Raw genomic sequence first — 115,343 nt, 5'->3', positions numbered from 1 at the left:
CTGTGCATTCAGCAGCACATGTTCCGGTCTCGCTGCTTTCGGAATAGCAAGAATTCCATCGCGCTCCGCATGGCGCACCGTCCAGGCAAGCAGAATTTGAAGCATCGTTGCCGCGTGCGCTTCTGCAATTTGGTTCAGCGTACGGTTTTTCAAAAGTTTTGCTTTCAGTGAACCGGCTTCGGCGAGCGGGCAGTAGGCCATGATCGGGACCTGGTGCGCGCGCAGCCATGGCAGCAAATCGACTTCAATACCGCGGGAGCCGAGATGGTAGAGCACTTGGTTGACGGCGCAATTTTTTCCACCGGGTACCGACCACAGTTCTTGCATAGCTTTTGTGTCAAAATTGGAGACACCCCATCGTAAAATTTTGCCTGCTTTCTTCAATGCTTCCATGCCGCGCACCGTTTCCTCTAACGGTGTTCCGCCGCGCCAATGAAGCAAATAGAGATCCAGATGGTCGGTTTTAAGCCGTTTCAAGCTGTGATTGCAAGCTTCAGCAAGTTTTTCGCGCGTTGCATGACTTGGATAGGCTTTGCTGACGAGAAACAAAGCATCGCGTTGATCGGCCAATGCTTCGCCAATGAGGGATTCGGAGCGTCCTTCGCCATACATTTCTGCCGTATCGATCAGCGTCATTCCAAGCCGTACGCCAAGCCTAAGTGCCTCGATTTCCGTATCGCGTTTGCTCCAATCCTCGCCCATATGCCAAGTGCCTTGTCCGAGAATCGGTAGTTTCGTGCCGTCGGGAAGTGTCAGACGGCGTTTGCCGACTTCTTTTCTGATTGTATCAACGGTTTCGTTTTCCAATGATGCTCAGCCTCCTTGATCAATGGGACTTTCGGTTCAGCCATTTCAGACCTTCACGTTTGCTCAACGGCTTGAGCGGATGCTCATGAATAAAGCGGCCAACGGTATCGGGAGCGGTCTTTGCGTATTCACGTAATGCCCATCCGATCGCCTTTTTAATGAAAAATTGATCCGAATCTGCATTGAGTAAAATGTAGCGGAAGAGCAGTGCTTCATCAGTCTGCGCTTTGAATTTCAATTGGAAGAGCAGCGCGGCACGGCGCAGCCACAGATGATCGCTGATGATCCAGGGTTCGGCATAACGCTGGATGAGCTGCGGATCACGAGCAAACAGTGGACCGCAGCATTGCGGGGCGATGCAGTCGACCGTGTCCCACCAAGACTTGCTCGTGATCATCCATTCAAGGAGCGGTAAATGCTCGCGGTTGAGCTGTTTTTTAAGACGAACAAGCAGATCCAGTGCGGCATAGTGGCATTCACGATTTGGATGGCTCCAAAGTGTTTTGACAGCAATCTCAATTTGATTTGCTTCCGGTAGACCGTATTGCTTGATAAAGTCACGCACAGCGGCACGCCGTTCCGGAGTCTTAATGCCGAAAAAAGGGAATTGATCACGCATATAGCGGGCCATCGCCCGTGCATTTTCCTGATTTTGCTTTGCCGCGAAACTGCGGAGCAGCGGCTGAAGATCATAGCTCATGCCAATCGCCTTTCTACATTCCGGCGACGCTTGAAACGCATCGCTTTTCTTTCACTCTATCATCCCACAAATTCCATTACGTGACGAATGATATGATCAAAGCTGAGCTTCGAGTAGTCTTATTGTAAAATAGAAGGGTCCATTAAGTTTGCGAGAATGTCAGACAAGGAGCTCCTAAAATGTTTTCCACCTCTATGAAAAAAATGATTCATTCGGACTATACGAAAGTCTTTCTGCTTTGTCTCATCTCTTCAGGAATGATGTTCCTTCCTTCAATTATTGCAAGCAAAGGTTTATTCACGCTGGTTGGCGATTTCAATTATCAGCAGATTCCGTTTAATATGCTCAGTAACCGGGCGATTAAGAGCGGGGACTGGTTCTGGAACTGGTCCACGGACTTGGGCAGTAATTTTATTGCTTCGTACAGCTTCTATACGTTAGGCAGTCCGTTCTTTTGGCTGAGTCTGATTTTTCCGGCTTCCTTCTTCCCTTATGTGGTCGGACCGATGTTTCTGTTGAAATACTGCATCGCCGGAGTAACCGCGTACGGCTATATGCGCCGCTATGTTACCGACAGTCGTTACGCAATAATTGGTGCACTTTTGTATGCTTTTTCCGGCTTTTCCGCGGTGAACCTGATGTTCAATCATTTTCACGATGTTGTCGCGTTCTTTCCGCTGCTGCTTGCCGGTTTCGACCGGCTCGTATCGGATCGCAAAAAAGGTTGGTTTGCTGCAGCAGTGGCGTTGAATGCAACGCTGAATTTCTTCTTTTTCATCGGTGAAGTGGTTTTTTTAATCGTCTATTACTTGTTGCGCTATGTTTGTGAGGACTGGCGGCAATCACTGTGCCGGCTGCCGCGGATCATCTGGGAAGGGCTGCTTGGGATTGGTATGGCTTGTCTGCTGTTTCTCCCGGCCATTCTGTTTACGTTGCAGAATCCGCGCTTGGACGCGTTTCTTTACGGCCCCAATGCGCTTGTTTACAGCGGATCGCGCTATCTGGCACTGATCAAAGCATTTGTGATGCCAGCCGACCTGATGCCGCATCAATCCGCCATCTATCCATCGGACTTCTCATCAAGCAGCGCCTATCTGCCGCTGTTCGGTCCGGTTCTGGTGCTCGCACAAATGTTTGCCGGAAAGGGTTGGATGCGCCGCCTTATGATTGCCTGTCTCATTATGGCTGCCATACCGCTGTTAAACAGTTTGTTCTATGTACTGAATTCCTCGTATTACGCACGTTGGTTTTACATGCCGGTACTGATTATGGCGCTCATGTCGGCAGTTGCACTTGAGCGGCGTGCGGAGATTCCGCTCAAAAAAAGCTTGCTGATTTGTGCATCGATCCTTGCGGTGCTTGCGGCGTTTCTTCTGTTCTATCCGTGGAGTGAAAGTCAGCGCAGCGCGGTTTTTCATTACGATCAATTTCTATTTTACTTCGTGGCTGCAGCAGCAGGGCTTTTGGCGACCTATGCTCTTGTCGGACGCTTCCGTCATGCGAAACACGGGTATGCGCTCATGCTGACGGTATTGGTTATTTTTTGCGGCGGACTGGGTTTGTTTAATATTTTTGCAACGCACAGCATTTATGATTATCAAAAAGGTGAGGCAGCTTATAACATGGTGGTGAGGACCGGATCAGAGTTGAAGCAGCGCTTGCCCAAGGATGAAGACTACCGGATTCGGATCAGTGATGATGGATGGAATTTGGCGATGGTCGCTGGTCTGCCAACGGTTAATTCGTTCACGAGTATGGTGAACGGTTCAATTTTTGAATTCTACCAATCGATCGGTTCACCAAGAGGGGTGAAAACGATCATTCCTCAAGAAGCGTACGGTTTGAATCCGCTGCTTTCGGAACGCTTTTATGTCAGCACGACAAAGATTGACGGCGAGAAGCCTTTTACACAATTTTTTAATGGAACCGGCTGGATCTACGTCTATGAGAATAAGGATACGCTGCCGATTGGCTTTACGTACGATTACTATGTGACTGAGAGCCGTTTTCAACACATTCCAGATGATGACAAGCATCTTGTTTTACTGCGTGCTGTCGTGATCAGAGACCGTGACGTGTCAAAGGTGAAAAATTATTTAATTCCCTTACCGGACAGCCAGTTGTTTACGACCGGAAAGGGGGAGTACTCTGAAGATTTACAGGCACGAGCGAAGGAAGCGGCAACCACGTTCACACGCGATCGGCACGGGTTCACGGCGGATATTCATGCCAACGTCGACAAGTACGCCTTTTTCAGCGTACCGTATGATAGAGGCTGGTCGGCAACGGTAGATGGCGTTCCTGTACAGATCCTCGACGCCGATGGAATGATGATTGTTCCTGTTGGCGACGGCAATAACCATATTCGCTTTACGTACCGGACGCCGGGACTTGCTTCCGGTGCAGCGATCGCGACTGGCTCCTGGGTTGTTTTTGCGGTGTATGGGTATGCCGATCGCCTTTTCTTCCGCAGACGCACACAGACAACGCGTGAGCTGACCGAATGAGCATTGTCAGGGAATGCTCCCGTGCGAAAACGTGATCTTGCCCAGTTTTTCATTTGGCGGGTGGGTCACGTTTTTTTACAATTAAAGGGTAATAAAGGCTGTGATTTTTGGTCACGCAAAAGACAGCGCATCAAACGCGCAGATGCTCTGGAGCCGGCGGGACAGCGAGCAATCGGAGCGTAGACAAAAATCAACTTGGTTTCTCTTAATGACTTCTTCGCAACAAAGCGTTACTGCGTCAATGGGTTGTATCGACAAATCACTGAATTCTTGCTAGAATAACAAGCGCGTGTCTGTTTTTAGAAAAAGGGAATGATAAAAACAAAAGGAACGGATGAAGGATGGAGGTTTTGGAAGGTGACAACAAACGGGACTGGAGATGGGCTAACCGTGAGGCGTTTTATCAATAACGTACTCACAGGACTTGCGATTGGTATCGTTGCAGGGCTGGTTCCATCCGCCTTGCTGAGCGAAATTTGCAAGGCACTGGCGCCGCATGCACCGATTTTCGCAATCGTTCTGCAAATTGTAACAACCATTATGTTTACAGTGCCTTTACTGATCGGCACGGCCATTGCATTTAAATTCAATTTGAATCCGATACAAATGGTTTCGGTTGCCTCTGCGACCTATATCGGTTCCGGCGCGCTTGTGTTTTCCTCAACCGGCGTGCAGGTAAGCGGCATGGGCGATTTGATCAACACGATGCTGACGGCAAGTTTGGCGGTTGGGGTCATCCTGATCATCGGCGATCGGCTAAAAGCATTTGCACCGCTCGTTCTGCCGACGATTGTCTGCATCGTCTCGGGCGGGATTGGGCTTTGGATTCTGCCTTTTGTACGCAGCATCACAACGCTGGTCGGACATCTTGTTGACAGCTATTTTGCACTTGCCCCAGTGTTAATGGGAATTCTCGTTGCGGTCAGCTTTTCGATTATTATTCTTTCACCCATTTCAACGGTCGCGATTGCGACGGCGATCGGCATGAGCGGGATCGCATCCGGAGCCGGAAATCTTGGTGTTGTCGCTGCCGCGATCGGAATGTTCATCGGCAGCTTGCGGGTGAATCCAATTGGGCTTTCGCTTTCAGCATTGCTTGGGACACCGAAAATTATGATTGCTGCCGTCGTCCGCAAACCGGTGATCATGGTTCCGGTGCTTTTGAATGCGGCTGTACTGGGCATACTTGCTGTTGTCTTCCAAATTCAAGGAACGCCAATCAGTGCCGGTTTCGGCTTTTCCGGTCTTGTCGGACCGATCAACGCCGTGCGCTTTATGCCGGGCGGCGCAACCGGGGCAAATCTGTTGCTTCTGATTTTCATATTCTTGATTATTCCATTTGTTTGCGGTTGGTTCTTCGAATGGATCTGCCGTACGAAGCTGCATCTCTATTCAAAAGAGGACTATATCGAAAAACCATAAAGGAAAAAAGAAGGAGCACCGATATCTGCGGATGTCGGTGCTTTTCAGTAGGGGACACCGTTTTGCTCGATTATTCCAATAATTATGAACAAAATGTGAAAAAGATATTTTTTCTGAAAATAAAGGCGGTTAAATAATTGAAAGTTGTGCCAATATTTGTATAATAATAGGTATAAGAGCAGGGGCATTGATCCTCTGCTTTGAAAGTTCTTCTCTCCTTTAGAAACCGCTGAATGTTTTTCCCCGGGGGCGGTGGATTCCACTCAAATGCTGTTGTGTCTGTGTTTATGAATACGATCAGGAAAGAGGTTATTGAATGAAAACAGAAAAAAACTACATTATTCGTCCTGAGACCATGGCGCTGGTTCCTTGTGAATTATCGGATGGAGACCGAGGCACCCTTGTGATCGAAGAATCAGCACAACGCTACGTCAAGGCGCTTCCTAAAACGATTGTCGCACAGTCTTGCGGCTATTATGGCTCTACCTATAGTGGTAGAAAAAAAGTAGCTGTGGAAATGGGCTACAAAAGTATGCCCCCGATTTGTGTTTGCGGCGAACTCGGTATTGTGTTCCTGTCTTCGATGACGGAACGTTCGGACACCTGTGCTTGGCTGTCCTTCTCACATGTCCGACAATGGTCGGACAATGAACAAAAAGGGAGTGTGGCGGTCATGCTGTCGCGCGGAAAACACATTGAGCTGCCCATGCATGCGCGTCCGTTCGGAGGGCGAGTAATGCGCGCGATGCAATACGCGCATCAGCTTCGCGAGCGAATGACTGTCTATGATGATGCAGAATCCTCAAAAACGAATGATGAGCCGAAACGGTTTGGTTTTAAAGAAAATGGCACCTTTTATATTGTAGATTCTGTTCGCGAAGATGAATAAATGGGTAAACCATGACAAAAATCCTGGGATGGCGATACGCCGAGTCTCAGGATTTTTTGCGGATAAAGAGAGTATGTGATTTTTGGTCACGCAAAAGACTGTGCATCAAACGCGCAGATGCTCTGGCGCCTGCGGATCGCGCCTTGTTGATGCAAGCCAAGGAAGACCGCGCAGATTCCTGCCTGTTTGAGGAGGCTCGCGGTGCGCCCGCGGCAAGCGAGTAACCGAAGCGGCGAGATTCAGCACCGAAAAGACATGAGCCCATCACACATGATTTAAGATTAAGGTTTTTAATGCGGCGATGAAATGTGAGGCACAGGTAGAATGCCGCGCGAATTAAGATTCGCTATTTGCCGGGAGCGAAACGGTGTCGCTATTTGCGATCAGCTGTTACGTGCTTAAAGGCGCATTGAGTTCGCGCACGACGGTCGCAACAATGAATAACCGTAAAAAGGGTCATACTAGAAGTGTTCATGACTTCGTCATATTGGTTGCGCTTGCAGAAAATGGAATAAAAAAAATATCTGTTATACTGAAACTGTAATATAACAGATGAAAAAAAGGAGAATTATTGTATGACAAAGCGTTTCCTTTTCATTTCTGACTTTGATGGTACGTTATCCGATAAAGATTTTTTTCATGTACTCATTAACCGCCATTTTGCTGATCAAGCGGAGAAGCTATATGAAGACTGGGACCAGAAGGTTATGACCGATCTTGAGTATCTCAGCCGCTTATTCAGCCGCGCTGACCGTGACCAGCAGGAGCTTGATGAAGATATTGATGCCGTTCCTTTTGATCCGGATGCCAAAGCGGTGATTGAGCAGGTCAAGAAGCTTGGCGGTGATTTTGTTGTCATTAGTGCTGGTACAGATTATTACATTAAACGGATTTTTGAGAAACAGGGTATAACAGATGTACCGGTTTATTCGAATCCCGGTGTGTATGCAGATCGAGGCATTCAATTGCAGGTAGACCCTAACGGCCCGTATTTCTCAGAACTGTATGGAATCGATAAGCAGAAACTCGCCACGGACTTGATGAAAGATTATGAATTGGTTTTTTATGCAGGCGACAGCGGCCCCGACTTAAAGGCGGCGCTGTTGACGGATACAATTTTCGCCAAAGGCAAGTTGCAGCCGCTGCTCGATCAAGAACACAGAGACTATGTTGCGATCAATAATTTTAAGGATGTTGCAAATTATCTATCCACTCATGAGGAGGCAATCATCAATGGCGGTCGATAATCATCAGATTGTTGTTCCATCATTACTCGATGTGCGCAAGGGAAATTTAGCCAATCTCGGTCGTATGCTTGCGCGTCATCAATTCAGCAAGGTTGTTCTTTTTTTCGGGACGGGTTTAATTGAGATGCTTGGCGATAAAGTATTGGGGTCGATGAAACAAGCCGGAATTGAGGTGCTTGAGCAAAAGGAAGTCGGTGATATTGATATCGATCACGTCGTAGACGACGCTTTTCAGCTTCCGGCACAAACCGAAGCTGTGGTCGGCATCGGCGGAGGCAAGGCATTGGATGCCGCAAAATATACCGCATTGTTGCGCAAATGGCCGTTTATCAGTGTTCCTACATCGACGTCAAATGATGGTTTTTCCAGTTCCAATACGTCGCTGACGATTCATGGACGGCGCATTTCGGTACATGCGAAGATGCCCTACGGAATCGTGATTGATGTCGATGTCATCAGAAATGCTCCGGAATGCTTTATCTACTCCGGAGTTGGCGATCTTGTATCGAAAATTACCGCGGCTGAAGACTGGATCTTTGAGGAAAAGAACGGCGTGACGCGGGTTGATGACTGTGCCCTGATGCTTTCGAAAAAAGCGGTAAACAGCTTTGTTCGGACTGATTTTGGTACGATTCGTGACGACCTTTTCATTAAAGAATTGGTAGATTCGCTGACCATGGCCGGGATATCGATGGAGATTGCCGGCAGCAGTGCGCCGACCAGTGGCAGTGAGCATTTGATTTCGCATGCACTTGACACCTATGGCTCGAAACCACAGCTGCACGGCATTCAAGTTGGCGTGGCCAGCTATCTCATGAGCAAGGTGCAGGATCACCGTTATGAACGCATCACCAAGGTCCTTCAAGATACCGGGTTCTTTACGTTCGCCAAATCCGCCGGGATGACGGTTGCTGATTTTGATATGGCGATTGATCGTGCTCCGGAAATGAAACCGATGCGCTGCACGTATCTGCACCGGGCGGAATATCGTGACCGCGCGCACCACATTCTGCATGAGGATCCGATTTTGCAAGACATTTTGCTTTAAAGAACAACAGACCATTTTCCTCAAGAGGCAGGCTGCTGTCTCTTTTTTTTGTGGTCTAAAAGGGAGATTCGTTTAGGCGCAGTCTTGCCCCGTTTTTCTACTGATTTAGTATTGAGAACGCCTTGAATCTCAAGGTATAATGAATGAAAAGGTTTCAATGCTCGACACCAATGAACAACCATTATGTGGAGGCAAAGAAAGGGGCTTACGGCGATGAGTACGATATTATATAATGACCGTTTTATAGACCGCAGTCAGGGGAAAGTAGATATGGAGGATCGCGGCTATCAGTTTGGCGATGGGATCTATGAAGCGCTGCGCGTATATAATGGAAAAATGTTTCTGCTTGATCTGCATATGAAACGACTGGAACGGAGTGCGCGCGAACTGCGGCTTGCACTGCCTTACGCTACTGACCATTTGGCGGAAAATCTGGATAAGCTGATCAAGGAAAATGCCATGGACTACGGTTACGTTTACTTCCAGATCACGCGCGGGGCGATTGCACGCAAACACCGGTTCCCGGAGCAGCCGATCGATACCGTGCTGACCGCCAGTGTTGAGGCGACCGATAAGGATGAGGATCTGCACGCAGACGGGATCAAGGTCAGTTTGCTTGATGACATCCGCTGGCTGCGCTGTGATATCAAGACGTTGAACCTGCTCGGCAATGTGCTGGCAAATCAAGAAGCGTTTGAACGCGGTGCCGCTGACGCGATTCTTCACCGCGACGGTGTTGTTACCGAAGGCACAACCTGTAACGTATTCATGGTGAAAGACGGCGTTTTGATCACGCATCCTGCCGACCATTTTATTTTGAACGGCATTACCCGTATCTTTGTGCTCCAGCTTGCCGAGCGGCTGGGGATTCCGGTTGACGAACGCACGTATACAACGGCTGAACTTCTGGCTGCAGACGAAGTGTTTCTCACGAGTACCGGCGTACGCGTGACTCCGGTGCTGCAAATCGATGATCGACAGGTTGCAGGCGGAAAACCGGGACCGATCACCAACCGACTGCTCGAAGCGTTTAATCAGGATGTGGAACAATTTGTTACGGCCGTAAACGCGTAAAGCAAGGCGTTTTGAAAATCAAAGAAATCATGATCCACAAGTTAATGGAAATGAGGGTTGATTCATGGCTGCGTCGATTCGCGCATCACTTCGTTCGGTTAAGCAACAATTGAATGGAAAAACTTCTGATTTTCTTGGAAGAAGTGAGGATTGCGAAAAAGTGTCGCTGTGCTGCGTCTGAGACCCTTTTTGAGATGAAAAGAGTCTGTAACGGCATTGTGCCGGGTGCAGGCTCTTTTTGTTGTGCTCTTGAAGAAAGGCGGGATTTTGCTTGAAATGGCGCGATTGGGACATTAATTTAAAAGTACGATTGATTGGCGAAGGATTTTTTAATCTTCTCTTTTGGATGTTTTTTCCGTTTATGGCAATCTATTTTTCGGATCATTTTGGACAGGAGACAGCCGGATTGCTGCTGATTTTATCGCAGGTGATCGGTACGGCGATTGGCTTGCTTGGCGGCTATTGTGCCGATCATTTCGGTCGCAAACGAATGATGGTTTTTTCAGCGGTTGGCCAAGCGGTTTGCTTTGCACTCTTTGCGCTTGCCAACTCACCATGGCTGACGTCGCCTTGGGTAACCTTCATCAGCTTTTCACTGCTTGGTCTGTTCGGCCAATTGTATCAGCCGGCCAGCCACGCGATGATCGCCGATGTTGTCCCTGAGCATGATCGAGCCGGCATTTTTGCCGTTTTTTATACGTCGATCAATGTGATGGTTGTCATCGGTCCGTTACTCGGCGCGATCTTCTTTTTCGATTATCGCTTCGGCTTTCTTGTCGTTTGCACACTGGTCAGTGTTGTGCTCGTCGGGGTACTGCAACACTGGATCCATGAGACGGTACCAATGAAAAAAGCGGCGGAACACCTGAAAGAAAATAAAAAATGGCTGCATCATCTGAAGGATCAGCTTGGCGATTACAGAGTGATCTTCAATGATCGTATTTTTCTGCTCTATATCTTAGCCGGGGTTCTGGTTGCGCAAACCTTTTTGCAGCTGGATCTCTTGATTGCCGTATACACAACGGATCGGGTGCCGCTGCAGACGCTGTTCTCATTTCGCGGTTGGCAGCTGACTGTTGACGGAAAAAATCTGTTTAGTCTAATGGTCTCTATGAACGGGTTGTGTGTGGCTTTGCTGACGGTGAGCGTGACAAAATGGATGACCAAGTTCCGGGAGCGTAATGTGTTCATGGTCTCGGCTTTTTGCTATGGGGTGGCCATGATTCTTATGGGGGCAACGATCAATGCTTGGCTGCTTCTGGCAGCGATTGTTTTGTTCTCCTGGGCAGAGCTGATGACGGTTGGCGTGCAGGACAGTTTCATTGCCAAACTTGCGCCGGAACATTTGCGCGGGCAATACTTTGCTGCGGCCGGGCTGCGCTTTTCGCTTGGTCGGACGATTGCGCCGATAGCCATACCCATGACCATCTGGTTCGGCTATTCGTGGACCTTTTTCATTCTGGCGGGCATCGCCTATCTTGGAATGATGATCTATGGCCTCATGTTCTCGATGTTTTACCGCCAGAAAATGCCGGTTGCAGAAAAAAATATTTCATAAAATATTCACTGGATGCGTAGGGTTGAAAACGGTATCAGAGCCGGCATAACGACTTTTGATGCTGCTTTTTGCATGTAACTCGATTGTGACCCAAGTGTGAGCAACCGGAGTATACACAGACACCGTAACTGCAAAAGACTCGGACTGGTTTGGACGGTCTTTCGTAAGTGACTAAATCTGAGGTATCATTAATTCAGATGCAACAATCAAATTCAATTGATTGAACGCTGGCAAGGATCATAGAATGGGACAAAGGGTATCAGAATGCGTAAAAGGAGGCTTTGCACATGGGAGAACGTGATTGGTGGAAAGAAATCGCTGTTTACCAAGTTTATCCTAAGAGTTTCAAAGATGCGAATGATGATGGAAGTGGCGACCTTAAAGGGATCATTGAAAAACTGGATTATCTGCAAAATCTCGGTATTGAGGCAATCTGGATCAATCCGGTTTACCAATCGCCGATGGTGGATAACGGCTACGACATCATGGACTACAAAGCAATTCACCCACAGTTCGGAACGATGCAGGATATGGATCAGCTGATTAGTGAGGCGGGAAAGCGCGGGATGCGCATTGTCATGGACCTTGTCCTTAATCATACCTCAAACCAGCATCCTTGGTTCCTTGAATCAAAGCGCAGCCGTACGAATGCAAAAAAAGATTGGTATATTTGGCGGGACCCAAAGCCGGACGGCACCGCCCCGACCAACTGGCGCGCAGAGTTTGGCGGTTCCTCTTGGACGTTTGATGAGCAGCGAGGCCAGTATTACTTGCACTGCTTTGCAGCGGAGCAGCCGGATTTGAATTGGGCTAATCCGGATGTGCGGGCAGCAATCTATGAATTTATCACGTTCTGGCTAGAGAAAGGTGTCGGCGGATTTCGACTTGATGCCATTACTTACATCAAAAAGCCGGAACGATTTACAGATCTGCCGCCGAATGGAGAGGATGGATTGGCACCGGTCGGACGCGCCTCGCTGAATCAGCCTGGAATCTTGGACTACCTGCACGAAATGAAGGCGCGCACCTTTGACAACTATGACATTTTTACCGTCGCTGAAGCGCCCGGCGTTCCGGCAGAACAGATTCCGCAGTTCACCGGGGAAAACGGCGTGTTCTCAATGCTGATCGAGTTCGATCATATCAATATGGGGGTCGGATCGGAACAGAAATGGTACGAGCCGATGCCTTGGTCGCTTACCGATTTGAAACAGATTGTCTCGAAAAGTCAGCACTTTGTCAATAAAAGCGGCTGGTCCGCACTCTATCTGGAAAATCATGATTCGCCGCGCTCAATCAACAGCTACCTCGGTGATCAAGCCGTGAAGGCGGGGACAATTTCGGCGAAACTGCTGGCGACCTTTTACACGCTGCTGAAAGGGACACCGTATATTTATCAAGGCCAAGAGCTTGGCATGACAAATGTGCATTATCCATCCATTGATAAATACGACGACCTTTCGTCGCTTAATCAGTACCGTTCGGCGATCCGGGAAGGGTGCTCCGAGCAAGAAGCGCTCGAAGCCGTTTGGCACTTCAGCCGCGACAACAGCCGAACACCGATGCAGTGGAGTGACCAAGTATATGCCGGTTTTTCCACTCAGAAACCTTGGCTTGGCGTGCATCCGAACTTTGTACGCGTGAACGCACAAGCGGAGCTGCGCAATCCGGATTCGCTTTACTATTATTATCAAAAATTGATTCGACTTCGTAAAAGCAGCCGGGCATTGCGTTATGGCGACTACGCGCTTTTGAAACCAGATCACGAACACGTGTGGGCGTATACGCGCAGCTGCAGTCGCGAAAAAATGCTTGTCATTCTTAACTTCAGCGATACATTGGTGGACTTTCCTTCTTCGCAGGAATTGGTACAAGCGGCAACGAAACTGGTGCTTGGGAATGTTTCGCAGCGTTTACCGGATCACGAGAATAAGATGCAGTTGAAACCGTATGAAGCACGTGTTTATCTCGTGAAATAAACACAAAAAAATTGGATCAGCGTCGAGCTGATCCAATTTTTTGCTGAAGATCATCAATGTTTTCCGAGAAGGCTTCCGGATCGCCAGCGGTCGCGCCCTGTTGATGCGAGCAATCGGAGCGTACACAAAAATCAGAATGGTTTTAGGACTAAGGGCAGCTTGGTTTTTCTCATCAGCCTACCGTTTGTTACGGTAGAGGTACATCGTAACCGGCGCGAAAATCAGGATGAGTACAGCGGAGACGACGAGTACCCAGATGATCTGCATCCCATTGACCTGACCACCCATTAATTGGCGAAGCGACGTGGTCAGAATCGATACCGGGTTGATGTTGACGAAGGCACGTAGCCAGCCGGGCATAGTGGCCGGATCAACAAAAATGTTGCTGGCAAAGGTCACCGGGAACAGCAGCGTCATGCTAATGCCCATCACGGCCTTCGTTGTTTGCAAAATCAGGCCAAGCATCGTGAACACCCAGGAGAGACTGAACGAGAAAATCAGGACGAGCATGATGCCGGCAACAACGCCGAGCACGCTGCCTGCCGGACGGAACCCGAGAATAAGTCCTAGAATGATAACAATGATCGATGCAAGTGTATACCGTACCGTATCGGCAAGAAGTGCGCCGACCAGTGGAGACGGTCCCCAGATCGGCATTGAACGGAAGCGGTCAAAGGTTCCTTTTGAAATGTCTTCATTGAGTGAGACGCCTGTATAAACCGTGGTGAAAACAACCGTCTGTACCAGAATACCGGGAATTAAGAATTGCAGATAGTCGGTGGTTGAACCGGCAAGCGCGCCGCCAAACAAATATGTGAACATGAGCGTAAACATGACCGGGAAAAAGGTGACGTCAAGAAGCTGCTCGGGAACATATTTTATTTTCAGCAAGGCGCGCCAAGTAAAGGCAAGGGATGTTGCAAAACCGTTCGGATGCGGCGGTCGCTTGTGATCGACAAGTGCCGCGCGCATTTTGTTCATTTGTTGTTCGCTATTCATTTCGACGCACCTTCTTTTTGTGGGCTGTCTTCTGCAGGTTTGCCGGTAAGCGTTAAGAACACTTCGTCAAGGCTTGGCTGGCCGAGTGAGAATTCGCTGACCCTGATTTGATGGTCGCTCAGCATCGTCAGCGCTTTTGCCGCATTATCCGTATCCGAGAGCTGGGCGGAGAGTGCCAATGGGTCGGAGGACAGGTGCACCGATGTGCCTAGTGTCGTGCTGAGCAATTGCTGCGCCTCGGCACGTGCTGCAGCGTCGATTAAGCGGACGTGCAGGATGCCAGTTCCGACGGAGGCTTTTAATTCGCTGCTTGTCCCCTCAGCGATGATTTTTCCATGATCGATGACGGCGATCCGGTCGGCAAGTTGATCGGCTTCATCTAGATATTGCGTCGTCAAGAGGACAGTCGTTCCAGTGCTGACGAGCGCACGAACAATATCCCAAATTTGATTGCGGCTGCGCGGATCGAGTCCGGTTGTCGGCTCGTCTAGAAAGAGCAGCTTTGGACGCACGACCATACTGGCGGCGATGTCGAGACGGCGTCTCATACCGCCGGAATACTTTTTCACCTGACGTTTCGCGGCGTCCTGCAAATCAAAAGCGTCCAGCAGCTCTGCCGCACGTTCCTTCGAGTCCCTGCGTGTATAACCCATCAATCGAGCAATCAGCATTAGATTCTCTGTTCCTGAGAGGTCTTCATCAACGGAGGCGAATTGGCCGGTCAGACTGACGCACGCGCGCACGGCATCCTGCTCCTTAAATAAATCATGACCGAAGATTTTTGCCGTGCCTCCATCGGGCTTGAGTAAGGTCGCCAGCATTTTCATTGTGGTCGTTTTTCCGGCGCCGTTCGGACCGAGAAAACCGTAAACCGTTCCTTGAGGAATGGCCAGGTTGATCCCGTCAACCGCGCGATGCTTTCCAAAACGCTTAACAAGATCGGCCGCCTCAATGGCAAGTGACTGATCCTTTTGATTCATCACGTTTTTCATAGTTTCCTCCAAATCATCTGTTTGAGCTGTTCAATGAACGAATACCCTTTTTTAGGTGAATCTGTGTCAATTATATGAAACTTTGCAGATAAAGGCGAATCTGAAGGCGATTGAAAAAGTGCAAAGTGACTGATAAAACCTGTAAAGTGACTGATAAACGTTTCAAAGTGACCGATAAAATTTGCAAAGCGGCTGATAAAACCCCAAAAGTGACCGATAAAATTAAATCTTGAAACGGACCGATACTGATGGAGAAATCGAATGCCTAGTCACACTGACTAATTCAGACAGCTGCTTTTGGTTATGTTTACGCATGACAAAGCCGCTGTTTTTTATTATTCTGATCTTAATGAATTTTTTTCTGACGAGGTGAACGGTTGATGGATGGTCAAGACAGTTTGGGTGCGTTTGTAACCGATGGATTAAACCTTGCGCCGCTGGGAAACGGTGTACTGAACGGAACGGTTTTTGCTGCAAAAGATGTGTTTGCGGTTCAGGGACATGTAGCTTCCGCGGGACAGCCGCTTTGGGCGAGCACTCATCCTGCTGCCGAAGTACATGCGCCGGTCATCAAAAGCTTACTGGAAAGCGGCGCGCGCTTACGCGGAATGACGGTTACCGATGAGTTAATGTACAGCCTCAAAGGAGACAACATCCACTATCCGCCGACGATTAATCCACGTGTGCCCGATGCTTACTCCGGAGGCTCCTCAAGTGGATCGGCGGTGGCCACTGCTTCAGAAGCGGTTGACTTCGCCATCGGTACCGATACCGGCGGATCGGTGCGTATTCCCTCTTCCTATTGCGGGTTGTTCGGCATTCGCCCGTCGCACGGAGCGGTTTCTTTGGAAGGCGTCGTTCCGCTGGCGCCGAGTTTCGACACGGTCGGCTGGATGGCTCGAAGCGCTGAACTGCTTGAGCGTGTGGGTTCCTGTCTGTTGCCGGAAACCGTATCAGCATCCTTCCAGCACTTTTATCAATTAAACGAAGCATGGGCTCAGATTGATCATCCGTCGGTGCTTCAATTGCTTCGCACATTCATCAAAAAGCATCTTTCAGATCTGAAGATTGAGCCGACTCAGCTCCCGCTGGCTAAACCGGCGGAACTTGCGGAAACGTTTCGCGTCCTGCAAGGCTACGAAGCTTGGCAATCACATGGCCTGTGGATCAAGCAAAATCATCCCCACTTTGCCAGCGATGTCGGCGGCCGATTCGAAGCTGCATCGAAAATGAAAAAAAATAAAGCTTACCAGCAGGCGGCAGCGACGAAACAGCAATTCACCGAGAAAATACGTGCGTTCCTCGGCAGCGATGGACTGTTAATCGTCCCGACGACCTATGGACCGGCACCGAAACGAAGTGCCGAAGCTGAAGAAAGCGATAAAGTCCGCGCGCGCACGATGCGCTTGACCTGTATTGCCGGCGTATCCGGACTGCCACAAGTGACTGTACCTATTCTTGAGTCGGCTGCCCCGATCGGCTTATCCTTCATTTCCGGCTACGGCACCGATCGGCAGTTGCTTGCGTTTGTGAGAAACGTGTTTGGCTAACTTAAAAAGAAGGTATCTAAAAAAACGGTTGTCTCCGGTCAACAGACTTTTGAGACAACCGCTTAATTTTTTGTTCATCTAGCTCTTTTTTTCGACCGGTCATGCCTCTGTTTTCTTCGGCCATTTACCGAAAAATTCAGGCGTGTCATAGTTGAAATAATCTTCGAGATAAGCTTCGCGCGTGTCGGCGAACAGCTCATCGGCGACTGCTGCGGTGATGAGCGGGAGGCTGTATTTCATTCCGGATAGTGCGGAGGCAGACAAGCCGCAGCTGATCATACCGGAATAATTGAACGCGTAAAGCCCATGCAGCAGTGCTTCGCCCTTTGTATCCCGCCCCAAGTAAGCAAAGCCGGGGCTCAGATATGGATGGGCATCGAGCACGGGACTGGCGATTGCTTCCGGTGCTTTATAGCGGTCTCCCCAGCGGAGAATGTACGGTTCCAGCGTGCTTAGTTCGGGACGCAGTGCCGGATCGGTGCGTAATCCGGTACTGATAATTAAAAAGTCGAAAAGAAAACTGCCTTTTGCGGTTAAAACACGCACCCCCTCACCTAAGGGCTGAACGTCAAGCCATGGCGAACCAAGATGCAGCGTGAAGCCCGGCCGTGCGGCAGCACGGTTAAACGTGTCGTTGGTCGGCGGCTGATTCAGGTTGAAAAAATGGGCCATGACTGCATATTTCTCAGCATCCGGCAGCGTGTGATAGTGCTCAATCAATCCCGATGGTTCCATTTGCCGAATCGGATTGACGCGCGGGAGCTGTTTACGTCGAACGAAAACATGTGCTTCGGCCGCCCCTTCGGTCAATGCGTAATTCGCATTGTCAAAAGCCGAAGACCCGCCGCCAAGTATGGCGATCTTCTTTCCTTTTAGTGCATTGAAATCAATCGATTCCGAAGTATGCGCATAGAGATGCTTCGGCAGCTTATCGCGAATTATTGCCGGCACATACCATTGCCCGCCGCCTTGGATGCCGGTCGCTAGAATGACTTTGCGCGCGAGCAGTGTCGCCGATGGTGCACCGGCGCCTGTGAGATGCAGGCGATGAATGCCGGCTTTTGCCGGGTCAATTCGTGTTAGTTTGACCTGATTGATCACCGGAAGGTTCAGGATTTGCCGGTACCAGCACAGATAATCCATCCAGTCACGACGAGCGATTTTGTCCATCGCATTCCAGGAATCTTCACCGAATTGAGCCTCCCACCAAGAACGGAAGGTCAACGAGGGGATGCCGTAATCAATCGGGGTCAGCTGTTTCGGTGTTCTCAGCGTCATCATGCGTGCGTAGGTGATCCATGGCCCTTCGCAGCCTTGTGGATTTTCATCGATCACGAGAATGTTCGTCATGCGTTTACGAATCAAGCCAAAAGCGATCCCCAGCCCGCACTGCCCCGCGCCGACAATAACGGCATCGTAGACATGACCATCGGGGTGGAGCGTTTCATGGACCCAATTCGAACAACGGTCGAGTCCAAGATAGGAAAGATCCGTTTTCACGCGTTGGTTTAATGCGTGAAGGCTCATGTTCAACAGCACCTCTATTCGAAAAGTTTTGATTTATCTCATTATTCGATTTAATCCTAACGGATCCTGAGTAGCGTTTCAATCACGATGCATCTAAATTTTCTTGCAAAATTTAGATAACATAACTAGAACAGAAATGATCCTTGCGCTATAATACTTACATTATAAAAATATTTTAAAAATTTAATGATTTGTTTTTCAAGCTGATCCGATGGAAATTTTCCGACCATGATTCACGGCTGCTTTTCTAGAGCCGAAACTGATTCACAGAATAGGAGGTGCTGAATATGAGGGTCTCCGAACTTTTTCAGATACCGATATTCAGTGAATTCAAACTCATTGCCGGCGAAAAAGGTGTCGATCGTGAACTGCAGAATGTCAATATGATGGATGCGCCGGACATTATCGACTATTTAAAGCCGAACGATTGGCTGATCACCACAGGCTATCATTTGCGTAACAATCCCGACTTTTTTTACACACTTGTTGCGCAGATGGCGGAGCGAGGCTGTGCCGCGCTCGGGATCAAGACACGCCGTTTTATGAATGACATTCCGGAAGCGGTTGTTCAGCTAGCCAATGCGTGTTCGTTTCCGCTGATCGATTTGCCTAATAGTCTTTCACTGGTTGATATCGGCAATCAGACGTTGACGCAGATCCTGAATACGCGTACAAAGGAGCTTCAATTTGCGATTGATACGCACCAACAGTTTACCGAACACATTATGAGCGGTGAGAGCACGGATCGGCTGTTGAAACGCTTGTCCGATATGATCGGTTTTCCCACGATCCTGTTGGATTCCTATTTAAAAATTATCGCGGCGTCAAATCGGGCATTCGCTCATGGAACTTTTTCCGATCGACTGGCTGATTTTGAACAAACCCTTTTTCAGCAGAAAGCAAACTTTGCTTCATTTTCACAACTGGATACCCGCCAGACTTACTCCTTATTTGTGATTTATACCTATAAGAAAAAACGTTGTTTTCTGCTTGTCTGCGGTCATGTGCCGCTTTCCGACCGGTTGCTGACACTGACCGTGGAGCAGGCGATGAACGTGTTGGCATTCGAGCTGATGAAGGATGAAGCGCTAAAGCAGACCGAGCGCAAAGTGCGCGATGCTTTCTTCACCAACCTGATCCTAGGAGCGTTTTCGACAAGCGATGAATTGATCAGCCGGGCAACAGAATTCGGTCTGGCAGACCGTCAGCGCTCGGTTTGCGTGGTCGGCGAACTGGATGCCGATGCCGATCCGATTAGTTATACGCATTTCCAGATGGAAACCGACGAGGTCTATGCCTTCTTGGAAGGGGAGATCGCCGCATTGCCGTTTGCTGCGCATCTTTTTGTCCGCGATCATAGTTGTGCCGTCATTTTTGAAGTTGTGGCCTCCGGAGATAATGGTCTGCGTTTTTTGACGCCCTATCTGAAGAAAATTCAGGAGCGTGTCGTACGCTTTTTTTCACATACGCTGTCCTTTGGGCTTAGCCATCCGTTTAGCAGTCTGGAAGATTTGCCAAATGCATTTCACGAAGCGGCGGATGCCCTTCACGCCGGCGCGCAGATGGGCAAGCGCGCGTTTCTGCAAATCTATCAATCGCGCGGAATTCGCGATTTATTGCACCGGATACCAACTGAGGAATTGAGCGCACTCTACGAGCAGACGCTGCAAGCCCTTGCCCATCCGAAAAAGGAAGAGGAGCAGGTGCTGCTGCATACACTCTTTGTCTATCTCGAATCCAATTGTCAGATTTCAGAGACGGCAAAGAAGTTGTTTGTTCATCGAAATACGGTCATTTACCGGATCGACAAATGTGAAAATCTGCTTGGCGCTGATTTGAAGGATCCGGATACCATCTTTCAGATTCGTTTCGCTTTGCGGATGAAGCCGCTGATTGAACGTTCAAGCGCAACTGGACTGCGAAACCCTTTCAAAAATTAACAAAACGAAAAGGAGGCAGGTCGGTGAACCTAGATGAATTGAATGATGCTGCAGAAGCTGTGTTTGTGCATCAGCTGGGAGGTATTTTCGAACAGTCGCCGTGGATCGTGCGTGAAGCAGCGAAAAAACGGCCGTTTGCTTCTAGAGACGACTTGTTTCAGGCGATGGCGGCAATCGTTGCCTCAGCGGGTGCAGAGCGGCAAGAAGCCTTGATTCAGGCGCACCCGCGCCTCGGTACGGCAAAGCAAATGACCGAGCAATCCGGCGAGGAACAAAAGACCGCTGGTTTGCACGATCTTCCGAAGGGTGAAGCTGAGCAGCTGAAAACGTTGAATCAGCAGTATGAAGCACGCTTTGATATTCCCTTCATCATGGCGGTGCGCGGAAAATCAAAGCCAGCGATTGTTGCTGCATTAAAAGAACGATTGATGCATGCGCGTGCAGACGAGTTTAATCGGGCTTTAGCAGAAATTTTAAAAATTGCACGATTCCGTCTGGACGATGTCCTGGAAGTGACGAAGCAGTGAAGAAGGAATAAGGAGGGGCATAATGGGCGAATTGACCACACATATTCTTGATTTGACGCAGGGAAAGCCGGCGTCAAATGTTCAAATTGATCTCTATGAGGTCAACGGGGACGCGTTGACCTTCCTGAAAAGCACGGCGACCAATCACGACGGACGGCTCGATGCACCGCTGATTGACGCATCAGCGTTCGGCGCAGGTGTTTATGAGCTGCACGTACATATCGGCGCTTATTTTCGCAACGCGAAGCTAGCCGCAAGCGTGCCCGCGTTTCTCGACATCGTTACGGTTCGTTTCGGTGTGGATGATCCGGGACGAAACTATCATGTGCCGCTGCTCGTTTCGCCGTGGGGCTACCAAGTCTATCGCGGCAGTTGAACGGGAAATTCCTGCGCAAATCGAGCCCATAAAAACCCTCCGGCTGTAACCATGTCGGAGGGTTTTTGGTTTGATAAAGGTTGCCAGTGGAGAAAACTCAGTTCTTTAGTGATGAGATGAATCCTCACCTTGAGCAACTTGTTGATCGCAGGCCGAGGGGGGCCGCAGGGAATCGTATACTCGGAAGGCTCCGGAATCGCCCGCGGTTGTGCTCGGTTGATGCGAGCACCAAATGGCATGCCCGAAAAGTAAAAAGCGAAATGCCGAAGTTAAAGCGAAATCCTCAAAAGTAAAAGCGAAACGCTGCATGGAAGAGGAACTTTCGCTAGTTAAAAATGAACTTTCGCTAAGTACGCATACGTCCTGTATGCAACGCGAAAGTCATCACATCCTGTGAAAGTATGTCCTGCATGCAAGGCGAAAGCCACTACATCCTGCGGAAGTAAGAACTGAGTTTCGCCCGATTTTTCTGATCAGCGCAGCAGATAAGCGAGCCTATCAAACTTCTTTTGCTGCGCTTGTTTCGGCGATCATTTGCTTTGAAGCAGCGTCGATTGGCTCTGCAGAAGTACGACGTCCGGCATTTAAAATAAGATTGAGAATAAGAGCGGTAAGACTTCCTGCAACAATGCCATTATTTGTGAGAATCTGAATCAGACTTGGAAAATGAGCGAATAGTGCCGGCTGCACCGTAACCCCCATGCCAATGCCGACGGCACAAGCGACGATCAGCAAGTTTTCCTGACGTGAAAAATCAACTTTTCCGAGCATACGCACACCGCTAGCAATGACCATGCCGAACATGGCCAGCGTTGCACCGCCGATGACCGCGTTTGGAATGAGGACGGTAATCGCACCAATTTTCGGAATCAGGCCTAGGGCAACCAAAGCAACACCGCAGACCACGGTGACGCTGCGTGATTTCACCCGGGTCATCTGAACCAGACCAACGTTCTGTGAAAAAGTGGTATAAGGAAAAGCATTGAAAAAACCACCGAGCAGGATTGCCAGACCTTCAGCGCGATAGCCGTGCTGCATTGCTTTTTCATCTATTTTTTTCCCACAAATCTCACTTAAAGCCAGATAGACGCCGGTTGTTTCAATCATGCTGACAATCCCAACGATTGACATGGCGATAATCGCATCAAGATGAAAGGTCGGCGCACCGAAACTGAACGGAGCGATCAAACTGAACCAGCCGGATTGGCCGACCGATGAAAAATCAACTTTTCCCATAAATGCGGCAGCGATGGTACCGATAACAATACTGAGCAGGATCGAAATTGTCTGCATAAACCCTTTAAAAAAGCGATTCATGATGATGATCAGAGCGAGTACACCGAAGCCGAGTGTCAGATTTTGAGGGCTTCCAAAGTCCTTCACGCCGACCCCGCCGCCAAGGTTGTTAATCGCAACCGGAATCAGTGTGATTCCGATGATCATGACTACGGATCCGACAACAACCGGCGGAAAGAGCGAACGGATTTTTCCGAAGAAGGTGGAAAGCGCCAGCACAACTAAACCGGCGATGAGAATGGCACCGCATATTCCAGGCATTCCATATGCTTTTCCGATGATAATCATCGGCGAGACAGCGGTGAAGGTACAGCCCATCACAATCGGCAAACCGATACCGAAAAAGCGATTTTTCCATGCCTGAAGCAATGTGGCAATGCCGCAGGCAACCAAGTCGATGGAAACAAGCAAGGCGAGTTCGGCTCCGTTAAGTCCGACCGCGCCGCCGACAATCAGTGGTACGATGACGGCGCCGCCGTACATCGCCAGCATATGCTGGATCCCAAGTGAAACTATTTTTCCTTTTGAATGGGTCTGTTCCATTCTTTTCACACTCCTCATGGTCTATTTATTGTTCGTAGGTTTCAGCTTGCTTCATGTTCTTCTTTTGCAGGATCGCCGTTAAAGGGGGTCCCGCTCATTTTAATGGATTCAGTCGGGCAGCCTTCGCAGGCGTCGATAACGTCATCGATCTGGGCTTCAGGAATTTCCTTTGTTCCCTGATTATCATCAAGCAGGACGTGCGATGTACCGTCCTCATCGTATCCGAAAATATCCGGAGCAGCACATCCGCAGGCCCCGCAAGCGATGCATGTGTCTTTGTCGACAATCACATAGTGCATAAGCTGTACCTCCTTGTTTTGCTGGAATCAAAGCAGGCATGGAAGGCATCTGATCAATCGCTTCTTAACTGGTGTAGATCTTGCCAAGTCCCATCTCCTTCAACCGTTTCCGGTAAGCGATCGATGTTTTATCCGCCATGATATGCGCTTCTGCCTGCAAATCGAGCGGCAGCTCTTCCGGCTTCTGATTCTCGACCATTTCCCGATCTTCATTAAAAATTTTTAAGTTGAACGCGCAGGCATCTTCAATCGAGAGCGTTTTATCGAAGTTTTGGGCAATTGGGCAGAAGAGACGTGTTTTGCGGGCGGAGATCGGACTTGCGGCGTTCAGAATCCAAAGCTGCTTACCCTCTGGAAAATGAACGATCAGCCGGGCGCAGAGCGGAGGATAGATGTCGTATTCACGCAGCCATTTGAATCCTTCAGGGGATGGATCGGCCATCCCTTTTGGATAATTGCTCACTGTGCTGAGGTAATCGGTGTGGATGCCTTCCGCCGTGCGCGACACTTTGTAACTCGGAACGAATGCGTTGTTGCGATCGGCAAACGTTGCGGTATGCACCCAAGCAAAGTGAGCAACATCAACAAAACCTTCAATCTGCCGGCCTGCCGATCCATTAATGTCGATTGTTGGTGCTAAAAAGGAAATATAATCTTCATTTCCCCAAATTGGAAATGGCGGCACGTGATCCGCTTCACCGGCGAGGGTGGTCCAGACCAAACCATAGCGTTCAACAACCGGATAAACGCTCAGGCAGAGCCGCGGCGATATTTTTGCCTCCGGATGGGCGGGAATCGACACGCACTGCCCGTCAGCACTGTAACTAAACCCATGATAAGGACAGACAATGTTGTCATCTTCCACCCAGCCCATGCTGAGCGGGGTTCCGCGATGGATGCACAAGTCGCGGGCAACCACCGCTTTTCCTTTTGCGCGATAAACCACCAATGCAACATCAAGCAGTGTGACCGCAAGCGGCTGATCGCTGACTTGAGCGCTCTCGGCCACCGGATACCAATAGTTTATCAGAACATTCCAGTCTTGCGGGGCAAAGGTACAATCGGTTGGATAAGGGGTTTTCCTTTTGACGTTTGTTGCCGTCATCACAAACCGCCTCCTGTTCTGTTTGATTGTTGAAAAGTTTATAACAAGTCTGAAAAAATAGGAATTACCGTGTTAAATAATCTAACAAATTTATGCCTTTTTTGTAGCTTTAGCCTACACGTTTGATTTTTGTTGTAGGATGTGACAGAAATGTGAACGGATGATTGGCGTATTTTCGCTGCAAGGCAATCGTCGCGAAAGTCACCGCATCCTGTGAAAGAAAGGACTCAGCTTACAGGTAAGGAACGTTTATGATTTTTGGTTATGTAAAAGCCAGTGCATCAATGCGCAGATGCTCTGGCGCCCGCGCTAAGCGAGCAATCGGTGCGTACCCGTGCACAAGTGATAAATCAAAGCCGCAGCAAAAGGAACTTTCGCTAAGTGCTATCTTGAAGAGCGACGGCGACTTTTTAGCCAATGTAACCAATCGATATTAGAAAAATTGGACTATTTTATAATGGTCTCATCGCTATTGTTTGCTAAAATAATCCTATTCCTAATCGGGGTATGTTAGGAGATCTAACGCAGAAAGAAGGCGAGGAGTGATGATGGATCAAGCCTCAAAGACATTAAAAGACGATCTCCGTCAAGCGATTAACTGGCTCGCGTCGTTTGGTAAAACCGAAAATGACGGGGTCACGCGGCTGCTTTACGATGAGGCTTGGCAACGGGCACAGCAGGCGCTCGCGCAGAAAATGAATAACTCAGGTCTGCTTGTGCGATTCGACGATGTAGGCAACCTGTTCGGACGATTGCCGGGTACTGAGGACAAAGCGCCTGTAATCTTGACCGGGTCACATCTTGATACCGTTGTTGACGGCGGTAAATATGACGGCGCATTCGGTGTACTGGCTTCTTTGCTGGCGGTCGATCGGTTAAGACAGCAATTCGGCGCGCCGAAACGCACATTGGAAGTTGTGGCGCTGTGCGAGGAGGAAGGCAGCCGATTTCCAATTTCCTTCTGGGGTTCCGGGAGCATTACCGGAGCCTATCAGCAGTCCGATGCGGCCGGGTTGGAGGACTCATCCGGTGTCCGCTTTATCGATGCGATGCAGCAAGCCGGCTTCGGCAAAGGCGATTATCCGGCGCCTACGCGCAATGATATTGCTTGTTTTATCGAGACGCATGTCGAACAAGGGATCACGCTTGAGCTTGAACAGAACACATGGGCGGCGGTAACGCATATTGTCGGTCAACAACGTTACACCATCACGTTGACCGGTGAGAGTAACCATGCAGGAACGACACCAATGGATCGGCGTCACGATACCGTCTATGCGGCCGCACGAATGATCGCGCATGTGATCCGCCGGGCTGAGCAAGCGCAGAATGGACTGGTCGCAACGGTTGGACGCATCAAAGTGGCACCCAATGTACCTAACGTCGTCCCCGGAAGCTGCAGCTTTACCCTTGATATTCGTCATCATCAATCCGATGTCATAAATCGTTTCAGCGGTCAAGCGGTTGCCGATTTTCGGCAGCAGGCGCGAAAAGCGGGAATTTCGATTCAAATAACAAAATGGATGGATGCGCTCCCGGTGCCGCTTGATCCGAAACTTGCGGAACTAGGCTATTCCTTAGCGCAGAAAGCGGGGATACCGTGCAAGAAAATGGTGAGCGGTGCCGGGCATGATTCGCAGATTTTCGGCAGCTACTGTCCGACGGCACTACTGTTTGTTCCAAGCCACAACGGCATCAGCCATTCGCCAAATGAATTTACGAAGCTTGATGACCTGGAAACCGGTGTTCAGATGTTAATAAAGCTTTTGCATCATTTAGCCTATTAATCTAAAAAAACATGTTTGTCCGATCTGCCACAGGCGTCGCATTGGCTTATTGAAGCGATGCTGATCTCATCAGCACGAGGAGCCAAATTTTAAACGTTCTGATTTTGCAAGAAAAATCTTACGATAAAAAAGTGAAAGAAGTGAGTGTTGTGTCGCGTTATCCTATGCTCCAGACACCGCCGAGGATGATCATGACCCCAGGGCCGGTCGCGGTTGATCCGCGTGTTCTGCGTGCGATGTCCTTGCCGATTCTTGGTCAATTCGACCCTGCGTTTACGAAGATCATGAATGAAGTGATGGTGATGCTGCGCGCATCGTTTCAGACGAAAAATCATTGGGCACACCCGATTGACGGAACATCACGCGCCGGATTGGAAGCAATGATTGCCAGTCTCGTTGAACCTGGAGATCGAATGCTTGTCCCGATCTACGGACGCTTTGGTGATCTGTTTGTTGAAATCGGCGAGCGCTATGGCGCAGAGATCCACACCTTGAACTGCCCATGGGGGACGGTTTTTGATCCGGAAGCGATCATTGCTGAAATTAAAAAGGTAAGGCCGAAAGTAGTCGCACTGGTTCACGGGGAAACTTCCACAGGACGGATGCAGCCGTTGGCGGAAGTAGGTAAGGCTTGCCGCGAGCTGGATGTTTTGCTCGTCGTTGATGCAGTTGCAACCTATTGCGGCGCGGATGTGCGTGCCGATGAATGGAACATTGATGCGCTGATCGGCGGCGCGCAAAAATGCTTGTCGATTCCATCGGGCATTGTCCCATTGACGTACAATGATCGCGTGGATCAAGTAATTAAGCGTCGTAAAAAAGTGGAACGCGGGATTGCAACGGACGCCGACCGGCTGGCCGGATCAAGCACGCCGGTTCGTAGCAACTATTTTGATCTGAGCCAGCTGCAGGATTACTGGAGCGAGCGGCGTCTTAACCACCATACAGAGGCGACATCAATGGAGTATGCACTGCATGAAGGGTTGCGGCTCGTTTTAGAAGAGGGGCTGGAAAATCGTTTTAAACGGCACAAGGTGAACGAGGCGGCATTGATGGCAGGCGTGGAAGCAATGGGGCTCCGCTTGTTCGGCGATCCGAAGTGCAAAATGCCTACGGTAACCTGCGTCTCCGTGCCGGACGGTGTGAACGCCGATGCGGTTCGTGACATTTTGCTCAACCACTTCGGCATTGAAATTGCCGGCTCGTTCGGCGCGCTGCAAGGCAAGATCTGGCGTATCGGCACGATGGGCTATGCCTGCCGTGAAGACTGCGTGCTGCATGTGCTTGCCGGACTCGAAGCAGCACTGATTCGCTGCGGTGCCAAGATTGACCGTGGTAAAGCATTGCAAGCGGCTATGGATGTCTATACTCAGAAGCAGATAGCTGTAGAAAATTAAACGCACGGTTGCTTGAATGACAGAAATGAAGAGGCATGCAAGCAAATCATTTGATAAAAGCAATGAGGAGGGGCGGTAAACGTGATGGCCTATGATCTGCTGATAAAAAACGGTTCGGTTGTGCTCAGTGATGAAGTGACGAAATTAGATCTTGCCATAAAAGAGGGGCGGATCGTTGCGCTCGGTGAAGCGATCGACGGTGAAGCGCAGCAGGTAATCGATGCAGAAGGAAAAACAGTTTTTCCCGGCATGATCGATATTCATGTTCATTTTGATGATCCCGGACGTACGCAATGGGAAGGGTTTGAGACGGGCTCGGCAATGCTCGCTGCCGGCGGCTGTACTGCTTTTTTCGACATGCCCTTGAATGGAATTCCGTCGACCGTTACGAAACAAGCGTTTGAGGATAAAGTGGCGCTCGGTGAAGCGAAATCGTGCATCGATTTTGCGCTTTGGGGCGGTCTTGTTCCCGATCATCTCGACGATCTGCAGGATTTGTTCGATTGCGGGGCCATCGGTTTCAAAGCATTTCTCTCACCATCGGGCAACGCTGAATTCAAATCCGTGGATGACTTGTCTCTGCTTGCCGGTATGCGAAAAATAGCCGAGTTCGGCGGTATTCTGGCACTGCATTCCGAGAGTGCACCAATGGTTACTTTTCTGCAGCAGGAAAAATTGAATCAAGGACGAACCGGCTTTGATGACTATGCCGAATCACGCCCGCCGCTCGCCGAAGTCGAAGCGGTTTCGCGTGCACTCCTCTTTGCTGAATTAACCGGCTGCGCGCTTCACTTTGTACATATCAGCACCGTCAGAGCCGTTCAGCGCATCCAAGCGGCGAAAAAGGCAGGGCTCAACGTTACACTGGAAACCTGTCCCCATTATTTGCTCTATAATCACGATGATTTCAAAAAGCGTGGTGTTGTCGGAAAATGTGCGCCGCCACTGCGCAGTGAAGCCGAACGGATCGGCTTGACGGATCGGCTCCTGCAGGGGCAAATCGATCTCATTTCTTCCGATCACTCCCCCTGTGAGTGGAAGGATAAAGACAAAGAAAATCTATTTGAAGCCTGGGGCGGCATCAGCGGTGGTCAATTCTCATTGCTGAGCGCGATTGAAATTGCTCTAGATCATGAAATCTCACTGACGAAGGTCGCCGAATGGACGGCGCGCCATCCCGCCGAGCGCTTTGGCTTGTCGGCATGTAAAGGAGCAATCGCCATTGGAAAAGATGCCGATCTGGCGATTGTCGATTTGAACCAAACGGAGCGGGTCACCCGTGAACGCTTGCTGCAACGGAACGCGTTCAGTTTGTACGAGGGTCGCATCTTCCCGGCAAAGGTGCTGACCACGATCAACCGCGGTACCGTCGTTTATTCTGAGGGAAAGATTAACAGCAGCGCCCGCGGTCGCTGGATCTCGGCAAAAGCATAACAACTAAAACGACGAAGCGATACCCACAATGTGCGGCATCGCTTTTTTTCGTAGGAGTCACATAATTGCTCGGGCGCCCGCGGTCGTGCCCTGTTGATGCGAGCGGCTGGAGTGACCGTCAGACAAAAGATTGTGGGCGCCAAGCCGGCATCCTGCGGAAGTAAGGACCGGGCGTAACTTGGTTTTTCTAACGTTAATGATTGTAATAAAATATAACATTATAAATCCAGCGTTTGTTTAAATTAATTAATTTTAGAAAAACATTTAGTTGTCTTGACTAATGACGAGCATAATTTTCTGTACTAATCTATATATTGTGAAAATTAATAACGTTAGTTGTTAGGAATCCGAACAATGAAGCTGTTGAATCCGTTGCGGAAAGCGGCGGATCGTGCCGAGCGTGTTTGTGCATTTAACTGAAAGAAGGGTTATGGATGGAGAAAGCCAGTCAAGCTATTTTCACAGGAACGGTTTCAAGCGCCAGTCACCGTCTGTACAACGAAGATTTAGCACCGGCACGCGAGCGGCGCTGGACGACTTACAGTCTGCTCTCGATGTGGATGTCCGACGTGCACAGCATCGGGACCTATACGTTCGCGGCGGGGCTCTTTTTTCTCGGTTTAACCGGCTGGGAAGTGCTTGTTGCGGAAATTATTGGTGCAGTTGTGGTGATGTATTTGGCAAATATGACCGGTGTTGCCGGAACGAAGCTCGGGGTTCCTTATCCCGTGCTCTCGCGTATTTCCTTTGGTGTGTTTGGAGGGAATGTGCCGGCTTTGATTCGCGGGATCATTGCGATTTTCTGGTATGGCATTCAAACGTATCTGTCTTCGGTCGCCGTTGTTGCGATCCTGCTTTTGATCTTTCCAGATATGAAGTCGATGATGGGGACAACTTTTCTCGGACTGTCTGCTCCTGGCTGGATCGGTTTTCTGTTCCTTTGGGCTTTGCAATTTTTCATTTTTAACTATGGAATGGAATTTATCCGAAAGTTTGATAACTTTTGTGGACCGGTTGTCTATGCGATGATGCTGATCTTAATCGGATGGATGACGTTTAAGGCGGGCGGCAAAATCGATATCGGTGCCAGTCCGGTAAAGGTTTCTTCCGGCCAAGCAATTGTCCAATTCTTCAGTGCCATTTCGCTTGTCATCGCATACTTTTCAACCATCATTCTCAATGTCAGCGACTTTACTCGCTTTTCTCCATCAGTAAAAACAACAAAACGCGGCAATTTCTGGGGACTTCCTGTCAACTTTACGGCCTTTTCGCTGGCCAGCGTGGTGATCACGGCCGGAACTATTACCGTTTTCGGAAAGGCGATTACCGATCCGGTGCTGCTGATTCAGCGTGTCGACAATCCCTTTTTCCTGATCGTCGGTGCGCTGGTTTTCATCATTGCCACAATGGGGGTTAACATTGTGGCGAATCTCGTTTCGCCGGCTTATGATTTTGCCAATGTTGCGCCGAAACGGATTAACTTCCGGCGTGGAGCGATGATTACTTCGGTTCTGTCGGTGGTGGTCATGCCATGGCAAGTGTATGCCAATCCAATTGCCGTAAACTATTTTCTTGGCGGTCTAGGCGCTTTTCTCGGCCCGATTTTTGCGATTATTATCGTTGACTATTATTTAATTAAACACGGGAAAATCAACGTTCAGGACTTGTATCAAGAAGGTGCCGATCATGCCTATTGGTATACAAAAGGCTATCATATGAAAGCATTTGCTGCGTTTCTGATCGGTGTCGTGATTACAGTTCCTCTGGCATTGTTCCCTGCATTTTCAGCAGTCGCTGCGTTCTCATGGCCGATCGGCGTCCTCGTGACAGGCGTTGTTTATCGCATATTCATGCCAAACCACAGCTTGGTAAAATCCGATGCAGCGGTGACGGATGCGCAGTAAAGTCAACCATTTGCTACGAGACGAACCAAAATAACAAGTCGCCTCAAACGTCATTTTTGACGGTGAGGCACTTTTTTTGCTCATCGGGTCTGAGAAAAGTGTGACACATCGCTTCGAATAACCATCGATTTCCTGTCACAAAAAGAATGGTATAATAGAAAACGGATTGTATAGAACGGGGGACGATTTCAGAGATGGATAAAACACCGCTTTTTCTAGAACCTGCGCTTCATGAAAAAATCTGGGGAGGATCGCGTCTGCGTGATGTGTTCGGTTACACGATTCCAAGTGAAACGACCGGCGAATGTTGGGGCATTTCCGCGCACCCGAACGGACCGGCCGTGATTAAAAACGGAACGCTTTCCGGAAAAACCTTGGCCGATGCCTGGGCATCAAATAGAGAGCTGTTCGACAACTACTCAGGCGACGACTTTCCGCTGCTGACGAAAATACTGGACGCGCGGACGGATCTGTCGGTACAGGTACATCCGGATGACGCCTATGCGCAAACGCACGAGCATGTACCGTTCGGAAAAACGGAGTGCTGGTACATCATTGATTGTGATGAAGATTCGGAAATTGTGTACGGCCATACGGCGCAAACACGTGAAGAATTTAAGCAGGACGTTGCTGAGAAAAAGTGGGACAGCCTGCTGCGCCGTGTCAAAGTGAAACCGGGCGACTTTTTTTATGTGCCAAGCGGAACGATTCATGCCATCTGCGGCGGCTGTCTGATTCTTGAAACGCAGCAGAGCTCGGATACAACCTACCGCGTTTATGATTATGACCGTCCGGGTTCAGATGGAAAACCGCGCGAACTGCACATCCAGCAATCGATTGATGTTGCCAACTGTCCGCATGTTGACCCAAGTCTGACCTACCATGTTCGTCAAGAAGCGGAGGCAAAGTTCACCGAATTGCTTCGTGAGCATCTTTTTACCGTATCGCATTGGGATGTACGCGGCCGCACCGAACCAATCCAGAAGAATTGGCCGTTTCTGTTAATGAGTGTTCTTGATGGGAAAGGCACGCTGCAAATCGAGGGCACGCGCTATGATCTGAAAAAAGGCGATCATCTGGTTGTACCTGCTGCGGTTCAAACGCTGCAGCTGCTCGGCACCATGGATTTGATCGTCTCCAATCCGGTATAACATGAGGCGAAAGCGAAAAAGGCCGACAATCTTGGTCGTTGGCGCTTCACATTCAGATGGTGCGCTTCCGTTTGCAGGTGTGCAGATTGCCAACCGCGCGCACCGCAACCGTAGAAAAGCGGCGGTGGTCAGCAGCTGCACTCAAGGAACGGCGCGTGTATTTTTTCTGCACAGCAGCGGGGAAACGCTTGGAGAAGAGGAACTGCCGATTGTGAAACGGAGCATCATGCGCAGCAGCGTGATTTTACTGCTGCAGCATGCGGCGGTCGGTGTTGCCCTGCAAGCAGCGGCGATTGCCAAAACGCATAATGTGAATGTGATGATCGATCCTGATCCGATGCTTGCCTTGCCGGAAAAGATCAAGCGGGCAGCGGATCAATTGCTGCAGGCAAAGCAGCAACGACGCGCCACTGTGAAAAAATGGAAAAAAAGACGTATCAAATAAAAAGGAGCAAGGGGTTTACGGCCTCTTGCTCCTTAATCGTTTCAATTAGTGCTTTTTCAGCAAATCATAGATGGTTGCAAAATCATAATCACCTTTTCCCTGCTGCTGGCAGAGTCCGTAAAACGCTTTGACCAGATTAGATAGTGGCAGCGCAAAGCCATGTCCGTATGCTTCTTCAGAAGCCAGTTCCATATCCTTATAGATACTGTTGACTTTAAAATCGGCATTCTCGAAGTCTTCCTTCAGCATCTTGTTTTCCTTGAAATGAAGGATCGGTGCTGCGGTTGGCCCGGCGAAGAGCGATTGAATGACGCCTTCCTTGTCCAGACCGAGACGCTCTCCGAATGCGACTGCTTCTGCAAACGCGGCAACCGATTGGCCGAGCATCAGATTGTTGACAAGCTTCATCGCGGTTCCGGCTCCATTCGCTCCTTTATGATGGACGGCTTTGCCCATCACATTGAGCAGCGGATGAACTTCTTCAAGATCAGCGGCATCGCCACCAACAAAGAAGAGCAGTTCGCCCTTTTCAGCCGGTCCCGTTGATCCGGCAACCGGCGCGTCTAGAAAGCGAATCTTTTTCTCGTTCGCACGCTTTGCTAACTGTACCGACTGTGTCGGACTGATCGTGCTGCTGTCGATCCAAAGACTGCCCGGCTTCATGCCGGCGAGCAGTCCCTGTTCGCCATAGGCAACGGCATCAACTGCTTTCGGATCGGCAAGCATCGTGAACACGATGTCTGCTTGGCTGCCGACTTCCTTAGGGGATGACGTACCCTTTGCGCCTTTCTCAATCAGTGGCTGCATTTTTGACTGGGTACGATTGTAGATGACAAGATCATTTCCTGCATCGAGCAGGCGGCCGGCCATGCGGCTGCCCATGAGTCCAATTCCGATAAAACCGATCATTCGTTGGTTCTCCTTCCTTGCGGTACCGCAAAAGCAGTACCGCCGCGTGTCAACGTCTTTTCTACAAAAAGCATAGCACACGCGGTGGAAAATACACATTAAATTGCCTTATCTCAAAGGTTCGGCATCAACAGTGTCATGTTATAATGAGAACAGCTATTGCTTGAAAAACGGAGGTTATTTTTTTGATTGAACTTATTGCTACTGCAGAGTCATTGGAGCAGGCAGAAGCGCTTTTGGACGTGGGCGCGGATCGGCTTTACATTGGTGGGCATCCCTTTGGTCTTCGCCTGCCGCAGCCGCTCAGTCTCGAACAAATCGAAGACGTGATCAAGCGAGCGCATCAGCGCGGCAAGAAGGTCACGGTTTCGTGTAACGCCTTGATGCACAATCAGCAGATCGCGCAGCTGCCGGACTACTTGCAGAAGTTAGCCGATTTCGGTGCCGATGCGGTTGCAATCGGTGATCCGGGCGCGATGTTTACACTAAAAGAATTGAAACTGGAACTGCCGTTTGTTTACGATGCAGGAACACTTGTGACCTCGGCAGAACAAATCGCTTTTTGGGTCAATCAAGGCGCTTCCGGGGCGGTTGCCGCTCGCGAGCTAACCTTGAAGGAGTTGTTTGCGATGCAGAAGAAACTCAAGCAGCCGGTTGAAGTTCAGGTCTATGGCCCGACCTGCATCCATCAATCAGGGCGGCCGCTGCTTACCAATTATTTCACCTATACCCATGCGGAAGCGCCCGATCAACAATTGTTTTTGCGTGATCCGAAAAATGCAGACAGCCAGTATCCGATTTTCGAGGATGAAGACGGGACACATATTTTCTCGACTGAAGATCTGTCGCTGATTGGTCAGCTCGGCGCGATGCAGGAACATGGATTAAAGACATGGAAGCTGGATGGTGTACTGCTTCACGGTGACCGCTTTGTCCGCATTGTTGCACTGTTTGATGAAGCAAGACGTGCAGTCGAGGCGGGCGCGTTTGTTCCGGAAAGCTTTGCCAACCGATTGGCTAAACTGCAGCCGGCACACCGTCCACTCGGCACCGGCTTTTATTTGAAGAATCCTGAAGATGTCCATTGATCTAGGCAGAGGAGCTCAGAACTACAGCAAGGGAGAACGAACATGACAGTAATAAAAAATAAACCAGAGGTACTTGCGCCGGCAGGTAATCTGGAAAAATTAAAAATGGCGATTCGTTATGGCGCAGATGCGGTTTATATCGGCGGACAAGCCTATGGATTGCGCTCACGTGCCGGAAACTTTTCCTATGAAGAGATGGCGGAAGGGGTTGCGTTTGCTCACGCGCGCGGCGCGAAAGTATTTGTTGCGGCGAATATGGTGACGCACGAAGGCGATGCCGGAGGCGCTGATGCGTTTTTCAAAACGTTGCAATCTATCGGCATCGACGCGGTGATCATTTCTGATCCGGCAATGATTACGATCTGTGCACAAGCGGCACCGGGTTTGGCGATTCATCTGTCCACACAGGCGTCGGCAACCAATTATAAAACGCTTGAATTCTGGAAAAGCCTCGGTTTGGAACGGGTCGTTCTTGCCCGCGAAGTAGGTATTGAAGAAATACGCGAAATGCGCCGCCATACGGATATTGAGATTGAAGCGTTTGTTCATGGCGCGATGTGTATCGCTTATTCCGGACGCTGCACCCTTTCCAATCATATGGTAAATCGCGACGCCAATCGCGGCGGCTGCGCGCAATCCTGCCGCTGGAAATATGACCTATTCGACATGGATGAGGGCGAGGCGCGCAGCCACATACAGGACGGCGAGCCGTTCTCAATGAGCGCCGTTGATCTGGCGATGCTGCGTCACCTGCCGGATATGATCGACGCCGGCGTGAACAGTCTTAAAATTGAGGGGCGAATGAAGTCGATTCATTACGTATCGACCGTTGCCAATGTCTATCGGAATGCGGTTGACGCATATTGTGAGGATCCGGAACACTTCCGCTTCGATCCGGCATGGGAAGAGGAGATCTGGAAAGTGGCTCAGCGTGATCTGTCGACCGGCTTCTATTATGGTGTTCCTGGCGAGAAGGAGCAGCTGTTCGGCAAGCCGCGCAAGATTCCGAAATACACGTTTGCCGCGCAAGTGCTCGACTATAATCCGGAGACGCATCTGGCTACCTTAGAGCAGCGCAATCATTTCGGTGTCGGTGAAGAAGTGGAATTCTACGGACCAGGTTTTGTCCATTTTAAACAGACGGTACGCGATCTGTGGAACGAAGACGGCGAGCCGATCGATCGGGCACCGAATCCGATGATGACCGTCACCATGACCGTCGATGCACCGGTTGAACCTTACTTCTTAATGCGAAAAAAGTGAGAGATGATTTAAGAGAACCTTCGTTCAGCTTGAGCGGAGGTTTTTTGCGTGCGCCCGCCATCGACGACAGCTGATGCACTAAGCCGCGAGACCCTTAATCGAGCTAAGCTTTACACGTTTTCGCTACGACTTTAACGAGGTTAGGTACGACTTTAACGAGGTTAGGTACAACTTTGACTGATTGCCTGTAACCGTTTAGTTTGCCAGTTCCAATACGATTTTCCGTAATCGCTGCATGGCCTGCTCCATTTCTTGCAATGATGCGTAGGCATAGGATAGCCGCAAGTAGCGGCGCGCGTTGCGATCATAGAGAACACCTGGATTGATCAGTACATCGTGACGCAAAGCGGCTTCAAAGAGCAGCTTAGGATCAATCGCCGGGAGCAGCTCCAGCCAGATGTAAAACCCGCCTGAAGGAATTTGCCATTGGCCGAGATCGGCAAAGTAGGTATGAAGCAGATCAACGAGATGATTGCGTCGCATGCGCAGCTGTTTGCGAACAAAGGCCGCATGTTCCTGATAGAGTCCGGTTCGCAGGCATTCCGCAGCCGCTAATTGCGCTAAGGAACTCGATCCATAGTCGCTTTGCATTTTAATGTCGGCGAGTCGTTCAATCACCGCTTCAGGACCAACGATCCAGCCGATTCTCAGTCCTGCGCTCAGCACTTTAGACATGCTGCCAACATAGAGGACGTTTCCAGAACGATCCATACTTTTCAAGGATGGGGGAGGAGGCGCGTCCAGCCAGAGTTCACGGTACACATCATCCTCGATAATCGGCAGCTGTTCCTGCTGGCAGACGGAAAGCAGCTGTTGCCTTCGCTTCTCCGGCATGAGCGCGCCGGTCGGATTATCAAAAGAAGGGATCGTATAAAGAATGACGCCATGATATTTTCGTTTGCACGCCGCCAAACGTTCCGGCTGCAGGCCTTCATGATCGCTTGGCAGACCAATGAAACGCATGCCTAAGGATTGAAAAACGTGAACGGAGTAAAGGTAAGAGGGCTTTGCGAGCAGCAACGATGAACCGCGGTCAAGTAATCCGCTTGAAATAAGCTGCAGGGCTTGCAGGGCTCCGGATACCACAAGAATGGAAGAAGGAGAGGCATTGATGCCGTCTGTTTTCAGATGGCGGGACAGCGCTTCACGCAGATGAAGCGCTCCTTTGGGTTCCTGATAGCCGAGTGAAAGTAGGTTTGGCGATAGCGCTTTAACTAATTCAGTGAATTTTTCGCTGGGCAGCAGTTCGGGACTGAGCTCGCCGGTTCCCATGCGAATCACCCTTGGATTAAATTCGGCTTGATTGATTTTTTGGATCATCGGAAGATTCGGTTTGTATCGGCCGGCTTCAACATAAGTGCCCCAGTCGGTTGCTTTCTTCTGCGCCATGAGGCTCCAGGTGCTATTAATCACGCGCGTACCGCCGCCGCGCCTGCCCCTCAATCAGTCCTTGTGCAGCTAGAGACTCAAGTGCAGTAATGATGGTGCTGCGATTCACATGAAAAAAAGAGGCAAGTGCGCGTTGCGATGGAAGTTTGGCACCGCTCGCCCACTCGCCGCTTGTTATTTTTTCTGCAATATAGTCTTGAATTTGACGGTACAAAGGGATAGCCGACTGGCGCTTCAATGGCATTGTTCTTCCTCCACTACTTGGTTGGCAGTCAATAGTTAATGAAAAGGCCAACTGCCTAATTTATCTATAATTTTATCATGATTTGGCTGGGTTAAAGAAAAAAGTTTGGTTGGAGACTTTTTTCTTTTTTTCAATCAAAATAAGGACTGGGGACTTATGAAACTTCAAGGGGGTTCGTCAATGCTTTCAGCTGTTATTCATGGCTTTATTCTCGCAATTGGGCTGATCTTGCCGCTTGGCGCTCAGAATATTTTTATCTTTAATCAAGGGGCACGGGCGCCGCGGATTACCGGCGCACTGGCGGCAATTATTGCCGCAGCGTTTTCGGACACATTACTCATTTTTCTAGCGGTCTCCGGAGCTTCGATGCTGCTCTTTTCCGATCCGCGCGTGCAACGGCTCATTATGGCGGGTGGCGTTCTTTTTTTAATCTGGATCGGGTTCTCAATTTGGAAGGAGCAGGCAAATATAAAGCCGAATCACGCAGAATTATTTGCGGCGAAAAAACAAGTAACCTTTGCGCTCTCGGTGTCGTTGCTCAATCCGCATGCGCTTTTGGATACCATCGGCGTGATTGGAACGAACGCACTCAATTACAGCGGCAGTGAAAAATGGGCCTTTGCTGCTGCTTGTGCGTCGGTCTCTTGGCTGTGGTTTTTCGGACTTGCCTGGTGCGGGCATGGGGTGGGCAAGATCAGTGACGGCACGCGCATCCGATCCCTCGTAAATAAGCTGTCAGCTGTGATGATTTGGGGCATTGCACTTTATCTCGCCTTTTCCTTGTTGCCGCGCTAAAGGAACATCCGTGGTTAACGGTATGTGGTCATGCGCACCTTGAATTTTCCGAAAAAAAAGACTACGATAGTGTTAGCAGTCGAATCAAGCGAGTGCTAATTCCTGTATCACGCGTAACAATCAATTTAAAGGAGTGCGATGTTGATATGAGTGAACAGGTAGCCTATGTAAGTACGTATTTGCCTCAACGGTGCGGGATTGCAACCTATACCTATCATCTAAGACAGGGCGTTCAGAAAGCGAAACGTGATGCGCTCGATGACCCGGTTGTTGTCATCAAGGACAAAGACACCGTGTATCCGAACGATCCGTTTTCCAACTGGGCGATTGAGAAAGAAAACCGCGCCGCGTATGCATGCGTCGCTGAGAAACTGAATCAAAGTTCGGTGAAAGTTGTGTCGCTGCAACATGAGTTTGGCATTTTCGGCGGAAATGCCGGTGCCTATATTCTTGATTTTGTACGCGCTTTAAAAAAACCGCTGGTCACAACCTTTCATACCGTTTTTAAAATGCCGCAAGAACCGTATGCCTCGATTCAGCGGGAGCTGGCCCAGCGAAGTGCTCGGATCGTGGTGATGAATCATAAAGCCATTTCTTATCTTAAAAACAGCTTCCATATTCCGGAAGATAAAATCGTCTTTATTCCTCATGGCACGCCGACCCCTGATCTGAAAAAACGCAACCCCTTTCGTGAGCAGGTTGGCTGGACCGACCGCAAAGTAATCATGACCTTCGGCTTTCTCAGCCGCAACAAAGGGATTGAAGCCGTTTTACGCGCGCTTCCGGAGGTGATTAAAAAAGTGCCGAACGCCCTCTATGTGATCATTGGCCAGACGCATCCCAACGTCAAACGGCAAGAAGGCGAAACATACCGCAATGAGTTAAAAACGTTCATCGATCAGCATCAGCTGCAGAATCATGTACAAATGATCGACGCCTTTATGACGGAGGACGATTTGGTTCACTATATAACCGCGTGCGATCTTTATATCACCCCGTATCCGGGAATGGATCAGATCACAAGCGGGACGCTCGCTTATGCGATTGGCCTTGGCCGCCCAATCTTAACAACGCCGTACCGCTATGCGCAGGATCTGCTCAAAGACAATCAAGAATTATTTGTTGCGTATCATGATCAAGCAGGCTGGATTGAAAAAATCGATACCTTGCTTGCTGATGACAGACTGCGCGCCTCCTACCAGGCGAAAATGGCTCAAATTGGCTTGCCGATGAGCTGGCCGCAGGTCGGCAAAAAATATCGTCAGGTTTTTTTAGAAGCCATTCAAAATGTATTGCTTTCCGGGGTGGAGCCGATTGCCAAAACGCAAAATTGAGTTGACGCATCTTAAACGGATGACGGACGATACCGGGATCGTCGAGCATGCACTGGGCAACATTCCGCGTCGCGGCGAAGGCTACGCTACCGATGACAACGCCCGCGCACTATGGCTGACCTGCAATTGGCAGCACAGGATTGCTTCTGACCCGGCAATGCGCGGCGAGGCGGAAGAACTGCAACGTCTGGCGGAAATCTATTTGTCATTTCTGTGTCATGCGCAGCAACCGGACGGCCACTTTCATAACAATTACAGCTACGACCGTTCGCCGGAAGCAGAGGAGCCCTCGGACGACTGTTTCGGCAGGTCACTTTGGGGCTGCGCGGTTGCAAGCCTGAATCTGCCTCATCCGGACAGCCGTTTTGCCGCGGCGACGCTTTTTCAAAATGGATTTCGTGCTGCAGAAATGCTCAAACACTTGCGCGGCAAGGCGTACACGCTAGCAGCAACAAGTCTCCTGCTTTCATGTAACAATGAACTGAGTCATTTGCCGCGGTTCCAGAACTTCATTCGTGAGCAGGCGCCTGAGCGGGTGGAAGCACTGGAAGCGCAGCTTCTGACTGCCTATGAACAGAATGCCGATGGCGACTGGCAATGGTTCGAACCGATGATGACTTATGGAAACGGTGTACTGCCTTGGGCGCTGTTCCATTCGTATCAAGTAACCGGAAACAGCGACGCATTGTTGATCGCTGAGGAAACACTCGACTTCCTGATTGACAAAATGACTGGGGAAGAGGGACGAATCCGGCCGATCGGCAATCGTACATGGTGTACACCGGATCACTGTGACCACTGGGATCAGCAGCCGCTCGAAGTAATGAAATTGGCGCTCGCTGCCGGGCAAGCGTACGCCGCACTGAGTAATCCGGAGCACTATTTATCCGTAATTAAGAGATGCCGCGCCTGGTTTCATGGAGAAAACGACCTGCAGCAACCGCTTGCTGATTTCAACGGCGGTTGCCATGACGGGCTGGAGCCAAGCGGTATGAACCGCAATCAAGGTGCGGAGTCGACAATTGCTTACTTGATGACCGAACTTATTTACGCGAGCAGCAGAGAAAAGGTATTATCGAAAGCATAGCTTGGCAATAAAAGAGAAAAATAAAGCATGAAAACAATGCATGTGCATTTTAGCTGGGAGGTAGCTGTGCTGCTTCTAAATCGATTTAACTTGCTCGGTGGTTGGAATCCGATCGTCAATCGGACTTCAGCCGCCGAGTTTTTCTTGTTTTGCGTTGCCGAGTCAATGAAATTGCTGTGTAACCATTGTTGCGTAGGCAGACTGGTCGAATAAGCTGCTTTCTAAATAGATTGTGTAGATATTTATTTTTTATTGCAGCACATTATGAAAATAATTTTACAAAATGGGCATGAAATGATGTCAATATATGATCCGTATGTTATTATATTGATAACTTATAAGAATGATTGATAGGCATGGCATGGTGTTTAACAAGGGCCTGATGTTCGCTTAAGCGGATTATTTTCCTTCAGCAGGACAAGTCATGTACATTAGTTTATAGGATTAACTTTCTACTTGTGCCTTATTTTCTTCTGCAGCCCGGTACATAGGTCTTGTCTGCAAAACTTTTTAATAAAGGAGATGTTCATGTGACTGATGCAAAAAAAGCAGAGCGCAAGCAGTCGCGTTATATTGCTAGTAATATATTAAAAGGCTCTTTAGGAAACATGATTGAGTGGTATGACTGGTATGTCTATGCCGCTTTTGCTGTCTACTTTTCGACGGACTTCTTTCCATCCGGTGATACAACCACGCAACTGCTGAACACGGCTGCCATATTCGCGATCGGTTTCTTAATGCGGCCGATTGGGAGTCTGATCATGGGGCGTTATGCCGATCGACATGGTCGTCGCGCGGCCTTAACCCTTTCGATTCTGATTATGGCGAGTGGTTCACTGATTATTGCCGCGACGCCGAACTATCAAACGATTGGCATTGCCGCTCCGATTATTTTGATCCTTGCACGGCTCTTCCAAGGATTGTCTCTTGGCGGGGAATACGGCACCTCAGCGACCTATCTGTCTGAAATGGCGAACAAAGGCCGCCGCGGTTTCTATTCCAGTTTCCAGTATGTGACGCTTGTCGGCGGTCAGCTCGTTGCTCTTGGCGTTCAAATCATCCTGCAATTATGGCTTAATGATGCCCAGCTTCGTGCTTGGGGCTGGCGAATTCCATTCATCATCGGAGCGCTTGGCGCACTGATCGTTCTGTGGCTGCGCTTGTCCATGGACGAATCCGAACAATTTAAGAATATGGCGAAAAGCAAGACGAAAAAAGATGCCGGAACCCTTAAGGCATTGCTGAAGTACCCGAGAGCTGTCCTGACCGTTGTCGGCTTGACACTTGGCGGTACCGTCGCTTTCTATACGTACACCACCTACCTGCAGAAATTCATGATTAACTCGGTTGGTCTTGATAAAGAGGTTGTCAGCATCATCAACTTTGTTGCGCTGCTCATCTTCCTGATCATGCAGCCGCTCGCCGGACTTCTGTCCGACCATATTGGGCGCAAACCGCTGCTGTTCTTCTTTGGCATTAGCGGTACGGTCTTGACTGTGCCTCTGTTTATGCTTATGCACAGCTCGCACAGCGTGACAGCAGCATTCTTACTGATGATGGTTGGCTTGATCATCGTTACCGGCTACACGTCAATCAATGCGATCGTTAAGGCCGAACTATTCCCAACGGAAATCCGCGCACTCGGCGTTGGCCTCCCATACGGCTTGACGGTAGCGATCTTCGGTGGTACTGCTGAATTTGTCGCCTTGTGGTTTAAGAGCCTCGGCATCGAAACCCTGTTCTTCTTTTACGTCGCCGGCTGCATCTTCATCAGTCTGATCGTTTACTGGCGCATGCAAGAATCCTCGAAGACATCGTATATTGAGGCAGAGATGATGGAGTGAGAGTTGGGATAAAATTAATAGAGGATAACAACTCCATATGATGTGATATGATCCCCTTTGAGTTGACAGATGAAATATTACAAATCTGTTGATTCAAGGGGATCATTTTATGTCTAATAGGGCTGGCTTTCTGCGGAGGAAAAACTGGTGGCGGTTAAAGATATTGTGGAAGGGAGAGAATCGCTAGGACAAGCAGCACGGAATAGTGGCGTTTCTAGGTGTACAGTCAAAGATCGGCTGCGTAAATATGATGAGTCTGGTATTGAGGGATTGAAAGATACTCATACGTGGAAAAGAACAAATCACCCTTTTGAAGGGTGGTTATGATTTACAATATGCATCCCTATAAATAGGAGACGCAACAAGGATAACCCCCAAAGTAATAAATACGCTTACTTTACTAGGCGTTGAAATGCTCGCTATGTTCTTTGTCCATGATGGCCAAAGTAATAAATACGCTTACTTTACTAGCCATAAAAATTTATGCCTACAATTGCTTGACTCAACCTAAACTCTATCTTAGGCTGATGGTTATTGAGAAATTGTGGTATAATTTAGTAGAAATATAGTTTGAATTTACTAGTTCTTCATTATTAAACAAAAAGTAAATTGCCAAAAGGAGAACGATGATGCGATTATGCATTTTATGTGATTTACAAAATGAACAAATCCCGGTAGATTACAGAAGAAAGGTACTTAGTTTGTTAAAATTAGGTTTGTCTAATACAAACAACTCACTCTACAATACCCTATATGGACTAGGGAGTAATAAGCAAAAAGACTTTGCATACAGTGCTTATATTCCTGCTCCTAAGTTCACCCAAGAAACGATTATCATAAAAGACAAAAAATTGATCATTAATTTTTCTACTAGTGATCTTGAAATTGGCATCAATGTTTATAACGCTTTTATCAATCTTCGGAAAAAACCAGTTCCATTCTCCAAAAATAATACAATCATAATTAAAGATGTCATTATTAAAAAAGAAAAACAAATTTATGATAAAAGAGTCATCTTTAAAACAATGTCTCCACTAGTTGCTAGAGATCATAACCCAAAGACAAAAAAAGATTGGTATTTTATCCATGATGACAATTCCTGGTCAGACATATTAAAACGAAATCTATCTTTTCAGCTTAAGAACAGTTCAATTCACGTTCCATTGACCGATATTGAGCAGATGAAAATACAGTCAGCAGCCATGAAAAAAACGGTTATTAAACTATACGATGTGCATGTTACATGTTCCTTAGGGACATTTAGTGTAGAATCTAAGCCTTATTTATTAAATTATCTTTACCAAACAGGTCTTGGAAGTCATAGAGGACTGGGATTTGGAATGTTGGATATTGTCTAAGGTGGTGCGAGTATGGGTGAGACAAACATAGAAGTTACGCTTAACGAGTGGCTTTACAATGCAGGCGTTGTTGGATTTGTGAATATCGTTGGAAAAGATAATGTGACGATCGTCGATAATAGCACCATTTCTTTTTCAAAAGACGTGCTTTTAGACTTTGAAGACAAGTATTTTGACTACTTCATCAATACATACAAAAAACAACTGCCTTGGTATAAAATCATATCTTATGAATCTGAAATGCAAAGGTATGAAGATAATAACTTTGATACATTTGATGAACAGGCTCTTGAGCGGTTAAACAAGTATATTAAAGATACTGTAAAAAAATATATTAAAAGCAATAGTTATAAAGCTGCATATCAACTAATGAACAGTGAAACAGATCTACTAGCTTTAGAAAAGAAATTAAAGCCGGTTACGACTCCTAAAAAATCGGAAACATTTTTAGATGAGAAGGAATTTATTTTAAATGAAGTAAAAGAAAGACTTCCAATACTGAAAGAAATCATTACTTGTTGCAAAAGTAAAGAGGGGCGTAAATATTTAGCTGGGAAAAATATTATTTATAATCAAATCAAAAATGCGTGGAATGGCGTTTGTTTTTTGAATCCACAAACCAAAGAAAAAGATATGTACGTCGATTTCAAAAATCATTTTGTTGTTCCAACAGAAGAGTATTTTGAAGTAGATGATCCAAAAAGAAAGTATCATTGTTTTGTTTGTGATCGACCAGTAAAAAATCTAAGTATGGATTTGAGTTTCCTTAACCAAACGGGTTTCGATACGAATCGAAAATCATCACACGTATGGAATTTTACGAATGATGTTGGGATATGTCCATTTTGCCGACTGATTTATTCATGTGTTCCTGCTGGATTTACGTATGTCTATAATAGGGGCTTATTTGTTAATGACAGTACAACCGTTATCAATTTACTACGAGTCAATGAAAATATAAAGTTGAATACTCTAGAACAAAATGATACGGCCGTTCGCTCTGTGAACACATACTATGCATTAACAAAAGCTATGCAAGAGCAATTTACTGGAAAAATAAATTATGAGCTTGCTGATATTCAAATTGTGCGTTACGAAAATGAATGTTATCATTTCAACATTTTATCCCGATTAGCATTATCTGTATTAAAACAATCGAAGGAATCAACTAATAGGTTATTATATACAGGTTATAGAGAGGGAAATGTGAATTTTAACCTCTATGAATTGGTTATGGAGCATCTATTTAACAAGGTGAATTTATTTACGACTATTCATAAACTGATTGTTTATAAGCTGTCAAATGTTCCAAACTTGTATTATAACATCAGCCATGTTAATCAGATATTGGAAATTAACACGAACTTTTTAAGGGGGATTGGATACATGGAAGGTTTAGTAAAAGAAGAAGTGAGAAAAGCTAATCAATTCGGCTATTACTTTCGAAAAGCCTACAAGAATAAGGGGGCAGATAATAAACTATCAGGAATCAGTTATAAATTGCTTAATGCGTTAAAAACAAGCAATATAAACATGTTTATGGATGTTCTATTAAGTTGTTATTCCTATCTCAAACAGCAAGTACCTCAATTATTTCTTCAGGTTTTCACTAGTGACGAAACATTTAAGACTATTGGTTATGCTTTTGTAGCGGGAATTATTGATCATAAAAATGAAGAAGGACGTGAATCAAAATGAATCCAAAAGGGCTAACGATGACCATTATTTTTCAAGCAGAAAGTGCAAATTATGGTGAATCCATTGGTAATGTAGCTTCTTTGAAAAAAATGTCAAGAAATAATGGCGATCAGTATACCTATATTTCACGTCAAGCACTTCGGTATAATATGATTGAACAGCTTGGAGAAATCACTACACCTGTGTCAGCGGAAGGAAGCGGAGATAAGACGGTAGTTCAGTTCGCACCTGAAGCAACGATCGACAAATATCCAGAGATTGATTTTTTTGGTTATCTTAAGACAGAGAAGGGATCTGGCGGTAAAAAAAGGTCAGCTAAGGTTCGTTTATCTAATGCCATTTCGTTAGAAACGTTTAAGGGTGATCTGGACTTTTTAACGAATAAGGGACTTGCTGATCGTCTAGAAACAAATATGAATTTAGCTCAATCCGAAATTCACAGATCCTATTATTGTTATACAGTGGTCATGGATTTAGATCAAATTGGGATTGACGGTAAAGTAGAAATAGCCAGCAACGAGAAAGCAAGGCGTGTCAATAAACTTCTAGATACAATTTCGCTGTTATATCGGGATATACGTGGGAGACGTGAGGATTTAAAACCGTTGTTTGTGGTTGGTGGTGTTTATGACGTGAAAAATCCTGTATTCCAAAATACTGTTAAGCTGGAGAATAACCGGTTAAATGTCGAGCAAATAAAGGACGTTCTTTATGATGGCATTAAGGAAAACACCTATTATGGCTTAGTTAAAGGAACTTTTTCTAATGATGGTGAAATTCGTGAATCTTTTGATGTAGCATCTATTCCGGATTTTTTCAGAACGCTAAAAGATAAGGTTATTGATTATTATGAAAGCAATTAAAGTGAAGTTATGGCAAGACCTAGTTAATTATAAGAAACCGACGAGTTTTCAATTGAAAGAAACATACCCACTTCCTCCATTTTCAACGGTAATCGGGATGATTCATAATCTGTGTCAATATGATACGTATCATGAGATGAAAGTGAGCATTCAAGGGAAATACTTTTCAAAGACGAATGATCTTGCGACACGCTATGAGTTTAAGAATGGGATGAAATATGATGCTAAACGCCATCAACTGAAGGTTGGGGATTATGGGATCAGTAGAGGGGTATCCACTACAGAATTGTTAGTTGATGTCGAGTTGGTGCTACATATTATTCCAAAAGACCAATCCATCGTCACTGAAATTTATGATGCCTTTTTACATCCTTGGGAGTATCCCTCTCTTGGACGCAGAGAAGATATCGCTGTGATTAAACAAGTGAAAATTGTTGAGGTAGAAAAGCAGGTGTTATCAAAAGATAAACGATTGGGAAAAAATTGTGGAGCCTATGTCCCTATAGAATGGGTGGAGAATCGGAACGTTCTTTTTAAAAACCGTCAACAGGGAATCAGTGATTTAGGTACACGCTATCTGTTGACTAGGAACTATGAGCTAGTGAATTACGGAACGAAAAAAAATCCTAAAGTCTTTCGTAAATGGAATAAGCAAGAAGTGTACTATGCAACATATCTATCCGCACCAAGAAAAAGCCAGGTCTATATTGATAATGATGAAAATGATCAAAATATTGTTTTTATTGTTTGAATAATGACTAGGGGATAAAAATTTTATATCTTCTTTTTATTCATTTCAAGAAAAGGATAAGTGTAAGATGAATCAATATCTTGCTAAATCAGATCCAAAAGAGACAATCATTGAACATACGGAAAATTTATTGAAAAATGTTTCTTTACTTAAATCACTATACCCCAATGTTAAGGTTGATTGGTATCTTCTAAAACTAGTGTGTTTAGTGCATGATCTAGGGAAAATGAATGCGTTATTTCAAAATAAATTAAATGGGAAACGATCTCGGAATGAAATCCCACATGGATATTTGAGTTTAGCGTTTATTGATTATGAAAAGTTGGAATATAAAGGGTACTCTGAAGACCAAATCAAAATTGTTTATCAAGCGATTGCTTATCATCATGAACGTCCCATTACTTTTGAAGAAGAAGTTTGGCGAGAAGCCATGGCAAAGATGGAAAGAGAAGTAGATGGCTTTCATTACAATCGATTAGATGATCCATTGTTCTTTGATCCCGATTTTTCAGATGCCTTTTTTTGCTTAAATGAAAGAACATATTCGAATAAAGACTATGATTCTTTCATCGATTACGTTATGCTAAAAGGTCTATTAAATAGAATGGACTACGCGGCTAGTGCCCATGTTGAGGTTGAACATATCAACAATTTTTTAAATGATGCAATGAATCAGTTGGGGTATAAATGGAATGTTTTGCAGACTTATATGCAAGCGGAACAAGACCATAATGTTATTGTCATCGCTCAAACAGGCATGGGAAAAACAGAGGCAGGCTTGCTATGGCTGGGAAATAACAAGGGCTTTTTTACTTTACCTTTAAAAGCTGCTATTAATGCCATTTACTATCGTATTACCGAAAACATCGTAAAAGAAAATAAAGAAAACAGGGTGGGTCTTCTACATAGTGAAACCTATGGTCAATATTTAAATCGAAAAGAAGAGCTTGAAGGAGAAATTGAGGAATATGTGACTAAAACCAAACAACTATCCTTGCCATTGACCATATGTACATTAGATCAGATATTTGATTTTGTATATCGTTATCCTGGATTTGAGCCCAAGCTTGCTACTTTATCCTATTCAAGAGTGATTATTGATGAAATTCAAATGTATTCATCAGATCTGCTTGCTTATTTAATACTCGGTTTATCGACGATTTCAAAATTTGGCGGTAAATTTGCTATTCTTACAGCGACTTTACCAGGCATCGTTGTGGATTTATTAGAAAAACAAAAGGTGACATTTAAAAAGCCTAAAATCTTTGTTAATAATCAAATCCGTCATAGTGTAAAGGTTATTCATGAAGAGATTACCGCACCCGTAATCAAACAGAAATACCACGATAATAAGATATTGGTTATATGTAATACGGTGAAGCAAGCCAAACAAATGTATGATGTGTTATCTGAAGAATATGGCGATGAAGTTTATATATTACATAGTCAGTTTATTAAAAAAGATCGAAAAGAGAAAGAAAAACAAATATTTGACTTTGGTCAACGTGAAAATAAATGTCATGGGATTTGGGTCACAACACAGGTGGTTGAAGCATCGTTAGACATTGATTTTGACCTTTTATTTACTGAACTAACAGATTTGAATGGCTTATTTCAGCGAATGGGACGCTGCTATCGAAAGCGCAACTTAGATGTTTCTTATAATTGTTATGTCTTTGACGGTGGAAATAAGTACTGTAGTGGTGTTGGTCATGTTGTAGATAAAGATATTTTTAGCTTATCCAAAGATTTATTAAAAAGTATAGACGGAAAAATAACAGAGCAACGTAAAGTTGACCTTATCCAAATGCTTTATTCAACAGAAGTACTAGAGAAAACGGACTACTATAAAGACATCTTATCAACAATCAAATATGTTCAAAGTTATAATGATTTTGAGTTACCGAAAGAGAAGGTCAAACACCTCTTTCGAAATATCAACTCACGAACGGTTATTCCTAAAGATGTGTTTCTCGCCAATCAAGAAGAAATAAAAGCCTATATTGATACTCTACAGAGACCGCAAAGGGGATTAAATAAATCAGAGAAAGCACAATTACGAAAAGAAAAAACTGAAGCAAGGATTAAATTTGCTGATTTCACAGTGGATCTACCGGGTTATTTAGTGAAAAATCAATTTGTCACACCAAAAAAAATAAATGATTATGAATGGTACGAGCTGTTTGATTGCGTTTATGACGACAAAGGAGTAACGGGTCGAAAATCAGAAACGAATTTTGATGACTTTACATTTTAAAAAGGGGCATATCAATGCGGGTAACTGGTGCAATGTTTTATTATTATTTTGTTTGTCGTCGTAAGCTTTGGTTATTTGCACATGATTTGCGTTATGAAGATACAGATGAAAATGTTGTTCTCGGACGATTACTCGATCAATCGAGTTATGAGCGTGAAACAAAGCATATTATGATTGACGGTACGGTTAATGTTGATTTTATACAAGATTGGACTATCCTTCATGAAGTGAAAAAAAGCCGATCCATTGAAGAAGCGTCAATATGGCAAGCAAAATATTACTTATATTTTTTACAAGAGCGCGGTATAGAAATTAAAAAGGCGATCCTAGACTACCCTAAACTCCGGAAAAGACAGAAGGTTGCACTTACTCAAAATGATCGAGCAACTATTCAATGTACTTTAGAAGATATCGAGAAAATTATAACACTTAGAACCGCGCCAGACATTATTGAACAGCCTATTTGTAGAAAATGTGCATACTTTGAATATTGCTATATATGAGGCGGGAGGTGCTATTGTGTATGCCAGAAAGCTATTATCTTTTTTCAAATGGTGTTTTGAAAAGGAAAGACAACGTCGTGCGTTTAACTGCCCCAAATGGAAAATTCAAAGATTTAAAGATAGAAATGACAAGAGATATTTTTTTGCTCGGCGAAGTCGATGTTAATACAAAATGTCTCAATTACCTTGGGCAATTAAGTATACCGGTTCATTTTTTTAATTATTATGGTTTTTATACGGGTAGTTTCTGTCCGCGTGAGACAAATGTGTCAGGGCATTTATTAGTAAACCAAGTTGAACATTACTCTGATTTAAGTAAACGCATTATTCTAGCACGTGAGTTCGTAAAAGGCAGCTGTTATAATATGATGCGCAATTTACGATACTATCGCCAAAGAGGGAAAGATGTCAATAAACAAATCATTGAAATGAAAAAACTACAGAAAGAGATAGAACGAACTAAAAATGTTCAAGAATTACTTGGAATTGAAGGAAATATTAGAAAACACTACTATAACGCATGGAATGTCATTGTTAATCAACAAATTGATTTTACAAAGCGCGTCAAACATCCACCCGATAATATGATTAACACGCTAATCTCTTATCTGAACGCTTTAATTTACAGTAGCTGTTTATCGGAGATATACGTCACACAACTCAATCCAACAATCAGTTATTTACATAGTGCAAGTACAAGAAGATTCTCACTTTGCTTAGACATCTCGGAAATTTTTAAACCGTTGATTGCCGATCGAATTATTTTTTCTATGCTCAATAAACACGAAATCACGGAAAAAGATTTTAAAAAAGAATCTAATTATTATTTTTTGAATGAAAAGGCTAGAAAGCGTATCCTACGCGTTTTTGATGAACGAATGAAAGAAACAATAACTCATCGTGTGCTAAGAAGAAAGGTTTCTTATCGACGATTAATCCGATTAGAATGTTATAAATTGATCAAACACATGACTGGTGATAAAAAATATGAAAGTTTCAAAATTTGGTGGTAACGATGTATGTTATTTTAGTTTATGATATTTCAACTGAAGGAAACGGTGCAAAGGTATTGCGTCATGTATTTAAAACGAGCAAAAAATATTTGACCAATGTCCAGAAATCTGTATTCGAAGGTGAAATAACACCTGCTTTATTAGAGCAGCTTAGACTGGAACTTAATCAATTTATTAGATCAGATTTAGATTCAGTTGTTGTTTTTTCAAGTAGGCAAGAGAAATGGTTGGAAAAAAGTTTTTGGGGTATGGAGGATGATAAAACGTCAAATTTCTTTTAAAGCTAAATCTGTCTGTCGACCTTAGGTAACGTAAAAATAACCGTAGATCGACAGACACTCAGAAACTGTTGGTACTACAATAATTCGATGCAATTTTAATTACTATCGATTATCAAAGCATGACTAATGGTGTGACTAAAGTTTAGGTCGACAGAAATTGGTCTACTAAGGTATGATATATAAGGATTTCAAACGGGTCTGTTTTAATCTACGTATCATGAAATGTAAATGTTTATAATTGTGATAGCCAGTAACATGCCATTTCGTTTTAATCTACGTATCATGAAATGTAAATCACGGGCTGTCCGCGCCTTTGAAGCTGTCCGATGCGTTTTAATCTACGTATCATGAAATGTAAATAAAGAGCTTGCACGCGTGATACAGCTAAAGGATATGTTTTAATCTACGTATCATGAAATGTAAATTACGACGTCGGCGATACTTGGACGCAAACGGGTTCTGTTTTAATCTACGTATCATGAAATGTAAATATAATCTTTCCTTTTTGTAGTGCGGCACCTGTTGGAGTTTTAATCTACGTATCATGAAATGTAAATCTGTTTGACGGAGCAACTGCACTAATGAATGGCGATGGTTTTAATCTACGTATCATGAAATGTAAATTTCGTTCAGCTTGATATAAGACTGTTCACATTCGGTTTTAATCTACGTATCATGAAATGTAAATATGATTTTCTCCGTCATCGAAATAGTAAACGTGTAGTTTTAATCTACGTATCATGAAATGTAAATTGAGGAAGCAAAGCTACGAATTTTATTGGCCATTCACGTTTTAATCTACGTATCATGAAATGTAAATCTGTCTAGCATACTAATATTCACAAGATCTTGAATTGTTTTAATCTACGTATCATGAAATGTAAATTCGTCCAATCGGACTTGGTATCGGTGCTCAAGCATTGTTTTAATCTACGTATCATGAAATGTAAATCCTTCTGTAGCAGTAATTTGTTCAGTAGCCGCTAGGTTTTAATTTACGTATCATGAAATGTAAATTTATCTGAGATTGCAAACGATATCTATCGCCTGAGTGTTTGATTGAAATAATGCTTTATCACTGCCAAAAGCCGTCTCATCAGCGTCGCACTCCTTGTGAGTGCGTGGATTGAAATCTCTTCTCGTAAACGTCTCACAAATCCGGCACAAGTCGCACTCTTCATAAGTGAGTCAATTGACATTTTTTTCATCTCCATATTCCGTGTTCTAATAGTAACCAATGTATACAAACCGCCGTGGATTCAGATAATAATGCTATGTGTCTGATGAGGTGAGGGGTATGGATATGGCTGTTAACGTCAGAGTCTCGAGTGTTGAATTACAGAACTGCAAAAATGTTGTTCAAGGTAAGCTGTATTTTCCTTGTTCGAAAAGTCATTCGCTGAAACGTGCGGATGTGCTGGGTGTGTATGGGCAAAACGGGTCGGGCAAAACGGCGATTGTTTCGGCGTTTCAAGTGGTGCGCACGCTGCTGAACGGTGGGCCGCTTGAGTCGGGCATTGACCGGTTGATCTATCAGCGCAGCGATACGGCGCGTTTTCTTTTTACCTTCTTGATTGGAATGGCGAACAAACACTATGAGGTTGTCTATGATTTTTCCCTGACGAAACGTGATCTGGATGCCGATGATGCAGTGAATTTGGCCAATGATCGTCAGCGCGATCCGGTGACCGTTACCCATGAGGAAATTCGTTACAAGCAATTGGTAAAGGGCGCGCGGTACAGGACCTTAATTGCATTTACGCAAGCAGGACGGGAAACAAAAGCGGCGCCTAATACGGTTGCGTCAAAGATGCGATCAAGAAAAGATGATCGCTTCGTTTCATACAAAGTGAGTGCTGTTTTGGCGCAACAGCAGCATACTTCATTCATTTTTCGTAAGGACAATTTTGGCTTGCTTGAGCAGACTTTGGATGAATTGCCCTATCAACTGGTGCGGGCGTTGAAGCAGGTGTTCGCTGCGCGGCTGTTTGTGCTCAGCAATCATGATTCAGGGAGGTCGCTTGCCGATGTGTCGATTCCGATTCACTATAGCAGCACTAATAAAGAGGACTACGGTGTGATTGAACTGCCGATCAATCATCCGAAAAAGGTGGACCGAAAGACTTATGAGCTGCTGACGCAGATGTTTCAAGCGATTAGCAAAATTCTCAAAGAAATAGTGCCCGGATTGACCGTGGAGGTAAGAAAGCTTGGCGATCAGATCATGGAGGGCGGCGGTAGGGGCGTACGCATCGAATTAGCCGCACGGCGCGAAGGGCGCCTGCTTCCGATTTCCTGTGAATCGGACGGTATCAAGAAACTGGTGGCTGTACTTAGTTCATTGATCGTGATGTACAACGATATGAATGCCTGTATCGTGATCGACGAACTGGATGCCGGTATTTACGAATTTCTGCTTGGCGAACTGGTGAAAATTCTCAAGGACAGCGGCAAAGGACAGCTTCTGTTTACCTCGCACAATCTCAGGCTGTTGGAAGTGCTTGAGAAGGACAATCTTGTCTTCACTTCAGCTAATCCGGAAAATCGCTACATTGTCTTGAAAGGGATTCGCGACAGCAGCAACATCCGTGATGTCTACCTTCGTGCCATTCAGCTCGGGAACGATGGCGACGAGGTTTATCAACCGACCGATCGTTACGAGATCATGGAGGCATTTGATGAGGCAGGTGAACAAAACAATGCCTAAAAAAGTCCTTGTCTTTCTTGTTGAAGGCGTTTCTGATGAGCGTGCGCTGGCGGCCATTCGCCGATATGTTCCCGACAAGTACAGGGTCGCTATCCATGTGACCCATGGCGATCTGTTTACACGACCGGGCATACGCAAAAATGTGAAGGGACGCGTGGGTGACCAGGTGCGCAAAATGATGCATGAAACGAAATACCGCAAACAAGAGATCGCGGCAGTCATTCAGGTGACCGATACGGATGGTACATTTGTTGCTGCGGACGATGTGAGGGTGAACGCATCGGTTGGGCGCGCGCCGGTCTACCAAGAATCAGGAATTATGGTGGCAAATTCGGGCATTCAGCAGTATATTCAAAAAAGGAATCGAATCAAAGCCTCAGAGCTGCACACGATGCGAACGTCCGATGAAATCATGGCGGGAATCTACTATTTTCTCCTCTATTTTTCTTGTAATCTGGATCATGTGATGCATCATAAACGCAATATGACGATTGAGGAAAAAATCAATCAATCCCGTGCATTTGAACAGGCATGCCGAGAAGATCCGCAACATTTTTATTATTTTTTTCATAACCAGCCGTTTGCAGTTGCCGGTTCAATTGATGAGACCTGGAGCTTCATTGAAAAAGGAATGCATTCGCTGCAACGGTATACTAATTTTCAATTAGTTTTTGATCTGTTGGATTCGCTGGAAAAGAGCAAGCCACGCTCTGAAAAAAAGAATTAGGGGGACAATTCATGGATCAGAGGATAGGTACGAGCGCGCGTGCGCAATGGGAAAAGTCGGAGCCGGTGATCCGTACTCTGGAGGCGTGCGAAGACGTGTTATGGCTGAATCCAGCCTATGACAGCAAGCCGCGTCCTTGGTGTCGGCGGATGATGTTGCCGATGCCGAAGCGCGCCTGCGCCGATTTGCACCCTATCTGGTAAAAGCATTCCCGGAAACCCGAGGCAGCGAAGGGATCATTGAGTCGCCGATCTATGCGCTGCCTTCCTTTCAAAAATGGCTGGATCAGCAGCTAAAGAGGCAGGTTCCCGGTACATTTTTAATGAAGGCAGACAGTGAACTGCCGATTTCTGGTTCGATTAAAGCGCGCGGCGGGATCTATGAGGTGCTGAAAACCGCGGAAGATCTAGCAATCCGCGCGGGACGTCTCAGTAAAAACGAAAACTACGCTTGCCTTGCTGAGGCAACGTTCCGCGCGTTCTTCGCCAATTATGCGTTAGCCGTTGGTTCGACCGGCAATTTGGGACTGAGTATCGGCATTGTCGGGGCGAAACTTGGTTTTCAAACCACTGTACACATGTCGCGCGATGCCAGCGCTTGGAAAAAGAGAATGCTTCGTAAGCAAGGGGCATCGGTCAAAGAATATGAGTCGGATTACAGTAAAGCGGTTCAAGAAGGGCGCAATCAAGCGCGCCAAGATCCGCACTGTCATTTTATTGATGATGAACAATCAAACGATTTGTTTGTCGGCTATGCGACTGCCGGCGCGCGGCTGCAGCGTCAATTGAGCAAGTCAGGCGTGGTCGTTGATCGCGACCACCCGTTGTTTGTTTATCTGCCATGCGGCGTTGGCGGCGCCCCCGGTGGTGTGACCCTTGGGCTAAAGCAGGTTTTTGGCGATGCGGTCCATGTCTTCTTTGTTGAGCCGACGCATGCGCCGTGCTTTTTACTCGGTTTGCTTACCGGGCTTCACGACAAGGTCTCTGTTTGCGATTTTGGATTAGACAATCGCACGGCGGCCGATGGACTTGCCGTGCCACGCCCCTCAGCATTCGCTGGAAAAGCGGTTGGTTCGTTGATTTCCGGATGCATGACGGTCCAGGATTCCGATTTGTTTCGAATCCTCAAGGCGCTGAAAGACACAGAAAATCATTGGATTGAACCTTCAGCAGCTGCCGGATTCATCGGTCCGAAACGGCTCCTCAGCACTAAGGAAGGCAAACGTTATTTAGAACGCCATGAGCTGGTCGCTAAAATGAATCAAGCGGTTCACTTGTTTTGGGCGACCGGCGGCGGGATGGTTCCGCAAAAAAATAGGGATGCCTACTATAATCAGGCATCCCGAATTTAATCGGTCACTTTTGATCGTCGTGACTGGTATACTCATTTGGCACCTCGTGACCGTCACTGTGATTTTTTTGTTGTGCAAGCCGGCCATTTCGGTGCTCTCCGGTGTTTTCCCGCGTCTTAAACTGGCGTTTCAATTCTTGTTCTTTGTTCATGGATTTACCTCCTTTTTATCACTATAGTTTTCCCGTTATTCATCCGGTTATGTTTAACCTTTTTTCATTTTGATCGAATGCTTGAGTATGGAAGCGTGCAACAAGTGTTTGCAAAATTTTTTTCAGCAGATACGGAAACATCGTGCGAAGCCGTTGCGTAGTGTTTTTAAAGGCGTGAAAAGCAGTATTTTCAGGCTGCGGCAAAATACCTCTGCACCAGCCGGTGGTATTTACGTTATAATTGAAAATTAATGAAGCATTTGTAAAAAAAAATTTACAATAATGATGTGAAAACGATGATTCTTGCGCTGTGAGAAAACTTTTTATAGATACATATTTATGATGGGAGATGGAAAAATGCTGAAAAATCGTAAAGCGTTCTTTTTCTGGCTCGTCCTTATTCTAGTGATTATCGGCTTAATCTACAAAGGCTCATCGACCCCCTATGCCGAACAGGATCTCCAGCCGTTTTTAAAGGCACATTTCCAGTGGACAGCGGAAACCTTTCCGCATGTTGATTTCTACTACAGCGGGCAGCATGTGACCTCTGATGACCCGTATGCACTGTTTGAATTTGTGTTTCGCAAGGCAAGCCATGTGGCAGAATACTGCTTACTGACCTTTATGCTGATCAATCTGTTCATGACAACGGTGATGCCGCGTCTGCTTTGCTACCTTTGCGGACCGGCCATTTCACTTTGCTATGCCATGTTCGATGAATGGCATCAGACTTTTGTGCCGGGACGTACCGGACATCTGATCGATACGTTTACCTTTGATTTTTCAGGCATGGTTCTGGCGATGGTGATCGTATTTCTGCTCGACGTGTACTATTACCTGTTTTACACTGGCAGTCATCAGCCGCAACGGACGACGCATTTTGGGCAGAGTCAGCGTGAATAAGGCAAAACGCTTTAAACCTTTTAAGGTTATAAACCGATATAAAGAGCGTATAGTCACTTCAGTTTGTGAATGGTAAACGATTGGTTTTTTTGCGGGAGGAATCATCGGTGGAAACTTCAGAGAAGAACAATAAAAACAACAAACGAACGCCAAGGAGGTACAACCTCCACAGTGCTTATTTTGCGATCTTTTGTCTTGGCGCTCTAGCCACTGCTTTTCTATTCTATTTCTTTGGGCGCAATGAATGGCTGATCGCTGCGTTTGGCGCAGCGGTCGCAGTCCTTATTATTGGTGTTGCTTCCTTATATGGCATTTTCAACGCCTATAATCTTCGCGTAAAACGGCTGCGGGCAGCCGTGAGCAAAGCAGAGGAAGGAGATCTGCAAACGATCGCTCATGATACGGAAAACGATGAATTGTCGCGGCTTGCTGCAGACATCAACCGCATGATTCAGACGAACCACGCGCGTGTCGGTATGATGACGGATGTTTCTGAGAAGGTGAAGAATGCATCGCAAACGATTGCGGCCAATGTCGAAGAACATCGCGCCTCCTCAAGCGAGATCGGATCGGCGATGAGTGAAATTGCCGCAGGTGCCTCGGATCAAGCGGAACTCATGAGCAAAAATAAACAGGCAACCGATCAGTTAAAAGAACGGACGAACGAGATTGAAGAACAAACTGCTCTGATGAGTACCGGGGCAGAGCAGCTTATCGACGTCTCGGACCGAAATAAACAATCGGTCACTAAGCTGCGCAAGCACTCGGAACGCACAATCAGTGCAACCGCGGACATTATCGATGCCATTGCTTCATTAGAGGCACGCTCGAAAAATGTCGGTCAGATTATAACGGATGTATCGGAAATTGCCGGGCAGACCAATCTTTTGGCGCTAAATGCGGCAATTGAAGCGGCACGTGCCGGTGAACAGGGAAAAGGATTTGCCGTTGTTGCGGATGAAGTGCGTAAATTGTCGGAACAGACGGATCAAGCGCTGAACGAAATCTCTGAATTAATTAATGGCATTCGCGCCGACACGGCGCACACCGTCACCTTTGCCGGCAAGACGAGCAAAGTGCTTGAAGAACAGTTTGTCGTTGTCGCCGACTTTGAAAAAGCTTCAGCACAGATTACGGAGGCTGTTGCGGAGAACCGGAAACAAATCGGCATGATCACAGCATCGATTAAAGAGATGTCGGAACGCACTCAGGAGATCAAGACAACCATCGACGGCATGGCACAAATCAGCGAGCAGAACGCGGCAGGTACCGAACAAGCAACGGCATCGATCGAGGAGCAAACCGCCGGGCTGGATCATCTAAGCAAGCTGGCAGCCGATTTGGAGAGCGATGCAGAAGCGATTCGTGCGATGCTATGCAGTGACAGGCAAACAAAATAAAGAGAAGCCGGCGTGCAATTTCGGCAGATTTAGGGGGAGAGATACTTGGGGAAAAAAGAAACAAAAAAAGATAAAAAGTTAAGGAACAAACCGCACCGCATTGAAGAGAAGGATAATCGTGTGATCCGTTTTATTCAGCATCTCTTTGGCTACATAAACGGACGGGCGTTGCAGAATATGAGCCTTCGCAAGCAGCTGCTGATTCCAATCGTGTCGGTAATGGTGATCGTCAGCATCATTGGTGCAGCATTCAGTTATTTCTATGGTGCACGATTGATTCGTGAACAGCTGACCACCGCAACAACTCAGCAGCTGAACGCCACCGATCAAACGTTTAATACCTATTTTGACGATGCGCAGTCGGTTGTCCGTCAGTTTACGATAAACCCAATGTTAAACAACGTGGACAAAAATTTTAATCAAATACAGCAAAGCTTTGAAAATGTACTCAGTTCAAATACCAAGTACCAGGCATTAACTTATGCTTCTGCAAAAAAGGACATTGTCCGTTCGCCGCTTTATTTCTTTTCAAGCAGCTATGACCCAACGGCAGAAAGATGGTACCAGGAAGGGGCCGCCGGTAAGGGCAAGTCCATTTGGACGGACCCCTATATTGACCAAGTGACCAAGCAGAATGTTGTCAGTGTTGAACAGGCAGTGGTTGACGGCAATCGTGTCAAAGGTGTCATCAAAATGGATCTGTTCATCCAATCGATTGTTCGTGAGGTCAGTGCTTCAAAACTGGGCGACAACGGCTATGCCGCGTTGCTGGATAGCAAGGGGACCTATATTGCATCAGCAAACCAGGATCAAGTCGGCAAAAGTGTTGCCAAACAGGATTTTTATAAAAAAATGCATCAAATGGGGAAGAACGGAAGTTTTTATGCAACGATTGACGGCGTAAAACGGCTGGTCGTGTTCAAAACAAATAAAACTTCCGGTTGGACGCTGCTCGGGATCATTGATAATGGCGAAATCGCCAACAAAGCGAATCTAATCGCACTGCCGTCTGTGTTAACCATTTTAATCATCATTGCGGTTGCCATCTTGTATATCATCTATGTGTTCGGCGTCATGCTTAAACGATTGAAGAAGATTCAAACGGCAGCAGGTAAAATTGAAAAGGGCGATTTGACGGTTGTCATCCCGATTGAAGGCAAAGATGAATTTGCGCAATTGACGCACAGCATCAACGCGCTTGCCCGTACGAACCGTCAAGCACTGAAAAAGATGGCGGATGTATCGCAACAGATTACCGGCGCATCACAGACCTTGGTTGCCAGCAGTGAGGAAAACGTAGCTTCGGCGAATGAAATCACTGCTACTGTGACGGAAATTGCGGCAGGAGCGTCGAATCAATCGGCCTCAATCGATGAAAGCCAAGCGTCACTTCAGAAGTTGTTGCAACAAGTAAACCAAATTGATCAGCAAAGTAAAGAGGCACTTGCTGGAGCCAACCAGATGAAGGATCATGCGAGTGGCGGACGCGAGAAAATGAATCATTTGTCCAGCCAGTCGAGGTCGTCGGCGGATACGACCCACAAAATCATCACTACGGTGCAGAAGCTTGATGAGCATGCAAAAAATGTGCACCAGATTGTTGATGTTCTCGATGGTATTGCGCGAAGAACCAATCTGTTGTCGCTGAACGCAAGCATTGAAGCGGCACATGCAGGCGAACATGGCAAGGGATTTGCCGTTGTCGCAGGTGAAATTCGCAAGCTGGCTCAGCAAACCAACGATTCTTTAAAAGAAGTAACCGCGTCGGTTCAATCAATGAATGAAGAAATTAAGCAGGCCGTTGCCTATTGTGATCAGACCGCTACGGTCCTTCAAGGTCAGACTAATGCAGTCTCAGAATCAAATCATGCATTTAAGGAAATCGAGAAAACGATTCAACAAAATGTTAAAGGCATGGAGACGATTGCCGATGCGATCATCATGACGCATCAACAAATTGAACAGGTCACACAAGGTGCACAAACGATTGCCGCAACGAGCGAGGAGACCGCGGCAAGCACGGAAGAAATGAGCGCATCTGTTCAAGAACAGACCGCATCAATGGAAGAGCTGAACCGGCTTGCCGGTGAGCTAGAACAACAAGCACAAATCATGCAAGAAGAAATCAAACGGTTTAAAATTTAAGCAATCTAGTAAAAAAAGTCACCCTAGTACATCGGGTGACTTTTTTTGGTATCCAATAGAGCGGCACGCCAGGGGAGGAAGGCATCGTGAATAACGGTTTGCTTGGCGCTTTTTCGTTTGTTTCAGATCACCCAGTTGCCGCTGCGGAAGATTGGAGTTAGCGTTCCGTCTGTAGCCTCAGCATCGATGTCCAACTCGCCGGATCCAATCATGAAGTCAACATGCATCAAGCTTTGGTTGGCCCCGTGCGTGCTTAACTCGTCTAAGGTCATCTTCCGACCGCCTTGATAATTAAACGGGTAGGAGTGACCGATCGCGAGGTGGCATGAAGCATTTTCATCAAACAACGTATTATAGAAAATCAAATTTGTATCCGAGATCGGTGAGTGATGCGGGACTAACGAAACTTCGCCAAGGTAATGCGAGCCTTCATCCGTTTCAATGATCTGACGCAGTGTATCCAAACCTTGCTTTGCAGCATAATCAACAATTTTTCCCTCTTTAAATGTGAGTGAGAACTGATTGATCAGGTTTCCGCCGAAGTTGAGCGGCTTCGTACTTGCAACGGTACCGTTTACTCCTGTTTTCAGCGGCAAGGTGAAGATTTCTTCAGTTGGCATATTCGGCTGGAACGGAATGCCCTGATCGTTAACCATTCCACCGCCCGCCCACAGATGCTTGTCAGGAAGCTCAATCACAAGATCTGTGCCCGGACCCTTGTAGTGCAGTTTTTTAAACCGCGCCGAGTTGAAGTCATCCAGTTTGTCGCTTAAGGACTGGATATGCTTTTTCCATGCAGTCTCAGGGTCGGCTGCATCCGCACGTGTAATCGCAAAGATCTGTTTCCATAGTGCATCGATGCGTTCATCAGCAGGGAGGTCCGGGAAGATCTTTTTCGACCAGGCCAGCGTTGGCACTGAGATAATCGTCCAGCTAACCTTCGCGCTGCTCTTATCATTTGAGAATTGCTTGTTTGCTGCTGCAGCCGCCTTTTGCGCTGCGGCAATTCGTTTCGCGTCAATGCCGTTCAGCAGATCAGGATTCGGCGAGTAAATATAAAGAAACGCAGCCTTTTGATCCGACAGTTCTTGATGTGCGCGAGCTTTCCATGTCGGGAACGTATTTAACGATGCTTCAGGAGCAAGGCTGAGTCTGAGGCGGGTCAATGCTTCATCATTCCATTCGACATAAACATTTCGCGCGCCGGCTTCATAAGCTTTTTTCACGACCTTACGCACAATCTCCGGCGATTCAATTGGTGCGAAGATCATGACTTCCTGATCCTTCTGCACATTTAAGCCAACTTTAACCGTAATATCGGCGTAGTGATCGAGCAGTTTTTCAAAATTTTCCATTGAGTGAGGCACCTCCACAATCCAACATCACGTTTCTGTGCAGCGTTATATGTCGCAGCACAAATCATTATCATTCTATCACAGTGGATCAGGATGGGCATAAACAAGCGGTTTCATACCGAGTGCCCAAATAGAAATTTAGGAGAGACGCATTTTGGGGCGTATGCATAGGATAGGAATGAACCCACGGAGGTGATGAGGACTATGGGAGCTCCAGTAGGATTTGGTAATAACTCAGGCTTCGCATTGGTGGTTGTTTTATTCATTCTTTTGATTATCATTGGTGCAACTTGGGTTTGCTAAAAACGAAAGGATCGGACGGTTGCGAGCCCGGCCGATCTTTTTACTACATAACGCGCTTATAAACAAGGCGAAAGATTGCAGCTTTTCGCTGTTGAAATTCGCTTTCAGATAGTGCTTGCGGATATTGCATCAGCCGAAGCCGAACACGATCGCCGGTACGGCGCAAGTCCGGTTGTACATAACCAAATGAGCTAAGCATAAATCCGTTGCGCTGGTAAAACTGGATGCGGCGTTCAGCCAGTTCCGTTTCAGGCTCTTCCACCTCGAGCAGCACCGGTCTGTCTGCTTGTCTCAAATAGGCTTTGAGCATTTGTCCGCCGATGCCTTTTCCGCGCAGCTTCGGGGCGACTGCAAAGTGTTCGATAAACAGAAAATCGCGAAACGCCCACTCTGCGATAAATCCTTCAAGAAAACGATTCGCCGCATCATAACGCGCCCATAGTGTAAATGCATCTTCATTGAGCAAGTCATATTCGTGATCGCGCGGACGCACTTCCACGCTTGGAAAAGACTGTTCCATAATTTGAAAAAACAGGTCGAAATCTTCGTGTCGTAACGGCTGCAAATTTTGATTCATCAGTATTCTCCTTTTCAAGTGACCCAGGGTATCTCCGAATCATTTTACGCGATGAAAAAATAGGTGACCCTCCAAAGATATGCTGCAATGCTTTAAGGAGACCGCCACAGGGGCAGTCTCCTTAAGCGAACGATCTATTTTGTCCATCCATCGGCTTATTCGTGTTTTTTGCGTATCGCTTTATGAATTTTCTTCCAGCGTGCTTTTTCTTTGAGGCGTTCTTGAACGTTATTCTTGCGCCGGATAAAAGCGAGTTCGCGCTGTAATTTCAGATAACTGTCGTAACGCGACTGGCTGAGCGCACCAGTGTTCAGCGCTTCTTGAACAGCGCAGCCCGGCTCATTCTGATGCGAGCAGTCGCGGAACCGGCACCGAACAGCCAGCGTTTCAATGTCGGTAAAACTGTGGTCAAGCGAATCCTCCGAAGCTGTCCACAGTTGCAGCTCGCGCATCCCCGGGGTGTCAATAATGACCCCACCATTCGGCAGCACAATCAGTTCGCGGCTCGTGGTTGTATGCCGACCGCGATCATCGTCCGCGCGAGCGGCGTTTACCTTTTGAATGATCTCGCCGCACAGCCAGTTTGTCATTGTTGATTTTCCGACCCCGGATGAACCGAGAAAAACAACCGTTTTCCCTTCGCCAAGATATGCGCCCAGTTGCTCTTTTCCGGTATCTGCGATGGCGCTTACGGTAATAATCGGCACCCCGAACGCAACTTCCTGTACGGAAGCGACTTTAGCATCGAGATCGGCACAAAGGTCGGCTTTGCTGAGTAGCACAACCGGATTGGCACCACTGTCCCAAGCCATGGTCAGGTAGCGTTCCAGTCTGCGAACATTAAAGTCGTGATTCAGCGCCATAACGAGAAAGGCTGTGTCAATGTTGGCAGCAACAATTTGTTCGACTGTTGTTGAACCGGCTGCTTTCCGTGAAAATTTGCTGAAGCGCGGCAGGACGCGGTCAATGGCTGCCTTGTGTTCAGAAGGACGCTCGCGGCAGACAACCCAATCGCCGACAGCAGGGAAATCTTCGCGTCCGTTAGCCTGGTGGCGAAATTTACCGGTCACCTCGGCGAGATAGCTGCCCTGCTCGGTCATCAGTTTGTACTGCCCTTTGTATTCTGAGAACACGCGACCAAACGATTGATCATGATTAAGCGTAAGAGAGCACTTTTCTATATACTGATTCCAGCCATATTTTTCAAGTTTCAATGGATATCCCCCGTTTTTATAAGAAAATTAGGTATTAAAAAAAGACCGTCTGCACGGTCTTTCCATAATGAGTACGACCATGCAAGCAGCCGCCCATCCCTAATCGTCAATAGAAACGTCAGTGATTCCCGTGGATCGGGGATCGGCGGCAGAAGACAATTGAAGTTAATGAGGTCTTGCGGATTCTGCTTGCCATAATACATATCCCCTTTCCTAAAGTCTTTTTACACCTTCATTCATTATAAGTGAGGCAAACTGGCTTGTAAAGCGGTTACTGAAAAGGCATTGTCGGGACAAGCGCTGCATAGGATGGCGATAGGGACCATTTTAGGCAATGCTAGAGGGGGCATGAGCGATGGTGAAACGGAAAGTGATGGGGATCCTGCAGGTCGCGGCAACTTTTGTGGGGACCGTCGTTGGCGCAGGATTTGCCTCAGGCAGAGAGATCATTCAATTTTTCACCCAATATCATGCGTTCGGTACGATTGGTGCCGTGTTCAGTGGCCTGATCATGACCTGGATCGGCACGAAAATGATGGTTTATGCAAAACGAATGAATGCTTACTCGTTTAATGAGCTGCTGATCCGCATGTTGGGCGAGCAGGTCGGCAGTATCATCCAAGCACTTCTTTTTTTTATCACACTCGGTATGACCGGCGTCATGCTTGCCGGAGCCGGGGCGCTCTTCGGTGAGCAGCTTGGACTCAATCGCCAGTTGGGTAGTTTGCTGGTGCTATTGATCGGCATCTTTTTCGTGTTCAAAGGGTTGCGCGGGCTGCTGTTTATCAATTCTCTGGTTGTTCCGCTGTTGCTCTTTTTTGTTGTCCTCACGTTTTGGACGAACCAAGCCGGCCCGCAAACGTTTCCGGAAAGCGGACAAATCCGCTGGATGCTGGCCGCTTTTAATTATGCCGCCTATAACCTTTCTATGGCGCTGATTGTCCTCGTTCCAATGGCACGCGATATCGATGATGAACAGGTGATATTCGGCGGCGGTATCCTTGGCGGGGCAATACTTGGCGGACTTCTCTTGCTTGCTCATCTCATGATGATCGGGCGTCCCGGGATCGATCTTTTCGAGATGCCGATGGCGGAGATGGTACGACCGCTTGGGATGGTGATGAATTACGCATTTATTGCTGTGATCTTCGGCGAAATCTTAACGACTTTTGTCGGCAATATCTTTGGATTGACGCGGCAGCTGCACAGCGTTTTTCCTAAATTTTTTTCGATCCGGCTGGCGATGCTTGCCCTCATCCTGTGCACGTTTGTGATTGGACAATTCGGCTATGGATCGCTGATTGCCACGCTTTATCCTTTGTACGGCGCGCTTTGTTCCGCTTTGTTCCTCTATATGTTCTTCGTTCGGCTCCCGCGGCGTCCGCAGTGAATGCTGATGAATAAAATTAAATTTTGCAACTATGGCGTTTTAGTGAAAAATAAGTTGAAATCTGCTTGGAAATACAGTAGGTTAAGTCTATAAGAGTTTCTCTCATGAAACATCTATTGATTGAGTGAAAAAGGAGGAGAGTCATGTCCGATCAAAAGTGTTCGAAGACCGGACAGTATCGATTCGAAAATCAAGGAATGAAAAAAAGACAAGCTTCCGAACGATTCGGAGCCGAACCAGAAACGCAGTCCTTTGAGCAAGCAGTTGGGGAAGCAAAGGGCTGGAGGCAGATGCTTCCGTTTATCGGTCCAGCCTTCATCGCAGCCGTTGCGTATATCGATCCCGGCAATTATGCGACAAATATTCAGGCCGGATCACAATATGGCTACTTGCTTTTATGGGTCGTCATTGTCTCGAACGTGATGGCTATTCTTATTCAAATGCTGTCAGCGAAGCTGGGCATTGCGACGGCACACAATTTGCCGGAAATTATTCGTGATCGATGGTCAAAGAAGGTTTCCTTTTTTTATTGGATTCAAGGGGAAGTCATGATTATGGCGACCGATCTTGCCGAATTTATTGGTGCCGCGCTCGGTTTTCATCTCGTTTTCGGTATGCCAATGATCCCGGCTGCCCTTTTGACCGCTGTCTGTGCACTCTTGATTCTTACTTTTCAGGTGAAAGGATTCCGGCCGCTTGAAATGGTCATCGCGATGATGGTTTTTATTGTCGTCATCGCATTCAGTTGTGAAATTCTTTTTTCTTTACCCGAGTTCAAACCGTTTGTCCAGGGGTTTGTTCCGAAATTCCAAGGCAGCGAGAGCGTCTTGCTTGCGGCAGGCATTCTTGGCGCAACGGTGATGCCGCATGCGATCTACATGCACTCAGGGCTGACCTGTCGACGGGTCGTCGGTCGGGATGCGCAAGAGCGGAAGAAGATTTTTCGCTTTGAACAGATTGATATATTGATTGCCATGGTGATCGCCGGTATTATTAATGCGATTATGCTGACGGTCGCCGGATCCACCTTTTTCGGCAAAGAAGTGATTGATGACCTGTCCGTTGCTTTTCATGGATTCAGCAATTATATTGCTCCAATGGCCGGCATCCTGTTCGGAGTGGGGCTGCTGTCTGCAGGACTGTCAAGCTCGTCGGTTGGGACGCTTGCGGGGGACATCATGATGCAGGGGTTCATACATAAACGTATTCCCGTCTTCATTCGCCGTATCTGCTCGATGCTGCCGCCGCTGATCTTGATTATATCTGGAGCCAATGCAATGAAGGCTCTCGTGATCAGTCAGGTTGTCTTGTCTTTCGGCATTGCGCTCGCTATTATTCCGTTGGTCATTTTTACGAGCAAGAAAACGATCATGGGTCTACTTGTGAATCATAAGTTGACGACAGCCGCTGCATGGGGGATTGCGGTCATTGTCATTTGCTTGAATCTTTTCTTGCTGTACCAAACTTTTTTTGGTTAAGCCGCGCCGTGTACGTCGGTTTGTCAGAAAAAATTTTGTTCACAAGATTATTGCATTTATCAAATTGACTTTATGACAGATAATGACGTAAAATGAAGATTGTGAGATAAAAACGATTGACCGCATCTGCTTTTCGGCGGTTGTTAGTCGTTTATTTATAGCTTGGGACAGTTTTTTCCCAAAAAATTCTTGGAGGTTATACTTAATGGTTAAAATGACTAAAGGCAAGTTTGAATTCCTCGAACAATTGTCTGACAAGAACGGCGTCATTGCTGCATTGGCAATCGACCAACGTGGTTCATTGAAAAGAATGATCGGCGCAGCACAAGGTAAAGACGCTACGGTTGAAGAACTTGCGGATTTCAAAACACTTGTTTCAAGAGAATTAACACCATATGCAAGCGCAATTCTGCTTGATCCTGAATACGGTATTCCTGCCGGCAAAGCACGCGCAGCTTCTTGCGGTCTGCTGACATCTTATGAAAAGACAGGTTATGACGCTACAGAACCTGGCCGTATTCCGGACCTCCTTCCTAACTGGTCTGTAAAGCGCATCAAAGAAAACGGCGGTACTGCTGTTAAACTGCTCGTTTACTTTGATCCGGATGAACCAGATGAAATCAACGATGTAAAGAAAGCCTTCGTAGAACGCATTGGTTCTGAATGCAAGGCTGAAGATATTCCGTTGTTCTTCGAAATCGTTACTTATGACGAAAAGATCACGGACAAAGAAGAATATGCAAAAGTTAAACCGCAAAAGGTTCTTGACTCGATCAAAGTCTTCACACAAGAACGCTACGGTATCGACGTTCTGAAATTGGAAGTTCCTGTTGACATGAGCCGTGTTGAAGGTGTCGGCGAAAACAAACCGGTTTACACTGCTGAAGAAGCAAAGAACTACTTCCTCGAAGTTGACAAGCTGACAACGATTCCTTACATCTGGCTGAGTGCAGGCGTTTCAACGGAACTCTTCCAAAAGACGCTTGTATTTGCACATGATGCAGGTGCAAAATACAACGGCGTTCTTTGTGGCCGTGCAACATGGCGCGACGGCGTTGAAGCTTACGGCAAGGGCGGAGAAAAAGGCGCTGTTGAATGGCTTCAAACGCAAGGTAGGAAGAACGTTGAAGAACTTAACGCTATTCTTGCTGAAAATGCAACACCTTGGTATGAAAAATTCGGCGGCAAAGACAAGATCGAAGTTGTTGACTGATTGAATGCCCAATCATGCTTGATAAGAGACGCAGCGAAATCATTCGCTGCGTTTTTTTTTCTGACAGGATAAGAAAGCATAAGGTTTTGCCCTGTCTTCAAACCAATAGACCCGTGTCTTGACCGAAAATCAAAGCGTAGCTGCGAGACGCCAGCGGGAACAACGATCACACGAGCCAAGGGAGCCTCACAAGCATTTTGCTAAGCGTATACGCCCTAAGCCCAACGCGGAAGTCACCGCATCCTGCGGAAGTAGGAACTTCCATTAAAGGCGTGATTTACCAAGTATTTCTAATGAATACGATTGGAACCCCTGAATCGCAGTGAACGAAACGAAAAATATGCTTTGATGGACAATAATTCGCTTTTAGTAGCATTTCACATCGATTCATGAACATGGTATGATCTGAATGTAGCGAATTTTGGCGAAGCAGCGGTGAATTTAAGAGAAAAGGGAAGAGACTATGAAGAAAAAAATACTACTGACGATTGGGAGTATCATCGTTATCCTGTTTGCAGCAGGAGCGGGCTACGTTTGGTGGATGTACCATTCCGTTGCATCAACTGCAGGAGATATGTATGAAACGTCGGCAGGCAAGGGTAATCATAAAGCCGTCACCAATAAAAAGCCAATCAGTCTGCTTTTATTAGGCGTTGATGAACGTCAGGGCGACCATGGGCGCTCGGATACAATGATTGCGACAACCTTAAATCCGAACACGAAAACCATGCAAATGATCTCGATCCCACGTGATACGCGAACCGAAATCGTGGGGCGAGGAACCTATGATAAGATCAATGCGGCGTATGCCTATGGTGGAACGAAAATGGCTGAGAGCACGGCGGAAAAGTTCTTAGGCGACATCCCATTTGATTTTTACATTAAGATCAATATGGAAGGCATGCGTGACCTTGTCGATGCAGTCGGAGGCGTGACGGTCAATAACAAATTGGACTGGCATGATGAAGGCTATTATAAAAAAGGCTATCATTACGCGAAGGGCCAGATCAATTTGGACACCGGTGCAAAAGCAATGGGCTATGTACGGATGCGCCATCTTGACCCGCAGGGGGATTTTGGACGTAACGAGCGGCAGCGTGAGGTCATCATGGCGATTGTCAATAAGATGGCGAATGTCTCTTCAGTGACCCGCTACAGCCAAATTCTTGACGCATTGGGAGACAACGTGAAAACCAATTTAACTTTTGATGACATGAAAAATTTGGCGTTTAACTATCGTGATGCGCGTAAAAACATGATTAATTATGAAGTTAAAGGTAACGGACAAATGGTCAACGGCGTTTACTACTTGGTTGTGGATTCCGCAGAACAGCAGCGCGTCCATGACATGATTAATGAACAGCTTGGAAATAACTAAACGTAAAGAAAAGAAGAACGGACAGTTTTGCGCGAAGCGCAGGGCTGTCCGTTTTTGAGTAAAGCAGAAAAAAGATACCATTTTCGGCGAAATCGTCGCCATGGCCGCATCTAGATACCACCGGAATTCCAAAGGCGTCCTCGTGCGGATCATAAGAATCCGGCAAATGATAGAATATTTAAGTGCGAACCTGGCTAACTACATAGTGCTTCATATTACGGATGAGCTCACTGCAATTGGTGCTTAATCGGAAACGATTTGCCCGCCTATCATTTGCAAGCGTGCCGGACTGACTTCCATGAACAAAGATGTTCAAATCTGGAAACTCATCGTGAATCTTGGCAGTCAGCTGAATAAGCAAAGGCGTTTGCGATTTGTCTGCACAATAAAAGGCAAGAAATTTAGCCTTTTTCAGCTTCACTATTTCAGAAATCATCGAGATATCTTCCATTTCAGCGAGGAGTTCAGTTTTCCATCCATTAATGGTGAAGAGGTCGTTCATCAGCTTGGTTCGCGCCAATCCTTGAATTGAATCGAGATTAACAATGACGATTTCACCCATTGTGGGCGTGCGCAGCTGGCGTGTAATATCCATCATCTTCCAACTGATCAAGCGAACAACTGTAGACGATGCAACCATATATTGAGCTTTGAGCAGCTGGTTCAGGGTAAGCATGTGCGCAATCTCGTCCATCGCGTGTTCAAACAGCTTGATGAAAACCTCTTCAATACGCATGCCATCGGACATCGTGTCCAGACACTCAAGTGCTTTTAAGTGATCGCCGTCAATCAAGTAGTGAACAAATGCGCTCCATGTTTGTCTCTGCTGCTCAATGAAGTCGCGACTGTCCCAGCCGATGATTGTTTTTACCGTTACAGAAAGGTCGCTTGGTAACTGGATGACCTGACCGGTTTTCCATAGTTTAATTTTGGGGAGAATATCGGAGACCGTTGGATCAGCGAGAACAATTCCAGATTCTCCATTGGTAAGAACAACTTTCGTTGCCGGCGGGAACATATGGATAAAATTGATAAATAAGTGACACATCGATTGGTCAAATAAGTGTTTGGTGTAACTGTCAACCAAAAGAATTTGCATCGCTTTTGTCGCGAGCATCGGTTTTCGGTAAGAGCGATTCATTGTGAGTGCAGAGTAGACATCGACAATCATCATCAAGATTAAATGATGGTCGCTGATGTCTACATGCAAATGATCGGGATAACCGCTTCCGTTTAACCGTTCATGGTGTGAACGAGCAACGCAGCAGGTTTCTTCCGGAAAATTCATTTTCTTAAGCAATCGGTACCCATTGAGTGTATGTTCGGTAATTCTCTGGTATTCACGCTGAGTCAGTTTGCCCTTTTTTAATAGAATTTCGACCGGCGTGTACAGCTTTCCGATATCATGAAGCAGGCATCCGAGCATGAACGCTTGACTGATTTTCCAATTCACATGCTTGAAAAACAGACTCGTCAGGACAAACACATCAAGCGAGTGAATATAACACACAGGATCCCATTGCTTCAAACAGTCCATAAGAAAACGAACGGTGGAATTTGAATAGAACTTAAGGTACAGTTCGCGTACCCACTGGTAGGAAGCTTCAGAATGAAGAATCCGTCCATAGCGTAATTCATCCGCTATCTGTGTCATTTCATTCTGAAACTGTGCCGTCAGTTCTTTGTGCTGATGCTCAGGCAGCTGCGCCTTTGGAATGAATGTACTTTGAAACGGAGCAAATGCCGGAGCATCGAAAACACTGACCGAGCGTACTCCTTTTCGGTGTAAATAGTTGATGAGTTCGGAAGTGACCAGCATTCCGGTCCGGAAGAGCACCGATGAATTGATATAAATGTCTTTGGCTAAAATGCTCCCGTCCTTCAAGTTTTCAAGCTTAATGACTTTAGGCATAATAGCCTCTCACTCCCATGCACTAACTCCGTCTGAGTATTGGTTTGAAATTAGAAACCCCTTTCATAAGGGGGATGAAGCTACAGCTGATCAATGGCTATCAACCGATTCGCCTCAATTCGACAATAGGTAACAATTTACATTGTATCAAGTGTACAAAAAAAACGAAAGAGAAAGATTTAACATAATTTGGAGATAAGTTTTTCTCTTTAAGCTTTGAGGGAAAGTGCTGCGCTAAATTAAGATGTATCGGGTGCTTTGTCGCTGAAGTTTTTTCCGCATCGGTAAGTCAATCAGAATGAGTTGCGCAGCTTAGCTGTCCCATGAACTTTGCGTTTTGCTGTAGTGAATCCATAGATTCTCTTTAAATTTTTGTCGATCATGCCGATATAGAAAGGAGAACAGTATTAGCGCAGCAGAAAGGGTTGACTTACATGGATGTGGCAACAGTCATCGGCTTGCTGGTCGGATTGCTTTCGTTAGTCGTCGGATTTCTTCTTGAAGGCGGCGAGCTGATTGCATTATTAAAAATTACTGCCTTTTTGATCGTTTTCGGAGGGACAATCGGTGCGGTTATTGTCAGTTTTCCCGGAAAAGTATTGGCAAAAGTTCCATTTATCCTAAAATATGCCTTTCAAGGGAAGAAAGAACGTCCGAGCGATACCGTCGTGCAGCTGATTCATTTGGCAAACGTATCACGACGCGAAGGACTGTTGGCTTTGGAAGGGGAGCAGGATTCTTTTGAGAAGGACCCGTTCATGTCTAATGGCATTCAAATGGTGGTCGACGGTGTCGATTCCGATGCGATCGATGATATACTGAATCGAGATATTGAACTCTATGAACAGAAAATTCTTTCCATAGGCCGGATCTTTGAATCGGCAGGAGGCTATGCACCGACGATGGGGATCATCGGTACGGTTATGGGCCTAGTCCATGTCTTAGGAAGCTTGGAAAACGCTACGGAACTAGGACCGGCAATTGCAGTGGCCTTTATCGCAACGCTTTATGGGGTCGGCAGTGCCAATGTGATCTATTTGCCGCTTTATACGAAGATCAAAAACAACTTAGCAAGCGAAGTAATGATCCGCCAGTTGAAAACAGAGGGGATTCTCTCCATACAATACGGCGAAAATACGATGATTTTGAAGAAGAAACTTTATGCATTTCTGAGTGAAGATGAATGTCGAAAGGTCGAGCAGCAGCTTTCAAGTGATAATGGTGACGGAGCGGCTTCGGGAGCGTTCCAAGAAGCGGGTCAACTATGAGCAGACCGAACAGAAGGCGCAGGCGCTATACTCGGACCGAAGAACCAAGCCACAATTCAGAACGCTGGCTCGTTACCTATTCCGACTTGATCACTTTACTGCTGGTCTTTTTTATTGTCATGTACTCAATGAGTTCGATTGAAAATCAAAAATTTAATGCGATCGTTTCTTCACTGAGAACTTCTTTTCACGGCGACTCGCTTTTAGAAGGACTCGGATATCCGAGTGTGGATAAGGGACAGACCAAACCAACCGTTCCTCTGGACAAAGAGCCTGAGAATGTTAGCGACGCGAAAAAGAAAAAAGATAATCAGCATCTGGACAAGCTCTATGTTCAGCTGGATCAATACATTAAGGAAAATAATCTGGATCCCGACGTCTCGCTGACTGAAACGCAGCGCGGCGTGCAACTGACCTTCCGGGAAAAAATCTTGTTTGATCTTGGAAAGGCAGACTTGAAAAGCAATGCCCAGTCGGTACTGAATCGAATCGGGACGATCCTCAAAAGTGTAGCGAATGAGATCAGCGTCGAGGGGTATACAGACAATACACCTTTTCGCGACAAGAGTAAGGGCATCCGTTCCAATTGGGAATTATCGGGACTTCGCGCGCAGACGGTGATGAATTATTTGATTGATAAGGACGGGCTTGAAGCAAAACGCATGCATTTTGTCGGTTACGGGGAATACCGTCCGATCGTGAAAAATGATACCGATGCGCATAAAGCGATGAACCGTCGTGTCAATATTGTAGTCATTCGTGAAGGAAAATCTGAATGATTTGCACTGTTTGTCCATGAAACGATTGCATCAAGGTACATGAATGGATTATAGTAAATTCAGAATCATTTTTTCGTACATACTGTGTAATCTAAGGGTGAACAACAATGAAAAAAGTAGCACTACTTGTCTTTTTTGTCCTCTGTCTTGCAAGCGTGATCGGTGGTAAGCTGTATTGGAACCATAAGATCGACCGCGTAAAAGCAGCCAGCCTTGCACAAAGCAAACAGGATTCTGCGCGTCTGCAGGGGCTCAGCACGGACGATTCAGATCAGCGCAGTTTTGAAAAGAAGCTCGCAAAGCTTCCTGAGTCTGTAAAGAAGGCCGCTGAAAAAGCAAATCAGAAGAATGGACATGTTCAGATTGTGATGATTGGCGGAAAAAGTGAACAGGAATTGGCTGCTCAACTGCAGCAGACGTTTGACAACAGATTTGGCGAATCGCTTTTTTCAGTAACCGTCAAAACCATTGACGGACTGAATTCACTGAATGTGATGAAAAAAAGTGCAGATTTGCTCAAACCTGCACAGGGCAGTCCTGATTTAGTGCTGTATACGCCGCCAATTTACGCGGATGACCGCAGTGTCAGTACCGGAGATACGCAGACGGTCGTGAGGATGATTGCCGAACAGCTAAGCAAAAAGTATAAGCACGCCGCTTTCTTCTTAAACCCGCCTAATTACTCATCGCAACTTCCTTATATGAATGAACGCATCGATGAATTGACAGATGAGGCGGATAACCAAAAGATTTCAGTGGTGAAGTATTTATCAGAGTGGCCAAAAGAAGCAAAGCGTGCCGATGTTGTCGCGGCCGATGGTCATACGATGAACAAGTCCGGGCAAAAAATTTGGCTTGATTCCATCACGAAACAATGGGGACTTAAATAAAGGCAAACAAAACAAACCAGCATCTGGATCGAAACATCCAAATGCTGGTTTTCTTGTGCCTGATCAACTGTATTTGCGCGCGTGTCGTAACGAAGACGTATTGAATAGAGCGGGGATTATTTCCCGGGAAACCGACACGAGTTGACCGCGCATTTTTTGGAAAACGTTGTAAAAAGCGAATGCCTTGCATCTCATCTAAGCAAATTGGACCCAATGTGGCGCCTTAACAATCGATGTGTTAGCGATTTTCCGCCATAAATTGTTCGATTTCATCCGTTGTCCGTGGGAGCCCGGTCGTCAGAACTTCAGCGCCGGTTTCCGTAATCAGAAGATCATCCTCAATACGGATGCCGATACTTTCTTCAGGAATATACAAGCCCGGCTCGTTTGTGATCACTTCGCCGGCAGCAAGTTCCATGTCGCGGTACGGTCCCACATCGTGTGTATCGAGCCCGAGCGAGTGGCTGACGCCGTGAAAATAATAGTTGCTCAATTCATCAGCGGATTGGATCAAGCCAATTTTCATTAACTCTTCCGCATAAAATTCGCGAGTAAATGCATTTAGCGCTTGAAAAGCAACCCCTGGTTTTGCCATTTTCGACACTTCCTGATTGCAGCGCAGCACAATGTCATAGATCGTTTTCTGACGCGCCGTGAAATGCCCGTTTACCGGGAACGTGTAGCTGATGTCGCCGTTATAATACTTGTACTGCGCACCAAGATCCAATAAGACCAGACTGCCGTCATTTACGGTGCTGCTGTTTTCCGAGTAGTGAAGTACGGTTCCGTTAAAACCACCGGCGAGAATGGTCGGAAAAGCGAACTGGGTGCAGCCGCAGCTTTTCAGCACAAAATTGAAATAGGCTTCAAGTTCATATTCCCTCATCCCTGGTTTTGCATTGGCCATCACGTATTTGATGCCATCAGCGGTTATTTTCCCGGCTTCGCGAATCAATTCAATTTCTTCACGTGACTTGATCACTCGGAATTTACAAATCGTCGGATACAGATTGTGAATCGAGAGATAGGGATAGGATACGGCTGCGCGAGCAGCAAATTTGTTTGCCGGTTTCGATGGGAATTCCCATGACTTTGTTTCCAAGTCGGCGTATAAATGTTTGTAGACACGGGCGTCCAGTTCTGAGCGAATGTAACGGTCGAATTTATCGAGCAGTTCGATATTCTGCACACCGGAGGCTTCCTGAGCTGCGTTTGGAGTGATTGTTTCACCGACCCAGCGCGCCATCCATGGATCCGCACGCTGAATGAACAAGGTTTCCTCAACCTTGCCGCCAAATTTTGCGGCAACAAAGATCACTTTCGGTTCGGTAATCCCCGTCATGTAGTAGAAATTGCGGTTTGGATAAAACGGATAGCTCTCGTCTGCGGATTGATGTGCAGCTTCTCCGGCAAACAAAAGGACGAGCGATTGATCTTCCAGTTTTTGATAAAGCTTTTCACGGTTGCGGATAAAAAAATGTTTCTCCATGGAACTCCCTCTTTCATCGAAAAGTATGTCCTCTCTTATTCTATCACCGCGCATCAAGAGTGGGGCGGAACACGCTTTTCTTTATGGTTCCATTTCAACCAGATCACTTTGGCGAAAAATTGTGCATGACCGATGACGTTTCGCTTCCACATTCTGCGCGGCTCAAGTGCCATCCGGAATAGCCATTCAAGGTTTAAGCGGCGCATGATTTTCGGTGCTCGCGGTTTGATGCCTGAAGCAAAATCAATGAATCCGCCCACGGCAATGCGAAAGTGCGGTTTTAAGGTAGCAGCGTTGCGATCAATAAACTGCTCTTGAAGCGGCATACCCATACCGACAAGCAGGACCTCAGCATTCGAATGATTGATCGCTTCGACGATTGACTGCTCCGAATCAAAATAGCCGCTGTGCGTGCCGGCAATGACCAGATTGGGGTGCTGTGCGATTAATTTTTGCGCTGCAGCACGGACCGTTTCCTGCGTCGATCCAAGCAGATAAACAGAACAATGGTGCGCCGCGCACTGGTCAAGTAAACGCGGAATCAGGTCTGTCCCATTTAAATTTTCATCAAGATCAATGCCCCACAGTTTCGCACCTAGTTTGACCCCGATTCCGTCATTGAGCAGGTAATCTGCGCGATTAAGGACAGCACCATAGTCAGGATCTTTTTGTGCGATGTTGTAGCCGTGATCGTTTAAGAAGTAGAGGTTCATGGGTTTGCGTTCGCGAAGCGCATTGCAAAAAACAGTGATAAATTCTTGTTTGCGCTTAAATTGATTCATGCTGATGGTACCAAGCGGTTTTTTTTCGTACATGAAATCCCGTCCTTATTTAATGAAGCAAAAGTTATGTACTGTACTATGTTATTTTATCCGTAAAACAATGCGTGGAATCATCAAAAAAATCCCGAATTTGATCCGTTCTACTGCTAATATTGTAAACTATTTATAACAGATTGTGTTGAAGGTTTGGAGATTGTAAAGTTATTTGCACCATTGCCTTTACAATGTGGTATAATTCCGTATGAACGAGTTTGAAAGAAAAGTTGTTTCATACATGCTGCAAATCTGAAATTATTGATGAAAGCGGGCTGAAACGATGGTCTATGTGACGTTTTTTATTTGTTTTCTTGCTGCGGTAGCTTTGACACCTCTGGTCAGGAAACTGGCGATTCGCATCGGCGCAACCGATCTTCCCAATGCCCGTAAAGTGCACAAAAAGCTTATGCCGCGTATGGGCGGTTTGGCAATATATCTAGCATTTCTTATCGGCATTTTCATTATGTGGCCGGACAGTAGCTTCACGCTCCCACTGATTATCGGCAGTGTAATTATTATTATTACCGGTATCTTGGACGATATGTACTCATTGTCACCGCGGGTAAAGATGGTCGCGCATTTCTTTGCTGCGCTGGTGATTGTGCAGAGCGGGATTTCCGTTACCTTTATTAATCTGCCGTTTAACGGCGTACTGCATCTGTACTGGCTCAGCGTTCCGCTGACGCTGCTTTGGATCATGGGGATTACCAATGCGATTAATTTAATTGATGGTCTGGACGGACTGGCTGTCGGTGTATCCAGCATTGTACTCATGACCATCGCCGGATTGGCGCTAACCGAGGGCAATGTGTTTGTGTTCACGGTGAGTACGATTCTGCTCGGCAGTACGCTCGGTTTTCTGCCGTATAATTTCCATCCGGCAAAGATTTTCATGGGCGATACCGGAAGCTATTTCCTTGGCTATGTAATCTCTGTCTTGGCTTTGCTTGGTTTTAAAAATGTGACGCTCTTTTCACTTGTGGTGCCGATCATTCTCTTGGCAGTTCCAATTTCCGATACGCTGTTTGCAATCGTCCGTCGATTGGTAAACAAAAAGCCGCTGACAGCACCGGATAAATCGCACTTGCATCATTGTCTGCTGCGTTACGGATTTTCGCAGCGCCAGACGGTCGTTCTCATCTACGGGATGAGCGCGATGTTCGCCCTGGCAGCGATCCTGTTTTCGACCTCGACCTTGCTCGGCTCGATGATCATCATTATTGGGGTTATGCTGGTGATTGAACTGGTCGTTGAGGGTGTCGGTTTGGTAAGTGCCGGTTACAAGCCTTTGCTGAACACGTATAAACGGCTGCTTGCCCTTGCTAAAGTCAAATAATCATATGTTCATAAGTGATAAAGAAACAGTGGATCGGCTAATGAAAGTCGATCCACTGTTTTTTTTACAGGTAAAGAACGTTTATGATTTTGCCCCGTCTTCAAGCCAATAGACCAGGGTCTTGACCGAGAATCAAAGCGGAGGTGCACTGACGCCTGCGGGATTGCGCTTAGTTGATGCGTGCCAGCGAGACTCGCAGATTCCTGCCTGAAGAGGCTCGCGGTTCGCCCGCGGCAGGCGAGCAGCTGGAGTGTCGTTCAAGCATCGTGTTGATGAATAAAAGGTGCATTCTGATTCGTGTCAAGGGGACTCGCAGGAACGAAACGACCAAGCGGGGGCAAAATACGTTTGCAAAAGATCCTCGGAGAGCAGATAGGGAGCCGGTTAATGGATGGAGTATGTGATGAAACAAGAGGAACAAGAAAGGCTGCTTAATGGTTTCTCAACCATCAAGCAGCCTTTTTGATACACTTTTTTTCATGATGCTCAATCGCTTAATTATTCGGTGATTCAGAGGAATCTGTTGCAAGTCCTGCGTTTGATGAGCCGGTACCGGCGGCATGATGATTGGTTATGTCGGTATTCATGCTGCTCTCAGTAGGATCGCTTGTTGCTGTCGTCTGATAATTGAGCTGCTCGCGCAGTTCGTTGCGCAGTGTCGTTAAATAGTTCTCATCAAGTGCAAAATAGTAGGTTCCGGTGCTGCTGTCATCGGTTCCCTTGAGCTGTTCCATCTTGATCGATGAAAGGGAACCAGCGTAGTGACGTAAGTTCAGCATTTGGCCGAAGGTTAGGTTTGTTTCAAAATTATGATCAAGAGAATCGATGACCTTACTGTACTTTGTTGCCGAAGAGAGTTGCGCACTTTTTTTGACAATGGCTTCAATCATCTGCATTTGCCGTTTACCGCGGCCAAAATCGCCGCCGGCGCCCGGTGATTTACGGTTGCGGACCAAGGCAAGGGCCTGTTCCCCATTAAGTTGCTGTTTGCCCGGTTCAAGTACAATCGCATCTTTGCCTTTTTTATCCTTACTGTTCTGGGTGACCAGCTTGACCGGAACATCCATTTCAACACCGCCGAGTGCATTGATGATTTTTATGAACGCATTGAAGTCCACCTGCACGTAATAATCAACCGGTACCTTGAATAAGTTCTCGACTGTGGCGATGGTGTAATCCGCACCTTCATTGTTGTTGGCGTCGCCGTAGGCATGGGCATGTGTAATTTTTGAGACCCCGTAGCTGCTCGGACCATCCGGCGTCATGATTTGAACTTTGGAGTCACGCGGAATGCTAACCATATGCACCTTGCTTGTATCGTGGTTAAAGGTCGCAAGCACAAGGGCATCGGAACGACTCGGTTCATTTTTTCGTTTATCGATCCCAATAAATAAAATTGAAAAATCATCCTTAACCGGATCAACTTTCTCAGCGCGGAGATTCGATTTAGCGCCACGTGCCAGCTGGTTCTGGGCATTATCGGTCACATTCTGTAATTTCTTGATTAAATGATAGCCGTAAGCAGCGCCGCTTCCTGCTAATACAAGGAGAACGGTTAATACAATAATCAGGATCTTTCGTCGTTTGCCGTGCTTTTTCTTCTTTTGACTGTCTGTTCTGCTCAATGTCATGGTACGCGTATTCTCCTTCAAGTACTAGGTTTCACAGATATGAGCAACGTAAAAAATACGTTCAGTTCGCAAATCGGCGTGATTACAATAGCTTTATTTTACCGAAGCCGGCTGTTTCCAGCAATTAAAAATTTGAACTTTTTCGGCAAATTTCGCAGAAGCTGAGCAGAGCATTTAGGAACACGTCTGTTGATCGTGTTTTTTACGAATGACTTATAAGGAATCATCAAGCTGTTCCCCAGGATTTGGGACTGGCTCTTGGACATAGCATTCTCTCATTTTCTGCGTTACAGCCTTGGCACTTGTCAGTTCGGTAATCCAATCAACAAATGCCTCTGAGTCCGATTGGTTTGAATAAAGGATAAAGGTGACCTTGTCGCTGTAGCGGACATCTTTCAAAGGATAGATGGATCCGTGCAGTTTGTTTTCTAACGTACCGCTGAGATGATAGTCAACGGTTACTGACCATTCATCCGCAGGGACTTGGCGGATGACTTCTGCAGCGTTAAGTCCATGACTTGCTGCATGCGCATAAGCACGTATCAAACCGCCGGCGCCGAGCTTGATTCCGCCGAAATAACGGGTCACGATAACAAGAACATTGCAAACGCCGCGTTTTTTTAACACATCAAGCATCGGAACACCGGCAGTACCGCTTGGTTCTCCGTCATCGCCTGCTTTTTGGATTTCTTGCTTCTTTCCTATGGTATAGGCAAAGCAATGATGAGTTGCTTTCCAGTGTTGCTTGCGCACACGTTGAATGTATACTTCAGCCTCTTCCTCCGTTTTCACCGCGAATACGGCACTGATGAATCGAGAGCGTTTGATTTCCATTTCAGCCTGTGCGTCTTTTCGAACGGTAATGTATGTGTCCAAAGTCATAAATGGACTCCTTTCTCGCGGCTTACTCGCCGGGTTGCACAACTTTTTCAGCATAAGCATATATCTTGAAAAGCTCAGGATCAGTACCGAAAATAGAAGTGGGCTCGCCGTATGAAAAGAGAGGGAGATAAGCAAGCTTTCCCCCCACTCCTTAATTCGACAAATGTTGACAGTATTGCGACCGTACCTTGAAAATTATTTCGTTTACGTGGATCTCTATCACTCTATATCCATGGTAACATTTGCACTTGTCAACCGATTCAATTTAAGAAACAATGGGTATAGGTACTCGTAGATGGGACAGGCAACCCCGATCCGCAGGGTTTCGCACCTCTTGCGCCTGCAACGTTCTTGCTACACCAATATTTGGTTGATGCCGTATGAAGAAATAGTACGATTTACCTATACATAGATAGGCATTTTGTGGCTAGCGGTTCGGCGCCTGTTCCGATACATTTATTATGGAGGCAAATTATGTCAACCAGCAAACCAATAAACGATGTACTTGATGCAGCACATTTGGATCATATTATTAATAGTATGATTGAAAATGTCAGCGACAGCAAATCTCAAATCTTTGAGATTAGTGAAGAGTCCCGCAGAGAGCATGATGCGCTGGTTAAAGAACTCCACCTTGTAAAAAAAGAGCTTAAAGGGATTATTGAACGAAGCGACGCACTCGAAGTTGGATCACGAAAGTCGAGAAATCATTTAGCAGAGATCAGCAGTGCTTTTAATCAGTTCGGAGAAGCAGACATCCGCAGCGCCTATGAAACGGCAAATACCATTCAGAACCAATTGACGATCGTTCGAGAAATGGAACGACAGATGAAGCACAGGCGTAATGAAATCGAACGTCGGCTGATTCAATTATCGGCCACCATCGAGAAGGCCGATGCCTTGATTGGACGAGTTACGGTTGTACTGAATTATTTAACGAGTGATTTGAAGCAAGTAGGTAAAGTGGTCGCCAGTGCACGGGAGCAGCGAGCGTTTGGACTTCAAATGATTGAAGCGCTTGAAGAAGAGAGAAAAAGACTTGCACGTGAGATTCACGATGGACCTGCCCAAACGCTGGCACAAGTACTGCTTGGTCTCGATGTGGTTGACCGCGTCGGAAAAAAAGAAGGAATGGCTGCATCACAGGCAGAATTACAGAAGTATCGGGTGATGGTACAAGGGGCGCTGGGCGAAGTGCGCAGAATTATTTATGATCTGCGGCCGATGAGTCTCGATGATTTAGGACTTGTACCAACACTGCAAAAGTACATGCATCGCGTAAGCGGAGATTTTCCATCGATTGCGATTCACTTTGAGACGCTTGGGAAGGAAAAGAGGCTTCAGTCGAAAATCGAAGCCGCGCTATTCCGATTGATACAAGAGTCGGTTCAAAATGCTTGCGCCCATGCAAAGCCGACACAAATTAATATAAGGATCGAATACAGATCAGACAAGGTCCTCATTTTGGTTACCGACGATGGTATTGGCTTTGATCAGTCCGAATCCAAAGAAGGGAGTTATGGACTGATCGGAATGAGGGAACGTGCTGAACTATTGAATGGAGAGCTCATCATTCATTCAAAAGCCGGAAAAGGGACCAAAGTACTGATTCATATACCCTTACAGAAGGAAGACGAGCTCAATTAACAAGATCAACGAATGAGTACAGTCCCGTAGTTCATTCGCGGAGAGGTAAAAAAGAGAGGTGAAAAACTGCTGCAGCCAGGGATAAGCGGCAAGTATGCCGTTTGTTTTGCAACAGAATGAAACATGACGAATGTGCGACCAAAGGTAACAACGATTGCATTAATTGATGATCACCGCCTTTTTCGTGAAGGCGTTAAGCGAATACTTGATATGGAAAGCGATTTTGAGGTCGTTGCCGAGGGTGATGACGGAGTTACGGCTGAGCAATTGATTGAGAAAGCAGAGCCTGATGTGGTTTTGATGGATATTAACATGCCGAAACTGAACGGTGTCGAAGCAACGCGGCAGCTGATTCGCAATCATCCTGATTTAAAAGTCATCATTCTATCGATCCATGATGATGAAAGCTATGTCACGCATGTGCTGAAGTCCGGGGCACTCGGTTATCTGCTTAAAGAAATGGATGCGGATTCAATGATTGAAGCCGTGCGTATTGTGGCACAAGGCGGCGCTTATATTCATCCGAAAGTAACCCATAATCTTGTGAATGAATTCAGACGTTTGGCAACGCGCGGCTATTCCTCAGAACCTTCAGGATTCAGAGATTTGGAGTACCGTCCGCCGTTGCATATTCTCACCCATCGTGAATGTGAAGTCCTGCAGTTGATGGCCGATGGAAAAAGTAACCGAGCAATCGGTGAGCATCTTTACATCAGTGAAAAGACGGTTAAGAATCATGTCAGCAATATCCTTCAGAAGATGGGTGTCGAAGACCGAACCCAAGCCGTCGTCGAAGCAATCAAAAACGGCTGGGTAAAAATCTATTGATCGAGAATCGAGAGAGTGTCTCAACTGTTGAGACACTCTCTTTTTCAGTTAAAGGACTTTTGACTAGCCCGCGGCAAAATTTTAGAAGAAAATAATGAAATGATAAAGGGTTTTGTCCGGTTTTGTCGAACATGTAGTATATAGATCAGAGTGAAGTTCCCCACTTTTTGACCCACGCACCGCCGTCTGTCTCTCATCCATGCAGCATCCTCATTTATTCTCCGAAAGAAGGTTTTCCTATGCTCCTACTCTCTCGTCATCTTGACCAAGCCCCACACTACCACGCCGATGTGCAGCATTTTCTCTTTGGCCGTGAATGTCGTGCTGAGGATCTCCCGTTTTCTGAAAAACTCATTCGTGCCCATGTGAAAAATGGATTTATAGCGATCCGTCCGGGGATTATACCATTGAACGAAACCATTTTTGATTTGCTGAGTATCCGTAAAAAATGGCTGTGCGCCCGCTGCGGTAACCGCGATCAAGAAGCATTTGCCTTTTGCAGCTGCGCGCGCTGCGGGAAAAAGTGTGCCTATTGCCGCCATTGTCTGAATATGGGGATTATCCGCTCTTGCACGCAGCTGGTGACTTGGCAAGGCCCTGAACCGAGAGTTGACCAGGCTTTTCTCGATGGACGACCGCTCTGCAAATGGGAGGGCGTCTTATCCAATGAACAGCAGGCTGCGGCGACAGCGATGAAGCGTACGCTCGCTGCCCGTGAATCATTTCTCCTGTGGGCAGTGACCGGTTCAGGAAAAACGGAAATTATGTACCCGGCAATCGACTGGCAGCTCCGGCAAGGGCATCATGTCACGCTGGCAACGCCGCGCACAGATGTTGTCCGCGAACTTTTGCCCCGACTTCGTGACGCCTTTCCCGAGGTTCCGATCAGCGGGCTCTACGGCGGTAGTGAGGAAGAGGACTTGCATGCGCCGCTGGTCATTTCAACAGCACATCAGCTGATCCGCTATGCAGATCGCTTTGACTGTGTGTTGATTGATGAAGTGGATGCTTTTCCTTTTCACTTTGATCCGATGCTGGAGTATGCCGTGCGCAAGGCGGCAAAACCTGGAACGCCGTTTGCTTACCTGTCGGCAACCCCTCCTTCAGCATTGAAAAATCGTTTCCTATCCGGCAAGCTCAAGGGCAGAAAACTAGCACGCCGCTATCACGGGCATCCGCTCCCCATTCCCAGCTTTCGCTGGATCGGTGCATGGCAGAAACTGGTGCAACGAGGCAAACTGCCCGGCGTGCTGCAGGAATGGTTGAAGAATAAGATGGAGGCGCAGCAGCAAGTCTTCGTTTTCGTTCCTTCGGTGAGCGCTGCTGCCGCTCTAACCGAACTTCTGCAGAGAAACGGATTCAGTCGCAGCGCCGGTGTGCATTCAGGGGATCCATTGCGGCACCAAAAAGTCGCTGACTTTCGCGCCGGCAAACTGCGCCTATTGGTCACAACAACGATTTTGGAACGCGGCGTCACCATCGCAAATGTGCAGGTAGGTGTGGTTGGTGCGGATGATCCGGTTTTTGACGAAGCGGCGCTTGTGCAGATATCCGGTCGCGTGGGCCGTTCTGCAGCACATCCAAATGGCGACGTGATCTTTTTTCACAATGGAAAGACGCTGTCCATGGTACACGCCGTTCGGCATATGGTGCAGATGAATCAGGAAGGCGGCCGCTGATGGAACGCTGTCTTTTTTGTGGTGAAATGCGCGGCGATCCGCTTTCGTTTCACAATTTATTTTCTCCTGACTATGCACCGGGATTTTGTCTTTCCTGTCGGGAGCAGCTGATTCCGATCGATGCGCGGCATTGCTGCTGCTTATGCGGGCGCGACTTGTCACGCCTTAATCGGGATCGGGTTGTTGAAAATCGATGCAGCGACTGCGTGAAGTGGGCGAGAAGCGGACGAAATGGCCTGTACGTCAGCAATCGGGCGATTTATCACTATAATCCGTTCCTTAAAGAGATGATCAATCAATTTAAATTTCGTGGTGATGTCCGTTTGGCTGATGGATTTGCGGTTGAGTTGAAGCGTGCTTATCGGCATTGCGAGCGGGAGCAGTCGGGCATTTTTAAAAGAAAACCGTCCTTTCTGTTAGTACCGGTACCACTAAGTTCGGAGCGCCTTTTGGAACGAGGGTTTAATCAAGCGGATGTTCTTGCTCGGCAGATCGGTGCGCCGATTGTTCAGGCGCTCGTACGCGTCAGGGATGAGGCAAAACAGAGCAAGAAAAGCAGAGCAGAGCGCATGCGTTTGCGCGCGACCCCCTTTCGATTAAACGAGAAGGCCGCAGTTCGCCTTTCGGGTCATAAAATTCTGCTGATCGATGACATCTACACGACGGGCGCCACGATGCGGCTTGCCTCAGAAGCACTTGCAACTGCAAGACCGCATTCCATTCGTTCCCTGACCTTAATTCATGGATGAAAAAAAGGGTTGACCGATTGAAAACGGCAACCCAATTCAATGGAAGATTATGCTGAATGCCGGACGCTGATCGCTTGTCTGCCCATTTGTTCCCAAGACTTAATGAACGCCTTGCGATCGGCTGCGGTATTCTTTTTTCCAAGCGGATCGTTGAAGACGATATGGGTTTGATCATAACCGGTCACCAACACCGCGTGTTCCTGATAGGTGATTTTAACTGTACCCGCGTCGGTGCGCCAATACTGAAAGGCGTGCTCGGACAATGGACGGAAATGTGCATTGGTAATCACAAGAACCGGTTTTCCTTTCTGAAGTTGAGCAAGTACTGCATCATCGAAGGATTTTCCGCTTAAATCAACGACTGCCTCTGGAAGATAATCGCGCCCGAGTCGAGCTAAGGGCTCATGGTAAACGCCGTACCCATGTTCATGAAGATGCTCCATACTCCCGACAAAGCCTTCATGGGGATTTCCGAATCGCTGGTTTTGCCGGTAGGGTACGTGATGAATGTTCCGAGCAAGTTCCATTTTATCTACAGATACCCCCGCTTGCTGCAGCAGCATTGCGAGCGAAGTTACTTCACAGCCGCGCGGCAACTCCGGATTTTGACGAATATGCGGTGCATGAATAAGAACGGATTTTTCCCGCGCAGCATGGTTTTCGTGTTGAGGCGTTTTGTACGCTGCATTTGTTACCGCGTATTCTTTTTTCTTTGTCTCGTGCGCTGGTAAATGAAGCGTGACAAACAGGACAGCACATGCGACACTAAACATAAAAAACAAACGCAGTCCATGAGTTCGAAACACCTGCATCAAGCCATCTCCTTTGCATAAAAAATGCTTTAGAACAGAAAGGTTGAGGCGCTTGCGGGTACGCGTTTATTATCCATCATAAACGACCGTTCTATGCGGGATCGATTGTTTGCAGGAGCAGTCGATCAATTGGCTAAAGGATGACGCATTTTTGCCGATAATAAAATGAAGGTAAAGATCAATTAGGAGGAATTACAGTGGCTGAACTGGAAAATTGTAAAGGATGCGGAAAACTGTTCGTCCGCGTATCTTCTCCTTATTGTCCGGCATGTCTCAAAAAACAGGAAGCGCAGTTTGAACAGGTTTACCGCTATATTCGCCAGCAGGAGCATCGAATGGCGACGGTTTCCCAAGTTCACGAAGCAACGGATGTAGCGGTGAATTTGATTTATCAATGGATTCGCGAGGGCAGATTGAAACCATCGATCTTTCAAAACCTGGGCTACCCATGCCGCTCGTGCGGGAAAATGATTCAAAACGGTGTGCTTTGCGATGACTGCCTCAAGAAACTGGAACATGACATTGATCAGGATGACGATGAACACGATGCGGCGCTTAAGGCGAATCGAGTCAAGACCTACTATACACGTGGTGAGTCGAGGCACAACTAAAGAATTTTACGTCTTAACCGATATAAAATAGGGAAACAATATAAGTAAAAATGATGCTGGGATGAGGTGAACCCGTTGAAAATTAATCGCTACCAGCCGATACAAAATTACACGACTAATTATCAGGCGGCAAAACGCGGCGAAACGCCAAGTAAAACGCGTAATACCAGTGATAAAGTTGAAATATCGCCAACCGCAAAACGATTACAGGGCACAGATAAACTGGAGCGCGCCAGACAAGAAAAGGTAGAGCGCTTAAAACAGCAAATCGAAAACGGCACGTATCAAGTCTCGTCAAAAAGTATTGCTGAGAAAATGTACGGATTCTGGAACAATAAATAAGCTGCGGCAATAGGGAGTGAACCGACATGTCTGTGAATCAAATGAAGCAGGTTCTTGCAGCGATGATTCAATGCCACGATGCACTTTACAAAACGGCCGAGCAAAAAAGAGACGCCATTAAAGCTGGAAACGCCAAGGCGGTCGGCAACATCACCGAAAAGGAAACGCCGCTTGTCGAAGCATTAAGTCGTTTTGAAGCGCAGCGGGTAAAGATTATGCGCGAGGACCTTGGACCTGAATCGGAACAGGCATCTTTTTCCGAGTGGGCGGCAGCCATCCTTCCCGAAGAGCAGCGTGACGAATGGGAAAAGCTGTACTTGGAACTGGCAAGCCGGGTCTATGCGCTAAAACAAGCCAATACCTTGAATCAAACGCTCTTGCGTGATTCACTTTTGTGGGTAAATTTAAATCTCGGCTTATTGAAGCCGAAAACACATACATTGAACAATTATCACAATCCAAGAGTCGGACAAACACCGACGTCTGCAATCAGTGGACGGATTGATTCTCGAACATAATGAAAGCGGAGGTGTGCGGCGGTGATTCCGATTTTCTCGAGCTTAAACATGATGCAGCGCGCGTTGCAAGTCACACAATCAGCAATTCAAACAACAGGACATAATATCTCAAATGCGAATACAGACGGTTTCTCGCGCCAAAGGGTTAATTTGACCACTTGGCTTCCCTATCCGGGTACCGGGATTAATGCCGCTAGAGGCGCAGGACAGATTGGTACCGGGGTAAATGATGAAGCGGTTGTTCGTATCCGCGACCAATTTGTTGATCTTCAGGTGCGTGATAACGGCAACCAAAACGGCTACTGGAGCGCATTGAGCGATGCATACAGCCAGATGGAAGATATTATGAATGAACCAACGGACTCCGGCCTTTCCACGGGATTGGACGGATTCTGGCAATCACTGCAGGATTTGGCCAGCAACTCAGGAACAAGCGGCACAGGTACAGTCGTGTTGCAAAAGGGAGCGGCCGTTGCCGATACCTTTAACTATTTGGCCGTTTCTTTGGGCAAGGTGCAAGACAATCTGAATCAGCAGATTACCGAAAATGTCGGCCTGATCAATAATTACGCAGATCAGATTAATGCGCTGAATCAACAAATTAACAAACAGGAGGCCAATGGTTTTCTGGCCAACGATCTCTATGATGAGCGCGATTTGCTGACCGACAAACTCGCCCAATTAGCGAACATAAAAGTATCAAAAGTTAAGAGTGACGGCAATCCGTCTCCGCTTGCCGAAGGAAGATATACAATTGAACTTGCCGATGCAAACGGGAATACGCTCGGAACGTTGGTCAATGGCGAAACGCTGACCGATTCGACGCTTAACGCTTCGATTACAAATGCTGATTCGTCGCAGCCTCATGTGACAGTTGCGCTTGACGGTGATGCAGTTGATGGTTTCGCGGGGAAACTGCAAGGGCTGATTGATGCCTACACTAAAGATTACCCAAGTGTATTGCAGAGTCTGGACAACATGGCAAGTAAACTGGCTGATGCATTCAATGCTGTTTATGAACAGACGGCCGGTTATGACTCAGGTAAGGGTACGTTCTTCCTCGGCACAAACGATGGAACGGAAACGGGAGCGTTCACAGCGAAAACCATTCACGTGAATGAAGCCCTCTCCGGCACCGACATTACGGCGGCCAATGCAGGTCAGCCGAGCGGAGACAACAGCGGCGCACAAGCACTGGCCGATGTGATTGCAACCAATACATATACCATAGACCCCGACGGCGAATCCGTCACATTGAAAAGTTATTTGCAAAGTCTAGTCGGACAAATCGGTGTCAATGCGCAATCGGCAAACCAATTCACGAGCAATACGCAGACGATGCTGGATGCGGCGCAAAATCGCCGCTCCTCGATCAGCGGCGTGTCGCTGGATGAGGAACTGACCAATCTGATTCAGTTCCAACATTCCTATGGTGCAGCCGCAAAGGTTGTCACGACTTTAGATACCTTACTCGATACATTAATCAATAAGATGGGAGGCTGATGAACCATGCGTGTGACCCAAGGCATGATGACCAATCAAGTATTGCGAAATATTTCGAACGGCTACAGTAAAGTTTCAGAATACAACGACCAGCTGTCATCCGGCAAAAAGATTACACGGCCATCTCAAGATCCGGTCGTTGCCACGATGGGCATTGCCTACCGTACCGATGTCAGCCACGTCAATCAGTATCAGAAGAATGTCACCAACGCTTATAAATGGCTCGACAGTTCGGATGACACCTTGCAGCAAGTGAACGATGTGCTCAATCGCATTCGCGAGTTAACCAATGAAGCCAGTACGGATACGTACACCGCTGATCAGCGCAAAGCGATCGGTACCGAAGTCGATCAACTGACCACCCAGTTGGTCACGCTCGGCAATACGCAAGTTGGCGGTCAGTACATTTTCAGCGGCAGCGATTCGGCAAACCCATTGCTAACCCTTAACGACGGAAATGTTCAAATAAATGATGATGCTATAGATAATCCGGACTTCTCGGTTGCGGTCAATGACGGCATTCAAATGGCGATTAATGTGAATCCGAACCAAGTTTTTACGAGCGATCTTTTTGCAAATCTCAACCAGTTAAAAGACGATCTGAACAATGGTGCATCAGGTGAAACAATCAGCGCACACCTCACGGAAATCGATACCCATTTGGAGCAAGTTGGCACGGCGCAGGCAGATTTAGGTGCGAAAACGAATCGGATTGACTTGATTCAAAATCGCCTGAATGAGCAAAAGACGGTTGCGACGAAAATTATGTCCACCAATGAAGATGCAGATTACGCAGAAACCATCATTAATTTAAATACTCAGCAGAATGTTTATAATGCTTCGCTATCTGTTGGTGCGAAGATTATTCAAACATCGCTCGTTGATTTTCTGCGCTGATCGTTTGCATGAAAAAGAGGGATGAACATGACGAAAATTCTCCCACATCTTGAAATGCACCAGCAGTTTGGCAAGATTGCGATTCACTCTGAAAGGGCAAACCTCGCCCTTCATCAGTCGCCGGCAGAACAGTCGATTCAGCAGCCCAAAGCGACGATGTCGCTCGAACGGACGCCTGCCAAAGTCAGTATCGATCAATCCAATGGCTGGCATAATCTTGACCTGAAATCGGCTCGGGTTCGAATCGCGGAGGCTGCGGATGCCGGACTTCAAGCCATCCGTGATGGGATTGTACGCCGGGCACAAGAGGGAGACGAATTGCTGCATATTGAACGCAGCAAGGGGAAAAATCTGATCGCCAAACAAGCGGCAGATCGTGCCCATACCGCGGTGATCGGTACCCATTATCAAACCGGCAATACCCCGGCATCCGAAGCCGTTCATTATGAAGTTTCACCTGCACGCCTTCAGGTGGACTGGCAGACGCATGCACCGATCCTATCGGCTGTTCCACACGCCCCAGAAGCCTCCTTTCAGCCGGGACAAGCCGTGACTTCGATGGCTCAGTACCCGTCGCTTGAGATTCAAGCGGTGGGAATTTTTGTTGATGAGAAAGGATGAACCATGTCGATGATCATACAAACCAAATATTTTGGCGAGTCAGAAATTAATGATACAGACATCGTCACATTCGCATCCGGCATTCCTGGATTCGCTCAAGACAAACGCTTCATCCTGCAGTCGTTCAGTGAAGCTTTTTCAATTCTGCAGTCCGCAGACGACGCGAAGGTTGCCTTCGTTGTGACGTCGCCTTTTCTCTTTTTTAAAGATTACAGCGTGGATCTACCCGATCATTTCATTAAGCAGCTTGACGTTCAATCGCAAGAGGATGTTGCGGTTTGGGTGATTGTCAGTGCAGCGAAACCATTCTCAAAATCAACCGTTAATCTGAAAGCACCGGTTATTGTGAATGTACGAAAAAAGTTGGGGAAACAGTATATTCCTGAGCGCTCTCCCTATGCACTAAAGACACCGCTCGCAGCAGCGCTTAAGGAAGAGAAGGTGTGAGCGATGCTTATTTTAACCCGAAAGCAAGGCGAATCGATCCGAATCGGCGATGACATCGAAGTGAATGTTGTTTCTGTTTCAGGTGATCAAGTCAAGCTTGGCATTACAGCGCCGCGATCGATTGATGTGAATCGCAGTGAAATCTATGAAGCCATTCTGAACGAGAACAGCAACGCCGTACACGGCGGACTTTCCGAAGATGTTCTGAATGCGATGAAGGCAATGAAAAAGAAGAAGCCGTAATCAAAACACGGGTGCGCCCGTGTTTTTTGCCGTATTTTTACAGGCTTGAATGTACGAAAAGAAGAATCCCTATTCCCTAAAGGTGTCGAGAAGTATCTGAAACGAAGTGCCAATACGATTAAAAAAAGTATTTTTTCACAGATAAAGCCGTTTATGATTTTTGCTTTGTGGGATAACGATCAGTGGCATGAAAGAGGAATTTTCGCTAAAAGTGTCCTGTGCACGATCCGGAAATGTTGTTTAAGCCTATTGTTGATGAATGAAAGCCGCATTCAGAGTGACGGTAAAGGACTAGGCATAGCTTAGTTTTTCTTAAAAGATGCTGATTCCCGATCCGGTTCGGTTGAGAGATCAAGTGAAGCGGCCAATCGGATAAATAGACGGAGAGATTCCGCGCTTATCAAATGATGGGTATCCTTTTCATCTCCTATTCCGTGATGACTGATAGAAAAGTTTTATAATAAAGGCTAATTAGTTACTTCGCCTTGAAACAATAGTCCTAAAGTGACAAAATAAACAATGCACAACAGTATAATCGAAATGGCACACTTATTGAAAGATAAGGTCGCAAAGCCACGGGCCTAAGGCAATGCGCTAGGGCAGCCGGGCTGCCGAAAGAAAGAATTCATGGTGTTGGTACTCCACTGTCAATTTCGGCGCCGTTTTGAATCAAAAGAGGCGATGGAAATATGAGACTTTTTCAACTCCTTCGAGGTAAGAACTTTTCCTATCATTATCAACCGGTTATCAAATTAAGCAATGGCGACATTGCCGGATTAGAAGCCTTGTTTCGTCCGCATTTTTTTCGTAATCCGGAGCAAGCATTTCAGCAGGCAAAGAAGAAAAATAAATTGTTTGAACTTGATGTATGCGCTTTGGATAAGGCCGTACAGACTTTTCGCAAAAGCAGGCTATTGCCGCCTATAAAACTGTTTGTCGCTCTTTATCCGTCAACCATGATGAATCCACGATTCGTTCCAATACTTCTTCAAATCATCCATCGCTATGCGATTCCCGCCAAACAACTTATTTTGGAAATTGTTGCGCATGAAACCATCGACAATCTTTCTGAATTAAGAGCGGCCATACAACAATTGAAAAAAATGGGCTTTACGATCGCATTGGACGATATGGGAAAAGGCAGCGATAATATCTACCGCACGATTGATCTGGCTGTTGATTATATGAAGCTCGATCTGTATCTTTCGAAGGATTTAGCCCAATCCGATCAAAAACAAGCTTATGTGCGTTTTCTTATCCGCTATTGCAAACGGTTTGATGTAAAACTGATCCTAAAGGGGATCGAGAATGAACGTGATTTACACTCTGCATGTTCCCTTGGTGTCGTGTATGGACAAGGTGCTGCAATACATAAGCCGCGTCCGATTAAGTTTTGGACGGAAGAGGTGAATCCAAATGGCGGAAAATCTCAACCTTTTGCTTGGAATAGGGATTGAGGCAGTTGGTTTAATGATTGTGATCATTTGCTGTATTCGTCATTACAACAAAGTGATCACGCGTGATCATGAAGTAATCACTGAATTAAGACGCAGACTTTATAACCAGACAGCAGTCAAGGAGCGGCGTGCTCATTATCGAATCAAACTCGACGGCGAGAAATGTCACGTACGCATCCTTGATTTTGGTGAACAACCCTTGCAGCGGTTAAATAATCAATCGATCGATGCTGAAATGCTTGATCTCAGCATTGGTGGGATGAAAATGAGATGCCGTATTGACTTTCCCGTAAAGGAAAAAGTCTTGGTCGCGATCACTTTCTCGGAAGAGGATGAAACGCCCATCCATGTCAAGGGGATCGTGAAACGCAAAGAAACGAAGCATGGCCGCCGAGCGATTAATTATGGGATACAGTTTACTCATTTAAGTGCGAAAAAGGAAACAGAAATTCAATCGTATATGAATAAGAAAGACCTATCAAGAAAACAGCTCGTACGGTCTTCTGCCCGATAATAGTGGACATGAAGACGGTCTGGAAAAGAGGATTGATCAAATTTAATTAAGGTGTGCAAAGCATGATGCGACGATAAAGGAATTGATGATCATGACGATTGAGCAGCTCGAAACGTTCCTTGCAGTAGCAGAACACAAGGGATTTCACCATGCAGCGCAAAAACTGTATCTGACTCAGCCATCGGTCAGTTCGCGTATCAAAACACTAGAAAAAGAATTAAATGTGTCTTTATTTGTACGCCATGGCCGATATATTTCCTTGTCTGAACAGGGATTGAAACTGCTGCCCTATGCAATCGGAATTATTCGGCTCTATGACGAGGCAAGGGGTGCTCTAAACGGGCAAACACTTGGCTAAGAAGTTTCATTGTTTTTGACAGAAAACGGCCTTCGCGTTAAAATGAAACAAATTAAATGAATGCGGGTCGTGCTTTGCCCATAGAATTGAATTATTCTTTTATTTTTCGAATTATTATAAATTGTAACAAAGTTCCTCCTAACGTAATAATATGGACAAAACACATTTTTTCGAGATGAGGAAACGAATGCTCTGTCCTGTTTTCTCAAACAGCGCTGCTTACATTGACTGTTCCAATGAGTGAGAGAGAAAAGGAGGATGTCAGCCATGATGAATCATCTAAATTGCGACAAAGTCGATGACTATTTGGATCTGCTGCTTTACGCCAAGAAAATTAAGGATGTGGAATGGCAGCAAGAGATTAAGGAACGTTTGCTTGCTTACCTTGAAGAATCGGAAGCACGCAGGCAGCAAAGAATGACCGATCTGCGTATTAAGTTAAGCTATGTGAACCGCAGAATTCTGGTCTTGTATCAGCAATTGCGCAAACGCAATGTCGAACTCACCGAGAAGATCACCAATGAACTGTATGCTCTGAAGGAACGGCGGATGGAGTTGGAAGCAGAGATTGGTCAGATGCGAGAGCAGAATCGGCGCATTAGCTGAATAGATGATGAATGAAAAGGCTCGCACTCCGCTTGGGGGAGGCGAGCCTTTTTCTGATGCGCTTGATTTTAGACACGCTCCCGGGTGTGCTTTAGGGATGAAGCGAATCCTCGTCAGGTCGGAGGGATGAGCCGCTTCAGCTGATTGAGATCGCGTTCTAATGTCGCTGGAGTATCATTCAGTCCGAGGGCAAGTTCTTTTTGAAGCCTTCGCGCCATTGTTTTCATGGTCGCATAGGTCAGCCCGCCGGAGGCGACGCCGCCTAATATGGGCACGGCTTTGGATACGCCTCGTGCAAAGGTACGCTTGCTGATCTTCTTTCCGAAAAATGCAGCGACTTTTTTAATCAGCGGATAATAGAGCGTTTGCTCAAGCGCCTTTTGCGGGATACATTCAAGGACGCGCGTAGAGAGCTTTGATGATAAAACGCGCAGCATCGCTCCAGTTCCGCTGACGCCGAGCATCGCGCCTAAGTAGAGCAGCAGGGTTTCACGGCCTTTTTCTGTCGAGGCGTCCCAAAGCTCTTCGCGACCATAAAGATAGCCGAGCTCTTGGGCAAGACGGAGTGCAACTGCGTAAAACTGCGTCGTATCTGCGGGAAGGGTTGCTGCAATCGCCAACCCTCCAGGCATGCCGGTGGCAAACGAGATCGTCGAGCTTCGCCAGGTTGCGTTTTTTATCAGCAGCTCTGCCCGCCGATCAAGCTCAGCTCGGCCGAAATAGCGCAGCGGTCCTTCGTCAAGCAAACGTTCGCTATCTTCGTTTGCAAACGTACGCTGAAAGAAATCGTTACGATTCACTTTTATTCCCGGTATTTTTAAGATCAAGTTAAGCAGTGAATGCGTTACTTTTACGGCTTGCATCGCGAGTCGCCCCTTTCATTTTACAGGTAGTGTCCTTAAGTTTAACGTGTTTACTGCATACTGTTTCCTGCAACGCCGTGTTTCATTTATTGGAGCTGAAAAGATTGGCCGTTAACGTTCAAACCTCATAAACGACGACTACGTGAATCTTGCTGTTAATTGGACGGCAAGCGGGTAAACTAACTGCACAATACTGGACGAAGAGCGAAGGAAGAAGAGATGAATGTCGAACGTTAAGAACTATACCCCTTACTGGCCGAAAATCGTAATTTTTTGGGGTGCGGGGACAACACAGCCGCTTAACATCAAGACAACGAGTGAGCTTGGGCAAATCTTTCAAACGCTTGCGGAGCATAACAAAAATTTGCGCGCGGCCATTGATCAGACGCTGCCGGAAGCCGAGGAGCAGGTGCGGCGCGAATTAGATGCTTTACTAAAGCTGATCAACTTTGAGGATCCGGACGGAGAACAAACGGCAAGCGAAGTTCTCGGCATTCCAAAGGCACGTGCGCACCATCTGCAAATGCTCTATGACTGGAACGCCGTCAAATTGGCGATTGAGCGCTGTCCGAGAAATTCAGAGCATCACTTTAGCCTCGACGACCTTTTTAATTTGCTGGATCTGCATATTCATGCGCATCAAGGCATTGAAGTCGGGGACCGGTTTATCACACTGGACCGCTTGATCGCTGCCAGGCGCACATTATTGATGCTGACGCAGCTGATTCATGCAGTTGGTTATCAAAAGTTGCTGCATGATCAGAACTTGCGCCTGATGTATCAGCAATACCATCAATTTACGTTGCTCCTTGCTAAGCGTATGCATGAGGAAGGGCTGAGCCGCGCAGCAAAAGGGATTTCGCTCGACGATCGCGCGTTTTACTTGTTTAGTTATGCTGTGGTTTCAATGAATTGGGACCCGCTTTTACTTTGGCTGATTTTTAACAGTCATAAGGAACAAAATATGGCAGCTGCCGGGAAAATCGGCAAATACGACGAACCGATGAAATTGTTTAACGATCTTGCTCATTTTATTGCGGTGCGTCAAGTTGACGGCGCAACGCCTGCTGCTTGGTTTCCGATGAACGAGACGGCCGTGCAGCAGCTCAATGACCTGCGCTATCCAACCGGACGGCGGGTTCGAATCGGAAAATTCTATTTTCCACATGGCTGTCACGGATTTCGCAGATGCCCGAAATGCGGCAAACTGACCTTTTATTTAGGCGATGAATGGCGGATCGATTCGCCCTGCCTGTTTCCGCCACAAATTTTGCCGTCGCTGTCTCAGCAAAAACCGCGTTCACGCGAGGAGAAAAAGGCGATAGAGGCGGGAATTTTTGATGCGGTTCAATGCACGTATTGCGGCACGATCACCGAGACGCATCATACGGCAATCGCGATGCAGTCGCAACTAAAACCTGAGCAGCCGTCATTCATTCAGGAAATTCAGAACGATATGCGTGTTGCTATCGAACATGCGCGCCATATTATTTTTGCCGGCTATTCACTTCCAGACGATGATTTTATTGACCGAATCATGCTGTCGGCGCGGCGGAAAATGGACGGGGAACAGGTCAAGTGTTCGATCATTAATTTTGATCCGCACGCAACAGAGGGCTGGATGTACGGTCAGGCGCTGCACGCGTTCTGCAGCGCGCACCCCAACGCCAGTTTAGCCAGCACGTGCAGCCGAGTTGCCGCTATTTTTGGAGAAGAAAATATTCGCGGCTACGGTGCCGGGTTTCCGCAAGTGTTTCTGAAAAACGGTCGTGCCGATCCGCAAAAAGTTGCTGAGATGCTGCGGGTGTGGTGAATGATGGAAAAGATTTATACCCTTGCAAGGGTGCAGTGTTTACCGGCGAATAAAATTCTGGACGACCTGAGCGATCACCTGCATCTCTGCCTGTCCGTACCGTTGATCAATGGGCAACGCAGCCAAATTTTCGGCTAAGTGATGCTCGAAACGATCGGCGGGAATGCGCGATGCAGTTTCTTCCCAGAAATCATCCGTATAAATGCCTTGTTCGATCAGAACCTGCTTCAATTGACTGCCGCGATCAATTAAAAACGGATAGCATAGCGGACCGTTGACGTCACGAAAATCGGTTTGTAATTGATTGTATTTTCCAATGTGTTCATGCAGGAAACGCAAATTTGCATTTCGGACTGCACGTACGCGGGCATAATCGATGCTTGTCAGGATACGCTGCGTTGTGCGTGCCATCGCATGCATCCCGCATGTGTCCAGGTAATGCTCATTTTGCTGGAACAGCGCTTCCGCAGAAGCACTGCCCATATCCATCTGCTTCAAGAGCGCATCGCATCGATAATAGGATGGATCACGTTCTAGCGCAATCCGCTCTTTTGCATCGGTATATAAATAACCGCCGTCCGGCACGCCAAAGAACTTGCGTGCGGAGTACAGCGTGTCCGCGTGAGCGATTGGCCGTTCAAAAAACGCTTGCGTATTGTCAATGATGACCCGGTCGTTTGTACGGCAGACGTCATGTACATTTTTACCGTTCACACCAAAATAGTTTACATAATAAAGGCAGGTGTCCGGCTCCGAATCCCGATCAAGCACCGGCGCGAACCGCGCGTCAATGGGGTAGAAAATAGGCGTCACGCCCAGCCTTTTGATCGGTTGCAGGACACTGTCGCAAAGATAGGCAGGCAAATATATTTTGTTATAATGGCGCACGCGCAGCACATACTCGAGCGCATAACGCGCGCTGTTGAGATGCACTGCCTGCTGGTGGTATTCCGATTTATTCGGCAGTTCAAGTGAGAAAAAGCCACCGATGATTTTGGACGGTTTCGTCATGACAATCACCTGTTCAATGGAAATGTGTTGGTCCATCATTATAAGAAAAACCAAGTGTGCTTGGTCCTTAAACTCTCTCTGTGTACGCTCCGATTGCTCGCTTGCCGCGGGCGCACCGCGAGCCTCTTCGTAAACACATTACCTGCATGCTCAAAAAGGGTGTCTCAAAGTTAAAAACGGAGTTGGACGACACCCTTTTCTTAGTAAGTAATCGGCTGACGCGAGACCATCAAAACAAGCCAGCTTTACGGCTGACGGCTCATTGCCGCAAACATGGCTTCTCTCGTTTCGCTGAGTTTCGGTAGTTCATCGGATTTGCTGCAGATAATGCCTAGTTTTCGGCACAGCGAAACGAGCGCGTAGTAAAGCTCTTGATTTGAGATGAGGATCCCGCTCGGACGCTGTCCTGTCTCTTGAATCAACGTGACGAGAAATTGCTGAGCGGTGCGTGCAAACTCCTCCGTTGTTAAGCATTGATCCGGGGACGCTAAATCGTGGAGCAAAACTTGTCCTGTAAAGTGATCAACCGCAAGCTGCAGCCATGGAAGCGTTGGTCTTGGATCATCATTTGTTGATGCAATCGAAAAGGGCGTGTAGTTCCCGTCCATTTCGACCCAGGATCTGTTTTGCCGCGCCTTTTTCTTCAAGCGCTGAAGATCAACTTGGTTGGGGTAGAGCGGTGCATTTTGTTTTAGCAAAGAGCCGTCCATTTCAGCGTTCGGTTGAATCTGTTCTTCTTCCCATGATTCCGCACCGGATGCGTCTTGTCCATATTTTCTAAGCAGAAGTGCGCCCTCTTGATAAAAAGGAACGTCATCCGGCTGCTTTTGATGGTCCCAAGCGATCGCCGTCACTTTACGAATGAGTTCCGTGAACCGCGTGATTTCCTCGCCTTGAGGAATCCATGCTTGGTAACCGGGCGACTTAACACGCAGCATTGGCCAACATTTGCGTGCCTCAAGATCGGCGCCCAATTCATCGAGCAGTAGCCGATCCTCATCTGGAAACGTTCCATAGCGGCACAGCGACAGGCTGAACAGTTGTGCGGGCGCTGTTTCGGGTGTACGCATCGTGCCGCTGAACATTTGCTCAAGCATTGCCAACCCCTGATCGCCGACATAGATCGCAAGTCCGAACTCATCGGCATTTGCACCAAGCACGGAACAATAGTAACGACGCGAATCATCGGGCAGCTCAAGCGCAAAAATCTGATCTGAATTTAACCAGTGCCACGGTTCATGCGCGGCATACATTTCTGCAGCATCAAGAAGCATGCGCCAAGCGCTCTGCCATTCGGATTTAAACGAAAAAGGCAGCGGTTCCTGTTCTTGACGCCTCCTATAAATGCTTAATAATTCATTGACTTCGTTCACCGCATCATGCTGATCCAGAATCGGTTCCTCATCAGGATCATCCGTGACGAGCTGATCATTAAAAAAAGTGATCATCCCTTTACCGCATTTGATGCAGCAAGGCAAGCGATCATCAACCGGACTTTTTAAGGGCTCAAGTAAAATCTCGATTTGCTCCGGTCGATCGGGAAGAAAACAGCGCCCCTTATCTCCGGGCTCAATTAAGTAATCGGAAACGAATGATGTATCCTCGTTGAAAATACCGGAATGAGCTTCATACAGCGGATCTTCTTCCTGACCAAAACTGACAAATGCAACCGTAACTTTTTCAGAATCAACGGAATAGCCGAGGCGTTTCGGCAGCTCAATGATTGCGTCTTCATGGAGATAACTGATGACGTCATTGATGTACGCATGCAGCTCGCCGACTGTAACCATACTGTCTGCTTGAAGCCGCATCCAAACCGGCGGCTTACTGCCCTTTATCGAAATTTTTAATTGTATGTTCATCGCCAGACCTCCGGTAAATTAATCGATCAATTGGCTAAATTTTTGCCAACAAAAAAGCGGTTTCCAATTCTATTATAAGAGAAACTGGCAAATTTAGACAGGGTGGCGAGAGAGGACGAGTCAACGCTGCGGCTTTAAAGGTCAAGAAACGGATTTAATCCGTCCTCGTGTAAGTGTGCGTTTATACTCGTGGTGAGTTCGGACCGCGAGCGTATCGGCTCATAGACTTGAACAAGATCTTTTTCATAGGGATCATAAACCCATGGCTTATGATGCGCAATGTAGGAACCGAGATGCTTAGAAACCGTGGTACACATTGGGTATTTAACCCCTTTTTGCGGAGGAATAATCTGTTCAACGAAAAGATTAAACTTCATAGTTTGCAGTTCATCTTGATAGAAAAGCCGCCCCATGAATCCGCGCGAATTGGAAAAGCAATCGGAAAAGCGACACTGCTGCTCGCATTGCAGCAGCGAGCGGTCGGGGGCATCAGCAGGCGAAAGCACAAAGTGATGTGTCCCTTGAGCAGACAAATCAAACGCATAGCAAATCGCATCATATAACGTTGCAAAGGTTACGGTTTCATCCAATTGCAGCCGTATCCACAGCAGCTGGTCGTACTCCTTTAAAACAATTTTTAATTGATAAATCATGCATGATCACAGGCTTTCTTCAAAATTAATCAATACACTTGCCCGCTATTGACCATTAAATAATTGATACCTGCGCGTTGAACTTAAGCCAGCAAACGTATTTTGCGACCGATGAAGCAGATTGTACCATTGAGGGTATAGAATGAATAGAGTAATCAGCAACATGAATAAGCGATACGGATCGAACAAAATCAAAAGGGAGCGTCGGACATGAGCAATGATTCTGAAAAACGCCTAGTAAAGGACTTAACACTGATGTTGCTGTATTTGACTTCATGGGAAGAGCGCGACGATGGTTACAGCTATCGAAGAAGCTGGAAGGGCTATGACTTCGACACACTGAATGAACTCGCAAAAGAGGAACTGCTCAGCGGAAGTCATAAAGCGAAATCCGTTTACCTTTCGGAAGAAGGAACAGAATTGGCAAAAAAACTACTGAAAAACTATCGAATAAGCGATCAAGAATAGCGATCAGATCGTTCAAATGACAATTGCTAAACTTTGTAAAGCACTTAAATAGATGGAAATGGCCATAAACGCTTGCTTAAAAAACAGGACTTAATCCTCATTTTCATAAAATAAAGCCACAAAATAGCCACAATCTTATTGTGCAGCGTTAAAATGGATTAAAATCGAAATCAATTACAACCCCATACCTAACTCCATATCGGGAGGCTCATCCATTGAAGACTATGAAACTCGTGATCCCCACGCTTATCCTATCCATACTCTTAGGAGGCTGCTCCACTTTGGAAAATGACCATCAAGGCACTTCATCGACGAAGAAAGAACAAGAAAAACACTATGAAAACAATTTTATAAGCGTGCAAAAGTACACCGGCCAAGGCTACTCACTCGATGGCGGTGAGGAAAACGATAAAATCGCGGAAGCCCACCGCGCTGAGGTTGTAAAAGCTGCCGAACAGTTCTTTTTAAAGAAATATAAAACCAAAGTCAAAGTCCATAACCTCGTTGGCAACAAATATGGCGTGACTGTGTTTGTGGAATCAATAGGTGAACCGCATTTTTATGCACATGCCGTTGTTCCAATCAATGATCAGAAAGTTGATACGGATAATGTGATCTCAGAAAAGGGGAAGGTTGAAGAGGCAATCCGAGGCGGTATATATGCGATGGTTTATGATCGAGAATTTCAAAACCTAGATGATTATTTGAAAAGATTCACAAAAAAGTATCCAGTGGTAGGGGTCACAAAAGAGGCTGAGGAAAATATAGGTGGCCGTGGTTTTAGTACGGTCTTTTATTACACAACAATTATTGATGATGCGATTTCTGTGAATGTGATTCGCATGTATTTAGAGCATCCAGATTGGACAAAAAGTGAGTGGAAGAAAGCATTGAAGAATGCAAAGATTGATCCCCAATACGCCTATGTAGCAGTTCAGCTGTTTATGAAAACACCGGATACAAATCCAGATAAGAAGGCATTTCAACAACTAGTTTCAGTTATTGATAAAATGAAGGACTTTCCACCTGGATCATACAGTATATACCTTCATGATAATCAAATAGGGAAAAGAACTGGACGAGGGAATCAGAAACATATGTTGGAGAGAAGTGTTCCTCATGAGATTATTAAGTACTGAAATGGAGGTGACGGACAATGATCACAATAGTCAAGAAGAGAATAAAAAAATTAATTAATCCAACAATGGATGAAGATTTAGTTGAATTAGCAGGATATCATGCATATCATCTATATAATAACAACTCTGTTTATGTCAATGGGAGAAAATATAGAGTAATAAATATAGTAGACTCCAAAGAAGATAATTATGGGCTTAATGCAATGACCGTTCAAAATATCGGAACAGGCGAATTCACGGTCGTTTTCGTCGGAACTGATAAAAAGCAGCCTATGGATTTAATCACCGACATCCAACTTCTGAATAGCGCAGAACCGGAACAACTAAAGGCTGCGCGCACTTATTTTGATCGGCTGAATGAAAAATATGGGGAAAATCTGTGTGCGGCAATTCCTTGGGCGGCGCGCTTGCAAATGCAGTAGCGGTCCATCACAAGAACGTTCGTGCCGTGACGCTCGATCCGGCTATTTTACCGGAAGGCATGGTGAAAACGAATCACAAGTATCCGAATGTCACCAACTATTTCACCAAGTATGACGGTCTGACGCGTGGTGAGCTGGGGTTAAATCTGAGCGATCGTTTTCCCGGCAGAATCTATCGAATTAATTCTGGGGTGCCTCATTTCTCCAGAGCGTTTGCTTCAAATCATGTGGGCTATAATGGCGACGGTCCGCAATATATTGAAATCGGCAAAAAAGATGAACCGGGTTACGGCAAAATCGCTATTGCTGCCGACGAGCATATTGTCACAAGTATTTGGACCGGTGAGCCATTGTACGGAGGCGGGTCCGGACAAATCAAGATCAACAAAGCAAATTTGGACACGCTTGCGGATGCGCTGAGCAGCCAAGTGTTAGAGCGCCTCAATCGTGCGAGTGAGTATATCCAGAATGCCAACGAAATTGTTGCGTCTGAAAAAGCGCAACGGACACGTCGCTTGGCGAAGCTTCAAAAACACTTTGAGACGATTCTTGAGGATGGGTTTGGCAACAGCCCGCTGTTTAAAGGGATGACAACCGGTGGATATATGATTCAGAGTGTGCTCGATCATCTGCAGCAGCAGTTGCTGAATGTGGATATTTGCGTCCGTGCGATTGAGTCCGCGATCTTCTCCCCACCGGCAAAAATCGCGAAATTTGTCTCGGCAAAACATCTTGGCTTGTCCGGATTAATTGACCAAGCCCTGCGCTCGGTTCATGAGCTGCGCCATCATTTTGATCAATTCAGTCGCAATACGTCCAAGATCGTGAAGCACGACATTCCGCACTTGATTGCGGATGAAGCGACAGGCGCCGTTGATGCCGTTGCTGACGCATTCTATAAACATGAAGTCATTGTCGGCAAGAACCATAAAAAGCTGTACCGTCAGATTGAAGCCTATCGGAAACAGGTCAGAGAAACCGGCAGAAATTTTCAGGCAACCGATGTTGCTATAGCGGTGGGAATCCGCAGTGGAGCGGCTCCATCCCACCAAAGCGCTGTTCATTCCTCCGCAGTCGCTGCCCTTGAATCATCAAAGTATCTGCCTTATAAAACAAAAACGAAAGCGCTTCAAGTCGGTCACGCAAAAAGCGAACTCATGATTGAGTTACAAGCGAAGCTGAACTCGATCGCAGGCACCATTTATGGGGCATTAACTACCTTGGAAGGCATCTCCGAATCCATTTCCTGCGGCCTCAAATTTGCTGGTCACGCCATCTGGTACGGATCGCTGCCAACCATGCTGGTTGCATGGTTTACCGATTGGGACGACCAGATTAATCGAAAAATCCGCCATGCCATGAAGCCATTGGACGATTTCGCAGACACCGTTCATGCCCTCAAAAAAGGGATCGCCTACCTCAATGCCTACCTTCCCAACCTGACTGCGGAATACGCACCCTTTATTGAGAACGCCATTTTTAAAAATGACCGCTACGCCGACGTCATCACCTACAACGGCGCAGCCGCCGACACCCTAGAAGAAATGGAACTACTCTTCCAAGACACCGTCCATCAATTTTCCGGTCAAGAAGCCAAAGCCATTACCGCACTAGAATCTCAATCAAAAAAGATCCTAAAAAACATCCAACAGCTGCACAGCGACGTCCAGCGCGGGGCGTAAAGCAGAAGAACATTGCTTAAGTTAAGCTGCATTCATCCTATCCATATCTTAGCCGCACATTCTTCGATGAATGCGCTTGAGTATCCGAATTATGCCATTCAATGCGATTACGTTATAAGAAATAAACAATTAAATCTACGGGAATATACGTTCTTGGCTAATGCTGTTCATAGGACAATAAAAATTCATGGGCGGTTGCCGTGCCTCTCTTTTGTATGAGGGAGGTGCGGTCAATGACGACACATGAGGCATCTTCCCTAATGATGCAATTTGCGGTGCTTGTGCTGATTATTGTGCCATCTAAAAACAGAAAATAATCCCCCCAAGACTTCGCCATAGTCCAGCAAATGGGCGTTCTTTCAGAAACTCAGTCAAGCAGCGAATTCAACAGGGGACATTTATCATTGGAGTGATATCGATCTGGGGGGATTTCGAATCCTGGCAAGAGTACGGAAAGATTTCTTCCCGGATCTTTATCCATACCGAATGAATGAACAGGAGCTGATGAACTATTCAGCTTATACCCTTCCCATTAAAGGAGCCTATCTTGAAATGTTGAAAGGATTACTGGAAGTTCCGGAGTTATCAGATTGTTACTCGTGCCTGTCTTTCATGCTGGAGCACAAAGTGAAACTGGAGCAGGAAGCTATGATTGAATAACGAGTCTGAAAACTGAGACAATGAAAAGGGTTTTAGTTATACTTAGTAATAAAATAGTTATAATAAAAAGAAAAAAATATCGAAAATGCTGTTTTAAAGCCCTTTTTTTATTACTTAGTTAATGTTGCATTAGAAATAAAAAGTAATAAAAAGCTGATGAATAGGTGAATTTTGAGAAGCAATCATTCAAAAAGAATCAGTTGGGAGCGGAATGATTTGGATTTAAAAAAATATTGCAACATCTGATTTCTTTACCTTCTGAAAATGAATGGTTTGAATTTAAAGAGGCAAAGAAAGATTACACCTTCGATAAAATTGGTCAGTACTTTTCTGCACTCAGTAACGAAGCCAATCTAAAAGCACAATCTAAAGGGTGGTTGGTATTTGGTGTAGTGGATAAAACGAGAGAGATCATAGGAACACATTATAGAGAAAATCGTGCGCAGCTTGACCAATTAAAGTTAGAAATTGCAAGTCGGACAAATGGGTTGACTTTTAACGAAATTCATGAATTAGCAGTAGCGGGCGAGAGAGTGATCATGTTTGAAATTCCTGCAGCTCTTAAAGGAATTCCAACTTCTTGGAATGGTCATTTTTTTGGTAGAGATGGAGAATCTTTAGGTCCCTTAAAATTGAATGAAATTGATTTAATTCGGGGTGAAGCGAGAAATCATGACTGGTCAGCAGAGATTTGCTCTGAAGCAACGATTAATGATTTAGATAAGCACCCAATTGAGAAAGCAAGAGACGAATATAAAAAGAAGGCATCCAGATCTTCAAAGTGAAGTTGATCAATGGGATGATATTGTCTTTCTCAATAAAGCTAAAGTAACGATAAAAGGCAACATAACCAATGCGGCAATAATTTTGCTGGGAAAGCCTGAGTCAGAGGCATTTCTATTACCATCTATAGCAAAAATGAGTTGGATCTTAAGAAATGATCAGAACATTGGACAGGATTATGAGCATTTTGGTCCTCCGTTTTTATTAAATACCAGTCGGTTATTTGGTAAAATACGTAATTTAAAGATTAGACAAATGCCAGGGCAAAGTTTATTTCCACTTGAAATAGACAAGTATGACTCCTATGTTATTCGGGAGGCCTTGCATAACTTTATCGCTCATCAGGATTATGAATTATGCGGACGAATTAATGTTGTTGAATACCCTGATGAATTACTTTTTACAAATTTGGGCAGATTTATACCTAAAACTGTGGAGAATGTAATTAAGCAAGATGCTCCACAGGAATTCTATAGGAATCCATGGCTAGCCAGTGTAATGGTAAATTTAAATATGATCGATACGATAGGCAGTGGCATTAAGAAAATGTTTTTACAACAGAAGAGTAGATTTCTTCCGTTGCCTGAGTATGATTTGAATGAACATGAAAAAGTGAAAGTAACCATTTTTGGGAAAATATTGGATGCCAATTATACAAATGTCTTGATTAATCGATCTGATCTTGATCTATCTATGGTTATGGCACTTGATCGGATACAAAAAAAACAGATGGTTGATAAGGATATAGTAAATGAGCTACGAAAGAAACACCTAGTTGAAGGAAGATATCCAAACGTATATGTATCATCACGAATCGCAAAATTAACCGATGATAAGTCATCATATATAAAGAATCGTGCTTTTGATAACCAACACTACAAGAGATTGATCCTGTCATTCATTGAAGAATACGGCTCGGCATCAAGACAGGATATCAATGATTTATTAATGGATAAAGTTTCTGACGCATTAAGTGAAAAACAAAAACTTAGTAAAATCAATAATCTTATATATGAAATGTCGTGTAAAGATAATACGATAAGCAATACAGGATCCAAAAGGAAGTCAAGATGGGAAAAGCTATAATAAAAAATCAATAAACAAGACCATTGCTGTCGATTTTGTGTGTCTATAGGAATTTACACAGCCACTCCGTATTCTGTTTGTTGAAAACGGTAGTGGCTATATATTTTTTAACACATCAAAACATTGAAAGTACTTATAATAAACGCCATGAATTTTTGAAGATATATTTTTAAGCTTAGTAGGACGAAACAGCAAGTAAAATCCATTGTTTCGGTTGCGCGATCAGCCCCTAAAAAACAATAAGAACTAAAATCAGCATCAGCAGTAAAGCCAGCTATACAGCTTTCCGTTTATGATCCCCCATTTTTAATGATCCAGAAGCAAACAAATACTCCATTCAAAATTAAACCCATGCCGTGTGATGCCTGAGGTAGGAATGTCAACAAGGCTCAAGCACAACAACGTAAAGATATATCTTCATACGGGTCACCATCCATGTTCTTTAAAGACAGGTACTTTGAAGGATAAAATCCTATTTTTTGTAAAAAAGAAGAAAAAAAGTCGCTATATGGAGAATGTTAGGATAAACCATCTCCTACGAAAGTAGTGATCTAATGACCATTGCCGAGCTTCATGGAAAACTGCCCACATTAGAAGCCAAGGAAGACCTGCTGACTTCGGACGTTTTCTCCACTTTTCGTTACCTACCTGTCAATCGAGCACTCATTCCATTTCTCAGAAAAGCAATCAATACCCGGTCCGGACAACCCATCAGCAATGTTTTTACGGATTGTCTGACGGCGGACTATGTCTTCTGGCCGAAAACCACGCGCTACAAACGCGAGCCGGATGTGCTGATCCTAATCACGCGCAAGACCAAGGCGCCAATCGCCACTATTATTGAAGCAAAATTTTACAGTGGACGGAGTGACGCCAATCGTACGCAATCAAAGCAGGAGTTCAAGGCATATGATGGCGATCAATTGGCCGAGCAATACGTCGATCTGATGAAAAACGAGATGGATCTCAACAAGCAGCAGAAGCAAATGCTGCACGAATCCGACCATCGTTTTCTCCTGTTTGTTACCGCGCATGATACGCTGCCAAGAAAAATAACCGATGATTCACTCAATAAACTGCTTAAGCATGACCCGGATGCCCATTCCCTTTACTGGGTGAACTGGCAAACTGCTTTCGATGTCGCTAAAGAGACACTTGAAGCTCAAATTCTCGATGACGGACAACGTTTCCTGCTTGAAGATCTACGCGATTTACTGCAGCGCAAAGGACTTACATCATTTCAAGGCTTCCATCCACCAGCCAAACTGATTCAGCCGAAACACTATTTCTGGAGGGACACGCAATGAGCATTGGAGAAGAAATGAAACATGTCTACGACGAGATGGTCAAAATCTACACAGGAGTGGGAAAACTCATCTCAGTCATCGAAGGTGAATTCAATAGAAAAGGCTGGACAGCAGTGGGCGACCATGGAGTCACCTGGGACCGCTCATCTAGTTATGAGTCTCCGGAATTCTGGCTGCCTTACTTCATGCAGCGCGTTTACACCAAAAGCAGCAATCAAAAAGGCGTCGCATTCAACATCCTCTTTGACGGCCTCGACGAAGATCATCAAATTACCTATCCGATTCTGTCATGCGCCGTGGCGGAGCGAAAAGATGGAGAGCGAGAATCTTACAAATTACTAATTGATCATTTCAAGGGAATGACGGAATCCTCCTATTGAAAGTATGGGGGATGGCTAAAGAAAGACGTGGCAGAAAGTGCAGTTGCATCATACATAGATCCGATACTTATTCACACAAAGGATATGCAGAGCAGATAGGAAAGAGCAAATTGAAATTTTATTGAATGGATTATTGCTTTGGCTATTTTCTACAAATAATAAAAAAATCTATATAAAAATACTTTAAGCCTATTATTCAGAACCCGATAAACTTATTGTACTAGTTCATATATCCTGATTTGGAAATTGCTATAAATCTTGTTGCTTAGAGGGAGCTAAATAATCATATGGAACAATTCAATGCATATTTGCAGTCAGAGGGGGAAGTTGGCGTGTTAGATGTCTCAAGTTGATAGATTCTTTATTGCATAATCTAATGTCTGAATGAATGAGAGGGATAATCCATGATTTCGAACACCGCAAATCAAAACATCGAACTTGATAAAATAGAAGCTGACTTTGATTTTGAAGAAATTGAAGGTTCTTTATCGAAACGTCTCGAAGAAAGTTTTTCTGATTTGAATCTATTGGAGGCAGGTAGAGAAAAAATCTCTGATCCGGACTCATTAGGTAAAACAGTCCTTGATGAAATTTGGAAACAGTTCGGAAATCAAATTGGTCTCGACATGACTAATGAGTCATTAATCCAAAAATACGATAGAGAACATCCTGAGCCGTATAAGGATAATATTGATAAAAAGGTTATGCAAGATAAACGATATATAGAAGCAAATAAGACCATGAAGGAACAACAACAAGCTGGAAAATTGAAGGACGCATACACAGGAAGAGACTTAAAATCTGGGGAGAAAGCTAATTTAGATCATGTTGTATCAAAAAAAGAATTATATGATAACCAACGAAGAAAGCAGGCCAATTTAAGTGTGGCCGATCTTGCAAATAAGCAAGAGAATTTAAAACCTACCAATGAATCGTTAAACAAGAGTAAAGGTGCCAAAAGTATTAAAAAATATGTTGAAACGCGTGAAACTAGAGAAAAAACACTTATTACACAAAATGAAAGAGCAAGTAAGAAGGTTATGGAATCTAATAAATCTGAGACTGAAAAACGTTGGCAAATAGAAAAAAATAACAAACTATTAAATGACAAACTCGCCGCGGATGATGATTTGATGATGAAAGCCGATAAGGAAGCAAGAAAAGCAATTAATAGAGATATTCATATTAATGCGGCGAAAGAAGTTGGGAAAAAGGTCGGAAAAGATACTTTAAAGACAATGGCTATTTCAGCATTATTTACGTTGCTCAAAGAAATCATAAACGGTTTAGTTCGTTTTATTAAAACGAAGGCTAAGTCGTTTAATGGATTCTTAACTGGAATGAGAGAATCGTTAAAATCATTCTTTTCAAAAATTCTAAGCGTTGTCCAAAACGGTGTATCGACGTTGATTGGTACTATTTTGTCTGAAATATTTGGACCAATTGTCAGCGCATTCAAGAAACTTTCAAGCTTAATCAAGCAAGGTGTTTCATCGGTTATTAATGCTGTGAATTTTTTGCAGAGTAATAAGAATAAACCATTGGCGGTCAAAGTTGCACAAGTTGGCAAAATTATTACAGCTGGCTTAGTCGGTGGTAGTGCAATTTTCTTAGGAGAAGTGTTCGAAAAATTTTTATTATCTGTTCCAGGGATGCAAATTCAGATTCCCATGATTGGTACGTTAGCAAATATGATTGGATTATTTCTCTCAAGTTTAGTTTCGGGATTAATTGGTTCAATTATTCTAAATATTATTGATAAATTCATCGCCAAAAAGTTAAAAGAAGAAAGTGACCGAAAAATAATTGATAAGAAAAACGAGACTATGAATCTTCAACAAGCACAACGATTTATAGCTGAAAACCATGTGGTTGCAACAAAAGACAATGCTATGAGAGAAATTGCTGAAAACCACGCATTAGCAAAAGAACTCATACAGCAGTCGCTTGCAGAAATATTCGATGATAGTAAAACAGAAAGTAAACAGAATGCTGATACAATCAGTGAAAATCAACGTGATTTAGCACAAATGCAGAAAGATTTAGAAGACTTAATTTAAGGTGATGAAAGATGCTGAATAAAATTGAAAACAAGGAAGAGCAAAATGTCAATAGTATACATAGTGAAATAATAACTACCAGAGCTGATGAATTCAATCGAAAGAAAAATGAATTGAAGATATTTGGTGGAAATTTACCTGATGAAGCAAAGCTACCTAGTGTCCCCACTACTGGTGGAATGTTCGATTTGTTTGATTATAAAGTGACTGGAACTGACTTGAATAAGCTTACTAAGGGCATTCAAGATAAAATGATTGAGCAAAATCGGATTCTTGTAAGGAATATTCAAGAGTTCAATACAATTTACGATACCTTTTCTGCACTAGATAAAGAATACATTCAAGGAATTTTAGTTTCACTTAAGGCTGCTAGAGAAGCTAATGCAAAAGCACTTAAGGGAGTTGCGGGTGTTCAAACGAATCAGAACGAGATTAATCATATTATTAATCAACAGAAACAAGTAATAGAAGTTCTGAAAAAATTCAAACAAAAGATTGAAAAGATAGAACATTTGGAAGATATTGATAAAATTTTTGCTGATTTTTATATAATTCAAAGTAGTGTTGAAGCGATAGAAACTAGCGTATCATCAAAGGTTAAAATTCAGGAAGAAACAATATCAAACATTAATACCGAAATGAAATCGTTGCACTTATTATATTCAAGACTCGATGGGAAAATAGATAATCAAAATGAGCTGCAAGATAAACAGTTCGATGATGTGAACCAAATAATTTCAAAGCACGCTGACAGTATAAGTAGTGCTGAAGCAGTTATTGAAGATAACAAAGCAAAAATTCTTGAACTTACTGACAAAGTAACAATTAATGGAGAAAAAGTGACCTCTCTAGCTAAGGCGGTAGATGATACTAAGAAAACTATTAGTGAAGTTGTGGCAAAAGTTCTCTCTGATGTGGATAAAAAAATTGATTCAACAAATATTAAAATTGCCAAAAATATGACGAGAGTTGAGGGGAGACTTAATAATCTCCATCTTGAAATAGAAAAGCATTCAGGAAGTTTGACTGAACGAGTTGATTCAAAATTGTCGGCAGCCAAAAAAGAAATTACTGTTCTTAGTCAACAGGTAAAGAATCTATCTAAAAGTTTAAAAACTACAAGGATTATTTCATTGATTAATATTATTATAGTATGTGTTCTGATGATTTTGATTGTAAGTGAGGTACTATGATGATTTCGGATAATTACAAACATCAGTTGGTTAAAGGAACCAGGCAAATAGATCTATCATTAGGACGAGACTCTGAATTTGAAAAATTGGCCCAAGAAATAACCGATGAACAAAACGATAAAGCTATATTAGAATTAATCAAAAATTTAGGAGTGTTATCTAAACAGCAATTTTTACCTAATAAGATTGATCAAAAACAGGAAAAACTTATTGAGATTTTATGCGCATTTCTGGGAGCTTCAAAAGTTGATGGACTATTTCAAACTCTAAAGGAATCATCTAATATTTCTGTAGATGAGATACTCATCCAATTAGATGAACTAGTTGGTTTGGAACATGTAAAACAACAGGTTCGTGATTTGATTGATTTTAATCAGATACAACAATTACGAGTGAAAAATGGATTGAAAAAATCGAATAAAACCTTACATATGGCATTTCTAGGCAACCCTGGAACAGCTAAAACTACTGTTGCTCGTATTGTTGGAAGAATGTATAAAGCGATCGGTTTATTGAGCAAAGGACAATTCATTGAAGCAAGCAGAACGGATTTAATAGCGGAGTACCAAGGACAGACAGCAATCAAAGTGAAAAGATTAATTAACCGAGCTAGAGGAGGCGTTCTATTTATAGATGAAGCGTATAGTATTACTGAAAACGATCATAGTGATAGTTACGGAAGAGAAAGTCTTACTGAGTTAACGAAAGCTCTTGAAGATTACCGAGATGATTTGGTAGTCATAGTTGCAGGATACACTGACTTGATGGAAAAGTTTTTTGAATCAAATCCAGGGCTAAAATCGAGATTTAATACTTTTATTTCATTCAATGATTATTCCCTTGATGAACTTGTAGAGATATTCAAATACACTTGCAAGCAAAATGACTATAGCGTAGAAGGACAAGCTATTGCTAGTGTTCGTGATTGGTTGTGGGCAAAGTTAGATAAAAAAAATGAACATTTCTCAAATGGACGATTAGTTCGCAATTTATTTGATGACATAACGTTGAATCAGTCGAAAAGGTTGTCCGCACTGAAAAGTGAAATTAGTAAGGAGATGTTACTTTTGTTAATAGCAGAAGACGTTCCAACAACATGAGATGGGCTTTGTAAGACGGAACTCGTATGTTCTCCTAGAGTAGGGCTTGTCCACATTCACCTACTTAAGGTGAAATGATACAAAATTCCTAGTCAAAAGACTAGTGCGCATGCGAAAATTTAATTCCCGAGAGACTATTAATTACTGTGAGGTGTTTAAAATGCCTGCAACAATTATTAAAAATTTTAATCCAAATGATCCTAGAACAGAAGGAGAAAAATATTTATTAGAGGTATTTAGAACAAGTCTTAGATTTGAAGGCTGGACAGTATTTGAACAGCCCCATATTAATTCTATGAAACCTGATTTTGTCTTAACTCATCCCCAAAAAGGTATTTTAATTATAGAAGTAAGGATTGGAATTTAAACTCTGAGGTATACAGTAAAAATGGTTATATCCGTGGTACCGATGGAATTTATTATAAAAGCAATCCTATAAATCAAGTCGAGTATTATAAAAGAAATATTTTGCATTATCAGCTGCTTTCGAGTGTCGATTTATCTGAAAAGTTTCCACGTTATTTTTCATGTATTGAAACCATTGTTTATTTTCACTATGCAACTAAACAGGCAGCCATGAAATATTGCAATGCTTTTGGAAGCTACACAAAAGTATGGACTAAAATAGATATAGATTATATAGGGAACTTCGCAAATCGTTTAAATCAAAAAGAACATACATATGCATCCTAGATTCCCGTTACACATCACTAGGTAGTGGGACACCCAGTGCTTCATAAATTTTCTTCTGCGCGGTCAAAATCTCACCCACTTTTAGTGCCTGGCCTGGGGATTCAAAGGCCTCGATCACATCTAATTTATCGAATAAAGATTGAATCGTGTAGTCTTTGAAAAGCTTCTGTGCCTGCATTTTTTTCTTGATCTGCGCAAGCAAAATCAACCCAACAAAACTCACAAAAAGCTTCCCGTCTAACATGGCTTCTGATGAAACCAACATGCGACGTAAGTTCAGCCGCTCTTTTATGTCTCCAAAGCACTTCTCAATGGGATCTTTTCCCCAATAAAGTTCGAGGGCTTGGATGGCATCCATTTTTTCATTGGAAAGCAGGGAGAAATACCCGTAGTACCGCTTGGCCTTCTCAACCATTTGATGATTGACGGTAATCTGTGCCCCTCGCTTTGGTGTTGATTTAACCGTGAAATACTTTTTGTAAAAGGCTTCGTGTTCCGGAACGCGCTGCCCGTTTTTCAGTTCTTGATGATGGCGCATCAGCTTGCGATCAAACTTTTTCTGATCTTCTGCCGCTTGATCGACATTGTAGTACAGATGCAGATAAACGCGGCGCTTCTCTTTGAGCGTATCTCCTTTATATGGCCGATCCTGCGTGTAGTCCCAGTCCGTTCTCACCGTCAGGGCATAAAGATCGTACTGCTCATCCAGATTTTCGAAGGTATCGAGCGCGTCATAGACTTGATCAAGTTCATGACGTACCCAAGATAATGAGGGACGGACGGCAATCAAAAACTTCAGATGTTCCTTCATCAAAGCGTTAATATTGGTCGCACTGTAAAAGCCTCGATCCATCACCAGCTTGACCTTTTCAAAACCGAGGGTTTTGAAATCGCCTAAAAGGTTCAAAACCGTTTTGACATCAGGAATATTCCCAGCTAATTTCCGATAATAGAAGGGTAATCCGCTGGTTTCACCAAAGATGAGGGCTAAGTTGATTTGGGGAAGACGATCATCTTCCTTGTTCTTGCCATAGGCGACCTGTTTGAGCACTTCGGAATAGCTCGAGATACTGGTCGTATCATAAGCCCAATACTCATCCTCATGACAACGCTGCTTGCGACGTGAGAAAAACTGGTTCTTGCCCGCTTCAGAGATGGATGAAAAAACAATGCTGCTGCGCTGAGAAGTCACATTTTTCCCGTACGGATGCTTATGTAGATGATCCCATTTCTCAAAACGAGTCAGAGGATTCGGGTGTTCCAAAATCATATAATAGGCAAGCGACAGAATCTGTTGATAATGCCTTGGAAAACAGGTCTTGAGATCCTCAGTGAGTCCAAGCTGTTCACCGATTTGATCCAGTAAATAGGTGGCTCCGTAAAAAACACGCTTCGCTTCAGCAGCAGGAGTGGGACCTCGTTGAGGCTTTTCCTCAGATGTTTGCCTGCGTCGTTTCCCTCGCCCGTCTGTAGGGATTATTTTTCCCGTCTTTTCATCGACACGTCCAATGAGTTTGCGTCTTGAACGCGGTTGTTTCTTCTCTTTATCCCAGTACGATTCCGATTCGTAAGCATAGGTGAGTCCGCTACGCTTGTCTTTTTGCCTGATGATCGCCATTTTTAGCCACCTACCTAGTGATGTAATTATAACGCATAACTAGGTAGGAGGGAAGCAAAAAAAGCCCCCAAATCCCCATGTAATCAACCTTTTTGAGGGCTTGGGGAAAATCATAGTGTGGAGATACGGGAATCCAGGGTATAACAACAATGCTGTATATTGCCATTGAATAGGGACAGCTGTGCCAAGTTTTTGGGACAGTAAAGACATCAAATTGGGACAGTTAGGACATGTGAGGGAC

General features: G+C 45.8%; 101 protein-coding genes, 2 pseudogenes, 1 CRISPR repeat array and 1 riboswitch (1 of these 105 running past the window's edge). Of the genes and pseudogenes, 78 read left to right on the top strand and 25 right to left on the bottom strand.

Going from position 1 to position 115,343, the window contains the following annotated elements; translation table 11 throughout:
- Together AA84_RS0114615 and AA84_RS0114610 are read right to left on the bottom strand one after the other, a co-directional pair.
- A protein-coding gene (locus AA84_RS0114615; protein ID WP_028977818.1) for an aldo/keto reductase crosses the window boundary here: on the bottom strand, positions 1–807 show its 5' portion. Its footprint begins 93 nt before the window's first position; 807 of the gene's 900 nt are visible here — the first part of the coding sequence; the start codon lies at positions 805–807; its stop codon lies off the left edge, out of view.
- Between the two features lie 19 nt (positions 808–826).
- Positions 827–1,507 (bottom strand): DNA alkylation repair protein, encoded by a 681-nt coding sequence (locus tag AA84_RS0114610; RefSeq protein WP_028977817.1) that lies wholly within the window; start codon positions 1,505–1,507, stop codon positions 827–829.
- A 179-nt stretch (positions 1,508–1,686) separates the two neighbouring features.
- Here AA84_RS0114610 and AA84_RS0114605 point away from each other — a divergent pair, with 179 nt between their 5' ends.
- The 8 genes from AA84_RS0114605 to AA84_RS0114555 all read left to right on the top strand — a co-directional run bounded on the left by AA84_RS0114605 (position 1,687) and on the right by AA84_RS0114555 (position 13,231).
- Positions 1,687–4,014 (top strand): YfhO family protein, encoded by a 2,328-nt coding sequence (locus AA84_RS0114605; RefSeq protein WP_028977816.1) that lies wholly within the window; start codon positions 1,687–1,689, stop codon positions 4,012–4,014.
- 357 nt (positions 4,015–4,371) lie between these two features.
- A complete protein-coding gene (locus tag AA84_RS0114595) occupies positions 4,372–5,436 on the top strand; it encodes a PTS sugar transporter subunit IIC (protein WP_028977815.1) in 1,065 nt (354 codons plus the stop codon).
- 316 nt (positions 5,437–5,752) lie between these two features.
- Entirely contained in the window at positions 5,753–6,325 is a 573-nt protein-coding gene (locus AA84_RS18070; RefSeq protein ID WP_051578068.1) for a competence protein ComK, read from the top strand.
- A 575-nt stretch (positions 6,326–6,900) separates the two neighbouring features.
- The gene (locus tag AA84_RS0114580; protein ID WP_028977813.1) at positions 6,901–7,572 is read left to right on the top strand and encodes an MtnX-like HAD-IB family phosphatase; all 672 of its coding nucleotides are present in this window, start codon (positions 6,901–6,903) and stop codon (positions 7,570–7,572) included.
- Positions 7,559–8,620, top strand: a complete 1,062-nt coding sequence (locus AA84_RS0114575) for an iron-containing alcohol dehydrogenase family protein (RefSeq protein WP_028977812.1) — start codon at positions 7,559–7,561, stop codon at positions 8,618–8,620. Before AA84_RS0114580 ends, AA84_RS0114575 begins: the two co-directional genes overlap by 14 nt.
- Positions 8,621–8,833: 213 nt before the next feature.
- Positions 8,834–9,694, top strand: a complete 861-nt coding sequence (gene dat / locus AA84_RS0114570; protein WP_028977811.1) for a D-amino-acid transaminase — start codon at positions 8,834–8,836, stop codon at positions 9,692–9,694.
- 271 nt (positions 9,695–9,965) lie between these two features.
- Positions 9,966–11,252 carry an MDR family MFS transporter gene (locus AA84_RS0114560; protein WP_028977810.1) on the top strand — a complete coding sequence of 429 codons (1,287 nt, stop codon included), beginning with the start codon at positions 9,966–9,968 and terminating at the stop codon, positions 11,250–11,252.
- A 287-nt stretch (positions 11,253–11,539) separates the two neighbouring features.
- A complete protein-coding gene (locus AA84_RS0114555) occupies positions 11,540–13,231 on the top strand; it encodes a glycoside hydrolase family 13 protein (protein WP_028977809.1) in 1,692 nt (563 codons plus the stop codon).
- A gap of 177 nt (positions 13,232–13,408) precedes the next feature.
- Here the strand turns inward: AA84_RS0114555 and AA84_RS0114550 are convergent, their stop codons facing one another.
- On the bottom strand, positions 13,409–14,230 hold the full coding sequence (locus tag AA84_RS0114550) for an ABC transporter permease (RefSeq protein ID WP_028977808.1): 822 nt from the start codon (positions 14,228–14,230) through the stop codon (positions 13,409–13,411).
- On the bottom strand, positions 14,227–15,222 hold the full coding sequence (locus AA84_RS0114545) for an ATP-binding cassette domain-containing protein (RefSeq protein WP_081791810.1): 996 nt from the start codon (positions 15,220–15,222) through the stop codon (positions 14,227–14,229). Before AA84_RS0114545 ends, AA84_RS0114550 begins: the two co-directional genes overlap by 4 nt.
- Positions 15,223–15,602: 380 nt before the next feature.
- Between AA84_RS0114545 and AA84_RS0114540 the strand changes: the two genes are divergently transcribed.
- Positions 15,603–16,772, top strand: a complete 1,170-nt coding sequence (locus AA84_RS0114540; RefSeq protein WP_028977806.1) for an amidase — start codon at positions 15,603–15,605, stop codon at positions 16,770–16,772.
- A gap of 99 nt (positions 16,773–16,871) precedes the next feature.
- Here the strand turns inward: AA84_RS0114540 and AA84_RS0114535 are convergent, their stop codons facing one another.
- Positions 16,872–18,299 carry an NAD(P)-binding domain-containing protein gene (locus AA84_RS0114535; protein WP_028977805.1) on the bottom strand — a complete coding sequence of 476 codons (1,428 nt, stop codon included), beginning with the start codon at positions 18,297–18,299 and terminating at the stop codon, positions 16,872–16,874.
- A 287-nt stretch (positions 18,300–18,586) separates the two neighbouring features.
- Between AA84_RS0114535 and AA84_RS0114525 the strand changes: the two genes are divergently transcribed.
- The 3 genes from AA84_RS0114525 to uraH are packed head-to-tail and all read left to right on the top strand — an operon-like array spanning position 18,587 to position 21,142.
- Positions 18,587–20,239, top strand: coding sequence for a PucR family transcriptional regulator (locus AA84_RS0114525; protein ID WP_028977804.1), 1,653 nt, complete (start codon positions 18,587–18,589; stop codon positions 20,237–20,239).
- 23 nt (positions 20,240–20,262) lie between these two features.
- Positions 20,263–20,766 carry a 2-oxo-4-hydroxy-4-carboxy-5-ureidoimidazoline decarboxylase gene (gene uraD, locus AA84_RS0114520; protein WP_028977803.1) on the top strand — a complete coding sequence of 168 codons (504 nt, stop codon included), beginning with the start codon at positions 20,263–20,265 and terminating at the stop codon, positions 20,764–20,766.
- Positions 20,767–20,788: 22 nt separating this feature from the next.
- On the top strand, positions 20,789–21,142 hold the full coding sequence (gene uraH / locus AA84_RS0114515; protein WP_028977802.1) for a hydroxyisourate hydrolase: 354 nt from the start codon (positions 20,789–20,791) through the stop codon (positions 21,140–21,142).
- Positions 21,143–21,640: 498 nt separating this feature from the next.
- Here uraH and AA84_RS0114505 read toward each other — a convergent pair whose 3' ends face one another.
- The 3 genes from AA84_RS0114505 to AA84_RS0114495 all read right to left on the bottom strand — a co-directional run bounded on the left by AA84_RS0114505 (position 21,641) and on the right by AA84_RS0114495 (position 24,385).
- Entirely contained in the window at positions 21,641–22,981 is a 1,341-nt protein-coding gene (locus tag AA84_RS0114505; RefSeq protein WP_028977801.1) for a nucleobase:cation symporter-2 family protein, read from the bottom strand.
- Between the two features lie 41 nt (positions 22,982–23,022).
- The gene (locus AA84_RS0114500) at positions 23,023–23,280 is read right to left on the bottom strand and encodes a ferredoxin (RefSeq protein WP_028977800.1); all 258 of its coding nucleotides are present in this window, start codon (positions 23,278–23,280) and stop codon (positions 23,023–23,025) included.
- Positions 23,281–23,344: 64 nt separating this feature from the next.
- Positions 23,345–24,385, bottom strand: a complete 1,041-nt coding sequence (locus AA84_RS0114495; RefSeq protein ID WP_028977799.1) for an aromatic ring-hydroxylating oxygenase subunit alpha — start codon at positions 24,383–24,385, stop codon at positions 23,345–23,347.
- Positions 24,386–24,930: 545 nt separating this feature from the next.
- Here AA84_RS0114495 and allC point away from each other — a divergent pair.
- From allC to AA84_RS0114465, 6 genes are all read left to right on the top strand, one after another.
- A complete protein-coding gene (allC, locus tag AA84_RS0114490) occupies positions 24,931–26,172 on the top strand; it encodes an allantoate deiminase (RefSeq protein ID WP_028977798.1) in 1,242 nt (413 codons plus the stop codon).
- A 164-nt stretch (positions 26,173–26,336) separates the two neighbouring features.
- Positions 26,337–27,569, top strand: a complete 1,233-nt coding sequence (locus AA84_RS0114485) for a pyridoxal-phosphate-dependent aminotransferase family protein (protein ID WP_028977797.1) — start codon at positions 26,337–26,339, stop codon at positions 27,567–27,569.
- 84 nt (positions 27,570–27,653) lie between these two features.
- Positions 27,654–29,003 (top strand): allantoinase, encoded by a 1,350-nt coding sequence (locus AA84_RS0114480; RefSeq protein ID WP_028977796.1) that lies wholly within the window; start codon positions 27,654–27,656, stop codon positions 29,001–29,003.
- A 434-nt stretch (positions 29,004–29,437) separates the two neighbouring features.
- Positions 29,438–30,907: an NCS1 family nucleobase:cation symporter-1 gene (locus AA84_RS0114475; RefSeq protein WP_028977795.1), complete on the top strand. Its 1,470-nt coding sequence runs from the start codon at positions 29,438–29,440 to the stop codon at positions 30,905–30,907.
- A gap of 194 nt (positions 30,908–31,101) precedes the next feature.
- A complete protein-coding gene (manA, locus tag AA84_RS0114470) occupies positions 31,102–32,058 on the top strand; it encodes a mannose-6-phosphate isomerase, class I (RefSeq protein WP_028977794.1) in 957 nt (318 codons plus the stop codon).
- 1 nt (position 32,059) lies between these two features.
- Positions 32,060–32,503: a hypothetical protein gene (locus AA84_RS0114465; RefSeq protein ID WP_128166351.1), complete on the top strand. Its 444-nt coding sequence runs from the start codon at positions 32,060–32,062 to the stop codon at positions 32,501–32,503.
- A 45-nt stretch (positions 32,504–32,548) separates the two neighbouring features.
- Here AA84_RS0114465 and AA84_RS0114460 read toward each other — a convergent pair whose 3' ends face one another.
- On the bottom strand, positions 32,549–33,412 hold the full coding sequence (locus AA84_RS0114460; RefSeq protein ID WP_028977792.1) for an NAD(P)-dependent oxidoreductase: 864 nt from the start codon (positions 33,410–33,412) through the stop codon (positions 32,549–32,551).
- A 188-nt stretch (positions 33,413–33,600) separates the two neighbouring features.
- On the opposite strand from AA84_RS0114460, the gene AA84_RS0114455 reads away from it, so the two are divergent.
- Together AA84_RS0114455 and AA84_RS0114450 are read left to right on the top strand one after the other, a co-directional pair.
- Positions 33,601–34,500, top strand: coding sequence for a peptidase U32 family protein (locus AA84_RS0114455; RefSeq protein ID WP_028977791.1), 900 nt, complete (start codon positions 33,601–33,603; stop codon positions 34,498–34,500).
- Positions 34,501–34,542: 42 nt separating this feature from the next.
- Positions 34,543–35,763 (top strand): peptidase U32 family protein, encoded by a 1,221-nt coding sequence (locus AA84_RS0114450; protein ID WP_028977790.1) that lies wholly within the window; start codon positions 34,543–34,545, stop codon positions 35,761–35,763.
- Between the two features lie 195 nt (positions 35,764–35,958).
- On the opposite strand, the pseudogene AA84_RS18065 reads toward AA84_RS0114450, so the two are convergent.
- Positions 35,959–37,396: pseudogene (locus AA84_RS18065) on the bottom strand (aminotransferase-like domain-containing protein).
- A 180-nt stretch (positions 37,397–37,576) separates the two neighbouring features.
- On the opposite strand from AA84_RS18065, the gene AA84_RS0114440 reads away from it, so the two are divergent.
- From AA84_RS0114440 to AA84_RS18050, 16 genes and pseudogenes are all read left to right on the top strand, one after another.
- Positions 37,577–38,191, top strand: a complete 615-nt coding sequence (locus tag AA84_RS0114440; RefSeq protein ID WP_028977789.1) for a LysE/ArgO family amino acid transporter — start codon at positions 37,577–37,579, stop codon at positions 38,189–38,191.
- Positions 38,192–38,337: 146 nt separating this feature from the next.
- On the top strand, positions 38,338–39,525 hold the full coding sequence (locus AA84_RS18055; protein ID WP_037563849.1) for a glycosyltransferase family 4 protein: 1,188 nt from the start codon (positions 38,338–38,340) through the stop codon (positions 39,523–39,525).
- Entirely contained in the window at positions 39,506–40,612 is a 1,107-nt protein-coding gene (locus AA84_RS0114430; protein ID WP_028977788.1) for a hypothetical protein, read from the top strand. Before AA84_RS18055 ends, AA84_RS0114430 begins: the two co-directional genes overlap by 20 nt.
- 608 nt (positions 40,613–41,220) lie before the next feature.
- Positions 41,221–42,456 carry an MFS transporter gene (locus tag AA84_RS0114425; RefSeq protein WP_223362578.1) on the top strand — a complete coding sequence of 412 codons (1,236 nt, stop codon included), beginning with the start codon at positions 41,221–41,223 and terminating at the stop codon, positions 42,454–42,456.
- 141 nt (positions 42,457–42,597) lie between these two features.
- Positions 42,598–42,783 (top strand): annotated as a pseudogene (locus AA84_RS0114420) (helix-turn-helix domain-containing protein); the annotation flags it as partial.
- Positions 42,784–43,085: 302 nt separating this feature from the next.
- Positions 43,086–43,814, top strand: coding sequence for a CRISPR-associated endoribonuclease Cas6 (gene cas6 / locus AA84_RS0114415; RefSeq protein ID WP_028977785.1), 729 nt, complete (start codon positions 43,086–43,088; stop codon positions 43,812–43,814).
- A gap of 12 nt (positions 43,815–43,826) precedes the next feature.
- The gene (gene cas8a1, locus AA84_RS0114410; protein ID WP_028977784.1) at positions 43,827–45,512 is read left to right on the top strand and encodes a type I-B CRISPR-associated protein Cas8b1/Cst1; all 1,686 of its coding nucleotides are present in this window, start codon (positions 43,827–43,829) and stop codon (positions 45,510–45,512) included.
- The gene (gene cas7i, locus AA84_RS0114405; RefSeq protein WP_028977783.1) at positions 45,509–46,375 is read left to right on the top strand and encodes a type I-B CRISPR-associated protein Cas7/Cst2/DevR; all 867 of its coding nucleotides are present in this window, start codon (positions 45,509–45,511) and stop codon (positions 46,373–46,375) included. Before cas8a1 ends, cas7i begins: the two co-directional genes overlap by 4 nt.
- Positions 46,353–47,126 carry a type I-B CRISPR-associated protein Cas5b gene (gene cas5b / locus AA84_RS0114400; RefSeq protein ID WP_201770058.1) on the top strand — a complete coding sequence of 258 codons (774 nt, stop codon included), beginning with the start codon at positions 46,353–46,355 and terminating at the stop codon, positions 47,124–47,126. Before cas7i ends, cas5b begins: the two co-directional genes overlap by 23 nt.
- Positions 47,127–47,193: 67 nt before the next feature.
- Positions 47,194–49,383 carry a CRISPR-associated helicase/endonuclease Cas3 gene (locus tag AA84_RS0114395; RefSeq protein ID WP_028977781.1) on the top strand — a complete coding sequence of 730 codons (2,190 nt, stop codon included), beginning with the start codon at positions 47,194–47,196 and terminating at the stop codon, positions 49,381–49,383.
- 14 nt (positions 49,384–49,397) lie between these two features.
- The gene (gene cas4, locus AA84_RS0114390) at positions 49,398–49,886 is read left to right on the top strand and encodes a CRISPR-associated protein Cas4 (RefSeq protein ID WP_028977780.1); all 489 of its coding nucleotides are present in this window, start codon (positions 49,398–49,400) and stop codon (positions 49,884–49,886) included.
- Positions 49,887–49,906: 20 nt separating this feature from the next.
- Positions 49,907–50,899 carry a type I-B CRISPR-associated endonuclease Cas1b gene (gene cas1b, locus AA84_RS0114385; RefSeq protein WP_028977779.1) on the top strand — a complete coding sequence of 331 codons (993 nt, stop codon included), beginning with the start codon at positions 49,907–49,909 and terminating at the stop codon, positions 50,897–50,899.
- A 2-nt stretch (positions 50,900–50,901) separates the two neighbouring features.
- The gene (gene cas2, locus AA84_RS0114380) at positions 50,902–51,180 is read left to right on the top strand and encodes a CRISPR-associated endonuclease Cas2 (protein WP_028977778.1); all 279 of its coding nucleotides are present in this window, start codon (positions 50,902–50,904) and stop codon (positions 51,178–51,180) included.
- A gap of 200 nt (positions 51,181–51,380) precedes the next feature.
- Positions 51,381–52,197: a CRISPR direct-repeat array (repeat unit 30 nt; unit sequence GTTTTAATCTACGTATCATGAAATGTAAAT).
- A 286-nt stretch (positions 52,198–52,483) separates the two neighbouring features.
- The gene (locus AA84_RS0114375; protein ID WP_160168734.1) at positions 52,484–53,887 is read left to right on the top strand and encodes an AAA family ATPase; all 1,404 of its coding nucleotides are present in this window, start codon (positions 52,484–52,486) and stop codon (positions 53,885–53,887) included.
- A complete protein-coding gene (locus AA84_RS0114370) occupies positions 53,880–54,614 on the top strand; it encodes a hypothetical protein (protein ID WP_128166356.1) in 735 nt (244 codons plus the stop codon). Before AA84_RS0114375 ends, AA84_RS0114370 begins: the two co-directional genes overlap by 8 nt.
- A 139-nt stretch (positions 54,615–54,753) precedes the next feature.
- Positions 54,754–55,965 (top strand): D-serine ammonia-lyase, encoded by a 1,212-nt coding sequence (locus tag AA84_RS18050; RefSeq protein WP_276530143.1) that lies wholly within the window; start codon positions 54,754–54,756, stop codon positions 55,963–55,965.
- Positions 55,966–55,969: 4 nt separating this feature from the next.
- Here AA84_RS18050 and AA84_RS19190 read toward each other — a convergent pair whose 3' ends face one another.
- Entirely contained in the window at positions 55,970–56,116 is a 147-nt protein-coding gene (locus tag AA84_RS19190; protein WP_164875474.1) for a hypothetical protein, read from the bottom strand.
- Between the two features lie 357 nt (positions 56,117–56,473).
- Here AA84_RS19190 and AA84_RS18045 point away from each other — a divergent pair, with 357 nt between their 5' ends.
- The 3 genes from AA84_RS18045 (at position 56,474) to AA84_RS0114340 (ending at position 60,564) form a co-directional block, all read left to right on the top strand.
- Positions 56,474–57,019: a VanZ family protein gene (locus AA84_RS18045; protein ID WP_051578066.1), complete on the top strand. Its 546-nt coding sequence runs from the start codon at positions 56,474–56,476 to the stop codon at positions 57,017–57,019.
- A gap of 107 nt (positions 57,020–57,126) precedes the next feature.
- Positions 57,127–58,419: a methyl-accepting chemotaxis protein gene (locus tag AA84_RS0114345; RefSeq protein ID WP_028977775.1), complete on the top strand. Its 1,293-nt coding sequence runs from the start codon at positions 57,127–57,129 to the stop codon at positions 58,417–58,419.
- Positions 58,420–58,464: 45 nt separating this feature from the next.
- Entirely contained in the window at positions 58,465–60,564 is a 2,100-nt protein-coding gene (locus tag AA84_RS0114340; RefSeq protein ID WP_028977774.1) for a methyl-accepting chemotaxis protein, read from the top strand.
- 122 nt (positions 60,565–60,686) lie between these two features.
- On the opposite strand, the gene AA84_RS0114335 is transcribed toward AA84_RS0114340, so the two are convergent.
- A complete protein-coding gene (locus AA84_RS0114335) occupies positions 60,687–61,919 on the bottom strand; it encodes an aminopeptidase (protein ID WP_028977773.1) in 1,233 nt (410 codons plus the stop codon).
- 204 nt (positions 61,920–62,123) lie between these two features.
- Here AA84_RS0114335 and AA84_RS18735 point away from each other — a divergent pair, with 204 nt between their 5' ends.
- The gene (locus tag AA84_RS18735) at positions 62,124–62,222 is read left to right on the top strand and encodes a YjcZ family sporulation protein (protein WP_128166358.1); all 99 of its coding nucleotides are present in this window, start codon (positions 62,124–62,126) and stop codon (positions 62,220–62,222) included.
- 43 nt (positions 62,223–62,265) lie between these two features.
- Here AA84_RS18735 and AA84_RS0114330 read toward each other — a convergent pair whose 3' ends face one another.
- Together AA84_RS0114330 and rsgA are read right to left on the bottom strand one after the other, a co-directional pair.
- A complete protein-coding gene (locus tag AA84_RS0114330; protein WP_037563845.1) occupies positions 62,266–62,799 on the bottom strand; it encodes a GNAT family N-acetyltransferase in 534 nt (177 codons plus the stop codon).
- Positions 62,800–62,954: 155 nt separating this feature from the next.
- Complete coding sequence (gene rsgA / locus AA84_RS0114325; RefSeq protein ID WP_051578065.1) at positions 62,955–64,013, bottom strand: ribosome small subunit-dependent GTPase A; 1,059 nt, start codon at positions 64,011–64,013, stop codon at positions 62,955–62,957.
- A 355-nt stretch (positions 64,014–64,368) separates the two neighbouring features.
- Between rsgA and AA84_RS0114315 the strand changes: the two genes are divergently transcribed.
- The 4 genes from AA84_RS0114315 to AA84_RS0114300 all read left to right on the top strand — a co-directional run bounded on the left by AA84_RS0114315 (position 64,369) and on the right by AA84_RS0114300 (position 69,472).
- A complete protein-coding gene (locus AA84_RS0114315) occupies positions 64,369–65,403 on the top strand; it encodes a YkvI family membrane protein (protein ID WP_028977770.1) in 1,035 nt (344 codons plus the stop codon).
- 197 nt (positions 65,404–65,600) lie between these two features.
- A complete protein-coding gene (locus AA84_RS0114310) occupies positions 65,601–66,881 on the top strand; it encodes an Nramp family divalent metal transporter (RefSeq protein WP_028977769.1) in 1,281 nt (426 codons plus the stop codon).
- 205 nt (positions 66,882–67,086) lie between these two features.
- Positions 67,087–68,094, top strand: a complete 1,008-nt coding sequence (gene lacD / locus AA84_RS0114305) for a tagatose-bisphosphate aldolase (protein WP_010026649.1) — start codon at positions 67,087–67,089, stop codon at positions 68,092–68,094.
- A 463-nt stretch (positions 68,095–68,557) separates the two neighbouring features.
- A complete protein-coding gene (locus tag AA84_RS0114300; protein ID WP_028977768.1) occupies positions 68,558–69,472 on the top strand; it encodes an LCP family glycopolymer transferase in 915 nt (304 codons plus the stop codon).
- A gap of 178 nt (positions 69,473–69,650) precedes the next feature.
- Here the strand turns inward: AA84_RS0114300 and AA84_RS0114295 are convergent, their stop codons facing one another.
- On the bottom strand, positions 69,651–71,384 hold the full coding sequence (locus AA84_RS0114295; RefSeq protein ID WP_028977767.1) for an HD-GYP domain-containing protein: 1,734 nt from the start codon (positions 71,382–71,384) through the stop codon (positions 69,651–69,653).
- 434 nt (positions 71,385–71,818) lie between these two features.
- On the opposite strand from AA84_RS0114295, the gene AA84_RS0114290 reads away from it, so the two are divergent.
- The 3 genes from AA84_RS0114290 to AA84_RS0114280 all read left to right on the top strand — a co-directional run bounded on the left by AA84_RS0114290 (position 71,819) and on the right by AA84_RS0114280 (position 74,321).
- On the top strand, positions 71,819–72,652 hold the full coding sequence (locus tag AA84_RS0114290; protein ID WP_028977766.1) for a flagellar motor protein: 834 nt from the start codon (positions 71,819–71,821) through the stop codon (positions 72,650–72,652).
- The gene (locus tag AA84_RS0114285; protein ID WP_028977765.1) at positions 72,649–73,431 is read left to right on the top strand and encodes a flagellar motor protein MotB; all 783 of its coding nucleotides are present in this window, start codon (positions 72,649–72,651) and stop codon (positions 73,429–73,431) included. The genes AA84_RS0114290 and AA84_RS0114285 overlap by 4 nt, the downstream gene beginning before the upstream one ends.
- A gap of 107 nt (positions 73,432–73,538) precedes the next feature.
- Positions 73,539–74,321, top strand: coding sequence for a hypothetical protein (locus AA84_RS0114280; protein ID WP_028977764.1), 783 nt, complete (start codon positions 73,539–73,541; stop codon positions 74,319–74,321).
- A gap of 238 nt (positions 74,322–74,559) precedes the next feature.
- Here the strand turns inward: AA84_RS0114280 and AA84_RS0114275 are convergent, their stop codons facing one another.
- Together AA84_RS0114275 and AA84_RS0114270 are read right to left on the bottom strand one after the other, a co-directional pair.
- A complete protein-coding gene (locus AA84_RS0114275; RefSeq protein ID WP_028977763.1) occupies positions 74,560–75,810 on the bottom strand; it encodes an aminopeptidase P family protein in 1,251 nt (416 codons plus the stop codon).
- A gap of 53 nt (positions 75,811–75,863) precedes the next feature.
- Positions 75,864–76,625, bottom strand: coding sequence for a WecB/TagA/CpsF family glycosyltransferase (locus AA84_RS0114270; RefSeq protein WP_051578063.1), 762 nt, complete (start codon positions 76,623–76,625; stop codon positions 75,864–75,866).
- Positions 76,626–76,908: 283 nt separating this feature from the next.
- Here AA84_RS0114270 and AA84_RS0114265 point away from each other — a divergent pair, with 283 nt between their 5' ends.
- Positions 76,909–77,964, top strand: coding sequence for a glycosyltransferase family 4 protein (locus tag AA84_RS0114265; protein ID WP_028977761.1), 1,056 nt, complete (start codon positions 76,909–76,911; stop codon positions 77,962–77,964).
- A gap of 494 nt (positions 77,965–78,458) precedes the next feature.
- Here the strand turns inward: AA84_RS0114265 and AA84_RS18040 are convergent, their stop codons facing one another.
- Together AA84_RS18040 and AA84_RS0114245 are read right to left on the bottom strand one after the other, a co-directional pair.
- Positions 78,459–79,595, bottom strand: coding sequence for an LCP family protein (locus tag AA84_RS18040; RefSeq protein ID WP_028984335.1), 1,137 nt, complete (start codon positions 79,593–79,595; stop codon positions 78,459–78,461).
- Between the two features lie 213 nt (positions 79,596–79,808).
- Complete coding sequence (locus AA84_RS0114245; protein WP_028977759.1) at positions 79,809–80,477, bottom strand: YigZ family protein; 669 nt, start codon at positions 80,475–80,477, stop codon at positions 79,809–79,811.
- A 474-nt stretch (positions 80,478–80,951) separates the two neighbouring features.
- On the opposite strand from AA84_RS0114245, the gene AA84_RS0114240 reads away from it, so the two are divergent.
- The 4 genes from AA84_RS0114240 (at position 80,952) to AA84_RS0114225 (ending at position 85,380) form a co-directional block, all read left to right on the top strand.
- Positions 80,952–82,124: a sensor histidine kinase gene (locus AA84_RS0114240; protein ID WP_028977758.1), complete on the top strand. Its 1,173-nt coding sequence runs from the start codon at positions 80,952–80,954 to the stop codon at positions 82,122–82,124.
- A 123-nt stretch (positions 82,125–82,247) separates the two neighbouring features.
- A complete protein-coding gene (locus AA84_RS0114235) occupies positions 82,248–82,952 on the top strand; it encodes a response regulator (RefSeq protein ID WP_028977757.1) in 705 nt (234 codons plus the stop codon).
- Positions 82,953–83,191: 239 nt separating this feature from the next.
- Positions 83,192–84,631, top strand: coding sequence for an ATP-dependent helicase ComFA (locus AA84_RS0114230; protein WP_051578061.1), 1,440 nt, complete (start codon positions 83,192–83,194; stop codon positions 84,629–84,631).
- Positions 84,631–85,380: a ComF family protein gene (locus AA84_RS0114225; protein WP_037563838.1), complete on the top strand. Its 750-nt coding sequence runs from the start codon at positions 84,631–84,633 to the stop codon at positions 85,378–85,380. Before AA84_RS0114230 ends, AA84_RS0114225 begins: the two co-directional genes overlap by 1 nt.
- A gap of 47 nt (positions 85,381–85,427) precedes the next feature.
- Here AA84_RS0114225 and AA84_RS18035 read toward each other — a convergent pair whose 3' ends face one another.
- Positions 85,428–86,192, bottom strand: coding sequence for a C39 family peptidase (locus tag AA84_RS18035; RefSeq protein WP_037563836.1), 765 nt, complete (start codon positions 86,190–86,192; stop codon positions 85,428–85,430).
- A 197-nt stretch (positions 86,193–86,389) separates the two neighbouring features.
- Here AA84_RS18035 and AA84_RS0114215 point away from each other — a divergent pair, with 197 nt between their 5' ends.
- The 12 genes from AA84_RS0114215 to AA84_RS0114160 all read left to right on the top strand — a co-directional run bounded on the left by AA84_RS0114215 (position 86,390) and on the right by AA84_RS0114160 (position 94,309).
- A complete protein-coding gene (locus AA84_RS0114215; RefSeq protein WP_028977754.1) occupies positions 86,390–86,803 on the top strand; it encodes a TIGR03826 family flagellar region protein in 414 nt (137 codons plus the stop codon).
- A 75-nt stretch (positions 86,804–86,878) separates the two neighbouring features.
- Entirely contained in the window at positions 86,879–87,145 is a 267-nt protein-coding gene (gene flgM, locus AA84_RS0114210; protein ID WP_028977753.1) for a flagellar biosynthesis anti-sigma factor FlgM, read from the top strand.
- 26 nt (positions 87,146–87,171) lie between these two features.
- A complete protein-coding gene (locus tag AA84_RS0114205; RefSeq protein ID WP_028977752.1) occupies positions 87,172–87,663 on the top strand; it encodes a flagellar protein FlgN in 492 nt (163 codons plus the stop codon).
- Positions 87,664–87,684: 21 nt separating this feature from the next.
- A complete protein-coding gene (flgK, locus tag AA84_RS0114200; protein ID WP_028977751.1) occupies positions 87,685–89,166 on the top strand; it encodes a flagellar hook-associated protein FlgK in 1,482 nt (493 codons plus the stop codon).
- A 6-nt stretch (positions 89,167–89,172) separates the two neighbouring features.
- Positions 89,173–90,063 carry a flagellar hook-associated protein FlgL gene (flgL, locus tag AA84_RS0114195; RefSeq protein ID WP_028977750.1) on the top strand — a complete coding sequence of 297 codons (891 nt, stop codon included), beginning with the start codon at positions 89,173–89,175 and terminating at the stop codon, positions 90,061–90,063.
- A gap of 27 nt (positions 90,064–90,090) precedes the next feature.
- Positions 90,091–90,684 carry a DUF6470 family protein gene (locus tag AA84_RS0114190; protein ID WP_028977749.1) on the top strand — a complete coding sequence of 198 codons (594 nt, stop codon included), beginning with the start codon at positions 90,091–90,093 and terminating at the stop codon, positions 90,682–90,684.
- 9 nt (positions 90,685–90,693) lie between these two features.
- The gene (gene fliW, locus AA84_RS0114185) at positions 90,694–91,131 is read left to right on the top strand and encodes a flagellar assembly protein FliW (protein ID WP_028977748.1); all 438 of its coding nucleotides are present in this window, start codon (positions 90,694–90,696) and stop codon (positions 91,129–91,131) included.
- Between the two features lie 3 nt (positions 91,132–91,134).
- Positions 91,135–91,374, top strand: coding sequence for a carbon storage regulator CsrA (csrA, locus tag AA84_RS0114180; RefSeq protein ID WP_028977747.1), 240 nt, complete (start codon positions 91,135–91,137; stop codon positions 91,372–91,374).
- Positions 91,375–91,906: 532 nt separating this feature from the next.
- Positions 91,907–91,990, top strand: a riboswitch (cyclic di-GMP riboswitch).
- A 73-nt stretch (positions 91,991–92,063) separates the two neighbouring features.
- Positions 92,064–92,831, top strand: a complete 768-nt coding sequence (locus AA84_RS0114175) for an EAL domain-containing protein (protein WP_028977746.1) — start codon at positions 92,064–92,066, stop codon at positions 92,829–92,831.
- The gene (locus tag AA84_RS18030) at positions 92,791–93,345 is read left to right on the top strand and encodes a PilZ domain-containing protein (RefSeq protein ID WP_051575358.1); all 555 of its coding nucleotides are present in this window, start codon (positions 92,791–92,793) and stop codon (positions 93,343–93,345) included. Before AA84_RS0114175 ends, AA84_RS18030 begins: the two co-directional genes overlap by 41 nt.
- A 91-nt stretch (positions 93,346–93,436) precedes the next feature.
- A complete protein-coding gene (locus tag AA84_RS0114165; RefSeq protein WP_028977745.1) occupies positions 93,437–93,703 on the top strand; it encodes a LysR family transcriptional regulator in 267 nt (88 codons plus the stop codon).
- Between the two features lie 267 nt (positions 93,704–93,970).
- A complete protein-coding gene (locus AA84_RS0114160) occupies positions 93,971–94,309 on the top strand; it encodes a hypothetical protein (RefSeq protein ID WP_028977744.1) in 339 nt (112 codons plus the stop codon).
- Between the two features lie 113 nt (positions 94,310–94,422).
- Here AA84_RS0114160 and AA84_RS18025 read toward each other — a convergent pair whose 3' ends face one another.
- Entirely contained in the window at positions 94,423–95,172 is a 750-nt protein-coding gene (locus tag AA84_RS18025; protein WP_037563834.1) for a hypothetical protein, read from the bottom strand.
- Positions 95,173–95,395: 223 nt separating this feature from the next.
- Between AA84_RS18025 and AA84_RS0114150 the strand changes: the two genes are divergently transcribed.
- Positions 95,396–96,985, top strand: coding sequence for a hypothetical protein (locus AA84_RS0114150; RefSeq protein WP_028977743.1), 1,590 nt, complete (start codon positions 95,396–95,398; stop codon positions 96,983–96,985).
- 39 nt (positions 96,986–97,024) lie between these two features.
- Here the strand turns inward: AA84_RS0114150 and AA84_RS0114145 are convergent, their stop codons facing one another.
- From AA84_RS0114145 to AA84_RS0114135, 3 genes are all read right to left on the bottom strand, one after another.
- A complete protein-coding gene (locus AA84_RS0114145) occupies positions 97,025–98,035 on the bottom strand; it encodes a hypothetical protein (RefSeq protein ID WP_223362458.1) in 1,011 nt (336 codons plus the stop codon).
- Positions 98,036–98,241: 206 nt separating this feature from the next.
- Positions 98,242–99,858, bottom strand: a complete 1,617-nt coding sequence (locus AA84_RS0114140) for a DUF7309 domain-containing protein (protein WP_028977741.1) — start codon at positions 99,856–99,858, stop codon at positions 98,242–98,244.
- A gap of 134 nt (positions 99,859–99,992) precedes the next feature.
- The gene (locus AA84_RS0114135; RefSeq protein WP_028977740.1) at positions 99,993–100,511 is read right to left on the bottom strand and encodes an IS1096 element passenger TnpR family protein; all 519 of its coding nucleotides are present in this window, start codon (positions 100,509–100,511) and stop codon (positions 99,993–99,995) included.
- A gap of 210 nt (positions 100,512–100,721) precedes the next feature.
- Here AA84_RS0114135 and AA84_RS0114130 point away from each other — a divergent pair, with 210 nt between their 5' ends.
- The 13 genes from AA84_RS0114130 (at position 100,722) to AA84_RS19255 (ending at position 113,158) form a co-directional block, all read left to right on the top strand.
- Positions 100,722–100,979: a DUF6429 family protein gene (locus tag AA84_RS0114130; RefSeq protein WP_028977739.1), complete on the top strand. Its 258-nt coding sequence runs from the start codon at positions 100,722–100,724 to the stop codon at positions 100,977–100,979.
- Positions 100,980–101,260: 281 nt separating this feature from the next.
- Positions 101,261–102,118 carry a DUF1672 family protein gene (locus AA84_RS0114125; RefSeq protein ID WP_051578059.1) on the top strand — a complete coding sequence of 286 codons (858 nt, stop codon included), beginning with the start codon at positions 101,261–101,263 and terminating at the stop codon, positions 102,116–102,118.
- Positions 102,119–102,135: 17 nt separating this feature from the next.
- Positions 102,136–102,540 carry a hypothetical protein gene (locus AA84_RS0114120; RefSeq protein ID WP_028977737.1) on the top strand — a complete coding sequence of 135 codons (405 nt, stop codon included), beginning with the start codon at positions 102,136–102,138 and terminating at the stop codon, positions 102,538–102,540.
- Positions 102,498–104,222: an SA1320 family protein gene (locus tag AA84_RS0114115; protein ID WP_028977736.1), complete on the top strand. Its 1,725-nt coding sequence runs from the start codon at positions 102,498–102,500 to the stop codon at positions 104,220–104,222. Before AA84_RS0114120 ends, AA84_RS0114115 begins: the two co-directional genes overlap by 43 nt.
- A gap of 396 nt (positions 104,223–104,618) precedes the next feature.
- A complete protein-coding gene (locus AA84_RS19670; RefSeq protein WP_081791806.1) occupies positions 104,619–104,882 on the top strand; it encodes a Wadjet anti-phage system protein JetD domain-containing protein in 264 nt (87 codons plus the stop codon).
- Positions 104,883–105,115: 233 nt separating this feature from the next.
- The gene (locus AA84_RS19450; RefSeq protein WP_223362459.1) at positions 105,116–105,667 is read left to right on the top strand and encodes an ATP-binding protein; all 552 of its coding nucleotides are present in this window, start codon (positions 105,116–105,118) and stop codon (positions 105,665–105,667) included.
- Positions 105,615–106,751 (top strand): ATP-binding protein, encoded by a 1,137-nt coding sequence (locus AA84_RS18020; RefSeq protein WP_223362460.1) that lies wholly within the window; start codon positions 105,615–105,617, stop codon positions 106,749–106,751. Before AA84_RS19450 ends, AA84_RS18020 begins: the two co-directional genes overlap by 53 nt.
- A 554-nt stretch (positions 106,752–107,305) precedes the next feature.
- Positions 107,306–108,058 (top strand): hypothetical protein, encoded by a 753-nt coding sequence (locus tag AA84_RS0114095; protein WP_028977735.1) that lies wholly within the window; start codon positions 107,306–107,308, stop codon positions 108,056–108,058.
- Positions 108,055–108,438 carry a hypothetical protein gene (locus AA84_RS0114090; protein ID WP_028977734.1) on the top strand — a complete coding sequence of 128 codons (384 nt, stop codon included), beginning with the start codon at positions 108,055–108,057 and terminating at the stop codon, positions 108,436–108,438. Before AA84_RS0114095 ends, AA84_RS0114090 begins: the two co-directional genes overlap by 4 nt.
- Positions 108,439–108,842: 404 nt before the next feature.
- Positions 108,843–110,498, top strand: a complete 1,656-nt coding sequence (locus AA84_RS0114085; protein WP_028977733.1) for a hypothetical protein — start codon at positions 108,843–108,845, stop codon at positions 110,496–110,498.
- Between the two features lie 11 nt (positions 110,499–110,509).
- On the top strand, positions 110,510–111,691 hold the full coding sequence (locus AA84_RS18455) for a hypothetical protein (RefSeq protein WP_051578057.1): 1,182 nt from the start codon (positions 110,510–110,512) through the stop codon (positions 111,689–111,691).
- Positions 111,691–112,791, top strand: a complete 1,101-nt coding sequence (locus tag AA84_RS0114075) for an AAA family ATPase (RefSeq protein WP_028977732.1) — start codon at positions 111,691–111,693, stop codon at positions 112,789–112,791. The genes AA84_RS18455 and AA84_RS0114075 overlap by 1 nt, the downstream gene beginning before the upstream one ends.
- A gap of 160 nt (positions 112,792–112,951) precedes the next feature.
- Positions 112,952–113,158: a hypothetical protein gene (locus AA84_RS19255; RefSeq protein WP_028977731.1), complete on the top strand. Its 207-nt coding sequence runs from the start codon at positions 112,952–112,954 to the stop codon at positions 113,156–113,158.
- Positions 113,159–113,491: 333 nt separating this feature from the next.
- Here the strand turns inward: AA84_RS19255 and AA84_RS0114065 are convergent, their stop codons facing one another.
- Positions 113,492–115,102 (bottom strand): IS1634 family transposase, encoded by a 1,611-nt coding sequence (locus AA84_RS0114065; protein WP_028977730.1) that lies wholly within the window; start codon positions 115,100–115,102, stop codon positions 113,492–113,494.
- Positions 115,103–115,343: the final 241 nt, after the last annotated feature.

Origin of the sequence: Sporolactobacillus terrae DSM 11697 (assembly GCF_000648615.1) — a bacterium.
Taxonomy (GTDB): Bacteria; Bacillota; Bacilli; order Bacillales; family Sporolactobacillaceae; genus Sporolactobacillus; species Sporolactobacillus terrae.
The sequence above is the reverse complement of the archived record's forward strand: the minus strand, read 5'-3'. Positions and strand labels throughout refer to the sequence as shown.

Coding starts and splice junctions, on each gene's coding strand:
- AA84_RS0114130 (WP_028977739.1), top strand. CDS start 100,722: ATGAGCAATGATTCTGAAAAACGCCTAGTAAAGGACTTAACACTGATG.
- cas2 (WP_028977778.1), top strand. CDS start 50,902: ATGTATGTTATTTTAGTTTATGATATTTCAACTGAAGGAAACGGTGCA.
- AA84_RS0114535 (WP_028977805.1), bottom strand. CDS start 18,299: ATGAGCCTTCACGCATTAAACCAACGCGTGAAAACGGATCTTTCCTAT.
- AA84_RS0114295 (WP_028977767.1), bottom strand. CDS start 71,384: ATGCCTAAAGTCATTAAGCTTGAAAACTTGAAGGACGGGAGCATTTTA.
- AA84_RS18035 (WP_037563836.1), bottom strand. CDS start 86,192: ATGCAGGTGTTTCGAACTCATGGACTGCGTTTGTTTTTTATGTTTAGT.
- AA84_RS0114175 (WP_028977746.1), top strand. CDS start 92,064: ATGAGACTTTTTCAACTCCTTCGAGGTAAGAACTTTTCCTATCATTAT.
- AA84_RS0114160 (WP_028977744.1), top strand. CDS start 93,971: ATGATGAATCATCTAAATTGCGACAAAGTCGATGACTATTTGGATCTG.
- AA84_RS0114610 (WP_028977817.1), bottom strand. CDS start 1,507: ATGAGCTATGATCTTCAGCCGCTGCTCCGCAGTTTCGCGGCAAAGCAA.
- AA84_RS0114280 (WP_028977764.1), top strand. CDS start 73,539: ATGAAAAAAGTAGCACTACTTGTCTTTTTTGTCCTCTGTCTTGCAAGC.
- AA84_RS0114310 (WP_028977769.1), top strand. CDS start 65,601: ATGAAAAAAAGACAAGCTTCCGAACGATTCGGAGCCGAACCAGAAACG.
- AA84_RS0114225 (WP_037563838.1), top strand. CDS start 84,631: ATGGAACGCTGTCTTTTTTGTGGTGAAATGCGCGGCGATCCGCTTTCG.
- AA84_RS0114505 (WP_028977801.1), bottom strand. CDS start 22,981: ATGGAACAGACCCATTCAAAAGGAAAAATAGTTTCACTTGGGATCCAG.
- AA84_RS0114450 (WP_028977790.1), top strand. CDS start 34,543: ATGACAGTAATAAAAAATAAACCAGAGGTACTTGCGCCGGCAGGTAAT.
- AA84_RS0114270 (WP_051578063.1), bottom strand. CDS start 76,625: ATGTACGAAAAAAAACCGCTTGGTACCATCAGCATGAATCAATTTAAG.
- AA84_RS0114285 (WP_028977765.1), top strand. CDS start 72,649: ATGAGCAGACCGAACAGAAGGCGCAGGCGCTATACTCGGACCGAAGAA.
- AA84_RS0114605 (WP_028977816.1), top strand. CDS start 1,687: ATGTTTTCCACCTCTATGAAAAAAATGATTCATTCGGACTATACGAAA.
- AA84_RS0114370 (WP_128166356.1), top strand. CDS start 53,880: ATGCCTAAAAAAGTCCTTGTCTTTCTTGTTGAAGGCGTTTCTGATGAG.
- AA84_RS0114550 (WP_028977808.1), bottom strand. CDS start 14,230: ATGAATAGCGAACAACAAATGAACAAAATGCGCGCGGCACTTGTCGAT.
- AA84_RS0114440 (WP_028977789.1), top strand. CDS start 37,577: ATGCTTTCAGCTGTTATTCATGGCTTTATTCTCGCAATTGGGCTGATC.
- AA84_RS19255 (WP_028977731.1), top strand. CDS start 112,952: ATGCCTGCAACAATTATTAAAAATTTTAATCCAAATGATCCTAGAACA.
- cas1b (WP_028977779.1), top strand. CDS start 49,907: ATGCCAGAAAGCTATTATCTTTTTTCAAATGGTGTTTTGAAAAGGAAA.
- cas6 (WP_028977785.1), top strand. CDS start 43,086: ATGCGATTATGCATTTTATGTGATTTACAAAATGAACAAATCCCGGTA.
- uraH (WP_028977802.1), top strand. CDS start 20,789: ATGGGCGAATTGACCACACATATTCTTGATTTGACGCAGGGAAAGCCG.
- AA84_RS0114545 (WP_081791810.1), bottom strand. CDS start 15,222: ATGAAAAACGTGATGAATCAAAAGGATCAGTCACTTGCCATTGAGGCG.
- AA84_RS0114190 (WP_028977749.1), top strand. CDS start 90,091: ATGACGAAAATTCTCCCACATCTTGAAATGCACCAGCAGTTTGGCAAG.
- AA84_RS0114555 (WP_028977809.1), top strand. CDS start 11,540: ATGGGAGAACGTGATTGGTGGAAAGAAATCGCTGTTTACCAAGTTTAT.
- AA84_RS0114495 (WP_028977799.1), bottom strand. CDS start 24,385: ATGACGGCAACAAACGTCAAAAGGAAAACCCCTTATCCAACCGATTGT.
- fliW (WP_028977748.1), top strand. CDS start 90,694: ATGATCATACAAACCAAATATTTTGGCGAGTCAGAAATTAATGATACA.
- AA84_RS18070 (WP_051578068.1), top strand. CDS start 5,753: ATGAAAACAGAAAAAAACTACATTATTCGTCCTGAGACCATGGCGCTG.
- AA84_RS0114580 (WP_028977813.1), top strand. CDS start 6,901: ATGACAAAGCGTTTCCTTTTCATTTCTGACTTTGATGGTACGTTATCC.
- AA84_RS0114395 (WP_028977781.1), top strand. CDS start 47,194: ATGAATCAATATCTTGCTAAATCAGATCCAAAAGAGACAATCATTGAA.
- AA84_RS19190 (WP_164875474.1), bottom strand. CDS start 56,116: ATGAACAAAGAACAAGAATTGAAACGCCAGTTTAAGACGCGGGAAAAC.
- AA84_RS0114240 (WP_028977758.1), top strand. CDS start 80,952: ATGTCAACCAGCAAACCAATAAACGATGTACTTGATGCAGCACATTTG.
- AA84_RS0114120 (WP_028977737.1), top strand. CDS start 102,136: ATGATCACAATAGTCAAGAAGAGAATAAAAAAATTAATTAATCCAACA.
- AA84_RS0114140 (WP_028977741.1), bottom strand. CDS start 99,858: ATGAACATACAATTAAAAATTTCGATAAAGGGCAGTAAGCCGCCGGTT.
- AA84_RS0114275 (WP_028977763.1), bottom strand. CDS start 75,810: ATGGAGAAACATTTTTTTATCCGCAACCGTGAAAAGCTTTATCAAAAA.
- AA84_RS0114065 (WP_028977730.1), bottom strand. CDS start 115,102: ATGGCGATCATCAGGCAAAAAGACAAGCGTAGCGGACTCACCTATGCT.
- AA84_RS0114075 (WP_028977732.1), top strand. CDS start 111,691: ATGATTTCGGATAATTACAAACATCAGTTGGTTAAAGGAACCAGGCAA.
- AA84_RS18045 (WP_051578066.1), top strand. CDS start 56,474: ATGCTGAAAAATCGTAAAGCGTTCTTTTTCTGGCTCGTCCTTATTCTA.
- dat (WP_028977811.1), top strand. CDS start 8,834: ATGAGTACGATATTATATAATGACCGTTTTATAGACCGCAGTCAGGGG.
- AA84_RS18030 (WP_051575358.1), top strand. CDS start 92,791: ATGGCGGAAAATCTCAACCTTTTGCTTGGAATAGGGATTGAGGCAGTT.
- cas4 (WP_028977780.1), top strand. CDS start 49,398: ATGCGGGTAACTGGTGCAATGTTTTATTATTATTTTGTTTGTCGTCGT.
- manA (WP_028977794.1), top strand. CDS start 31,102: ATGGATAAAACACCGCTTTTTCTAGAACCTGCGCTTCATGAAAAAATC.
- AA84_RS0114300 (WP_028977768.1), top strand. CDS start 68,558: ATGAAGAAAAAAATACTACTGACGATTGGGAGTATCATCGTTATCCTG.
- AA84_RS0114485 (WP_028977797.1), top strand. CDS start 26,337: ATGCTCCAGACACCGCCGAGGATGATCATGACCCCAGGGCCGGTCGCG.
- AA84_RS0114465 (WP_128166351.1), top strand. CDS start 32,060: ATGAGGCGAAAGCGAAAAAGGCCGACAATCTTGGTCGTTGGCGCTTCA.
- AA84_RS0114165 (WP_028977745.1), top strand. CDS start 93,437: ATGACGATTGAGCAGCTCGAAACGTTCCTTGCAGTAGCAGAACACAAG.
- AA84_RS18025 (WP_037563834.1), bottom strand. CDS start 95,172: ATGCAAGCCGTAAAAGTAACGCATTCACTGCTTAACTTGATCTTAAAA.
- AA84_RS0114230 (WP_051578061.1), top strand. CDS start 83,192: ATGCTCCTACTCTCTCGTCATCTTGACCAAGCCCCACACTACCACGCC.
- lacD (WP_010026649.1), top strand. CDS start 67,087: ATGGTTAAAATGACTAAAGGCAAGTTTGAATTCCTCGAACAATTGTCT.
- AA84_RS18055 (WP_037563849.1), top strand. CDS start 38,338: ATGAGTGAACAGGTAGCCTATGTAAGTACGTATTTGCCTCAACGGTGC.
- AA84_RS0114330 (WP_037563845.1), bottom strand. CDS start 62,799: ATGAATCAAAATTTGCAGCCGTTACGACACGAAGATTTCGACCTGTTT.
- AA84_RS0114090 (WP_028977734.1), top strand. CDS start 108,055: ATGAGCATTGGAGAAGAAATGAAACATGTCTACGACGAGATGGTCAAA.
- AA84_RS0114335 (WP_028977773.1), bottom strand. CDS start 61,919: ATGGAAAATTTTGAAAAACTGCTCGATCACTACGCCGATATTACGGTT.
- AA84_RS0114575 (WP_028977812.1), top strand. CDS start 7,559: ATGGCGGTCGATAATCATCAGATTGTTGTTCCATCATTACTCGATGTG.
- AA84_RS0114145 (WP_223362458.1), bottom strand. CDS start 98,035: ATGATGGACCAACACATTTCCATTGAACAGGTGATTGTCATGACGAAA.
- AA84_RS0114085 (WP_028977733.1), top strand. CDS start 108,843: ATGATTTCGAACACCGCAAATCAAAACATCGAACTTGATAAAATAGAA.
- csrA (WP_028977747.1), top strand. CDS start 91,135: ATGCTTATTTTAACCCGAAAGCAAGGCGAATCGATCCGAATCGGCGAT.
- cas8a1 (WP_028977784.1), top strand. CDS start 43,827: ATGGGTGAGACAAACATAGAAGTTACGCTTAACGAGTGGCTTTACAAT.
- AA84_RS0114290 (WP_028977766.1), top strand. CDS start 71,819: ATGGATGTGGCAACAGTCATCGGCTTGCTGGTCGGATTGCTTTCGTTA.
- AA84_RS0114540 (WP_028977806.1), top strand. CDS start 15,603: ATGGATGGTCAAGACAGTTTGGGTGCGTTTGTAACCGATGGATTAAAC.
- AA84_RS0114425 (WP_223362578.1), top strand. CDS start 41,221: ATGATTGAGTGGTATGACTGGTATGTCTATGCCGCTTTTGCTGTCTAC.
- AA84_RS0114135 (WP_028977740.1), bottom strand. CDS start 100,511: ATGATTTATCAATTAAAAATTGTTTTAAAGGAGTACGACCAGCTGCTG.
- AA84_RS0114525 (WP_028977804.1), top strand. CDS start 18,587: ATGAGGGTCTCCGAACTTTTTCAGATACCGATATTCAGTGAATTCAAA.
- AA84_RS0114375 (WP_160168734.1), top strand. CDS start 52,484: ATGGCTGTTAACGTCAGAGTCTCGAGTGTTGAATTACAGAACTGCAAA.
- AA84_RS0114205 (WP_028977752.1), top strand. CDS start 87,172: ATGTCTGTGAATCAAATGAAGCAGGTTCTTGCAGCGATGATTCAATGC.
- AA84_RS0114095 (WP_028977735.1), top strand. CDS start 107,306: ATGACCATTGCCGAGCTTCATGGAAAACTGCCCACATTAGAAGCCAAG.
- AA84_RS18735 (WP_128166358.1), top strand. CDS start 62,124: ATGGGAGCTCCAGTAGGATTTGGTAATAACTCAGGCTTCGCATTGGTG.
- AA84_RS0114475 (WP_028977795.1), top strand. CDS start 29,438: ATGGAGAAAGCCAGTCAAGCTATTTTCACAGGAACGGTTTCAAGCGCC.
- flgL (WP_028977750.1), top strand. CDS start 89,173: ATGCGTGTGACCCAAGGCATGATGACCAATCAAGTATTGCGAAATATT.
- AA84_RS0114150 (WP_028977743.1), top strand. CDS start 95,396: ATGTCGAACGTTAAGAACTATACCCCTTACTGGCCGAAAATCGTAATT.
- AA84_RS0114235 (WP_028977757.1), top strand. CDS start 82,248: ATGACGAATGTGCGACCAAAGGTAACAACGATTGCATTAATTGATGAT.
- AA84_RS0114500 (WP_028977800.1), bottom strand. CDS start 23,280: ATGCACTATGTGATTGTCGACAAAGACACATGCATCGCTTGCGGGGCC.
- AA84_RS0114265 (WP_028977761.1), top strand. CDS start 76,909: ATGGTCTATGTGACGTTTTTTATTTGTTTTCTTGCTGCGGTAGCTTTG.
- AA84_RS18040 (WP_028984335.1), bottom strand. CDS start 79,595: ATGACATTGAGCAGAACAGACAGTCAAAAGAAGAAAAAGCACGGCAAA.
- cas7i (WP_028977783.1), top strand. CDS start 45,509: ATGAATCCAAAAGGGCTAACGATGACCATTATTTTTCAAGCAGAAAGT.
- AA84_RS0114480 (WP_028977796.1), top strand. CDS start 27,654: ATGGCCTATGATCTGCTGATAAAAAACGGTTCGGTTGTGCTCAGTGAT.
- AA84_RS18455 (WP_051578057.1), top strand. CDS start 110,510: ATGCTGAATAAAATTGAAAACAAGGAAGAGCAAAATGTCAATAGTATA.
- AA84_RS0114245 (WP_028977759.1), bottom strand. CDS start 80,477: ATGACTTTGGACACATACATTACCGTTCGAAAAGACGCACAGGCTGAA.
- allC (WP_028977798.1), top strand. CDS start 24,931: ATGATGGATCAAGCCTCAAAGACATTAAAAGACGATCTCCGTCAAGCG.
- AA84_RS0114460 (WP_028977792.1), bottom strand. CDS start 33,412: ATGATCGGTTTTATCGGAATTGGACTCATGGGCAGCCGCATGGCCGGC.
- AA84_RS0114315 (WP_028977770.1), top strand. CDS start 64,369: ATGGTGAAACGGAAAGTGATGGGGATCCTGCAGGTCGCGGCAACTTTT.